This window comes from Streptomyces sp. NPDC043680, assembly GCF_056436685.1.
In genome coordinates this window covers 338,387-453,729 of sequence record NZ_JBWKCE010000005.1, presented here as the reverse complement: position 1 = coordinate 453,729, position 115,343 = coordinate 338,387, and the positions used below count along the sequence as shown (strand labels likewise).

The 115,343-nt window shown below is 72.3% G+C and carries 101 protein-coding genes and 1 riboswitch (2 of these 102 running past the window's edge); of the genes, 60 read left to right on the top strand and 41 right to left on the bottom strand.

The window, feature by feature from the left end; all coding sequences use genetic code 11:
- The 3 genes from AC0666_RS14385 to pulA all read left to right on the top strand — a co-directional run.
- Positions 1–182 carry the 3' portion of a LacI family DNA-binding transcriptional regulator gene (locus tag AC0666_RS14385; protein WP_468584260.1) on the top strand. It extends 832 nt beyond the left edge of the window, so only the last 182 of its 1,014 coding nucleotides appear in the window; its start codon lies beyond the left edge, outside the window; the stop codon is at positions 180–182.
- A 2,002-nt stretch (positions 183–2,184) separates the two neighbouring features.
- Complete coding sequence (locus tag AC0666_RS14380; protein WP_468967332.1) at positions 2,185–3,885, top strand: carbohydrate-binding module family 20 domain-containing protein; 1,701 nt, start codon at positions 2,185–2,187, stop codon at positions 3,883–3,885.
- 99 nt (positions 3,886–3,984) lie between these two features.
- A complete protein-coding gene (pulA, locus tag AC0666_RS14375) occupies positions 3,985–9,348 on the top strand; it encodes a pullulanase-type alpha-1,6-glucosidase (RefSeq protein WP_478707655.1) in 5,364 nt (1,787 codons plus the stop codon).
- On the opposite strand, the gene AC0666_RS14370 is transcribed toward pulA, so the two are convergent.
- The 7 genes from AC0666_RS14370 to AC0666_RS14340 all read right to left on the bottom strand — a co-directional run bounded on the left by AC0666_RS14370 (position 9,335) and on the right by AC0666_RS14340 (position 16,142).
- Positions 9,335–9,871, bottom strand: a complete 537-nt coding sequence (locus AC0666_RS14370; protein ID WP_468584255.1) for a GNAT family N-acetyltransferase — start codon at positions 9,869–9,871, stop codon at positions 9,335–9,337. The two genes, pulA and AC0666_RS14370, sit on opposite strands and share 14 nt — an antisense overlap.
- Positions 9,872–9,895: 24 nt before the next feature.
- On the bottom strand, positions 9,896–10,594 hold the full coding sequence (locus AC0666_RS14365) for a TetR/AcrR family transcriptional regulator (RefSeq protein ID WP_468967324.1): 699 nt from the start codon (positions 10,592–10,594) through the stop codon (positions 9,896–9,898).
- A gap of 30 nt (positions 10,595–10,624) precedes the next feature.
- A complete protein-coding gene (locus AC0666_RS14360; RefSeq protein ID WP_478707654.1) occupies positions 10,625–11,671 on the bottom strand; it encodes a PDR/VanB family oxidoreductase in 1,047 nt (348 codons plus the stop codon).
- Positions 11,668–12,564: a metal-dependent hydrolase gene (locus AC0666_RS14355; protein ID WP_478707653.1), complete on the bottom strand. Its 897-nt coding sequence runs from the start codon at positions 12,562–12,564 to the stop codon at positions 11,668–11,670. The genes AC0666_RS14360 and AC0666_RS14355 overlap by 4 nt, the downstream gene beginning before the upstream one ends.
- An 83-nt stretch (positions 12,565–12,647) precedes the next feature.
- The gene (locus tag AC0666_RS14350) at positions 12,648–14,594 is read right to left on the bottom strand and encodes a hypothetical protein (protein ID WP_478707652.1); all 1,947 of its coding nucleotides are present in this window, start codon (positions 14,592–14,594) and stop codon (positions 12,648–12,650) included.
- 113 nt (positions 14,595–14,707) lie between these two features.
- Positions 14,708–15,508 carry a tyrosine-protein phosphatase gene (locus tag AC0666_RS14345; RefSeq protein WP_468967313.1) on the bottom strand — a complete coding sequence of 267 codons (801 nt, stop codon included), beginning with the start codon at positions 15,506–15,508 and terminating at the stop codon, positions 14,708–14,710.
- Between the two features lie 31 nt (positions 15,509–15,539).
- A complete protein-coding gene (locus tag AC0666_RS14340) occupies positions 15,540–16,142 on the bottom strand; it encodes a rhomboid-like protein (protein ID WP_468967310.1) in 603 nt (200 codons plus the stop codon).
- 87 nt (positions 16,143–16,229) lie between these two features.
- Between AC0666_RS14340 and AC0666_RS14335 the strand changes: the two genes are divergently transcribed.
- Entirely contained in the window at positions 16,230–16,979 is a 750-nt protein-coding gene (locus AC0666_RS14335) for a hypothetical protein (RefSeq protein WP_468967307.1), read from the top strand.
- A gap of 68 nt (positions 16,980–17,047) precedes the next feature.
- Positions 17,048–18,484 (top strand): PepSY-associated TM helix domain-containing protein, encoded by a 1,437-nt coding sequence (locus AC0666_RS14330; RefSeq protein ID WP_478707651.1) that lies wholly within the window; start codon positions 17,048–17,050, stop codon positions 18,482–18,484.
- A 102-nt stretch (positions 18,485–18,586) separates the two neighbouring features.
- Here the strand turns inward: AC0666_RS14330 and AC0666_RS14325 are convergent, their stop codons facing one another.
- Positions 18,587–19,222 (bottom strand): winged helix-turn-helix domain-containing protein, encoded by a 636-nt coding sequence (locus AC0666_RS14325; protein WP_478707650.1) that lies wholly within the window; start codon positions 19,220–19,222, stop codon positions 18,587–18,589.
- Positions 19,223–19,721: 499 nt separating this feature from the next.
- Positions 19,722–20,741: a glutamine synthetase gene (glnII, locus tag AC0666_RS14320; RefSeq protein ID WP_361725686.1), complete on the bottom strand. Its 1,020-nt coding sequence runs from the start codon at positions 20,739–20,741 to the stop codon at positions 19,722–19,724.
- 307 nt (positions 20,742–21,048) lie between these two features.
- Between glnII and AC0666_RS14315 the strand changes: the two genes are divergently transcribed.
- Positions 21,049–21,990 (top strand): Gfo/Idh/MocA family protein, encoded by a 942-nt coding sequence (locus tag AC0666_RS14315; protein ID WP_468967602.1) that lies wholly within the window; start codon positions 21,049–21,051, stop codon positions 21,988–21,990.
- Positions 21,991–22,033: 43 nt separating this feature from the next.
- Here the strand turns inward: AC0666_RS14315 and AC0666_RS14310 are convergent, their stop codons facing one another.
- A complete protein-coding gene (locus AC0666_RS14310; RefSeq protein WP_468967296.1) occupies positions 22,034–22,594 on the bottom strand; it encodes a hypothetical protein in 561 nt (186 codons plus the stop codon).
- Between the two features lie 376 nt (positions 22,595–22,970).
- Positions 22,971–23,342: an ArsC/Spx/MgsR family protein gene (locus AC0666_RS14305; protein WP_361725692.1), complete on the bottom strand. Its 372-nt coding sequence runs from the start codon at positions 23,340–23,342 to the stop codon at positions 22,971–22,973.
- A 107-nt stretch (positions 23,343–23,449) separates the two neighbouring features.
- Between AC0666_RS14305 and AC0666_RS14300 the strand changes: the two genes are divergently transcribed.
- Complete coding sequence (locus tag AC0666_RS14300) at positions 23,450–23,707, top strand: hypothetical protein (protein ID WP_356853130.1); 258 nt, start codon at positions 23,450–23,452, stop codon at positions 23,705–23,707.
- Between the two features lie 76 nt (positions 23,708–23,783).
- Here AC0666_RS14300 and AC0666_RS14295 read toward each other — a convergent pair whose 3' ends face one another.
- Both AC0666_RS14295 and AC0666_RS14290 read right to left on the bottom strand, forming a co-directional pair.
- On the bottom strand, positions 23,784–24,311 hold the full coding sequence (locus tag AC0666_RS14295; RefSeq protein WP_478707649.1) for an SMI1/KNR4 family protein: 528 nt from the start codon (positions 24,309–24,311) through the stop codon (positions 23,784–23,786).
- A gap of 74 nt (positions 24,312–24,385) precedes the next feature.
- Positions 24,386–25,528, bottom strand: coding sequence for a PP2C family protein-serine/threonine phosphatase (locus AC0666_RS14290; protein WP_468967290.1), 1,143 nt, complete (start codon positions 25,526–25,528; stop codon positions 24,386–24,388).
- A gap of 101 nt (positions 25,529–25,629) precedes the next feature.
- Here AC0666_RS14290 and AC0666_RS14285 point away from each other — a divergent pair, with 101 nt between their 5' ends.
- From AC0666_RS14285 to AC0666_RS14275, 3 genes are all read left to right on the top strand, one after another.
- A complete protein-coding gene (locus AC0666_RS14285) occupies positions 25,630–26,310 on the top strand; it encodes a VIT1/CCC1 transporter family protein (RefSeq protein WP_361725726.1) in 681 nt (226 codons plus the stop codon).
- A gap of 84 nt (positions 26,311–26,394) precedes the next feature.
- Entirely contained in the window at positions 26,395–27,297 is a 903-nt protein-coding gene (locus AC0666_RS14280) for a TIGR01777 family oxidoreductase (protein ID WP_468967287.1), read from the top strand.
- Positions 27,298–27,440: 143 nt separating this feature from the next.
- Positions 27,441–28,706: an FAD-dependent oxidoreductase gene (locus tag AC0666_RS14275; RefSeq protein WP_468967284.1), complete on the top strand. Its 1,266-nt coding sequence runs from the start codon at positions 27,441–27,443 to the stop codon at positions 28,704–28,706.
- A gap of 155 nt (positions 28,707–28,861) precedes the next feature.
- On the opposite strand, the gene AC0666_RS14270 is transcribed toward AC0666_RS14275, so the two are convergent.
- Positions 28,862–30,307: an NsdA family TPR-like regulatory protein gene (locus AC0666_RS14270; protein ID WP_468967281.1), complete on the bottom strand. Its 1,446-nt coding sequence runs from the start codon at positions 30,305–30,307 to the stop codon at positions 28,862–28,864.
- Between the two features lie 171 nt (positions 30,308–30,478).
- Between AC0666_RS14270 and AC0666_RS14265 the strand changes: the two genes are divergently transcribed.
- The 5 genes from AC0666_RS14265 to AC0666_RS14245 all read left to right on the top strand — a co-directional run bounded on the left by AC0666_RS14265 (position 30,479) and on the right by AC0666_RS14245 (position 33,931).
- Positions 30,479–30,796, top strand: a complete 318-nt coding sequence (locus tag AC0666_RS14265; RefSeq protein ID WP_478707648.1) for a hypothetical protein — start codon at positions 30,479–30,481, stop codon at positions 30,794–30,796.
- Between the two features lie 76 nt (positions 30,797–30,872).
- Complete coding sequence (gene lipB, locus AC0666_RS14260; protein ID WP_468967275.1) at positions 30,873–31,673, top strand: lipoyl(octanoyl) transferase LipB; 801 nt, start codon at positions 30,873–30,875, stop codon at positions 31,671–31,673.
- Between the two features lie 109 nt (positions 31,674–31,782).
- Complete coding sequence (gene lipA / locus AC0666_RS14255) at positions 31,783–32,736, top strand: lipoyl synthase (RefSeq protein ID WP_478707647.1); 954 nt, start codon at positions 31,783–31,785, stop codon at positions 32,734–32,736.
- 288 nt (positions 32,737–33,024) lie between these two features.
- Positions 33,025–33,222, top strand: coding sequence for an SCO2195 family GlnR-regulated protein (locus tag AC0666_RS14250; protein WP_356853145.1), 198 nt, complete (start codon positions 33,025–33,027; stop codon positions 33,220–33,222).
- Between the two features lie 10 nt (positions 33,223–33,232).
- Positions 33,233–33,931 (top strand): DUF4191 domain-containing protein, encoded by a 699-nt coding sequence (locus AC0666_RS14245; RefSeq protein WP_468584225.1) that lies wholly within the window; start codon positions 33,233–33,235, stop codon positions 33,929–33,931.
- A gap of 116 nt (positions 33,932–34,047) precedes the next feature.
- Here AC0666_RS14245 and AC0666_RS14240 read toward each other — a convergent pair whose 3' ends face one another.
- Positions 34,048–34,515, bottom strand: a complete 468-nt coding sequence (locus AC0666_RS14240) for an RDD family protein (RefSeq protein ID WP_361723072.1) — start codon at positions 34,513–34,515, stop codon at positions 34,048–34,050.
- A 185-nt stretch (positions 34,516–34,700) separates the two neighbouring features.
- Between AC0666_RS14240 and glnA the strand changes: the two genes are divergently transcribed.
- The gene (gene glnA / locus AC0666_RS14235) at positions 34,701–36,110 is read left to right on the top strand and encodes a type I glutamate--ammonia ligase (RefSeq protein ID WP_361723075.1); all 1,410 of its coding nucleotides are present in this window, start codon (positions 34,701–34,703) and stop codon (positions 36,108–36,110) included.
- 76 nt (positions 36,111–36,186) lie between these two features.
- Here the strand turns inward: glnA and AC0666_RS14230 are convergent, their stop codons facing one another.
- A complete protein-coding gene (locus tag AC0666_RS14230) occupies positions 36,187–36,846 on the bottom strand; it encodes a TetR/AcrR family transcriptional regulator (protein ID WP_361723078.1) in 660 nt (219 codons plus the stop codon).
- Positions 36,847–36,932: 86 nt separating this feature from the next.
- On the opposite strand from AC0666_RS14230, the gene AC0666_RS14225 reads away from it, so the two are divergent.
- A complete protein-coding gene (locus tag AC0666_RS14225; RefSeq protein ID WP_468967269.1) occupies positions 36,933–37,703 on the top strand; it encodes an SDR family NAD(P)-dependent oxidoreductase in 771 nt (256 codons plus the stop codon).
- 24 nt (positions 37,704–37,727) lie between these two features.
- Here AC0666_RS14225 and AC0666_RS14220 read toward each other — a convergent pair whose 3' ends face one another.
- The 6 genes from AC0666_RS14220 to AC0666_RS14195 all read right to left on the bottom strand — a co-directional run bounded on the left by AC0666_RS14220 (position 37,728) and on the right by AC0666_RS14195 (position 47,148).
- A complete protein-coding gene (locus tag AC0666_RS14220; protein ID WP_468584219.1) occupies positions 37,728–38,246 on the bottom strand; it encodes a DUF4240 domain-containing protein in 519 nt (172 codons plus the stop codon).
- Positions 38,247–38,364: 118 nt separating this feature from the next.
- The gene (aceE, locus tag AC0666_RS14215; RefSeq protein WP_468967266.1) at positions 38,365–41,049 is read right to left on the bottom strand and encodes a pyruvate dehydrogenase (acetyl-transferring), homodimeric type; all 2,685 of its coding nucleotides are present in this window, start codon (positions 41,047–41,049) and stop codon (positions 38,365–38,367) included.
- 221 nt (positions 41,050–41,270) lie between these two features.
- Complete coding sequence (locus AC0666_RS14210) at positions 41,271–41,894, bottom strand: GntR family transcriptional regulator (RefSeq protein WP_361723161.1); 624 nt, start codon at positions 41,892–41,894, stop codon at positions 41,271–41,273.
- A gap of 127 nt (positions 41,895–42,021) precedes the next feature.
- Positions 42,022–43,851 (bottom strand): 2-oxoglutarate dehydrogenase, E2 component, dihydrolipoamide succinyltransferase, encoded by a 1,830-nt coding sequence (sucB, locus tag AC0666_RS14205; protein WP_468967263.1) that lies wholly within the window; start codon positions 43,849–43,851, stop codon positions 42,022–42,024.
- A gap of 53 nt (positions 43,852–43,904) precedes the next feature.
- Positions 43,905–45,293: a dihydrolipoyl dehydrogenase gene (lpdA, locus tag AC0666_RS14200; protein WP_468584213.1), complete on the bottom strand. Its 1,389-nt coding sequence runs from the start codon at positions 45,291–45,293 to the stop codon at positions 43,905–43,907.
- A 319-nt stretch (positions 45,294–45,612) separates the two neighbouring features.
- Positions 45,613–47,148 (bottom strand): leucyl aminopeptidase, encoded by a 1,536-nt coding sequence (locus AC0666_RS14195; RefSeq protein WP_468584211.1) that lies wholly within the window; start codon positions 47,146–47,148, stop codon positions 45,613–45,615.
- Positions 47,149–47,469: 321 nt separating this feature from the next.
- Here AC0666_RS14195 and AC0666_RS14190 point away from each other — a divergent pair, with 321 nt between their 5' ends.
- The 5 genes from AC0666_RS14190 (at position 47,470) to AC0666_RS14170 (ending at position 54,250) form a co-directional block, all read left to right on the top strand.
- Entirely contained in the window at positions 47,470–49,530 is a 2,061-nt protein-coding gene (locus AC0666_RS14190; RefSeq protein ID WP_478707646.1) for a hypothetical protein, read from the top strand.
- Positions 49,531–49,652: 122 nt separating this feature from the next.
- Positions 49,653–51,194, top strand: coding sequence for a GT4 family glycosyltransferase PelF (gene pelF, locus AC0666_RS14185; protein ID WP_478707645.1), 1,542 nt, complete (start codon positions 49,653–49,655; stop codon positions 51,192–51,194).
- Positions 51,191–52,741 carry a hypothetical protein gene (locus AC0666_RS14180; RefSeq protein WP_468967255.1) on the top strand — a complete coding sequence of 517 codons (1,551 nt, stop codon included), beginning with the start codon at positions 51,191–51,193 and terminating at the stop codon, positions 52,739–52,741. The genes pelF and AC0666_RS14180 overlap by 4 nt, the downstream gene beginning before the upstream one ends.
- Before the next feature lie 28 nt (positions 52,742–52,769).
- A complete protein-coding gene (locus tag AC0666_RS14175) occupies positions 52,770–53,417 on the top strand; it encodes a spherulation-specific family 4 protein (protein ID WP_478707644.1) in 648 nt (215 codons plus the stop codon).
- Complete coding sequence (locus AC0666_RS14170; RefSeq protein WP_468967249.1) at positions 53,414–54,250, top strand: endo alpha-1,4 polygalactosaminidase; 837 nt, start codon at positions 53,414–53,416, stop codon at positions 54,248–54,250. Before AC0666_RS14175 ends, AC0666_RS14170 begins: the two co-directional genes overlap by 4 nt.
- Before the next feature lie 22 nt (positions 54,251–54,272).
- Here AC0666_RS14170 and AC0666_RS14165 read toward each other — a convergent pair whose 3' ends face one another.
- The 5 genes from AC0666_RS14165 to AC0666_RS14145 form a co-directional block, all read right to left on the bottom strand.
- Positions 54,273–55,445 (bottom strand): sensor histidine kinase, encoded by a 1,173-nt coding sequence (locus AC0666_RS14165; RefSeq protein ID WP_478707702.1) that lies wholly within the window; start codon positions 55,443–55,445, stop codon positions 54,273–54,275.
- A 90-nt stretch (positions 55,446–55,535) separates the two neighbouring features.
- Positions 55,536–56,204, bottom strand: a complete 669-nt coding sequence (locus AC0666_RS14160; protein ID WP_468967246.1) for a hypothetical protein — start codon at positions 56,202–56,204, stop codon at positions 55,536–55,538.
- Positions 56,205–56,311: 107 nt separating this feature from the next.
- Complete coding sequence (locus AC0666_RS14155; RefSeq protein ID WP_468967245.1) at positions 56,312–58,237, bottom strand: phosphatidylglycerol lysyltransferase domain-containing protein; 1,926 nt, start codon at positions 58,235–58,237, stop codon at positions 56,312–56,314.
- Between the two features lie 94 nt (positions 58,238–58,331).
- Positions 58,332–59,405, bottom strand: a complete 1,074-nt coding sequence (gene cobT / locus AC0666_RS14150) for a nicotinate-nucleotide--dimethylbenzimidazole phosphoribosyltransferase (protein ID WP_478707643.1) — start codon at positions 59,403–59,405, stop codon at positions 58,332–58,334.
- 59 nt (positions 59,406–59,464) lie between these two features.
- Positions 59,465–60,670 carry a bifunctional adenosylcobinamide kinase/adenosylcobinamide-phosphate guanylyltransferase gene (locus tag AC0666_RS14145; protein WP_468967240.1) on the bottom strand — a complete coding sequence of 402 codons (1,206 nt, stop codon included), beginning with the start codon at positions 60,668–60,670 and terminating at the stop codon, positions 59,465–59,467.
- Positions 60,671–60,772: 102 nt separating this feature from the next.
- Here AC0666_RS14145 and AC0666_RS14140 point away from each other — a divergent pair, with 102 nt between their 5' ends.
- On the top strand, positions 60,773–60,988 hold the full coding sequence (locus tag AC0666_RS14140) for a hypothetical protein (RefSeq protein WP_361723126.1): 216 nt from the start codon (positions 60,773–60,775) through the stop codon (positions 60,986–60,988).
- A 129-nt stretch (positions 60,989–61,117) separates the two neighbouring features.
- Here AC0666_RS14140 and AC0666_RS14135 read toward each other — a convergent pair whose 3' ends face one another.
- Entirely contained in the window at positions 61,118–61,825 is a 708-nt protein-coding gene (locus tag AC0666_RS14135; RefSeq protein ID WP_468967236.1) for a class I SAM-dependent methyltransferase, read from the bottom strand.
- Positions 61,826–61,926: 101 nt separating this feature from the next.
- Complete coding sequence (locus AC0666_RS14130) at positions 61,927–62,526, bottom strand: DUF3043 domain-containing protein (protein WP_468584195.1); 600 nt, start codon at positions 62,524–62,526, stop codon at positions 61,927–61,929.
- A 290-nt stretch (positions 62,527–62,816) separates the two neighbouring features.
- Here AC0666_RS14130 and AC0666_RS14125 point away from each other — a divergent pair, with 290 nt between their 5' ends.
- Together AC0666_RS14125 and pspAA are read left to right on the top strand one after the other, a co-directional pair.
- Positions 62,817–63,611: a PspA/IM30 family protein gene (locus tag AC0666_RS14125; protein ID WP_468967232.1), complete on the top strand. Its 795-nt coding sequence runs from the start codon at positions 62,817–62,819 to the stop codon at positions 63,609–63,611.
- 13 nt (positions 63,612–63,624) lie between these two features.
- Positions 63,625–63,903 (top strand): PspA-associated protein PspAA, encoded by a 279-nt coding sequence (gene pspAA / locus AC0666_RS14120; protein ID WP_468967228.1) that lies wholly within the window; start codon positions 63,625–63,627, stop codon positions 63,901–63,903.
- A gap of 117 nt (positions 63,904–64,020) precedes the next feature.
- Here the strand turns inward: pspAA and AC0666_RS14115 are convergent, their stop codons facing one another.
- A complete protein-coding gene (locus AC0666_RS14115) occupies positions 64,021–64,797 on the bottom strand; it encodes a hypothetical protein (RefSeq protein ID WP_468967225.1) in 777 nt (258 codons plus the stop codon).
- Between the two features lie 69 nt (positions 64,798–64,866).
- Between AC0666_RS14115 and AC0666_RS14110 the strand changes: the two genes are divergently transcribed.
- The 3 genes from AC0666_RS14110 (at position 64,867) to AC0666_RS14100 (ending at position 69,722) form a co-directional block, all read left to right on the top strand.
- Complete coding sequence (locus AC0666_RS14110) at positions 64,867–65,676, top strand: adenosylcobinamide-GDP ribazoletransferase (RefSeq protein WP_468967223.1); 810 nt, start codon at positions 64,867–64,869, stop codon at positions 65,674–65,676.
- Positions 65,677–65,720: 44 nt separating this feature from the next.
- Positions 65,721–66,425 carry a response regulator transcription factor gene (locus AC0666_RS14105; protein ID WP_361723144.1) on the top strand — a complete coding sequence of 235 codons (705 nt, stop codon included), beginning with the start codon at positions 65,721–65,723 and terminating at the stop codon, positions 66,423–66,425.
- Positions 66,426–66,602: 177 nt separating this feature from the next.
- Entirely contained in the window at positions 66,603–69,722 is a 3,120-nt protein-coding gene (locus tag AC0666_RS14100) for an efflux RND transporter permease subunit (protein ID WP_478707642.1), read from the top strand.
- 108 nt (positions 69,723–69,830) lie between these two features.
- Here AC0666_RS14100 and nadA read toward each other — a convergent pair whose 3' ends face one another.
- Positions 69,831–71,018: a quinolinate synthase NadA gene (nadA, locus tag AC0666_RS14095; protein WP_468584185.1), complete on the bottom strand. Its 1,188-nt coding sequence runs from the start codon at positions 71,016–71,018 to the stop codon at positions 69,831–69,833.
- Positions 71,019–71,324: 306 nt separating this feature from the next.
- Between nadA and erpA the strand changes: the two genes are divergently transcribed.
- Positions 71,325–71,681 (top strand): iron-sulfur cluster insertion protein ErpA, encoded by a 357-nt coding sequence (gene erpA, locus AC0666_RS14090; protein ID WP_030010511.1) that lies wholly within the window; start codon positions 71,325–71,327, stop codon positions 71,679–71,681.
- 132 nt (positions 71,682–71,813) lie between these two features.
- On the opposite strand, the gene AC0666_RS14085 is transcribed toward erpA, so the two are convergent.
- Both AC0666_RS14085 and AC0666_RS14080 read right to left on the bottom strand, forming a co-directional pair.
- Positions 71,814–73,265, bottom strand: coding sequence for a hypothetical protein (locus tag AC0666_RS14085; RefSeq protein ID WP_468967217.1), 1,452 nt, complete (start codon positions 73,263–73,265; stop codon positions 71,814–71,816).
- Between the two features lie 90 nt (positions 73,266–73,355).
- Positions 73,356–73,571 (bottom strand): hypothetical protein, encoded by a 216-nt coding sequence (locus AC0666_RS14080; protein WP_361723156.1) that lies wholly within the window; start codon positions 73,569–73,571, stop codon positions 73,356–73,358.
- Between the two features lie 131 nt (positions 73,572–73,702).
- Between AC0666_RS14080 and AC0666_RS14075 the strand changes: the two genes are divergently transcribed.
- On the top strand, positions 73,703–74,680 hold the full coding sequence (locus tag AC0666_RS14075; RefSeq protein ID WP_361723158.1) for a carbohydrate kinase family protein: 978 nt from the start codon (positions 73,703–73,705) through the stop codon (positions 74,678–74,680).
- 100 nt (positions 74,681–74,780) lie between these two features.
- Here the strand turns inward: AC0666_RS14075 and AC0666_RS14070 are convergent, their stop codons facing one another.
- Positions 74,781–76,160 carry an aminotransferase class V-fold PLP-dependent enzyme gene (locus AC0666_RS14070; protein WP_468967213.1) on the bottom strand — a complete coding sequence of 460 codons (1,380 nt, stop codon included), beginning with the start codon at positions 76,158–76,160 and terminating at the stop codon, positions 74,781–74,783.
- Between the two features lie 338 nt (positions 76,161–76,498).
- Between AC0666_RS14070 and ctaC the strand changes: the two genes are divergently transcribed.
- The 4 genes from ctaC (at position 76,499) to AC0666_RS14050 (ending at position 80,950) form a co-directional block, all read left to right on the top strand.
- Positions 76,499–77,473, top strand: coding sequence for an aa3-type cytochrome oxidase subunit II (ctaC, locus tag AC0666_RS14065; RefSeq protein ID WP_468582079.1), 975 nt, complete (start codon positions 76,499–76,501; stop codon positions 77,471–77,473).
- Positions 77,470–79,197: an aa3-type cytochrome oxidase subunit I gene (gene ctaD, locus AC0666_RS14060; protein ID WP_361721778.1), complete on the top strand. Its 1,728-nt coding sequence runs from the start codon at positions 77,470–77,472 to the stop codon at positions 79,195–79,197. Before ctaC ends, ctaD begins: the two co-directional genes overlap by 4 nt.
- Positions 79,194–79,592 (top strand): cytochrome c oxidase subunit 4, encoded by a 399-nt coding sequence (locus AC0666_RS14055; protein WP_361721775.1) that lies wholly within the window; start codon positions 79,194–79,196, stop codon positions 79,590–79,592. The genes ctaD and AC0666_RS14055 overlap by 4 nt, the downstream gene beginning before the upstream one ends.
- A gap of 113 nt (positions 79,593–79,705) precedes the next feature.
- Positions 79,706–80,950, top strand: a complete 1,245-nt coding sequence (locus tag AC0666_RS14050; protein WP_468967209.1) for a L,D-transpeptidase — start codon at positions 79,706–79,708, stop codon at positions 80,948–80,950.
- An 85-nt stretch (positions 80,951–81,035) separates the two neighbouring features.
- On the opposite strand, the gene AC0666_RS14045 is transcribed toward AC0666_RS14050, so the two are convergent.
- Entirely contained in the window at positions 81,036–81,437 is a 402-nt protein-coding gene (locus AC0666_RS14045) for a DNA-binding transcriptional response regulator (protein WP_361721769.1), read from the bottom strand.
- 199 nt (positions 81,438–81,636) lie between these two features.
- Here AC0666_RS14045 and ctaE point away from each other — a divergent pair, with 199 nt between their 5' ends.
- The 7 genes from ctaE (at position 81,637) to AC0666_RS14010 (ending at position 89,702) form a co-directional block, all read left to right on the top strand.
- Positions 81,637–82,257, top strand: a complete 621-nt coding sequence (gene ctaE, locus AC0666_RS14040) for an aa3-type cytochrome oxidase subunit III (RefSeq protein WP_356853362.1) — start codon at positions 81,637–81,639, stop codon at positions 82,255–82,257.
- A gap of 75 nt (positions 82,258–82,332) precedes the next feature.
- Entirely contained in the window at positions 82,333–83,142 is an 810-nt protein-coding gene (gene qcrC / locus AC0666_RS14035) for a cytochrome bc1 complex diheme cytochrome c subunit (RefSeq protein WP_356853364.1), read from the top strand.
- Complete coding sequence (gene qcrA, locus AC0666_RS14030; protein ID WP_468967205.1) at positions 83,139–84,197, top strand: cytochrome bc1 complex Rieske iron-sulfur subunit; 1,059 nt, start codon at positions 83,139–83,141, stop codon at positions 84,195–84,197. Before qcrC ends, qcrA begins: the two co-directional genes overlap by 4 nt.
- The gene (qcrB, locus tag AC0666_RS14025; RefSeq protein ID WP_468582083.1) at positions 84,194–85,822 is read left to right on the top strand and encodes a cytochrome bc1 complex cytochrome b subunit; all 1,629 of its coding nucleotides are present in this window, start codon (positions 84,194–84,196) and stop codon (positions 85,820–85,822) included. Before qcrA ends, qcrB begins: the two co-directional genes overlap by 4 nt.
- Before the next feature lie 145 nt (positions 85,823–85,967).
- Positions 85,968–87,032 (top strand): anthranilate phosphoribosyltransferase, encoded by a 1,065-nt coding sequence (trpD, locus tag AC0666_RS14020; RefSeq protein ID WP_468967201.1) that lies wholly within the window; start codon positions 85,968–85,970, stop codon positions 87,030–87,032.
- An 87-nt stretch (positions 87,033–87,119) separates the two neighbouring features.
- A riboswitch (SAM riboswitch) is annotated at positions 87,120–87,236 on the top strand.
- A gap of 217 nt (positions 87,237–87,453) precedes the next feature.
- A complete protein-coding gene (locus AC0666_RS14015; protein ID WP_468967198.1) occupies positions 87,454–88,842 on the top strand; it encodes an aminotransferase class V-fold PLP-dependent enzyme in 1,389 nt (462 codons plus the stop codon).
- Positions 88,843–88,913: 71 nt separating this feature from the next.
- Positions 88,914–89,702, top strand: coding sequence for a DUF2785 domain-containing protein (locus AC0666_RS14010; RefSeq protein WP_468967196.1), 789 nt, complete (start codon positions 88,914–88,916; stop codon positions 89,700–89,702).
- A gap of 27 nt (positions 89,703–89,729) precedes the next feature.
- On the opposite strand, the gene AC0666_RS14005 is transcribed toward AC0666_RS14010, so the two are convergent.
- Complete coding sequence (locus tag AC0666_RS14005) at positions 89,730–90,011, bottom strand: Lrp/AsnC family transcriptional regulator (protein ID WP_008738815.1); 282 nt, start codon at positions 90,009–90,011, stop codon at positions 89,730–89,732.
- Entirely contained in the window at positions 90,008–90,730 is a 723-nt protein-coding gene (locus AC0666_RS14000; RefSeq protein WP_468967192.1) for a rhomboid family intramembrane serine protease, read from the bottom strand. The genes AC0666_RS14005 and AC0666_RS14000 overlap by 4 nt, the downstream gene beginning before the upstream one ends.
- 161 nt (positions 90,731–90,891) lie before the next feature.
- Here AC0666_RS14000 and AC0666_RS13995 point away from each other — a divergent pair, with 161 nt between their 5' ends.
- The 7 genes from AC0666_RS13995 to AC0666_RS13965 all read left to right on the top strand — a co-directional run bounded on the left by AC0666_RS13995 (position 90,892) and on the right by AC0666_RS13965 (position 99,192).
- The gene (locus AC0666_RS13995; protein ID WP_361721745.1) at positions 90,892–91,131 is read left to right on the top strand and encodes a hypothetical protein; all 240 of its coding nucleotides are present in this window, start codon (positions 90,892–90,894) and stop codon (positions 91,129–91,131) included.
- 43 nt (positions 91,132–91,174) lie between these two features.
- The gene (locus AC0666_RS13990; RefSeq protein ID WP_468967594.1) at positions 91,175–92,539 is read left to right on the top strand and encodes an NYN domain-containing protein; all 1,365 of its coding nucleotides are present in this window, start codon (positions 91,175–91,177) and stop codon (positions 92,537–92,539) included.
- 252 nt (positions 92,540–92,791) lie between these two features.
- A complete protein-coding gene (locus AC0666_RS13985) occupies positions 92,792–93,817 on the top strand; it encodes a C40 family peptidase (protein ID WP_478707641.1) in 1,026 nt (341 codons plus the stop codon).
- A gap of 266 nt (positions 93,818–94,083) precedes the next feature.
- Positions 94,084–95,127, top strand: a complete 1,044-nt coding sequence (locus AC0666_RS13980; protein WP_468967188.1) for a C40 family peptidase — start codon at positions 94,084–94,086, stop codon at positions 95,125–95,127.
- 33 nt (positions 95,128–95,160) lie between these two features.
- Positions 95,161–96,273 (top strand): hypothetical protein, encoded by a 1,113-nt coding sequence (locus AC0666_RS13975; protein ID WP_478707640.1) that lies wholly within the window; start codon positions 95,161–95,163, stop codon positions 96,271–96,273.
- A 51-nt stretch (positions 96,274–96,324) separates the two neighbouring features.
- Positions 96,325–97,467: a glycosyltransferase family 4 protein gene (locus AC0666_RS13970; RefSeq protein ID WP_468967182.1), complete on the top strand. Its 1,143-nt coding sequence runs from the start codon at positions 96,325–96,327 to the stop codon at positions 97,465–97,467.
- Positions 97,468–97,575: 108 nt separating this feature from the next.
- Positions 97,576–99,192, top strand: coding sequence for a GMC oxidoreductase (locus AC0666_RS13965; protein ID WP_468967179.1), 1,617 nt, complete (start codon positions 97,576–97,578; stop codon positions 99,190–99,192).
- Positions 99,193–99,258: 66 nt separating this feature from the next.
- Here the strand turns inward: AC0666_RS13965 and AC0666_RS13960 are convergent, their stop codons facing one another.
- Positions 99,259–101,055: an AMP-dependent synthetase/ligase gene (locus AC0666_RS13960; RefSeq protein WP_468582092.1), complete on the bottom strand. Its 1,797-nt coding sequence runs from the start codon at positions 101,053–101,055 to the stop codon at positions 99,259–99,261.
- Positions 101,056–101,284: 229 nt separating this feature from the next.
- Here AC0666_RS13960 and AC0666_RS13955 point away from each other — a divergent pair, with 229 nt between their 5' ends.
- The 6 genes from AC0666_RS13955 (at position 101,285) to AC0666_RS13930 (ending at position 106,331) form a co-directional block, all read left to right on the top strand.
- Positions 101,285–102,067 (top strand): metallophosphoesterase family protein, encoded by a 783-nt coding sequence (locus tag AC0666_RS13955; protein ID WP_478707639.1) that lies wholly within the window; start codon positions 101,285–101,287, stop codon positions 102,065–102,067.
- A gap of 109 nt (positions 102,068–102,176) precedes the next feature.
- Positions 102,177–102,626, top strand: coding sequence for an SRPBCC family protein (locus AC0666_RS13950; protein ID WP_468582096.1), 450 nt, complete (start codon positions 102,177–102,179; stop codon positions 102,624–102,626).
- 88 nt (positions 102,627–102,714) lie between these two features.
- Entirely contained in the window at positions 102,715–103,923 is a 1,209-nt protein-coding gene (locus tag AC0666_RS13945; protein WP_468967174.1) for an ArsA family ATPase, read from the top strand.
- 84 nt (positions 103,924–104,007) lie between these two features.
- Entirely contained in the window at positions 104,008–104,487 is a 480-nt protein-coding gene (locus tag AC0666_RS13940) for a DUF5304 domain-containing protein (RefSeq protein WP_468967171.1), read from the top strand.
- Between the two features lie 61 nt (positions 104,488–104,548).
- Positions 104,549–105,490 carry an ROK family glucokinase gene (locus AC0666_RS13935; protein WP_361721714.1) on the top strand — a complete coding sequence of 314 codons (942 nt, stop codon included), beginning with the start codon at positions 104,549–104,551 and terminating at the stop codon, positions 105,488–105,490.
- 76 nt (positions 105,491–105,566) lie between these two features.
- Positions 105,567–106,331 (top strand): endonuclease/exonuclease/phosphatase family protein, encoded by a 765-nt coding sequence (locus AC0666_RS13930; RefSeq protein ID WP_468967167.1) that lies wholly within the window; start codon positions 105,567–105,569, stop codon positions 106,329–106,331.
- Between the two features lie 82 nt (positions 106,332–106,413).
- On the opposite strand, the gene AC0666_RS13925 is transcribed toward AC0666_RS13930, so the two are convergent.
- Complete coding sequence (locus tag AC0666_RS13925; RefSeq protein WP_478707638.1) at positions 106,414–107,058, bottom strand: hypothetical protein; 645 nt, start codon at positions 107,056–107,058, stop codon at positions 106,414–106,416.
- Positions 107,051–107,836, bottom strand: a complete 786-nt coding sequence (locus tag AC0666_RS13920; RefSeq protein ID WP_468967161.1) for an alpha/beta hydrolase — start codon at positions 107,834–107,836, stop codon at positions 107,051–107,053. Before AC0666_RS13920 ends, AC0666_RS13925 begins: the two co-directional genes overlap by 8 nt.
- Before the next feature lie 166 nt (positions 107,837–108,002).
- Here AC0666_RS13920 and AC0666_RS13915 point away from each other — a divergent pair, with 166 nt between their 5' ends.
- The 5 genes from AC0666_RS13915 (at position 108,003) to AC0666_RS13895 (ending at position 112,286) form a co-directional block, all read left to right on the top strand.
- Positions 108,003–108,743 (top strand): lysophospholipid acyltransferase family protein, encoded by a 741-nt coding sequence (locus AC0666_RS13915; protein ID WP_468967591.1) that lies wholly within the window; start codon positions 108,003–108,005, stop codon positions 108,741–108,743.
- Between the two features lie 48 nt (positions 108,744–108,791).
- On the top strand, positions 108,792–110,003 hold the full coding sequence (gene macS, locus AC0666_RS13910; RefSeq protein WP_361721702.1) for a MacS family sensor histidine kinase: 1,212 nt from the start codon (positions 108,792–108,794) through the stop codon (positions 110,001–110,003).
- A gap of 23 nt (positions 110,004–110,026) precedes the next feature.
- Positions 110,027–110,671, top strand: a complete 645-nt coding sequence (locus tag AC0666_RS13905) for a response regulator (RefSeq protein WP_468582611.1) — start codon at positions 110,027–110,029, stop codon at positions 110,669–110,671.
- Positions 110,672–110,845: 174 nt separating this feature from the next.
- Positions 110,846–111,874 (top strand): 6-phosphofructokinase, encoded by a 1,029-nt coding sequence (locus AC0666_RS13900; RefSeq protein ID WP_361721699.1) that lies wholly within the window; start codon positions 110,846–110,848, stop codon positions 111,872–111,874.
- A 118-nt stretch (positions 111,875–111,992) separates the two neighbouring features.
- Entirely contained in the window at positions 111,993–112,286 is a 294-nt protein-coding gene (locus AC0666_RS13895; protein WP_478707637.1) for a hypothetical protein, read from the top strand.
- 101 nt (positions 112,287–112,387) lie between these two features.
- On the opposite strand, the gene AC0666_RS13890 is transcribed toward AC0666_RS13895, so the two are convergent.
- Complete coding sequence (locus tag AC0666_RS13890; protein WP_478707636.1) at positions 112,388–114,286, bottom strand: anthranilate synthase family protein; 1,899 nt, start codon at positions 114,284–114,286, stop codon at positions 112,388–112,390.
- Between the two features lie 265 nt (positions 114,287–114,551).
- Here AC0666_RS13890 and AC0666_RS13885 point away from each other — a divergent pair, with 265 nt between their 5' ends.
- Positions 114,552–115,343: the 5' portion of a class II 3-deoxy-7-phosphoheptulonate synthase gene (locus AC0666_RS13885; protein ID WP_468967153.1), read on the top strand. Its footprint extends 573 nt past the window's final position; 792 of the gene's 1,365 nt are visible here — the first part of the coding sequence; it begins with the start codon at positions 114,552–114,554; its stop codon lies beyond the right edge, outside the window.

The window sequence follows — 115,343 nt, the reverse complement described above, 5'->3', positions numbered from 1 at the left end:
CGCCGCTCATCGCGTTCACGGACCCGCCGCTCACGACGATCCGCCAGCCGGTCCGCGCGATGGCGACGGCGGCGGTCGGCGCCCTCCTGGAGGCGGTGGGCGGCACCCCGGTGCAGCGCACGGAGTACGTCTTCCAGCCGGAGCTGGTGGTGAGGGGGTCTACGGGGGAGGGGCCGGGGTGAGGGGGTCCACTCCCCCTGAGCACCGCACCCGCACCCGGCGGTTGCCCACCCGCCCCCGGGGCGGCTGCGGAGGGCGAAGGCGGAGGAGGCGGGGCTAGGGGGGCCGCTGACCAGGGGGTGGTAGGCGGGGCGGGGTTGGGTTTGGGGGAGGCCCGCGTGCGGGGGCGGTAGGCGGGGCGGGGGCTTCGGGGGCCGGGATGCACGCATCCGGGGTCGGAGGGGGTCCGGGGGCTTCCCGGCAGTCGACTGTCCTTCCGTGCCGGTCCGGGCCGTCAAGGGCGCTCCTCCTCGTTCCTCGTCGTCGCGTCGCTTCGCGATGGCCTTCGGCCACCCTTGACTGCCCGGCCCGCCCCGGAAAGACAACAGACTGCCGGGAAGCCCCCGAAGGATGGCCGGGGGGTTCGTGTTCAGGGGCGGGCCCGTCAGCGATGCCCGGGCTGGTTCCCGCCGCCAGTTCCCCATCCGGGGCCGACCATCTCCTCTTCCCGGGCCCAGGCCGGGGCAAGCCGCAGACGACGCCAATGAGATGGGCAAGCCGGGGCCGGAAGGGGCCACCATCGCGTCAGATCGCTACACAGCCCGTCTCGGCTTGGCGTCCCCGGCCCGTCTGGGGTCGCTCATAGCCGCCACAGATCGCTACACAGTTGATGTCGGCATAGCGTCCGCGGCCTGTCTGGGGAAGGCGCGATAGATCGCTACACAGCCGGGAATGGTTTGGCGTCCGGCGGTCGTCTGGGGGAGGAATGGGCGCCATCGACGCGGGCATGACGCCAGTCATGCCTCTGCGGCCGGTTTGCCCCGATTTGGCAGCCAGTTGGCCGATGGATGGGCTCTTGACTGAGCGTGATGACGAAAAGCCTGGCATCCGGCTCCTTCTGGGCCCTTTCGGGCCTCCAGAGGCCCACGAAGGGTCCCCAATGCCCTCAAAGGGCCGCCGTGGGGGGTTGAATGGCGCTCGGATCGGTCCAGATTGCGGTCAGTTGGCTTGTCTGATGTCAGCAGACGGCACACGAGTCATCGCAGGGCTTCGGTAGTGCTGAAGGGTTGGTCGTCTCGTCCCATTAACCCCGGACGGCCGCCGGACGCCGAGCCGAGACCGGCTGTGTAGCGATCTGTCGCGCCTCTCCCGGCCGCAGACGGCCGTCGGGCGCCAACGGAGACAGACCCTGTGCCATCTGTAGCGGCCTATGAACAAGCCCAGACGGTCGCCGGCCGCTAAACCAAGATCAGCTGTGTAGCGATCTGTCGCGGCTATGAGTGACCCCAGACGGTCGTCGGCCGCCAAACAAGATCAGCTGTGTAGCGATCTGACGCGATGGTGGCCCCTTCCGGTCCCGGCTGCCCATCTGATGGGCGTCGGCTGCGGCTTGACCCGGGCTGGGCTCGGGAAGGGGGATCTATCGGCCCCGGATGGGGACATGGCGGCGGGGATCGGCCCGGGCGTCGCTGACGGGCCCGCTCCTGAACATGGACCCCCCGGCCATCCTTCGGGGGCTTCCCGGCAGTCTGTTGTCTTTCCGGGGCGGGCCGGGCAGTCAAGGGTGGCCGAAGGCCATCGCGAAGCGACGCGACGACGAGGAACGAGGAGGAGCGCCCTTGACGGGCCGGACCGACACGGAAGGACAGTGGACTGCCGGGTCGCCCCCGGACGTTCTCTGATGCCGGGTGCGGGCATCCCGGCCCCCGAAGCTCCCGCCTCGCCTTTCGCTCCCGCCCGCGGGCATCCGCCGATCCCGCTCCCGCCTCGCCTTTCGCTCCCGCCCGCGGGCATCCGCCGATCCCGCTCCCGCCCCGCCTCCCGATCCCGCCCGCGGGAACCCCGCCCCCGAAGCCACCGCCCCGCCTGCCACCCCCGCGCCCCCCTCCGCGTATCAGCCCCCGCTGTCCTGGAGGACACGCCACGGAAACAATTTTGCAATCTCTTGCGCAAGGTCTTGCAGGGGCTTCGGTAGGCCCCTACGGTCGCTGCAATCCCCGCCTCTTCCGCCAGGAGGACCCCCGCATGCGCCCCACCGCAAGACTGGCCAGAGCCCTGCTGGCCTCCACTGCCCTTGCCGCCGCGAGCGTCACGGCGACCGGCCCCCACGCGGCCGCCGCGACCCCCGGCGACAAGGACGTCACCGCCGTCCTGTTCGAGTGGCGGTTCGACTCCGTCGCGAAGGCCTGCACCGATTCGCTGGGGCCCGCCGGGTACGGGTACGTGCAGGTGTCGCCGCCGCAGGAGCACGTCCAGGGGTCCCAGTGGTGGACCTCGTACCAGCCCGTCAGCTACAAGATCGCCGGGCGGCTCGGGGACCGGGCCGCCTTCAAGGCCATGGTCGACGCCTGTCACGCCGCCGGGGTGAAGGTCGTCGCCGACTCCGTGATCAACCACATGGCGGCCGGCGACGGCGTCGGGACGGGCGGGTCTTCGTACACGAAGTACGGCTACCCGGGGATCTACTCCGGGTCCGACATGGATGACTGCCGGGCCACGATCTCCACCTACCAGGACCGGGCCAACGTCCAGAACTGCGAGCTCGTGCAGCTGGCGGACCTGGACACCGGTGAGGAGTACGTGCGCGGGCGGATCGCGGGGTACCTGAACGACCTGCTGTCGCTGGGCGTGGACGGCTTCCGGATCGACGCCGCCAAGCACATGCCGGCCGCCGACCTCGCCAACATCAAGTCCCGGCTGACCAACCCGTCCGCCTATTGGAAGCAGGAGGCCATCCAGGGCGCCGGCGAGGCGGTGCAGCCCACCGAGTACCTCGGCAACGGAGACGTGCAGGAGTTCCGCTACGCCCGCGACCTGAAGCGGGTCTTCCAGAACGAGAATCTCGCCTACCTGAAGAACTTCGGGGAGGGCTGGGGGTACATGCCCTCCGGCCAGTCCGCCGTCTTCGTCGACAACCACGACACCGAGCGCGTCGGCGACACCCTCACCTACAAGGACGGCTCCGCCTACACCCTGGCCAGCGTGTTCATGCTGGCCTGGCCGTACGGGTCCCCGGACGTGCACTCCGGGTACGAGTGGAGCGACAAGGACGCCGGTCCGCCGAACGGCGGCGCGGTGAGCGCCTGCTACACCGGTGGCTGGAAGTGCCAGCACGCCTGGCGGGAAATCTCCTCCATGGTCGCCTTCCGCAACGCGGCCCGCGGCCAGGCCGTCACCGACTGGTGGGACAACGGCGGCGATCAGATCGCCTTCGGGCGCGGAGCCAAGGCGTACGTGGCGATCAACCACGAGGGCTCGGCCCTGACCCGGACCTTCCAGACCTCCTTGCCGGCGGGCTCCTACTGCGACGTGCAGAGCGGGCGCAGTGTGACGGTGGGCTCCTCCGGGCAGTTCACCGCCACCCTCGGGGCCGGTACGGCCGTCGCCCTGCACGTCAACGCCCGTACGTGCAGCGGCAGCGGTACGCCCGCGGCGACCGGGACGTCCTTCGCCGTCAACGCCACCACCGTGCTCGGCCAGAACATCTACGTGACCGGCGACCAGGCGGCCCTGGGCAGCTGGAACACCGCCGCCGCCCTGAAGCTCGACCCGGCGGCCTACCCGGTGTGGAAGCTCGACGTGGCCCTGCCGGCCGGTACGTCCTTCTCGTACAAGTACCTACGCAAGGACGCCGCCGGGAACACCACCTGGGAGAGCGGGGCCAACCGCACCGCCACCGTCCCGGCGGGCGGCTCGGTGGTGCTGAACGACACCTGGCGCAGCTGACCACCGCCCCATCAGACCAGGGCCGCCCGGCACCCCAGAACCCCGCCACCGCCGGGCGGCCCTCATCCCGTGCCCTGTACGTAACCAAGGAGAACCCCCTTGATACGCCCCGCCGCAGGAGTCCTCGCCGCCGCCCTGGCCGCGGCGCTCCTGCCCACCCTGCCCGCCGCGGCCGCCGCCCAGGCGCCGGCCCCGCCGTCGGACGCGAAACTGGCCGCCGAGCCCGCGCGGCACGACCTGACGCGGGAGCAGTTCTACTTCGTCCTCCCGGACCGGTTCGCGAACGGCGACCCGCGCAACGACCGGGGCGGCCTGACCGGCACCCGGCTGGAGACCGGCCTGGACCCGACGGACAAGGGCTTCTACCAGGGCGGTGACCTCAAGGGGCTGACCGACCGGCTCGACTACATCAAGGGGCTCGGCACGACCGCCATCTGGATGGCGCCGATCTTCAAGAACCAGCCGGTGCAGGGCAAGGGCGAGGACGTGTCGGCCGGCTACCACGGCTACTGGATCACCGACTTCACGCAGGTGGACCCGCACTTCGGGACGAACGCCGATCTGGAGCGGCTGATCGACAAGGCCCACAAGAAGGGGATGAAGGTCTTCTTCGACGTCATCACCAACCACACCGCCGATGTCGTCGACTACCGCGAGAAGTCGTACTCCTACCTGTCCAAGGGCGCCTTTCCGTACCTGACCAAGGACGGGGTGCCCTTCGACGACGCCGACTATGCGGAGGGGAAGCGGAAGTTCCCGAAGACGGACATTGAGTCCTTCCCGCGGACGCCCTTCGTGCCCGATGCGAAGAAGAACCTGAAGGCCCCCGCGTGGCTCAACGACCCGACGATGTACCACAACCGGGGCGACTCCACCTTTGCCGGGGAGTCATCCGAGCAGGGTGACTTCTTCGGTCTCGACGACCTGTGGACCGAACGTCCCGAGGTCGTCAGCGGGATGGAGAAGATCTACGAGAAGTGGGTCGGGGACTTCGCGGTCGACGGCTTCCGCATCGATACGGTCAAGCACGTAGACACCGGGTTCTGGACGCAGTGGGCGACCGCCCTCGACGCGTACGCCGCCCGGCACGGGCGCAAGGACTTCTTCATGTTCGGCGAGGTGTACTCCGCGGACACCGCGGTCACCTCCCCGTACGTGACGCGCGGCCGCCTCGACGCCACCCTCGACTTCCCGCTGCAGGACGCGATCCGCGGGTACGCCTCGCAGGGCGGCGGGGCCGGGCGGCTGGCGGGGGTGTTCGCCGACGACTACCGGTACACCACCGACAAGGCGAACGCCTACGAGCAGGTGACCTTCCTCGGCAACCACGACATGGGCCGTTTCGGGAGCTTCCTGAAGCAGGACCGGCCGGGCGCCGGCGAGCAGGAGCTGCTGGACCGGTACCGGCTGGCGAACGAGCTGATGTTCTTCTCCCGCGGCAACCCGGTGGTGTACTCGGGTGACGAGCAGGGCTTCACCGGCGCGGGCGGGGACAAGGACGCCCGCCAGCCGCTGTTCGGCACGCGGATCGCCGACTACCTCGACGACGACCAGCTCGGAACGGTGCGCACGCATGTGAGCGATGCCTACGATCCGGGACACCCGCTCTACCAGCAGATCAGTGCTCTCTCGAAGCTGACCAAGGCGCACCCGGCCCTGCGGGACGGGGTCCAGAGCGAGCGTCTCGCCGACGGCTCCGTCTACGCCTTCGCCCGCACCGACACCCGTACCCGCACCGAGTACCTCGTCGCCGCCAACAACGCCGCCGAGCCCCGCACCGTCGAGCTCGACGCCCCGGCCGGCAGCCAGTACCGCACCCTGTACGGCGGCGCCGCGCTGCTGCGCGCCTCGGCCGCCGGCAAGCTCACCGTCACCGTCCCCGCCCTCGGCTCGGTGGTCCTCCAGGCCGCGGCCCCCCTCGCCGCCCCCACGGCCAAGCCCGCCCTCACCTTCAAGGCCCCGGCGGCGGCCACCGGCACCGTCGAGCTCACCGCCGAAGTCACCGGCGGCGGCCTGAACCGGGTGGTCTTCGCCGCGCAGACCGGCACGGAGAAGTGGCAGGTCCTCGGCTCCGCCGACCACGCCCCGTACAAGGTCACCCAGCAGGTCACCGCTCCCGCCGGAACGCCCCTGCGCTACAAGGCCGTCGTCGTCGACGCCGCCGGCCACACCGCGAGCGCCCTCGCCGCGTCCACCGCCGGCCAGGCCCCGCCCGTCGAGGTCCCCACCGCCACCCAGCGCGACTACGCCGTCGTGCACTACCACCGCCCCGACGGCGACTACACGAACTGGCGGCTCTACGCCTGGGGCGACCTCGCCGACGGCGAAGCCACGCGCTGGCCCGCCGGCCACGACTTCACCGGCCGCGACGCGTACGGGGCCTTCGCCTACGTACGCGTCAAGCCCGGCGCCTCATCCGTCGGTTACCTCGTCATCGACAAGGACGGCACCAAGGACGTCGCCGCCGACCGCACCATCGACGTGACCAAGACCGGCGAGATCTGGCTGGAGCAGGGCCAGGAGGCGGCCCGCACCGACCGCCCCGGCTACCCGCCGCAGGACCCCGCCAAGGCCGTCCTGCACTACCAGCGCCCCGACGGCGCCTACGACGGCTGGGGCCTGCACGTCTGGACCGGCGCCGCTAGCCCCACCGACTGGAACAAGCCGCTCCAGCCCGTCCGCACCGACTCCTACGGGGCGGTGTACGAGGTTCCGCTCGCCGCCGGGGCCAGCAGCCTGAGCTACATCCTCCACAAGGGCGACGAGAAGGACCTCCCCTCCGACCAGTCCCTGGACCTCAAGGCCACCGGCCACGAGGTGTGGATGCTGGCCGGCCGGGCTCCCTACCTGCTCCCGCAGCCCGCCGGCTCGGCCGCCGCCCTCGACCTCACCAAGGCCCAGGCCGTCTGGATCGACCGCGACACCCTCGCCTGGAACGCGCCCGCCGCCGCTGCCTCCGTGCAGCTCCTGGCCTCCCCGGACGGCGCGGTCAAGGCCGAGAACGCCGCCCTGACCGGCACCGACCGCGCGCAGTGGCTGCGCCTGTCCGCAGGCCGGCTGACCGACGCCCAGAAGCAGAAGTTCCCGCACCTGGCCTCCTACGCCGCCTACACCGTCGACCCGCGCGACCGCGACCGGGTCCAAGGCGCCCTGCGCGGCCAGCTCGTCGCCAGCGCCCGCGCTGCGAACGGCGCCGTCCTGGCCGCCACCGGAGTCCAGCTCGCGGGCGTCCTCGACGACCTCTACGCGAACGCCGCGAAGGCCACTGCCCTCGGCCCGGTCTTCAAGGACGGCCGCCCCACCCTGTCGGTCTGGGCCCCGACGGCGCAGCAGGTCGCCCTCGAACTGGACGGCCGTACCCTTCCGATGCACCGCGACGACACCACCGGCGTCTGGTCGGTGCGCGGTGAGCGCGCCTGGGCCGGCAAGCCGTACCGCTACGCCGTCACCGTCTGGGCCCCGAGCGTCGGGCAGATCGTCCGCAACCTGGTCACCGACCCGTACTCCACGGCCCTGACCACCGATTCCGCCTCCAGCCTGGCCGTCGACCTCGCCGACCCGAAGCTCGCCCCGCCCGGCTGGCGCGAGCTGCGCAAGCCGGCGCCGGTGCCCTTCACCTCGGCGCAGATCCAGGAGCTCCACATCCGCGACTTCTCCGTCGCGGACCGCACCAGCAAGCACCCCGGCCAGTACCTGGCCTTCACCGACACCGGTTCGGCGGGCATGCAGCACCTGCGCGCCCTGGCCGCCGCCGGCACCTCGTACGTCCACCTGCTGCCGGCCTTCGACATCGCGACCATTCCGGAGAAGGCCTCGGAGCGCACCGAGCCCGCCTGCGACCTGAAGGTGTACGCCCCCGACTCCGAGCAGCAGCAGGCCTGCGTGGCCGCTGCGGCCGCGAAGGACGCGTACAACTGGGGCTACGACCCGCTGCACTACACCGTGCCGGAGGGCTCGTACGCCAGTGACCCGAACGGCACCGCCCGTACGGTCGAGTTCCGCAGGATGGTCCAGTCGCTGAACGGGGCCGGGCTGCGCACGGTCATGGACGTGGTCTACAACCACACCGCCGCGGCCGGGCAGTCGGACGCGTCGGTCCTCGACCGGATCGTGCCCGGCTACTACCAGCGCCTGCTGCCGGACGGGGCGGTCGCCACGTCCACCTGCTGCGCCAACACCGCTACCGAGAACGCCATGATGGGCCGCCTCGTCGTGGACTCGATCGTCACCTGGGCCAAGCAGTACAAGGTCGACGGCTTCCGCTTCGACCTGATGGGCCACCACCCGAAGGCCAACATCCTGGCCGTGCGCGCCGCCCTCGACGCCCTGACCGTCGAGAAGGACGGCGTGGACGGCAAGCGGATCATCCTCTACGGGGAGGGCTGGAACTTCGGCGAGGTCGCGGACGACGCCCGCTTCGTGCAGGCCACGCAGAAGAACATGGCCGGCACCGGCATCGCCACCTTCGCGGACCGTTCGCGCGACGCGGTCCGCGGCGGCGGCCCCTTCGACGAGGACCCGCGCGTCCAGGGCTTCGGATCGGGCCTGTTCACCGCACCGAACGGCTCCCCGGCGAACGGCACCCCGGCCGAGCAGCGGGCCCGGCTGCTGCACTCCCAGGACCTGATCAAGGTCGGGCTGAGCGGCCACCTCGCTTCGTACGCCTTCACGGACACCTCGGGCCGCCGCACCAAGGGCTCGGAGGTGGACTACAACGGCGCCCCGGCCGGCTACGCGGCGGCGCCCGGTGACGCGCTGGCCTACGTGGACGCGCACGACAACGAATCGCTGGCCGACGCCCTGACGTACAAGCTCCCGCAGGGCACCTCCACCGCCGACCGAACCCGCATGCAGGTCCTCGCGATGTCCGTGGCCGCGCTCTCCCAGGGCCCGGCCCTGTCCCAGGCGGGCACGGACCTGCTCCGCTCGAAGTCCCTGGACCGCAACTCCTACGACAGCGGCGACTGGTTCAATGCGATCCACTGGGACTGCCGCGACGGCAACGGCTTCGGCCGCGGCCTGCCGCAGGCCGCCGACAACCGCTCGAAGTGGCCTTACGCCAAGCCGCTGCTGACCGGCCCGGTCCCGAACTGCGCCGACATCGAAGGCGCCTCGGCGGCCTACCGTGACCTGCTGAGGATCCGTACGACGGAACCGGCGTTCTCCCTCACCTCGGCCGAGGCGGTCCAGAAGGGGCTGGCCTTCCCCCTCTCCGGCACGGACGAGACCCCGGGGGTGATCACCATGACCCTGGGCGACCTGGTGGTGGTCTTCAACGCCACCCCCACCGCGCAGGCCCAGCGCATCCCGGCCCTCGCGGGCACCGCCTACGCGCTGCACCCGGTGCAGGCGGCGGGCTCCGACGCCACGGTCAGGCAGTCGACGTACGACGCACGGACGGGGGAGTTCACCGCCCCGGCCCGCACGGTCGCCGTCTTCACCCGGAACCTCACACGACGGTGAGCTGATCGAGCCGCTTCTCCAGCAGGACCACCCCGTACACCCGGCCGTCCTTCCCCTCCTTGTGGGGGAACTCCCCGACCACCCGGTAGCCCGCACCCTGGTAGTACGCGAGCAGCCGGGGGTTGGTGGAGACGCAGTCGAGCCGCGCCCGCGCAAGTCCGGACCTGGCGATCCGCCGCTCGGCGTGTTCGAGCATCCGCCGCCCGGTCCCGGCGGGCGCGGTCGCGCGCTGCACCATCAGCCGGTGCACGTAACCCGCGACGGGGGGCTGCACGCCCCAGGCGTCCTCGTCGGACCACCACAGCTCGTACGCCCCGATGATCCGCTTGTCGGCGTCCCCGGCGAGCCACACCTCGCCCTCGCGCATTCTCGCCAGGAAGTGCGCGGTGTCCCGCTCGCCGGGCTTCCACTGGTCGATGCCGTTCTTCTGCATCCAGCGGGCGGCCTGGTCGTACAACGCCACCAGCGTGCCGGCGTCCTTCTCCGCGGCGGGCCGGAACAGGATCCCCTCTTCATTGATCACGCGCGTATTATCACGCGACGATGATCACCTGGGGGAGGGCACCAGCCCCACCAGTCGCCCGACCAGCTCGCCGAAGGGCCCGTCGGCCGGTTCACCGGCCAGGATCCGCCCCATGATGCCCGCCATCTCGGCGTCGTAGGCGGCGCTCACGGCGGCCAGCGCGGCGAAGTCGTGCACGAGCTGCAGCTCCAGCTCGGCCCGCGGGATCTCCCGGTTCTCCAGCCAGATCAGCGCGGTGGACTCGGCGAGCGAGACCCACGAGCGCACGACGAGTCTGAGCCGGGCGGGCGGCTTCTCGATCCCGAGGTGGCGCAGGATCTCCTCGTACGCGGCCTGCCGGACCTCGTCGATCATGGCATTGGTCCGCGTGCTCCCGACGGCGGGTCCCCCGCGCATCAGCGCCGAGAAGCCGGGCCCGTGGTCGTCGACGAACGCGAAGAACCGCCCCATCACCCGCAACAGCCGAGCCCCGAGCGGCCCTTCCTGCGGCTCCACGAACCGCTGCGCGAGCTCGTCGGCGGCCCGCCGCAGGGCGGCCTCGTACAGGCTCAACTTGCCCGGAAAGTAGTGGTAGACGAGCGGCCGCGATATCCCTGCGGCCGCCGCGATCTCATCGATGGACACATCGTCGGGCGAGCGGTTGCTGAACAGCTCCAGGGCCACCCCGATCAGCTGCTGCCGCCGCTCCTCGACACCCATCCTGCGCCGCACCCCGGTTGTCATGCGGACACCCTACTGGGCGCGCGCCACAGGTCAGAGGTCGAGGACCAGGTGGTCGGAGGTGGCGCGGGAGACGCACAGGAGCATGGTGTCCTCGCGTTCCCGGTCCGTGAGGAGTTCGTCACGGTGGTCCACCTCGCCTGCGAGGACGCGGTGTTGGCAGGTGCCGCAGAAGCCCTGTTCGCAGGAGTAGGGGGTGGCGGGGAGTTCGCGGCGGACCGCTGCCAGGGCGGATTCGCCCGCCGCGACCTCGATCGTGCGGCCCGAGCGGTGGAGTTCGACGGTGAAGGGCCGCGCCGGGGCCGTCGAGCCGGCCGGGGCGAAGCGTTCCAGGTGGACCGGGGCGTCCGCCGGGGCCGCCGCCTGGACCGCCGCCATCAGTCCGTCCGGGCCGCAGCAGTAGATCGGGGTGGCGGGGCCGGTCGTGGCGAGGGCCGTCAGGTCCGGGAGGCCCGTCTCGTCCTCCGGGGCGATCGTGACCCGCGCGCCGTACGCCCGCAGTTCGGCGAGGAACGGCATCGAGGCGCGGCTTCGGCCGCCGTAGATCAAGGTCCAGTCGGCGCCCGCCGCGGTGGCCGCGCGGAGCATCGGGAGGATCGGGGTGATGCCGATGCCGCCCGCGACGAAGGCGTACGAGGGAGCGGGGACCAGCGCGAACCGGTTGCGCGGCGGGCGCAGTTCCAGGTCTGCGCCCTGCACCAGCTGGGCGTGCGCCTCGCGGGAACCGCCGCGGCCGTCCTCGATCCGGCGGATCGCGATCGTGTAGCGGCCCGTGTCCGCAGGGTCCCCGCACAGCGAGTACTGGCGGATGAGGCCCGAAGGGAGCCGTACGTCGACATGCGCACCCGGGGCCCAGGGCGGGAGGTCCGCGGATTCCAGGACGAGCTGCAGAACGCCCTCCGCCGGCTCCGTGCGGGAGACGATCGGCGCGCGCAGCCACCGGCGCGGGGAGTACCCGGAGACCGGGATCTCCAGCGCCGGGAGGGGCCACAGGGGGGAGCGGGCGATGCGGTGGCGCAGGGCGCGGCGGGTCAGCAGCGCCGCGCCCGCCAGCGCGGCCACCTTCCACGTGCGGTTCATGCCCCGGCACCGCCGTTCGCGCCGGGCGAGGAGGCCAGGTAGGCCACGGCCTGGGCCGTCGAGCCCTCCCGGGAGGGGTGGTACGTACGGGAGAGGTAGGTCGGGATCGACCTGAGCATCGCGCCCGTCGAGGGGAGCGTGCCGTCCCGGCCCGCCCGGACGAACTGGCCCAGGGAGGCCTTGGCGCCGGGCAGCTCCGGGTCGTTCTCCATGAAGAACCGGGCGCCGCGCTGCCACAGGAACACCAGCGCGGTGAAGGCGGTGGCCCAGGTGCGGGCCCGGCGGCGGTAGCTGCCGTCCACGTGCATGAACAGGTCGAAGGCCACCGACCGGTGCTCCACCTCCTCCGCGCCGTGCCAGCGCAGCAGGTCGAGCATCACCGGATCGGCGCCCCGCCGGTCCAACTCCTCGGCGTTGAGCACCCAGTCGCCGAGGAAGGCCGTGTAGTGCTCGATCGCCGCGATCAGCGCGACCCGCTCCATGAGCCACCAGTGCCGGGCCCTGCCGGGCGGCAGGGTCCGGTCGCCGAGCAGCTTCTCGAAGAGCCAGTCCACCTGCGCCGTGTACGGGGTCGGGTCCAGGCCCAGCCGCTTCAGGTGGGGCAGTACCTCGTCGTGCGCCGCGGCGTGCATGGCCTCCTGACCGATGAAGCCGACTACGTCCGCGCGCAGTTGCTCGTCCTTGATGTAGGGGAGCACCTGCTTGTAGACGTGCACGAACCAGCGCTCGCCCGCGGGCAGCAGCAGGTGCAGCACGTTGATGGTGTGCGTGGCGAACGGGTCGCCGGGCAGCCAGTGGAGTGGGGTGTCCTCCCAGCCGAAGGACACGTTGCGCGGCTTCAGGTCTATGTGTTCCGACACCACGGGGGCGGGCGCAGGCGGCGTATTAGACATGGCGTCAATGTACTGAGGGGTAGCAGGGAGGAAAACCCCTCTGCACCGCCCACTTCCCGCAAGCGCCCCGCCGCCCGGCCGGACTACCGCAGGACGCCCGCCTTCGTCCCGTCCGTGAGCCTGCCCGCCAGGTCGACCTGCGCCCCCTCCGGGGCCTTCACCGCGAGCCGGTTGCCCGTCGCCGCCCCGCTCACCCCGCCGCCCGACACCGACAGCGAGGCGAACTGCGCGCTGCCCGCCGCCAGGACGTACCACTGGCCGGCCTTGGACTTCCACAGCACGCCCGCCAGCACCCGCGGCTCCCGCGGTCCGCACGCCCGCGAGCCCTCCGCCTTCGCCGCCTGCGCCGCCAGCGGGGCGCCCGGGGTCAGGAACTGCGCCTGCACCCGGTCCTGCGTGCCCGTCCAGGTCTCCGCGCGCGTGCACAGCCAGGTCGCCGTGCCCTCGCCCTCGGGCAGCGGTTGCTTCGCGTACGTCCAGGCGTTGACCGTACGCACCCCGTGGGAGCGGACCGACGGAAGGAGGCAGGCGATGCGGGACCAGTCGCCGAGCTCCGCGCCCTCCGTCACATCGCGCTCGGCGCCCGGCGCGCCCGAGGTCAACCGGGCCGGGGTGAGCTCCCCGAGGTCGGTGATCAGCCGGGTCGCCCCGTCCCCGGTCAGCGCCAGCGCGTTCCAGCCGGTACAGCTGCCCGCCGGAGCGGGGCTCGCCACCGGCGGGGTGACCCCGTCCGGGCTCAGCTTCAGGGCCGTCGGCGCCTCGCCCGGCTTGAGCAGGTCCCGCTCGCCCGCGCCCGTGATCCAAGGCGCGGTCAGGTAGCGCACGTTGCCGTCGACCCGGCTCAGCACCAGCGCCGTGGCGGTGTCCGCGGAGGCACCGTCCGTCCGGGCGAAGTCGAGGGCGGCGACCGAGGTGCCGGCGCGCGGTTCGGCGTACCGGACCACGCGCAGGCCGTCGTACAGCAGGACCACCACGGCCTGGTCGACGGTGCCCGCGTACAGCAGCTGCGGCGGCCCCATCGGCGGCCCGGGCGGTGTGCCGGGGGTGGCCGAGGCCACCACGGAGGAGCCGGGCCGGGCCCACACGGCCAGCGCCCGGCGCAGCAGTGCGGTGTCCCCGATCCGGTCCCCGCGGGCGGGCCAGGCGGAGAAGTCCGTACGGGAGGACGTACGCCAGAGCGTGGGTGCGACCCGGACCAGCTTCGCCGGGTCCAGGGCCTGCTCCGCGGCCGCGTTCTTCGCGTACGGCGGGGCCGCGGCCCCGTCCGCGCCCCAGCCCCCGCCCGGCAGCGCGAGCAGGGCCGCGCACACGGTGAGGGCGGCCCCGGCGGCCAGCGCGGCCCGCGCGAAACGGCGCCGCCGCAGCAGATCGGTGGGCCGCGCCTGGAGGACGCAGGGATCGAACTCGGGGGACGCGAACAGGGCGTCGTGCGCCGGATCCCCCGATTCCACGATCGCGGCGGCCGGGTTCGCGACCCCCGCCTCGGCCAGCACCCGCAGCACCTCCGGCTCCGGCAGCCGCTCCAGGGCCCGCAGCACGCAGGCCGCCCGGCCGGGCCCGTCGAGGGTGGCCAGCCACTGGTCCAGGGCCAGTTCCTCGGCGCCGCCGGAGCGCGGGAAGAGCCGCAGGCCCCACACCTGGGGGAGCAGCACGGGCAACTGCGCCCGCCGCGGCAGCGCCCGGAACGTCAGGGGGATCCCGGTCTCCAGCGCCGCACGCAGCACCCGCGCTCTCACGTACGCGTACCCGGCGTCGGTGCCCGCGACCCCGGCCCGCTGGCCCGGCACCCCGCCCTGCACGGTGCCGGCGGCCGCGACCTCAGTCGCGCGCCGCCCGCGCGGGAGTGCCCGCTGTGTCAGCGCGTGGGCGGTGAGCACGCGCCGGTTGCGGCCGAGGGCGGGCGGCAGTACCAGGTAGGCGAGCCGTACCAGCCGCGGATAGTGCTCGACGATGGCGGCCTCGGCCTGCTCGACGTCGGGCACGGGCGGCACGGGAGACGAGGGGCGGGTGGCGGTATCCGGCGCAGTCACGTTCAGCAGAACGAGCGAATCGTCGGATGGTCACCCGTCCGCTGTACGAGTCCCCCGGCTGCCGCGGCGGGGCACCCGGGGCGGAGAACCGCGCCGGGTGCCCCGGGAGGGCCTCAGACCACCAGGCGGGCGCGCATCGCCTCGACCGTCTGGTCCGACACGCCGAGCCCCTCACGGACGTACTTCTCCATGGATCCGAACCGCAGGGCGACCTCGTCCAGCGCGGCTTCCAGGTACGAGGGGAACACCCCGATCAGCGCCAGCGCGATCTCCGGGTCGCCGCCGGCCATCGTGAAGCCCTCGATCAGCCGTGCGAAGGCCTGCTTGACCGCCGGATTGACGGAGAGGTATTCGGCCATCAGGGTGTCCTCGTCCGCGCCGAGCAGCGACAGGACCACCGTCGCACCCCAGCCCGTACGGTCCTTGCCGGCCGTGCAGTGGAACAGCAGCGGGCCGGCCTGCGGATCGGCCAGCTCGGTGAGGAGCACCGCATACGCCGCCTGGCCGGAGTTGGTCCGCACGAAGGACCGGTAGGTGTCCTGGAACAGGGCCTGGGCCTTGCCCGCGCCGAGGTGCTCCTCCGCCCGCGCCGGGTCGGACAGCAGGTCCTTGAGCTGTGTGGCGGCCGGTATCCGGCCGGAGCTCAACATGTCGGCGAGGACGTCCTGGACCAGCAGGCGGGCGCCGTCCGGCACCCGGTCCGGGTAGTCGGCGCGCTCGGCCGCGGTGCGGAAGTCGATGACCGTACGCAGGCCCAGCGCGGCCACGGCCGGGTCGGCGTCCACGTCGAGCCGGTCGAGCTGGCCCGAGCGCAGGACCAGGCCGGGGCGGACGGTGCGGCCGCCGGACAGCGGGGTGCCGCCGAGGTCGCGGAGGTTGGCGACGGTGGTGGAAGGGGTGGCGGTGGCGGTCATCGTGGCAGCTCCAGCGGTGGGCGCGTCGTATTCATCCGATTTTCAGGTGTTTCGGTGGGGATAGGTAATCGAGCACCAGGGAAACCCCGACGCCGATCCCCAGGGCCGCCAGGTGCCCGGCATCCGTGAACGTCCGCTTCCGCGCCAGCACCGGCTGCGCGGCCAGCGCCAGCAGCCCCACCCGGACGGCGGTACGGACCGGTCCGCGCGGCAGCGCGGAGGTCAGTGCGCCGAGCACGGCGTTGAGCCCGTAGCTGGTCCCGACGTCCAGGGCCCTGCGGGTGGCCGGGCCGGCCGTCCGGCGCAGCACGCCGTAGACGAGGAGCGTGGCCGCGGTGTGCCCGAACAGGAACACCGCGGCCGTCCACCAGGCCCCGTGGGCGTACTCCGCGTAGCCGAGCACCGCGACGAGCAGCAGTGCGTACGGCAGCGGCATCGGCTCCTCGACGACGAGGGCGCTGGTCAGGACCGTCTCCCAGTGGCCGGCGTCAAGATTGTCGACATTCGTCGAGCAGCGCCGCAGCAGCCGTTCCCGGTCCGCCGCCGCCATCCGCTCCAGGGCGTACGCCCCGAGCTGGACCCCGCCGGTGTACGCGGCGCCCGCGAAAGGTGGTGGCCATGACAATGGATTCACCGGACCATGATCGGACAGGGGTCTCCGTCGAACGGCACCGGGTCCGCATGCGAGCATGTCCCGGTCATGTCTGGGAGCCCCGCGCCGATGCGCGCCGCACGCACCGCGTTGTTCGCGGCGGTGTGCACCGCATTGGGTGCGACGGGGCATTCGCACATGTCCGGTACGGACGTCCCTGTATGGGGATTTCTGGGCGCTTTCGGGGTGACCGGAGCCCTCGCCTGGCCGGCCGCCGCCCGCCGCCGGGGGCCCGCGGGCATCACCGCGGCCCTGCTCACGGTCCAGGCCCTCCTCCACCTCGTCTTCTCCACCACGGCACCGGCCCCTTCGGCCGGGAGCGGCCACGGCACGGCCGGGATGGAGGGCATGGAGGGCATGGAGGCGGCGGCCGGGATGCACTCCCTGCACGCCATGCACTCCCTGCACGGCATGCACGCGGCAGCCGGAACGGCCGGGCATCCGCGGGACGGGCTCGGCGGGCTCGGCGGGCTCGACGGGCTGGTCGGGTACGGCGGGTTCGGGATGCTGCTCGCCCACCTGCTCGCCGGCCTGCTCTGCGCGGCCTGGCTCGCCTGGGGCGAGGCCACGGTGTTCCGGTTGGCCGGAGTCCTCGGCGCCGCCGCCCTGCTGGCGGCCCGTCCGCTCGCCCGTGCCGTCGCGCTGGTGCGGACGCGGCCGGCCCCCGTACCGGGACGGCCCGCGCCCCGGCCCTCGTACGCGCGCCCGCGCCGGCTGCGCGGAGCCGTACACGCGCATGCCCTGGTGCGCCGCGGGCCGCCGTGGAGGCGGGACACCCGCGCCACGGCCCCCGGCCGGCCCACCCGCGCCTGCGTCTGACGGACGCACGCGCCACGGCGAGACCTGGGGGCCGATCACCCATGTCTTCGCCAACACCTAGGACCCTCATGTCCCTTGACGAGGTCGACGTCCGCATCCCGGACGCCGATGCACCCGCAACCGCGCCCAAGGCAGGCAGCTGGGCCGCCATACGGCCCCTGCTCCTGCGCCTGCACTTCTACGCCGGGATCTTCATGGCCCCGCTGCTGTTCGTCGCGGCCGCCACCGGACTGCTGTATTCCGCCTCCTGGCAGGCCGAGAAGATCCTCTACGCCGACCAGCTCACCGTCGCCCGCGTCGGCGACAGCGCCCTCCCCCTCGGTACCCAGGTCGCGGCAGCGAAGGCCGCCGCCCCCGACGGCAAGGTCGTGTCCGTGTGGCCCGCGCCCGACGCCGAGGCGACCACCCGCGTGGTCATGGAGAAGCCCGGCCTCGCGGAGGGCGAGAACCTCACCGTCTTCGTGGACCCCTACACGGCCCACGTGAACGGACGGCTCACCACCTCCTCCGACGCACTGCCGCTGCGCGCCTGGCTCAGCGAGTTCCACTCCGACCTCCACCTCGGGGAGTTCGGCCGGAACTACAGCGAGCTCGCCGCGAGCTGGCTGTGGGTGGTCGCCCTCGGCGGCCTCGCCCTGTGGATCGGCCGCCGCCGCTCCCGCAAGGCCCGCCTCGTGCTGCCCGACCGCGCCGCCACCGGGCGCCGCAAGACCCTCTCCTGGCACGGGGCCGTCGGCCTCTGGGCCGTCACCGGGCTCGTCGCCCTCTCCGCCACGGGCTTGACCTGGTCGAAGTACGCCGGTGAGAACATCGGGCAGCTGCAGGACCGCCTCGGCGGAGCCACCCCCACCGTCTCCGCCTCCCTCTCCGCCGCGGCGGGCGCGGCCGGGGGCGACGAGCACGCCGGGCACGTGATGACCGAGGGCATGGAGATGCCCCCGCCGGCGCCCACCGCCGACATCGGCATCGACAGGGCCGTGGCCGCGGCCCGAGCCGCCGGTATCACCGAGCAGCTCCAGGTGACCCTCCCGGCCAAGGGCAAGGGCTACGTGGTCAAGGAGAAGGACAAGCAGGTGCCCGTGCACCTGGACGCCGTCGCCGTCGACCCGGCCGACGGCAAGGTCATGGACGTCCTGCGGTTCTCCGACCATCCCGTGCTCGCCCAGCTCACCCGCTTCGGCATCGACCTGCACATGGGCCAGACCTTCGGCCTCGCCAACCAGATCGCCCTGGCCGCGCTCGCCGTCGCCTTGATGTTCCTCGTCGTCTGGGGCTACCGGATGTGGTGGCTGCGCCGGCCCACCAAGGAGCGCAGGTTCTCGGTCGGCCGCGCCCAGCCGCGCGGCGCCTGGCGGAAGGCGCCGCTGACGGTGCTGCTCCCGCTCGCCGCGGTGACGGCGGTGGTCGGCTGGTTCGTGCCGCTGCTCGGCATCAGCCTGCTCGCCTTCCTCGCGGTCGACGTACTGCTGGGAGCGGTGGCGGCGCGCCGCGCCAAGGCCGCCTAGTCCGGCGCGGACCGGCCGGTGGGCCCGTACTCCCGCAGCGGGAGTACGGGCCCACCGTCAGTTCCCGGCGTTCGCAAGGCCGTCAGGCGGGTGCCATGGGGCTCACAGGGCGGACGGGGAGTACTTGTACCCGACCCGCCGCACGGTCTGGATCGCGCCGCGGTGGGCCGCGCCCAGCTTGCGGCGCAGCCGGGCGATGTGGACGTCCACGGTCCGGCCGTCGCCGACGTGGCCGTAGCCCCAGACCGTGGTGACCAGCTGGTCCCGGCTGTGCACCCGGTGCGGGTGCGCCACCAGGTGGGCCAGCAGCTCGAACTCCAGGTACGTCAGGTCGAGTACCCGGCCGTCGACCTCGGCGGTGCGCTGCGCCGCGTCGATGCGGACCAGGGCGTCACCGGTGGTGGTCCCGGCGACGGCCGTCGGGGCGGTGGCGGTGGCGGTGGCCGCGGGCGCCGGGACGGGAACGGACGCGGGGGAGAAGGCGATCTGCGGCTGCTGGTCGGCCGGTACGAGGACCAGGTAGCCGATCATCGGCGGCTGGCCCGGCAGCGCCGGCAGGGTGTGCTGGGGCGCGGGCAGCCAGGTGGCGCCGGGCGGGAGCAGGTCGACCACGCGGGCGACTTCGTCCCGGTCCACGGCGCGCAGCCGGTGGCGCGGACTGGGCGGGAAGGGGAGGGGAGCGGTCGCAGCGGAGACGGCGGAGGCGGAGGCGGACGTCAGGGAACGGGTGTGGGACATGAGTGGTCAGCTCTTTCACGCGGAGGTCGGCAGGAGAAGGTGCAGACGTGCGGACGTGCAGACGACGTCGCGTACCGCGCAGACCGAAGGCCTTGGGCAGGTCCGTTGGCGGATCCCGGAAGGCTTTAGAGGGCCGGCGCGTTCTTCGCGCGGCAACACTCCCGGTCGTAATCGTGATCCTGACGAGAGGGCCAGAAAGGCTCGAGGTCGCTGCGACCGTTCGAGGGGTGCGAGTGGCTGGCCATGGGCCTCATTGAAGCAGATGCGGGGGCGGCGGGGCAGGTCCTGTCTCGAAAGGTGGAGCGGAATCTCAAATTCCGCGATCTTCCTCCTAGGAGGCCGGGTGCGATTCCGGATGAACCGTTATCATCCGGACCGGCCCCCTTCCCCCGGCGAGGCCCGCGTATCGCATCGTGGGCAGATCCGTCCCACACCGCCGGACAGCACAACGCCCGCCGGTCCACGGGGACTCGGCGGGCGACTGCGGGTCAACCGGGGCTCAGACCAGGCCGTCCTTCTCCAGGCCCGTGCAGCAGGTGTCCGTGATGAGGCGGGTCACCACGTACGGGTCCACGTTGGCGTTCGGGCGGCGGTCCTCGATGTAGCCCTTGCCGTCCTTCTCCACCTGCCACGGGATGCGGACCGATGCGCCGCGGTCGGAGACGCCGTAGCTGAACTCGTTCCACGGGGCGGTCTCGTGCAGACCCGTCAGGCGCTCGTCGATGCCGGCCCCGTAGTTCTTCACGTGGTCCATCGGCTTGCTGCCCTCGCCCAGCGCCTCGCACGCGGAGATGATCGCGCGGTAGTCCTCGCGCATCGCCTTCGTGGAGAAGTTGGTGTGCGCGCCCGCGCCGTTCCAGTCGCCCTTCACCGGCTTCGGGTTCAGCGTCGCGGAGACGTTGAAGTCCTCAGCCGTGCGGTAGAGCAGCCAGCGGGCGATCCACAGCTGGTCCGAGACCTCCAGCGGGCCGACCGGGCCGACCTGGAACTCCCACTGGCCGGGCATGACCTCGGCGTTGATGCCGGAGATGCTCAGGCCCGCCGCCAGGCAGTGGTCCAGGTGCTTCTCGACGATGTCGCGGCCGAAGATCTCGTCCGAGCCGACACCGCAGTAGTAGCCGCCCTGCGCGGCCGGGAAGCCGTTCACCGGGAAGCCGAGCGGACGGGCCCCGTCGAAGAAGGTGTACTCCTGCTCGATGCCGAAGATCGGCTCCTGGCCCGCGAACTTCTCGGCGACCGGACGCAGCAGCGCGCGGGTGTTCGACTCGTGCGGGGTCATGTCGATGTTCAGCACCTCGCACAGCACGAGGACGTTGTTCCCGCCGCGGATCGGGTCCGGGCAGGAGAACACCGGCTGGAGCACGCGGTCGGAGGCGTGGCCCTCGGCCTGGTTGGTGCTCGATCCGTCGAAGCCCCAGATCGGGAGCTCGGCGCCGTCGGCGAGGATCTTCGTCTTGGAGCGCAGCTTCGCCGTCGGCTCGGTGCCGTCGATCCAGATGTACTCAGCCTTGTAGCTCACGGGCCCCATCCTTCGGTGCGTCGCTCCGGCGCAGCCTCTGCGGGTGCTGCTGCTGCGGGTCACTGCGTTGCGCGGTCGCTGCGTTGTGCCGTCACTGCGTTGTGCGGTGCTGCGTTCTGCGGTGCTGCGGTTCTGTGGTGCTGCGGCGTGAACCGCAGCGTGTACTGGGCAGCGTGCCCCGCGGCGATTCCTCTTCCGTTGCCCGTGTGTGAACCCCGTGTTACCGAGGTTTACACCGCAGGTCGGGTGGCTTGTGCGGGTTGGTGGCAGCACACCCGTCCGAGTGGGGCAGACTTGGCAGGTGAGCATTTCGTACGATTTGACCTCTGGCGGTGCCCCCACGGGTCCCCTTCCCCTGCCCGCCCGACCCCGGGTCGGCCTGCTGGGCACCGGCCCCTGGGCGCACCGCACCCACGCCCCCGCCCTCGCCGCCCACGCCGGCTCCGAATTCGCCGGCGTGTGGGGCCGCCGGCCCGAAGCCGCGGCCGAGCTGGCCGACGCGTACCACGTGAAGGTGTACGAAGACCCCGACGCGCTGTTCGCGGACTGTGACGTCGTGGCCTTCGCCCTGCCGCCTGACGTGCAGGCCCCGCTCGCCGTCCGCGCCGCCGCCGCGGGCCGCCACCTGCTGCTCGACAAACCCGTCGCCACGACCGTCGCGGACGCCCGCGCCGTGGCCGACGCCGCCGCCCGGCACGGCGTCGCCTCCGTCGTCTTCTTCACCCTCCGCTTCGCCGAGCCCGCCGCCGGCTGGGTGCAGGAGCAGGTCGGGCGCACCGGCTGGTTCACGGCCAGTGCGCACTGGCTCGGTGCCGTCTTCCCGCCCGACGGCGCGCCCAGCGCGTACGCCGACTCGCCCTGGCGCAAGGACAAGGGCGGACTGTGGGACGTCGGCCCGCACGCCCTGTCCGTGCTGATCCCGGTGCTCGGCGAGGTCACCTCGGTCAGCGCCACCCGCGGCCCTTCCGACGTGGTCCAGCTGGCCCTGCGCCACGCCTCGGGCGCGGCGAGCACGGCGGTGCTCAGCCTGGGCGCACCGACCGCCGCCGCCGGGGTGGGGCTGGAGGTGCGCGGAGCCGAGGGCGTCTTCTCGCTGCCCAACTGGACCGACGTACCGGGTGCGTACGGGCGCGCCCTGGACGCCCTGCTCACCGCCGCCCGGACCGGTGTGCCGGATCCGCGCGGGGCGCGGTTCGCGGCGCGGGTGACCGAGATCCTGGCGGAGGCGGAGGGGCAGCTGCCCGACTGAGCGCCCGGGGTCGAGGTGGGGCTCGGGCCTGCTGCGCCCGCGGCTACTTGAGGAGGGCGTTGGCCACGATGATGACCAGGCCGATGGTGGCGTCGGCGAGGCCGATCAGCAGGGCCGAGCCGATCCGGTAGCCGACCCGGACCGCCACGAAGGACCCCCAGCCGAACAGCAGCGCGGTGTTCACGCCGAGCCCGACGGCGGTCACGCCGGAGGAGTCCCAGTGGGCGAGCCCGGCGGAGACCAGCAGCAGCACGGTGGGCAGGGTGGCGGCGATGACCGGCCACTCGTTCCACAGCGCCCGCCCGAGCAGTCGCCACCGGTGTCCGGCGGAGCCGGCGTGGTGGCTGCTCATGTGGTGGGAGTAGCCGTGCGCAAGGCCGGCTGCGGCCGCGGTGACCAGCACCCAGCCGGCGTCGTGGTACGGGGTGTAGTCGCCGCCCTTCCGGTCCAGAGCGGCCAGCAGCCCGGCGGCCAGCACGGTCCCGTACACCCCGCCGAACATCCAGTCGGCCGTCCGCCGCGGCGGAGGCAGCAGGCGGTCGCCGCGGCCGGCGGCCTCCGGTGCGCTGTCGTGCGGCTGCGGGCCCTGCGGCTGCTCGGTCACGACGGTCCGACCCCTTCGATGTGATGGGTGCGTTGTGTCTTTTTCGCACCTTATGGGGTGGGGAAGTGAGGGCGAGATCAGTCCGCCCTGCCCGCTCCGGTCACGGCCGGTGGGGCCGGAGGCGGCGGCGGTGCGGAGGCGGGGTCGTCGGGCGTCGTACCCGGGAGCGGGGGCGCCGCCCGTACCGGCTCGGCCGGGACCGGGCGTGAGGGGGCGTCAGTCCGGGAGCGCCGGGCTGGGCGGTCGCCGGTCGGCTGCTCGGCCGATCCTGAGTCGACCGGGCTCGGGCTCCGCTGGATTCACGCCCGGCCCGGCTCCGGCCCGGCCGGGGCTCACCCCGCGCGGCTCCGGACCGGCCGGTTCCGGCCCCCTGGGCTCAGGCTCGGCGGGAGAGGGCCTCGCGGACCGCCTCCTCGGAGCGGGCGACCACCGCGGTGCCGTCCTCGGCGGTGATGATGGGGCGCTGGATGAGCTTCGGGTGGGCCGCGAGGTGGGAGATCCAGCGGGCCCGGGCCGCGTCGTTCTCCTCGCGCGGCAGGTCCCGTACGCCGGTCTCCTTGGCCAGCGGGTCGGAGGTGCGGGTGATGTCCCACGGCTCCAGCCCGAGGCGGCCGAGCACCTCGCGGATCTCGTCCTCGGAGGGCACGTCCTCCAGGTAGCGGCGGACGGTGTAGTCGGCGCCCTCGGCGTCCAGCAGGGTGAGCGCGCTGCGGCACTTCGAACAGGCGGGATTGATCCAGATCTCCATGGGTCCAAGCCTAGGCGGTGCCGGTCTGGCCAGGGGCTTCTGTCAGTGGGCGCCGGTAAAATCGAGGGAGAACGACAGGACGCCAACTACCGTTTGGGAGGCTGTAGATGGCCACTGCCACCACCGTCCAGCCCGTCAAGAAGAAGCCGTTGCCCGCGGGTCTGCCCCGCGAGTGGTACGAGAGCCACAACCGCCGGCTGAAGGCGATGCGGCTGGCGATATCCCTGCTCGACTCGGGGACGTACGACGCCCGGCGCGCCACCAACCGGAAGATCCGCACGATGGCCGTCCGTACCGGCATCCACCGCCCGTCGAACGTCACGTGCAAGCTGGTGCGCGCCTTCATCGTGAGCAACGCGGCCTGAGCCGCCCGCCTGCCACGGCACGCCGCCGGGACCCGAGCCCGGGCCCCGGTCGGCGGCCGGCGGCGGGCTGGCCGGGTCAGCGGCAGAAGGCCATGACGGTCTCGTCGAAGTCCGGGAACTCCCGGCCGGCCAGCTCGATCACGGTCTTCGCCGGCTTGCGCCGGTCCGGTGCATGGCGTTCCGCGATGGCCGTCCGCTCCGCGTCGGGGCGCGGGAGCCGGTCGGGCGCGTACGTCGTGGCTGCTTCCAAGGGGCCGAAACCGTCGGCGAGCAGCCACAGGAAGTCCCCCAGATCGCGGGCGACGACGCCGGTCTCGCCCTCGGAGCCGAGGAAGACGACGGGCTGCCCGGACAGCGGCCGGTCCGGGCGGACCAGCCAGAAGGCGGCGAGGCCGCCGGTGCCGTCCTGGCCGAAGACGCGGAACTCCTCGCCGGTCAGCTCCGTGTTGCCGGTCCATGCCTGGAACCAGTCGGCGGTCTCGGCGGCGGACAGGAAGGAGTCGAAGGGCTCGAAGTCGATCCCGTCACCGTTCTCGTAGTCGAACGGGGCCGCCATGGCGGCGGCGAGAGGTGCGGGGAAGCGGCGGTCGTCGGCAGGCGTCACGCGCACAGGCTAGGGGGTGACCCCCTGGTCGGGGCCTGCCGGGTGCGGCCGTGGGCCGTGATCCGCGAGCTCGCTCAGCCGTGGACCGAGCCGTCGGCCGTGGCGGTTGCCGAGGGGGCCGGGAGGGTCAGGACCAGGAGGGCCACGTCGTCGGGCGGGCCGCCGCGGGTAAAGGCCACCAGGTCGCGCCAGACCGCGAGCAGCAGGCCCGAGGGGTCGGTGGCCAGGACGGGGACACGGGTGGCCAGCGGGTAGAAGTCGCCCGCGGCGTCGCGGGCCTCCGTGACCCCGTCCGTGTGGGCGAGCAGGCGGTCGCCGGGGAGGAGGGGGACGCAGGTGACCGGTGGCGGGGTCGATCCGGCCAGGCCCAGGCCCAGCGGGGGCCCCGGTTCCACGTCCACCTCGGACACCGTGTGCGTCCGCAGCAGCAGCGCGGGCGGGTGCCCGCAGGACACGACCCGTACGAGGTCCTGGCCGGGCGGGAACTCCAGCAGCAGGGCGGTGGCGAACAGTTCCGGCCGCTCACCGGGGGGAGCGGCCGGGTCCGAGAGCGCGGGCTCGGCGGTGTCGGCCAGCAGCCTGCGGTCCAGCCGCGCGGCCACCGCCGTGAGCTCCGCGTCGTCGAGCACCCCTTCGCGGAAGGCCCCGAGGAGGGCCGCGACCGTGCCGACCGCGGCCAGGCCGTGTCCCTGGACGTCGCCGACCAGGGCCCGGACCCCGTACGGCCCGGCCCGCACGTCGTACAGGTCGCCGCCGACCAGCGTGCCCTGCTGGGCCGCGCGGTACAGGCCGGCGCAGTGCACCGGGCCGACGCGCTCCGGCACGGGCGGCAGCACGGCGAGCTGGGCCGCCTCCGCGACGGTGCGCACGTTCACCAGCTGGGCGTCACGGCGCCGCCGCACCCAGGCGATCACCACGCTGAGCAGCGCGACCACGGCGACGGTGGCCAGGTCCGAGCCGTGGGCGTGCGCTATCCCGAGTGACGGGACGCCGATCAGCAGGAGCACGATCGCGGCGAAGACGGCGGTGCCGGCCGCCCCGTACGCGAAGGCGGCGACGGGGGGCAGGCCGGCCAGGAAGTAGCCCAGCTCGACATCGCCCGGGGTGGCGCGCTGCGCGAGCACCAGCACCACCATGGCCACCGCGGGCGCGAACCGGGCCCAGCGGGGTGGCGGCTCCCCGCGCAGCCAGCCGGGCTCCTGGCGTCGGCGTCTCACCCCTCCACCCTGGTACGGGGGCGGGGGCCGCGCACCCCGGACCGCCCCGCCGGGTGGCCTTGCGGGGTCCGTACGCCGAAAGTGGTCCCGTGACGGAAGAGATGCAGAGCGCGGTGATCAGCACCAGGTTGAACTGGCTGCGCGCGGGGGTGCTCGGCGCGAACGACGGGATCATCTCGACGGCGGGCCTGGTGGTGGGCATGGCCGGGGCCACCACCTCGCGCTCGGCGATCCTGGCGGCAGGGGTGGCGGGGCTGCTGGCGGGTTCGCTGTCGATGGCGGCGGGGGAGTACGTGTCGGTCAGCTCCCAGCGGGACTCCGAGGAGGCCGCGCTGGCCCTGGAGCGGCAGGAGCTCGCCGAGGAGCCGGAGGCGGAGCTCGACGAGCTGACCGAGCTGCTGGAGGCGAGGGGGCTGAGCCGGGCCCTGGCGCGGGAGGCCGCGGAGCAGCTGACGGCGCGGGACGCGCTGAGGGCGCACGCGAGGGTGGAGCTCGGTATCAATCCGGACGAGCTGGCCAATCCGTGGCACGCGGCGCTGGCGAGCCTGGTGGCGTTCACGGTGGGGGCGGTGCTGCCGCTGCTGGCGATCGTCCTGCCGGGCCCGTCGGAGCGGGTCCCGGTGACGGCGGCGGCGGTCCTGGCGGCCCTGACCCTGTGCGGGGTCCTCAGCGCCCGCCTGGGCAGCGCGCCGGTGCCGAGGGCGGTCCTGCGCAACGTCGCCGGCGGCGCGCTGGCGATGGCGGTCACCTACGCGGTGGGCACCTGGCTCGGCACGTCGTGACCCGGCCCCCGTCCCCTCCGGGGGCCGGTGGTGCCGGGCCGTGCCGCGTCGGGCCGCCGTGACGGGTGGCGGCATGATGGGGGGATGCGTATCGCTCTCACCGGGGCCGGTGGTCTCATCGGGCAGGCCCTGGCGCGGTCCCTGCGCGCCGACGGGCACGACGTCGTCCGCTTCGTGCGCCGGCCGCCCACCGCTCCCGACGAGGCCGCCTGGGATCCCCGCCGCGGGTACGTCGACCCCGCCGGTCTGGACGGCTGCGCAGCCGTCGTGCACCTCGCCGGGGCCGGGGTCGGGGACCGGCGCTGGACCGACGCGTACAAGAAGGAGATCCGCGACAGCCGGGTCGACGGCACGCGCGCCATCGCCCGCGCCATCGCCGCGCAGGACCGGCCGCCCGCCGTCTTCGTCTCCGGCTCCGCCATCGGCTACTACGGCGACACCGGTGACCGCCCCGTCGACGAGGACGCCCCTGCCGGGAGCGGCTTCCTGCCGGAGGTCTGCGTCGCGTGGGAGGCCGCCGCCGCCCCCGCCCGGGAGGCCGGCGTACGGACGGTCCTCGCCCGGACCGGGCTGGTGGTCGCCGCCCAGGGCGGGGCCTGGGGGAAGTTGTTCCCCCTCTTCCGCGCGGGGATCGGGGGCCGGCTCGGCGACGGCCGCCAGTACTGGTCGTACATCTCCCTCCACGACGAGATCGCCGCCCTGCGCCACATCCTCGCCACCCCCGGCCTCTCCGGCCCGGTCAACCTGACCGCCCCGGAACCGCTGACCAACCGTGAGGTCACCGCGGCCATGGGCCGCGTGCTGCGCCGCCCGACCCTGTTCTCCGTGCCGGCGCCGGTGATGCGCGTCGCCCTCGGGGAGTTCGCGCAGGACGTGCTCGGCAGTCAGCGGGTGCGTCCCGCGCGGCTGTTGGAGTCGGGCTTCGCCTTCCGTCACCCGGGCATCGACGAGGCGATCCGCGCGGCGCTGGCGGGGGAGCACCCTTAACCACCGTGCGACCGTTTGTGCCCCGAATGCGACCGCTGTGCGACCGGAGTTGACCGTAATACTCCGCCCCGCCGGGGTTCCCCTTGAGCCGCTTGGGGGAAGGAGGAACCCCACACAGCCGCGCCGACCTCGGGGAGGGGCACGTGCTCACCAGCTCGCACCATGCCGCACAGCATGCGGACGTCGTCATCGTAGGAGCCGGGGTCTCAGGACTCGCGGCCGCACACCACCTGATCGCGGCAGGGGTCACGGTCACCGTCCTGGAGGCCGCCGGCGACCCCGGCGGACGGATGGCCACCGAGCAGGCCGACGGCTTCCGGCTGGACCGGATCGGACAGCTGCTCAACACCTCCTACACGGAGCTCGACCGGACCCCCGGCCTCACCGACCTGGTCCTGCGGCCCTTCGCACCGGGGGTGCTCGTCCACGCCGACGGCAGGCAGCAGCGGGTCGGCACCCGCACCCCGGCCCGTGCGCTGGCCAGCGGCTCCTTCGACCAGGCCCGCCTCAGCGCGTTCCTCGGCCGGCTCGCGGCCCTGCCCGTCGACCGGGTCCTGGCCCGCCCCGAGCGCACCGCGCTCGCCGCCCTGCGCTCCCGGGCCCTCGGCACCACCCTGCGGCCCCTGCTCTCCGCCCTGCTGCGCGATCCGGAGCTCACCACCTCCAGCCGGGTCGCCGACCTCGCGCTGCGCAGCTTCGCCCGCGGCCGCCTCGCCGTGCCCGAGGGCGGCGCCTCGGCCCTGCCCGAACTGCTGGCCGCCGCGCTGCCGCCCGGCACCGTCCGCACCGGGGTCCGGGTCCGGTCGGTGGCGACCAACCTCGTCACCACCGAGGACCACGGCGACTTCGGCTGCCGCTCCGCCGTCCTGGCCACCGGGGCCCGGGCCGCCGCCGAGCTGCTGCCCGGGCTGCGGGTGCCGCACTTCCACGAGGTCACGGTGATCCACCACGCCACTCCCGCCGGGGCGGGACCGCTGCCCTGGGACGGCTCGCTCCTGCTGGACGGCGACCCGGGGTGGCCTGTCGCCCACACCGCCGTGATGAGCGCCGTCGACCCGACGCGGGCCCCGGCCGGCCGGAGCCTGGTCACCACCACCGTGCTCGGGCCGCCGCCGGCCGCCCGTACGGTCACCTCGCGCCTGGCCCGGCTGTACGAGACGGCCACCCGCGACTGGGAGCTGCTGGCCGTCCACCACACCCCGGAGGCCGTCCCGGCCATGCCGCCGCCCCACGACCTGCGGCGCCCGGTACGGGTCCTGGCGGGGCTGTACGTGTGCGGCGACCACCGGGACTCCAACACCGTGCAGGGCGCCCTGAACTCCGCCCGCCGCGCGGCCACCGCCGTCCTGCGGGACTTCGGCATCCGGCTCCCGGCCACCGCGGAGCCCGCCCTCCCGGCGGCGGCCTGAGGCCACACCCGCCAGGGGTCCGGTTCCGCTCCCGGGACCGGACCCCCACGGGTGTCGGCCGCGCACGGCCCGGGCCGCCGACGGGCGGAGTCCGTCGCAGCGACCCGAAGCCCGTGAGGACCCCGGGGCCGAGCCGTGCGAGGGGCGCGTCAAGATCAGGACAGCGCCGCGACCCGGTCCCGGTAGGTCCGCACCGCCGCGGCGTCCCGGTACGGCTCCAGCCTGCGCTCGAAGTCCCGTACGTACTCCACCGCCCGCACCGACCGCATCTCCATGGCCTGCTGCGCCGCCTCCGCACCCAGCGCGCAGGCCTGGTCCAGCTCCCCGAGCCCCAGCCGGGCCGTGGCCAGCACCACCCGGCAGAACAGCCGCGAGCGGGCGAAGCCCGGCGCCCGCAGCTGGAGCGAGCGCTCCGCGTGCTGGGCCGAGGCCCGGTACTGCTGGAGGTCCCGGTGGCAGTGCCCGAACTCGTCCGCCAGCTGCGCCTCGTCGAACAGCCGCGCCCAGTGCGGTACGTCGTCCCCCGGCCGGGCCGTGCCCAGCGCCCGCTCGGCCCGCACCAGCGAGGCCGTCGCCGCCCGGACCTCGCCCAGCACCGCGTGCCCGCGCGCCTCCGCGGCGTGGAGCAGCGCCTGCACCACCGGCGGGGGCCCCGAGCCGACGCCCTGCTGGGCGACGCGGGCCAGCTGTACCGCCTCCCGGCCGTGGCCGAGGTAGACCGCCTGCCGGCTCATGGTCACCAGCACGTAGCTGCCGTACGGCCGGTCCGCGGCCGCCTGCGCGAGGCGCAGCGCCTGCACGAAGTAGCGCTGGGCGAGGCCGTGCGCCGCGATGTCGTACGAGGTCCAGCCCGCGAGCCGGGTCAGGTCGGCCGCGGCCGCGAACAGCCGCCGCCCGGTGGTCTCCCCGTAGGTGCCGCGCAGCATCGGCTCGGCCTCGTGCTCCAGGTACCGCACCAGCGCCTGGCGGGCGTGGCCGCCGCCGTACGTCTGGTCGAGGCTGCGGAACAGCTCGCTGACCGAGCGCAGCGCCGCGATGTCCCCGCTGGTCACCCGCTGCCCGGGCCCCCGGTCGATCTGCCGCTGGCGGGGGACCGAGGGCCGCCCCTGCATCGGGACGCGGGCCGCGGCGGCGGCCGGGTCGGCGCCGCGGCCCACCCGTTCGTCGGGCCGCCCGATGAGCCAGTCCCGGCTGGGCACGACCAGTCCGGCCGGGGTGAAGGCGATCTTCCGCAGCTCGGCGTGGGAGCCGGAGTCCTTGCGCCACAGCCCGCTGGCGATGTCCACGGCCTCCTCCGGCGTGGCCGCGAACTCCAGCCCCGCGTACACGGGCGCGCAGGCGTCCAGCCCGAGGTCCTGGGCCGAGAGCCGGCGGCCCAGGCGCCGGGTGAAGACCTCCGCGATCAGCGCCGGGGTGGTTCCGCGCGGCTGCTGCCCGCGCAACCAGCGGGTCACGGAGGTCTTGTCGTACCGCAGATCGAGACCGTGCTCCAGACCGAGCTGGTCGACGCGGCGGGCGAGCCCGGCGTTGGAGAACCCGGCTTCCGCGATCAGCGCCGCGAGCTGCCGGTTGGGGACGCGCTGGGCAGGTCGTTCCGTCATCGGCTCCACGGTTTCCGTACGTGACGGACCGGAGTCCCGGCCCTTGAACGGCGTGAATGTAGCGGCGAACTCCGTCCTTGCCGTCCTGTCCGCCCCACAGTCATCCGATCGTGTGCAGAATCGACCGGGCTCTTTACGGACCGGTCCCCTCCGCCCACGTACGCTGCGCGCATGACCCGCAGGCCCCAGGGGGCGCAGTCGCCCGCAGACACCACCGCGGCACCGTCCGCGCCCGAGCCGCTGACGGCGCCCGAGCTCACCGAGGCCGAGTGCCGGCGCTGCGGTACGTACATCGCGGGGCTCGACGGGCGCTACGCCTGCGGGGTGTGCGGGTGGGTCAACGACCACTCCGAGGGCCACCGGCGGCTGCCGCGAGCGGACGAGGACCCGGACCGGCCGGCCCACGGGCGCCGGCGCCCCCGGCTCCTGCCGTGGCCCCTGCCGGAGCTGCGCGGGCGGCTGCCGGAGGCCCCGCCGCCGGGCGCCTGAGGCAGCCGGAACGGGCGGCCGTACCCTTGGCTGGTGCGATACGTGCACGCAGCAGGTTCAACGAGGAGGCGCTGCCGTGGCTGAGCTCGGTTTTGTCCATCTGGGCTTCGGACCGGACTACGTCGAGTACACCCAGGCCTGGGAGGAGCAGCGGCGGGTCCACGCCGCACGCTTCGCCGACGAGCTGGGCGACACCTGCCTGCTGCTGGAGCACCTGCCGGTCTACACGGCGGGCCGGCGCACCGAGGACAGCGAGCGGCCGCTGGACGGCACGCCCGTCGTCGACGTGGACCGCGGCGGCAAGATCACCTGGCACGGCCCGGGCCAGCTGGTCGGCTACCCGATCATGAAGCTGCCGCGGCCGGTGGACGTGGTCGCGCACGTCCGCCGCCTGGAGGAGGCGCTGATCCGCACCGCCGCCGACTTCGGCCTGGAGACCACCCGGGTCGAGGGCCGCAGCGGCGTCTGGGTGCTCGGCGACCCCGTGGAGGAGCGCCCCAGGATCGGCGGCCTCTCCCTGGACTTCGACCCGCGCCTGCACGACGAGGAGTTCGACCCGCGGCTCAACGGCCCCGAGTACGCCCCGTCCAACGCCGGCCAGCGCCGCGAGGACCGCAAGCTCGCCGCGATCGGGATCCGGGTCGCCAAGGGCGTCACCATGCACGGGTTCGCGCTGAACGTGAACCCGGACAGCACCTGGTTCGACCGGATCATCCCCTGCGGCATCCGGGACGCCGGTGTGACCTCGCTCTCGTACGAACTGGGCCGCGAGGTCACCATCGCCGAGGTGCTGCCGGTCGCCGAGAGGCACCTGAAGGACGTCCTGGAGCACGCCGAGCTGCGGCCCCGGGAGATCGAGCCCGTCGCGGGCTCCTAGCGCCCGGGGAATGGTCCCGGCGGCGCGCAGGTTGGCCGTCGTAAGAGCGTACGAAATTACGGGCGTACCCTGGTGGGCGCCGAAGAATCGAAGTCACAGGGAGCCGGTCGTGTCCGCAGTCGCACCCGACGGACGCAAGATGCTGCGCCTGGAGGTCCGCAACAGCCAGACCCCCATCGAGCGCAAGCCCGAGTGGATCAAGACCCGGGCGAAGATGGGTCCCGAGTACACGAAGATGCAGGCCCTCGTGAAGGGCGAAGGACTGCACACGGTGTGCCAGGAAGCCGGTTGTCCGAACATCTACGAATGCTGGGAGGACCGCGAGGCCACCTTCCTCATCGGTGGCGACCAGTGCACCCGGCGCTGTGACTTCTGCCAGATCGACACGGGCAAGCCCGAGGCCCTGGACCGCGACGAGCCGCGCCGCGTCGGCGAGTCGGTCGTCACCATGGACCTGAACTACGCCACCATCACCGGCGTCGCCCGCGACGACCTGCCGGACGGCGGCGCGTGGCTGTACGCGGAGACCGTGCGCCAGATCCACCAGCAGACGGCCGGCCGCGAGGGCGGCCACACCAAGGTCGAGCTGCTGGCCCCCGACTTCAACGCGGTACCGGAGCTGCTGGAGGAGGTCTTCGCCTCCCGCCCCGAGGTCTTCGCGCACAACGTCGAGACGGTGCCGCGGATCTTCAAGCGGATCCGCCCCGCCTTCCGCTACGAGCGCTCCCTCGACGTGATCACCCAGGCGCGCGCCTACGGCCTGGTCACCAAGTCGAACCTGATCCTCGGCATGGGCGAGGAGCGCGAGGAGGTCTCGCAGGCCCTGAAGGACCTCCACGAGGCCGGCTGCGAGCTCATCACCATCACCCAGTACCTGCGGCCCTCGCCGCGGCACCACCCCGTGGAGCGCTGGGTGAAGCCGGCCGAGTTCGTGGAGCTGGCGCAGGAGGCCGAGGAGATCGGCTTCTCCGGCGTCATGTCCGGCCCGCTGGTCCGATCCTCGTACCGGGCCGGCCGGCTGTACCGGCAGGCGATGGACAAGCGCGGCGGAGCCGGAGCGTAGGCGGTGCGGAGCCGGACCGCAGGCCGGGGAGCGCGCAGCCGTCCGATCGACGCGACGAGTGTGTGAATTCGCGCACAAAAGCTTACTGACGAGTAATACGCACCGGCGCGGCCCCTAGGCTCTTTATAGGAAGAGTCCGGCGGGCCGCGCCAATGTTTCATCATCGTTTGACCGCGGGGTCATGCCCTGGTAACACCAATCAGTGACGATAGGTCCACGCACCGCGCACACCACCGCACAGCCCTGACCGCACTGTCCGACGTGAGCACCGTGAAAGGGATCGACACTATGCAGGCCGCGCCCGTACGCGCCATCGCCATCCCGTCGTTCACCGATGCCTTCCGCGGCATCGAGTCGCTGCTCATGAGCGGCGCCCGCCGCAACGCCTGGAGCGCGGTCCTCGAAGACCGGCGCAGGGCCAGGGACCGGGTCGAGACCGAGCACGTACTGGAGGCCGCTGCGACCCGGACCCCGCAGGCCACGTAAACTTCGCTGTATGGCGAGGAAGTCAAACGCAGAGACTGCTGCGAACCCCGGGCGACTGAAGCAGATCGCCCTGACGTACAAGATGACGCGCAAGGCCGACCCGAAGGTCGGTCTGATCGTCGCGGGCGTGGGAATCGTCACCTTCGGTGTCTTTCTTGCGATCGGCTTCCTGATCGACCACCCGGTCTACCTGGGCATTCTGGGCTTCCTGGTGGCTTTCCTCGCAATGGCGGTCGTCTTCGGACGGCGGGCCGAGCGAGCTGCCTTCGGGCAGATGGAAGGACAGCCGGGCGCGGCCGCGGCCGTACTCGACAACGTGGGCCGGGGCTGGACGACCACCCCGGCCATCGCGATGAACCGGAACCAGGACATCGTCCACCGGGCCGTCGGCAAGGCCGGCGTCGTGCTGATCGCCGAGGGCAACGCGAACCGGCTCAAGCCCATGCTGGCCGCCGAGAAGCGCAAGATGGCCCGGATCATGCCGGACATCCCGGTGCACGACTTCATCGTGGGCACGGGCGAGGGCGAGGTTCCGCTCAAGAAGCTCCGTACGACGCTGCTGAAGCTGCCGCGCGTACTGGCCGGCCCCCAGATCACCCAGGTCAACGACAAGCTGCGGGCCATGGGCGACCTCATGAGCAACATGCCGCTGCCGAAGGGCCCCATGCCCAAGGGCATGCGGATGCCGCGCGGCGGAAAGATGCGCTGACCCGCTTTTCGTATACGACGAGGACGCGCGCGCACGTCACAGGGGCGCCCCCCGAGCCGATCGGCTCGGGGGGCGCCCCTGTGACGTGCGTGTGTGTGACGTGTCTGACGGCTCGCTCAGATCCGCACCTGGACGGCACGGGCGAGGCGGTCGTGCAGGCCGCGGCCGTCCCGGTCCCAGATCAGCGCCGGGATGACCAGGGCGAGCAGCAGCGTGCGCAGCACCACCCGGCCGAAGCCGAGGCGGCCCCCGCCCTCTGCGACGACCCGCAGCCCCAGGAGCCGCTTCCCGGGCGTGAAGCCGACGGTGCCGACCGTGAGGACGCTCAGGGCGACGAAGAGCGCGAGAGTCCAGTTGCCGGTCGCGGTCCCACCGCCGCCGGTGATCAGCCCGTAGGCGATGAGCTGGCAGCCGATCCAGTCGACGGCGACGGCGCCGAGACGGCGCCCGAAGCGGGCCGCGGAGCCCGGGCCCTGCCGGGGCAGGCCGAGCCGCTCCCCCGGGTAGCCGAGGTCGACACCCATGTCCTCGGCGGCCGCACGGGGGCCGGAGAGCCATGATCCGATTGCTTGCCTGTTGTCCACCCGAACACGGTACCTGTGCGGCTCCGCGGCCTTCCGGCCGGACCCTGGTTAACTTGTGCGAAACAAATGGGTCATGCTTGAGAAATCCCGTCTGCTTATGGTCGGGTCAGCGTGCGGCACCGCACTGACGCACCACGAGCTATAAAGCCCGTCCCTGCCCCGGGACCGGGAGTAGGAGGAGTTGGATGTTCCAGAACGCCGACGAAGTGAAGCAGTACATCGAGGAGAACGACGTCAAGTTCGTCGACGTCCGCTTCTGCGACCTGCCTGGTGTGATGCAGCACTTCACCATCCCGGCGCGGGCGTTCGACCCGGCGGAGGAGCTCGCCTTCGACGGTTCCTCGATCCGCGGCTTCCAGGCGATCCACGAGTCCGACATGGCGCTGCGTGCCGACATCAGCACCGCGCGTCTGGACCCGTTCCGCAAGGACAAGACGCTCAACATCAACTTCTTCATCCACGACCCGATCACGGGTGAGGCCTACAGTCGCGACCCGCGCAACATCGCGAAGAAGGCCGAGGCCTACCTCGCCTCCACCGGGATCGCCGACACGGCGTTCTTCGGTCCCGAGGCCGAGTTCTACATCTTCGACAGCGTGCGCTTCGCGACCACCGCGAACGAGGGCTTCTACCACATCGACTCCGAGGCCGGCGCCTGGAACACCGGCTCCGAGGAGAACAACCGCGGCTACAAGGTCCGCTACAAGGGCGGTTACTTCCCGGTCGCCCCGGTCGACCACTTCGCCGACCTGCGCGCCGAGATCTCCCTTGAGCTGGACGCCCAGGGCCTCCAGGTCGAGCGCCAGCACCACGAGGTCGGCACCGGCGGCCAGGCCGAGATCAACTACAAGTTCAACACGCTGCTCGCCGCGGCCGACGACCTGATGCTCTTCAAGTACATCGTGAAGAACGTCGCCTGGCGCAACGGCAAGACCGCGACCTTCATGCCGAAGCCGATCTTCGGTGACAACGGTTCCGGCATGCACGTCCACCAGTCGCTGTGGCAGGGCGGCGAGCCGCTCTTCTACGACGAGGCCGGCTACGCGGGCCTCTCGGACACCGCCCGCTACTACATCGGCGGCATCCTCAAGCACGCCCCGTCGCTGCTGGCCTTCACCAACCCGACGGTGAACTCCTACCACCGCCTGGTGCCGGGCTTCGAGGCGCCGGTCAACATGGTGTACTCGCAGCGCAACCGCTCCGCCGCCATGCGCATCCCGATCACGGGCTCCAACCCGAAGGCCAAGCGCGTCGAGTTCCGCGCCCCGGACCCGTCCTCGAACCCGTACCTGGCCTTCTCGGCGCTGCTCCTGGCCGGCCTCGACGGCGTCAAGAACAAGATCGAGCCGATGGAGCCGATCGACAAGGACCTCTACGAGCTCTCCCCGGACGAGCACGCGAGCGTCCCGCAGGTCCCGACCAGCCTGGACGCCGTCCTCAAGGCCCTGGAGGAGGACCACGAGTACCTCCTGGCCGGCGGTGTCTTCACCCCGGACCTCATCGAGACCTGGATCGACTACAAGCGCACGCACGAGATCGCCCCGATCGCGCTGCGCCCGCACCCGCACGAGTTCGAGATGTACTTCGACATCTAAGAACCGGGCAAGCCCTGACAGAGGCCCTGCTGCTCTCCTCGGAGAGCGGCAGGGCCTCTGCCGTTGTCCGCGTCCGTCACGGCCCGGACAGGATCGCCATGCCGCGGGTGAGCTCCCGCAGGGAGCGGACGGCCAGTTCGGCCGGGGAGTCCGGGCCCGTGGGCGGGGTGTCGGTCCCGGACCAGACCTCCAGGGAGACCCGGATCGCGTCCGTGGCCGCCGCCGCGAGGAGGCGGACGGCGAGGGGGTCCGCGGCGGGGCCCGCCAGCCGGGCGATGACCGGGACCAGGTGCTCCTCGGAGTCCTGGTTCACGCGGTACCAGACCGCCCGCAGCGCCGGGTCGGACGCCGCCGCCCGCAGCAGGCCGCGGGTCACCTCCAGGCCCTCGCCGACCGCCCTCGGGTCGCTGAGGGAGCGGGTGACCGCGCGTTCCAGGGCCTCGCCGAGCGGGGTGCCGGGGTGCTCCTCCGCGAGCAGGGCGCGCCAGGCGTCGCCCCCGGTGGCGAGGAGGGGGGCCACCGCCTCCTGCTTGTTGCGGAAGTAGCGGTAGAACGTGCGCAGCGCGACACCGGCGCGGTGGGCGATGTCCTCGGCGGTGGTGCCGTCGGGCCCGTGTTCGGCGAACAGGGCGCAGGCCGCGCGCGCGATGTCGAGCTGGGTGGCGGCCTTGCGGCGCTCGGTCAGCGACTGGGCCCCGGGGCCGGGCGAGGGGGAGTACGGACGAGGGGATCTCACGGGGGAAGCCTACTCCCCGGACCGGCCTGGAATTGCATGGTTTGTCAGTATGGCAAAACGTGTCATGCCGCCGGTACGCTCGCCCCATGAACCGTTACGAAGGACGCCGCGTCCTCATCACCGGCGGCGGCTCCGGCATCGGCCGGGCCACCGTCCACCGCATCCTGGCCGAGGGCGGCCGCGTCCACACCGTGGACGTCGACCAAGCCGGGCTGAAGGGCACCGCCGACGCGGCCGCCGCCGCCGGCCACGCGGAGCGGCTGACCACCGCGGTCCTCGACATATCCGACGAGGCCGCGGTACGGGCCGGGGTCGCCGCCGCCGTGGCGGGCCTCGGCGGGCTCGACGTCCTCGTCAACGCCGCCGGCATCCTGCGCTCCGCGCACACCCACCAGACCACGCTCGACCTGTGGAACAAGGTCATCGGGGTCAACCTCACCGGCACCTTCCTGATGGTCCGCGAGGCGCTCCCCGCCCTGCTGGAGGGCGACCAGCCCGTCGTCGTGAACTTCAGCTCCACCTCGGCGTCCTTCGCCCACCCCTACATGTCCGCGTACGCGGCCAGCAAGGGCGGCATCCAGTCCATGACCCACGCCCTGGCCGCCGAGTACAGCAAGCAGGGCCTGCGCTTCGTCTCGGTGGCGCCCGGCTCCATCGAGAGCGGCATGACCACCGGCAACGGCCCGGGCCTGCCCGAGGACACCGACTGGAGCCTGTTCGCCAAGCTCGCCCCCGCCATCGGCCAGGGCTTCGCCGGGCCGCAGACCGTGGCCGGTGTCGTCGCCATGCTGGGCTCCGAGGACGGCGCCTTCATCACCGGTACGGAGATCCGCATCGACGGCGGCACGCACTACTAGAGCCCCCGGGCCGGTCGGCCGGCCCTATGCCCGGAAGCGGTCCCACAGCCGGGGGAAGCGCTCCGCCAGGACGGCTTCGTTCTCGAAGTCCAGCGGGGCGCCCTCCGGTTCCGCCGCCTGGAGGGGGATCCCGAGGTCCGGGGCCACCGCGCCGGTCAGCTGCTCGTACGCCTCGTCGGCCGCGTACCCCAGCTCCTCGCCGTCCCCGTCGATCTCCTCGTCGAACTCGCCGAGCAGCTCCGCCAGCTGGTCGGGATCGTGCACCGCCCCCTCGAAGACCTCCCGGCCCTGGCCGATCAGCCAGCAGCGGAAGTAGTCGAACGCGTCGTCGCTCGCCCCGTCGAGCAGCACCCAGGCGGCGCCCCACAGGTCCCAGGTGTACGCCCTGTTGTACCGGGACTCGAAGTGCCGGGCGAAGTCCAGGACGGAGTCCGGGTCGAGCTGCGCCAGCCGCTCGACGAGCAGCTCGGCATGTTCCTCGGGGTCGCCCTCGGCCGCCTCGCGGGTGCTGTCGACGATCTCCCAGAACTCCGTCTCGTCCATCACCGCTCCAGCATCACGGGTGAGCCCCCGCGCCGCCACTGCGCACACGGGGAAAGGCCGGTGTCCGACCCCCTTGGCGGGGGTGGGACACCGGCCTTCGGCGTGTTGAGCCCGTGTCTTACAAGCCGTAGCGCTCGCGCGCCTCCTTGACGGAGGACGCCGGAACCTCACCGCGGCGGGCGAGCTGCGCCAGAGCGGCCACCACGATCGACTGGGCGTCGACACCGAAGTGGCGGCGGGCGCCCTCACGCGTGTCGGACAGGCCGAAACCGTCGGTGCCGAGCGAGGTGTAGTCCTGCTCCACCCACTGGCTGATCTGGTCCGGAACCTGGCGCATCCAGTCGGACACCGCGAGGACCGGGCTCGTCACGCCCTCCAGCGCGCGCGTGACGTACGGGGTGCGCATCTCGCCGCGCAGCAGCGCCTCGTCGCACTCCAGCGCCTCACGCCGCAGCTCGCCCCAGGAGGTGGCGGACCAGACGTCGGCGGCCACGTTCCAGTCGGCGGCGAGCAGCTGCTGCGCCTCCAGGACCCAGTGGATCGCCGTACCCGAGGCCATCAGCTGGATCTTCGGGGCGTCGGCGGCCGGGGCCGCCTCGGCGAGGTCGGCCGCCGTGTTGAAGCGGTACAGGCCCTTGATGATGCCTTCCTCGACGCCCGCGGGCATCGCGGGCTGCACCTTCGGCTCGTTGTAGACCGTCAGGTAGTAGAAGACGTCTTCCGGCTTCTCGCCGTACATCCGGCGCAGACCGTCCTTGACGATCACCGCGATCTCGTACGCGAAGGCCGGGTCGTAGTTCAGCGAGGCCGGGTTCGTGGACGCGATCAGGTGCGAGTGGCCGTCGGCGTGCTGGAGGCCCTCACCGGTCAGCGTGGTGCGGCCGGCGGTGGCGCCGACGATGAAGCCCTTGCCGAGCTGGTCGGCGAGCTGCCACATCTGGTCGGCGGTGCGCTGCCAGCCGAACATCGAGTAGAAGATGTAGAACGGGATCATCGGCTCGCCGTGCGTCGCGTACGACGTGCAGGCGGCGATGAAGTCGGCCATGGCGCCGGCCTCGGTGATCCCCTCGTTGAGGATCTGGCCGTCCTTGGCCTCCTTGTAGTACATCAGCTGGTCGCGGTCGACCGGCTCGTACGTCTGGCCCAGCGGCGAGTAGATGCCGGCCGACGGGAAGAGGGACTCCATGCCGAAGGTACGGGCCTCGTCGGGGACGATCGGCACCCAGCGCTTGCCGGTCTCCTTGTCCCGCATCAGGTCCTTGACCAGGCGGACGAAGGCCATGGTGGTGGCCATCTCCTGCTTGCCCGAGCCCTTGAGCAGCGGGGCGAAGGAGCGCTCGGCCGGAGCCGGCAGCGCCACGTGGTGGACCTTGCGGGCGGGGGCCGGGCCGCCGAGGGCCGCGCGCCGCTCGTTCAGGTACTGCACCTCGGGGCTGTTCGCACCGGGGTGGCCGTAGGGGACCACGCCGTCGACGAAGGCGCTGTCCGGGATCGGGAGTCCGAGCAGGTCGCGCATGCCCTTGAACTCGTCGATCGTCAGCTTCTTCATCTGGTGGTTCGCGTTCTTCGACTCGAACCCGGCGCCCAGCGTGTAGCCCTTGACGGTCTGCGCGAGGATGACCGTCGGCGCGCCCTTGTGCTCCAGGGCGGCCTTGTACGCGGCGTACACCTTGCGGGGCTCGTGGCCGCCGCGGGAGCTGTGGAAGCACTCGGCGATCTTCGCGTCCGACAGCACGCCGGCGAGCTGCACGAGCTCGGCATTGGCGCCGAAGAAGTGCTGGCGGATGTAGGCCACGTCGCGGGTCGCGTACGTCTGGAACTGCGCGTCCGGGACCTCGCGCAGGCGGCGCACCAGGGCGCCCGTGGTGTCCAGCTGGAACAGCTCGTCCCAGGCGGAGCCCCACAGGGACTTGATGACGTTCCAGCCGGCGCCGCGGAACTGGGCCTCCAGCTCCTGGACCACGCGGAAGTTGGCGCGGACCGGACCGTCGAGGCGCTGCAGGTTGCAGTTGATGACGAAGGTCAGGTTGTCGAGCTGCTCGCGGGAGGCCAGGGCCAGGGCGGCGGTCGACTCGGGCTCGTCCATCTCGCCGTCGCCGAGGAAGGCCCAGACGTGCGAGTTCGAGGTGTCCTTGATGTTCCGGTTCTGCAGGTAGCGGTTGAACCGCGCCTGGTAGATCGCGGACAGCGGGCCGAGGCCCATGGAGACCGTGGGGAACTCCCACAGCCACGGCAGGCGCCGCGGGTGCGGGTAGGACGGCAGGCCGTTGCCGCCGGATTCCTGGCGGAAGTTGTCGAGCTGCTGCTCGGAGATGCGCCCGTCGAGGAAGGCGCGGGCGTAGATGCCGGGGGAGGCGTGGCCCTGGATGTAGAGCTGGTCGCCCGATCCGTCGGCCTCCTTCCCGCGGAAGAAGTGCTGGAAGCCGGTCTCGTAGAGCCAGGCCGCCGAGGCGAAGGTGGCGATGTGGCCGCCGACGCCGTACTTGGAGCCGCGGGTCACCATGGCGGCCGCGTTCCAGCGGTTCCACGCGGTGATCCTGGCTTCCATCTCCTCGTCACCCGGGAACGCGGGCTCGGCGGAGGTGGGGATGGTGTTGACGTAGTCCGTCTCCAGCAGCTTCGGCAGGGCGAGGCCGGCGGCCTCGGCGTGCTGGAGGGTGCGGCGGAGCAGGTATTCGGCGCGGCGCGTACCGGCGGCCTGGGCGACGGCGTCGAGGGAGGCCGCCCATTCGGCGGTCTCCTCGGTGTCGCGGTCCGGGAGCTGGTCGAGCTCGCTCGGAAGCTTTCCTACGGGGTCGGACATCGGTGTGCGCCGCCTTCCGGACAAAGGAGAGGTGGTGAAGAAATCCCTGACGGGCAGGACAGGGTCGGCGGACCCGGGTAGGGGTCCGCCGATGACTGTAAATCGCTGATCGATGATCGATCAAATGAAAGTGGCGAAGAAATGGCGATCCGGGGAAAGTCGGCACCGGGTGCCAGCAATACGGGCACCCGGTGCCGGGCAAACCCGGACAAGCCGGCCCGTCAGGCCCTCGGTGCGCACCCCAGGACATGCCGCTTCACGAGCACCCCGATGTCCGGATCCCGATTCCGGAAGGCCTCCACCAGGGCCGCGTGCTCCTCCGCGTACGACTTCTGGACGGTGCCCAGCCACCGGATGGACAGGGCGGTGAACACCTCGATGCCCAGGCTTTCCCACGTGTGCAACAGCACGCTGTTCCCGGCCGCCCGCACCAGCTCCCGGTGGAACCCGACGGTGTGCCGCACCTGCGCGGTCCCGTCCTCCGTCCGGTCGGCCTCCCACAGGGCCGCGACGTGCGGTTCCAGCGCCGTGCAGTCCGCCGCCAGCCGGGGCGCGGCCAGCTCGGCCGCGATCTGCTCCAGGCCGGCCCGGACCGGGTAGATCTCCTCCAGGTCCGCCGCCGAGAGGTTCCGTACGCGCACGCCCTTGTTCGGCGCCGACTCGATCAGCCGCAGCGTCTCCAGCTCGCGCAGGGCCTCGCGCACGGGCGTCTGGCTGACCTCCAGCTCGACGGCGATCCGCCGCTCCACGATCCGCTCGCCGGGCTTCCAGCGCCCGCTGACGATCCCCTCCACGATGTGCTCGCGGATCTGCTCGCGCAGCGAGTGCACGACGGGTGGGGTGATCATCGGGGCTTCATCTCCTGAGGGGTGGGCAGGAAGTGCGCGGTGGTGGGCGGGCCTGATGCGTAGACAATACGGCGGCGCCCCCGCCCGGGAGTATCCCGGACGGAGGCGCCGACAGTGAGGCTGGTTACAGGCCGAGCTCGACCTCGAACTCGCCGGCCTCCAGGATCGCCTTGACGGCCGAGAGGTACCGGGCCGCGTCCGCGCCGTCCACCAGGCGGTGGTCGTAGGACAGGGTCAGGTACGTCATGTCGCGGACGCCGATGACGGTGCCCTCGGGGGTCTCCAGGACCACCGGGCGCTTGACCGTGGCACCGATGCCCAGGATGGCGACCTGGTTCGGGGGCACGATGACCGTGTCGAACAGCGCACCGCGCGAACCGGTGTTGCTGATGGTGAAGGTCGCGCCCGACAGCTCGTCCGGCGTGATCTTGTTGCCGCGGACCTTGCCCGCCAGGTCGGCGGTCGCCTTGGCGATACCGGCCAGGTTGAGGTCACCGGCACCCTTGATGACCGGGGTCATCAGGCCCTTCTCGGAGTCCACGGCGATGCCGATGTTCTCCGAGTCGAAGTAGGTGATGGTGCCCTCGTCGTCGTTGATCCGGGCGTTGACGACCGCGTGGGCCTTCAGCGCCTGGGCGGCGGCCTTGACGAAGAACGGCATGGGCGAGAGCTTGACGCCCTCACGGGCCAGGAACGAGCCCTTGGCCTGCTCGCGCAGCTTCATGATCTTGGTGATGTCCACCTCGACCACGGAGCTGAGCTGCGCCTGCGAGTGCAGGGCCTTCATCATGTTGTCGCCGATGACCTTGCGCATGCGGGTCATCTTGACGGTCTGGCCGCGCAGCTCGGAGACCGCGGCGGCCGGAGCCTTGGCGGCCGGGGCGGCAGCGGCGGCGGGGGCCGGGGCGGCAGCGGCGGCCTTGGCGGCCTCGGCGGCGGCCAGGACGTCCTGCTTGCGGATACGGCCGCCGACACCGGTGCCCGTGACCGTGTTCAGGTTGACGCCGGACTCCGAGGCGAGCTTGCGCACCAGCGGGGTCACGTACGCACCCTCGTCGCCGGCCGGAGCCGGAGCCGGGGCTGCGGGGGCGGCCGGAGCGACCGGAGCCGGAGCGGCAGCGGCCGGAGCCGGGGTCACCGGGGCCGGAGCGGCCACCGGGGCGGCAGCCTGGACCGGGGCCGGAGCAGCGGCGGCCGGAGCAGCCGGAGCCGGAGCGGCAGCGGGGGCCGGAGCAGCCGGAGCCGGGGCAGCGGCGGCCGGGGCCGGAGCGGCCGGGGCCGGAGCCGGAGCGGCCGGGGCCGGAGCGGCGGCCGGGGCGGCACCGGCGACGCCGATGACGGCCAGACGGGCGCCGACCTCGGCGGTCTCGTCCTCGCCGACCAGGATCTCCAGCAGCGTGCCGGCGACCGGCGCGGGGATCTCGGTGTCGACCTTGTCCGTGGAGACCTCAAGCAGCGGCTCGTCGGCCTCGACGGACTCGCCGACCTGCTTCAGCCAGCGGGTGACGGTGCCCTCGGTGACGGACTCGCCCAGGGCGGGGAGCACGACGTCGGTGCCCTCGGCGGAACCGCCGCCGGCGGCCGCCTCGGCCGTCGGCGCGGGGGCCGGGGTCTCGACCTCGGTGGACGGGGCGGCCTGCGGGGCCTGCGGCGCCGGGGCGGCGGCGGGCTCGGCGGCTGCCGGCTCGGCAGCCGGGGCTGCAGCAGGCGCGCCGGAGCCGTCGTCGATGACGGCCAGCTCGGCGCCGACCTCGACGGTCTCGTCCTCGGCGACCTTGATGGAGGCCAGGATGCCGGAGACGGGGGACGGGATCTCGGTGTCGACCTTGTCGGTCGAGACTTCGAGCAGCGGCTCGTCGGCCTCGACTCGCTCGCCCTCGGCCTTCAGCCAACGGGTGACAGTGCCCTCGGACACGCTCTCTCCGAGCGCCGGAAGGGTTACGGAAACCGGCATGGTTTCAGTTGCTCCTAACGAAAGTGCGGAAGTGGTCGTCGCGCCCGTGACGATCAGTCGTGTGCGTGCAGGGGCTTGCCGGCCAGGGCCAGGTGGGCCTCGCCCATCGCCTCGTTCTGGGTCGGGTGCGCGTGGATGAGCTGCGCGACCTCGGCCGGGAGGGCCTCCCAGTTGTAGATCAGCTGGGCCTCGCCGACCTGCTCGCCCATCCGGTCACCGACCATGTGGACGCCGACCACGGCACCGTCCTTGACCTGGACGAGCTTGATCTCGCCCGCGGTCTTGAGGATCTTGCTCTTGCCGTTGCCCGCAAGGTTGTACTTCAGGGCCACGACCTTGTCCGCACCGTAGATCTCCTTGGCCTTGGCCTCGGTGATGCCGACGGACGCGACCTCGGGGTGGCAGTAGGTGACGCGCGGGACACCGTCGTAGTCGATCGGGACGGTCTTCAGACCGGCCAGACGCTCCGCGACCAGGATGCCCTCGGCGAAGCCGACGTGCGCGAGCTGCAGGGTCGGGACGAGGTCACCGACGGCCGAGATGGTCGGCACGTTGGTCTGCATGTACTCGTCGACCAGGACGTAGCCGCGGTCCATCGCGACGCCCTGCTCCTCGTAGCCCAGGCCCTGGGAGACCGGGCCGCGGCCGACGGCGACCAGCAGCACCTCGGCCTCGAAGGTCTTGCCGTCGGCGAGGGTGACGCGGACGCCGTTCTCGGTGTACTCGGCCTTGTCGAAGAAGGTGCCGAGGTTGAACTTGATGCCGCGCTTGCGGAACGCGCGCTCCAGCAGCTTCGAGCTGTTCTCGTCCTCGACCGGGACGAGGTGCTTGAGGCCCTCGATCACGGTGATGTCGGAGCCGAAGGACTTCCACGCCGAGGCGAACTCGACGCCGATGACGCCGCCGCCCAGCACGATCGCCGACTCGGGGACGCGGTCCAGGACCAGCGCGTGGTCCGAGGAGATGATGCGGTTGCCGTCGATGACCAGACCCGGCAGCGACTTCGGCACGGAGCCGGTCGCCAGCAGGATGTGGCGACCCTGGATGCGCTGGCCGTTCACGTCGACGGAGGTCGGCGAGGAAAGGCGGCCCTCACCCTCGATGTACGTCACCTTGCGGGAGGCCACCAGGCCCTGCAGGCCCTTGTACAGGCCCGCGATGATCTCGTCCTTGTACTTGTGGACACCCGCGATGTCGATGCCCTCGAAGGAGGTCTTCACACCGAACTGGGCGGCCTCGCGGGCCTGGTCCGCGATCTCACCCGCGTGCAGCAGAGCCTTCGTGGGGATGCAGCCGTTGTGCAGGCAGGTGCCGCCGAGCTTGTTCTTCTCGATCAGGGCAACGTCCAGACCCAGCTGGGATGCGCGCAGAGCCGCGGCGTAACCGCCACTGCCACCGCCGAGGATCACTAGGTCGAAAACGGTGCTGGCGTCGTTCGCCACGTCACGTCCTCCATGCATGTGCGCCGGGCACCGGTCCTCTGTGACCGGGCGGCGGCTGGTAATCGGCCGCTTGTTTCTTCGGCCCTGTGGTGGGGGCCCTGTCCTGCCGAGAACCCATCTTCGCATTTGTCGGGGGAACGCGGGACGCCGGGCCCGCACTGTGGCAGGTCGTTCTGCCCGAGGCAGGGGTTACCGAAGCGTAGAAACCTACGGATTTCGTTGTGGGTGAACACGGCGGCCCCCTCGATCACGTGGTATCGGGGGGGCCGCTGTGCGTCACGTCTCACACCGCGGCCCGGAAACGGGCCGCGGGACCGCGTCAGCCGAGGTCGCCGGTGGCCGTGCGCTCGGCCAGGCGCACCAGGGTGCGGACGGCCGAGCCGGTGCCGCCCTTGGGGGTGTAGCCGTACGGGGCGCCCTCGTGGAAGGCCGGGCCCGCGATGTCCAGGTGCGCCCAGGTGATGCCCTCGCCGACGAACTCCTGGAGGAAGAGGCCGGCCACCAGGCCGCCGCCCATGCGCTCGCCCATGTTGGCGATGTCGGCGGTGGGGGAGTCCATGCCCTTGCGCAGGTCCGCGGGGAGCGGCATCGGCCAGGAGGCCTCGCCGACCTCCTCGGCGATCTCGTGGATCGCGGTGCGGAAGGCGTCGTCGTTGGCCATGATGCCGAAGGTCCGGTTGCCCAGGGCGAGGACCATCGCGCCGGTCAGGGTGGCGACGTCGACGATCGCGTCCGGGTTCTCCTCGGAGGCCTTCGTCAGCGCGTCACCGAGGACGAGGCGGCCCTCGGCGTCGGTGTTCAGGACCTCGACGGTCTTGCCGCTGTACATGCGCAGCACGTCGCCGGGGCGGGTGGCGGAGCCGGACGGCATGTTCTCCGCGAGCGCGAGCCAGCCGGTGACGTTGACCTGGAGGCCGAGGCGGGCCACGGCGACCACGGAGGCGAACACGGCGGCGGCGCCGGACATGTCGCACTTCATCGTCTCGTTGTGGCCGGCCGGCTTGAGGGAGATGCCGCCCGAGTCGTAGGTGATGCCCTTGCCGACGAAGGCCAGGGTCTTCTCCGCCTGGGGGTGGGTGTACGAGATCTTCACCAGGCGCGGCGGGTTCTCGGAGCCCTTGCCGACGCCCATGATGCCGCCGTAGCCGCCCTTGGTCAGCGCCTTCTCGTCCAGGACCTGGACCTTGATGCCGTGCTCCTTCGCGGTGGCGGAGGCGACGGCGGCGAAGGCCTCGGGGGTGAGGTCGTTCGGCGGGGTGTTGATCAGGTCGCGGGCGATGTTGACCTCGCTCGCGACGACCGTGGCGCGCTCGACCGCGGCCTTGTGCTCCTTGTCGCGCGGCTTGGCACCCAGCAGGGCGACCTCGGCGAGGGGCTGCTTGGGTCCGCCGTTCCTGGCGGCCGCGCCCTTCTGCTCGCCGCCCTGGTAGGCGGTGAAGGCGTACGCACCGAGCAGCGCGCCCTCGGCGACGGCGGTGACGGCGGAGGCGTCGTCGAGGGGGAGGGCGAAGGCGGCCTTCTTGCTGCCGTGCAGCGCGCGGGCGGCGGCGCCGGCGGCGCGGCGCAGCGCCTCCTCGTCGTACGACTCGTCCTCCTCGGGGAGGGGGCCGAGTCCGACCGCCAGCACGACCGGGGCCTTCAGGCCGCCCGGGGCCGGCAGCTTCGTGGTCTCGCCCTCGGCGCCCGAGGCGCCGAGGGCGTCGAGCACGGCGGCGAGCTTTCCGTCGTAGGCCTTGTCCACGGCCTCGGCGCCTGCGGCGACGACGGGGCCCTTCGGGCCCTTCGCCACGCCGACCACGAGGGCGTCGGCGCGCAGCGTCGCCACGCCGGCAGTGCTGAGAGTCAGAGCAGTCACGGTGGTGAAGTCTCGCTTCCGTTTGTGTTGTGGGCCGAGTGGGTGGACGGCCATCCGTCTCGATCGTATTCCGGCCCGACGGCCGCCAGAAATGAGCCTACGCGTAGCGGCTCGTCCGTACGCCACTCGAAGGTTTGGGAAGTTGTTCGACGCGCAGGCCGCCGGGTTCACCCATCTGTGGTCTCTGTTCCAGGTTTGCCCTTGAGACCTGACGAGGTCCGCGAGACTCGACGCACTCTCGCAAGGGGGCGTGGGGTCCCTTTGCATGATTTCCACAGAGCCTCCTCGGCCCGGCCGACCGCCATGGGCCGTAGTCGAGTGATGCCTGCGGGGGGAAAGGCCGACATGGTCAACAAGAACCGGATGAACAGGGCTGCCGCCGCCATGGCCGCGGCGGCGCTGATGTCCGTGGCACTGCCCGCCGCGTCCGCCCATGCGGCGGCCGCGGCCGTGACACCGCGCATCGACCTGAAGGTGCTCGTCGTCGACGACGGCGGCAGCTCGGTCGAAGCCATCACCGCGGAGCTCCGCGACACAGGGGTTCCCTTCACCCGCGTCCAGCTGGGGGCCGCCGGCCGCCCGGTCGTCAACGCGGCGTTCCTCGCCGACACGGTCGACGGCCGACCGCGCGCCAAGTACCAGGGGGTGGTGCTGCCCAACGAGAACCCGTTCGGCGAGGGCTCGGCCGAGATGGCGGCGCTGAGCGCGTACGAGACGGCGTACGGCATCCGCCAGGTCGACGCGTACACCTGGGCCCACCCGGGCGTGGGCCTGGAGTACACCGACAACGGGGGGTACAGCGGCCAGCTGGACGGCACCCAGGCGGCCGTCACCGCGGCCGGCAAGGCGGGCCCCTTCGGCTACCTCGGCGGCCAGGTCGCCTTCGAGGACAACTCGGCCCTGGTCCCGGAGAGCTACGGGTTCATGGGCCGGCCGCGGACCGGCTACACCAGCTACCTCGACGCCCCCGTCGGCTCCGGCCGGGCCTCGCTCGTCGGCGAGTACGCGCACGACGGACGCAGTGAACTGGTCGTCACCTTCGGCTACAACCAGTACCAGCAGCAGTTCCGGCTGCTGGCCCGCGGCATCGTCGACTGGCTCACCCAGGGGGTCCACCTCGGACAGGAGCGCAACTACTTCGCCGTCCACGTCGACGACGTCTTCGCCCCCGACGCCCGCTGGAGCAAGGAGCTCAACTGCACGCCCGGCGACTACGCCTGTGCGGGCGGCGAGGGCAAGGAGAGCACCATCCGGATGTCCGCCGCGGACGCCCAGTACGCGGTGCAGTGGCAGCAGAGCAAGAACTTCAAGCTCGACCTGCTCTTCAACGCGGGTGCCGGGGAGGAGTGGAAGGCGGAGAACGGCGGCACCGACGCCCTGACCGCGCAACTGGTGGCGGACCGGGCCAAGTTCCGCTGGATGAACCACACCTACACCCATCCCTTCCTGGGCTGTGTCCAGGACACCACCACGGTCCCGTGGACCTGCACGAAGACCGCCACCGGCGCCGTCAACTGGATGAGCCGGGCGGAGATCTCCGCGCAGATCCGCGACAACAACAACTGGGCGGCGGCCAAGGGCATCACCACCGACCGTACCGAACTCGTCACCGGCGAGCACTCCGGTCTCAAGACCCTCCCGGAGCAGCCCACCGACAACCCCAACCTGGCGGGCGCGCTCGCCGACAACGGGGTCAAGTGGGCCGGCAGCGACAACTCTCGCGAACCGGCGCAGCGCGCGGTCGGCGCCGCCCTGACCGTCCCCCGCCACCCGATGAACGTGTACTACAACACGGGCACCAACGCGGAGATGGCCGACGAGTACAACTGGGTCTACACCAGCCGTGCCGACGGCGGCAGCGGCGTCTGCGAGGACAACCCGGCCACCTCCACCTGCCTGCCGGCCCCGCTCGACACCGCCACCGGGTACCTCGGCTACATCGTCCCGGCCGAGGCGCGGACCGCCCTGCGCCACGTCCTCGCCAACGACCCGCGCCCGCACTACGTCCACCAGTCCAACCTCGCCGAGGACCGCACGCTCTACCCGGTCCTCGACCAGGTCCTCGACACGTATCGGACCCTCTACGCGCCCAGCGCGCCGATCGTCAACCAGAGCATGAAGGACACCGGCGTCGAGCTGAGCCGCCGTGCGGCCTGGGACAAGGCGCTCGCCGACGGCAAGGTGACCGCCTACCGGATCGGCACCGCCGTCACCGTCAAGGCGCCCTCCGGGGTCCTCGCCCCGCTCACCGCGCCGAACGGCACCAAGAAGCAGCTCCTGCTCGGCACCGCCGACTTCGGCACCGCCTACGCCGGCAACCGCTCCGCCTGGACCGGTCCGGAGCTGCTCCAGAGCGCGGTCACGCTCAAGCTGCCCAGCTGACCACCGGGTTCGCCCGCCTGACCTTCACCACCCGTACCACGTGCACTGCCTGGTACCACGAGCGCCGGCGCTCCGCCTACCACGGGCGCCGGCCCCTTTTCCGTCCTGGGGGGACACACCGCATGAGCCATGGGCGCCATGTCACCATGCTCACCGAAGGCACCTATCCGCACGTCCACGGGGGAGTCAGCACCTGGTGCGACCAGCTGGTACGCGGAATGCCGGAGGTCGACTTCAATGTCATAGCCCTGACCGGCACCGGCCGTGAACCGGTCACCTGGGAGCTCCCGCGCAACGTCTACCGGCACACCGCCGTCCCGCTGTGGGGGCCGCCGCCCGGCCGCAGCCGCCGCGCCGCCCTGCGGGGCCGGGCCCACCGCCGGTTCAGCGAGACGTACGAAGCCTTCCTGCTGTCACTGCTCGACCCCGCAGCCGGCCCGGCCGGCCACGACTTCTCCGCGTCCCTGCACGAACTCGCCCTCCTCGCCCGGGCCGGCCGGCTCGCCCCGGCCCTGCGCTCCGAATCGGTCCTGCGCCTGCTCATGGACGTGTGGACCCGCCCCGGCCTGGCCACCGCGGCCGCCGCGCCGACCATCCACGACGCCCTCACCGCCACCGACCTGCTGGAACACGCGCTGCGGCCCCTGGCCGTGCGGATCCCGCCCGACAGCGTCGCGCACGCCGTCAGCAGCGGCCTCGCCACCCTGCCGGCCCTCGCCGCCAAATACCTCGACCAGGTGCCCTTCCTGCTCACCGAACACGGCATCTACCTGCGCGAGCGCTACCTCGGCTACCGCCGCGCCGCCGAGCGGTGGCCCGTCAAGGCCCTCATGCTCGGCTTCTACCGCGAGCTCAACACCGAGGGCTACCGGCAGGCCGACCTCATCACCCCCTGCAACCAGTACAACCGCCGCTGGGAGGAGCGCGGAGGTGCCGCCTCCGACCGGATCCGCACCGTCTACAACGGCGTCGACCCGCACGCCTTCCCCGAGGCCGGACCCGAGCCCGAGGTGCCCACCCTCAGCTGGTGCGGCCGCATCGACCCCATCAAGGACCTCGAAACCCTCATCCGCGCCTACGCGTTCATGCGCAAGGAACTGCCCTCCCTGCGGCTGCGCCTGTTCGGCCCCGTTCCCGCCGGCTGCGAGGACTATCGGCTCCGGCTGGAGAAACTCGCCGCCGAGCTGGGGGTGGGCGACGGGATCACGTACGAGGGGCGCATCGACGAGGTCGCCCGCGCCTACGCCGCCGGCAGCATCGTGATGCTCTCCAGCATCAGCGAGGGCTTCCCCTTCAGCATCATCGAGGCCATGTCCTGCGGACGCACCACCGTCTCCACCGACGTCGGCGGGGTCCGCGAGGCCGTCGGCGACACCGGTCTCGTCGTCCCGCCGCGCGAACCGGAGACCATGGCCCGCGCCACCCTGGCCCTGCTGCGCGACCACGAACGCCGCGCCGAGCTCGGCCGGCTCTCCCGCAAGCGGGTCGTCGAGAAGTTCACCCTCCACCAGTCGGTGAACGGCTTCCGGCACATCTACCGCGGCCTCGCCGACGAGAAGCGTGCCGGCCAACCCGTCCTGCCGCTCCCCGCGGGCGACAACTGGACGCAGCGGCTCGCCGACCCCTGGTACCGGGAACTCGCAGCGGACGGGAGCATGTGGTGAGCGGATCCCTCTGGCTGCGCGTCCCCGGCGGCGACACCCTGCCCGCCATCCCCCGGCCCCGCCGCAGCGGGCCGGGGGAACCCGGCACCGCCACCGCCGCCGACCCCATGGACGAACTCGCCGAACGCCTCGACGTGCTCGTTGCGGCGGCCGTCCACCCCGACGAGATCGCCGCCATCCTCGAATCCGACGGGATGACGGACGAGCACATCCGGCTCACCTACGGCCGCCACGACTCCTTCGGCCTCGCCGAGGAGCTCTACGCACGCGTGCCCCGCGCCTTCCCGGAGCCCGAGCACGTCCCCGACCCCTGGAAGGTCTCCCTCACCGCCTGCCTGCTGCGCGGGGTGATCTTCGCCCTGCCGGGCCTGGCCTACGTCCTGGGCGCCCCCCTGCTGGAGGGCCCCAAGGACCGGCTCGGACTGCCCGCCGGGACGTTGACCCTGCTCGCCGGGGCGCTCATCGGCTGGGTGTGGGACCAGACCCTGTCCCACCGCGCCTACTCCTGGATGGGCCTCGGCGACCGGGCCGCCGCCGGGCGGACCCTGCTCGTCGGCGCCCCCGCCGGCGCGCTGCTCGGCACCGCCGCCGCGCTGACCGTGCCCGGCGGGCCGCCGTTCTCGTACGCCTTCGCCGCCGGGCAGGCCCTGTACGTGGGGGCCGCCACCGTGCTCCTGGTGCTCGGCCGGGAGCGGGTGCTGCTGGCCGCGCTCTCCCCGATGGCCGCGGGGTCCGTGCTCGCGCTCTTCACCGACCTGCCCCTGCGGGTACGGGTGGGTCTGCTGCTGGTGTCCCTGCTCGCCGCCTGCACGCTGGCCGTACGCGAACTGCCGCTGGACGAGGGGGTACGGGCCGCCGCACGCCGGATCCGCGCCCCGGGCCGGACCGGGCACCGCGCCGGCGAAGGAGCGGTGCGCTGGCGGATGCTGCGGGGCGGCGAGGAGGAGTACGGCCCGCGCGGCCCCCGGCTCGCGGACTCGGTGCCCTACGGGGTGTTCGGTCTCGGCACCGGCCTGCTCGTGCTGTACGCCGCCCTGGGCGAGGTGCTCGCCGGAGGCCCCGCCGAGGCCGTCGCCGCCCCCTCGGCGGTGGCGCTCACCCTCAGCATGGGTCCCGCCGAATGGCTGCTGCACCGCTTCCGCAGCGGCAGCCTGGCCGGGCTGCGGGCCGCCCGCTCGCCCGGGCAGTTCCGGCTGCGGATGCTCGCCACCCTGGCCCGCTGCCTCGTCGCCTACCTGGCGGTGCTGCTGGTCCTGGGGCTGGTCGGCACCCTGCTGTGGCCCGGGGCGCCTGGCCTGACCGGGGTCCGGAGCGCGACCCTGCTGCTGCTCGGCGCCGTCATGTGGACCGGGCTGCTGCTCCAGTCCTTCGGGGCGGTCCGGCCCGCCGCCGTGGTCTGCGCCTCGGCGGCCCTCGCCCAGAGCCTCGCGCTGCTGGCGGGGCTGGGACAGCCGCGGCTGCTCCAACTGGTGGTGGCCGGCGCGGCCGCGGCCGCCCTGGGCGTGCTCGTCTGCCTGCACCTCGGCCGGGCGACGGCACACCGCTGACCTGGCCCCGTACGAGAAGAAGGACGTCATGCTGCTGGTGCCCCTCTACGAGCACCCCGCCGACCGGCCCGAGGACTGGGAGCGGCTGATCGCCTCCGCGGGCCGGCTGCACTCGGTGGTCCTCAACCCCGACAGCGGTCCCGGCGACGCCCCCGACGAGCGGTTCGCCGCCGTCGCGGGGCGGCTGCGCGAGGCCGGGGTGCCCGTCCTCGGATACACCGACACCGACTACGGGCGCCGCCCGCACGCCGACGTGGTGCAGGACCTGCTGCGCCACCGCGACTGGTACGGCGCCGACGGGGCCTTCCTCGACCAGGCCTCCTCCGATCCGGGGCCGCTCGCCCACTACGGGCGGCTCGCCGTCGCCGCCCGGGCGGCCGGCGCCCGTACCCTCGTCCTCAACCACGGGGTCCACCCGCACCCCGGCTACGCCGAACTCGCCGACCTGCTGGTCACCTTCGAGGGGCCCTGGGACGCCTACCGGGACGCGGCCGTACCGCCCTGGACCGCCGACCACCCCGCCCAGCGGTTCTGCCACCTGGTGTACGCCGTCCCGCCGGGCGCACCCGCCGCCGACCTCGCGCGGCAGCGCAGGGCGGGAGTGCACTGCGCGGTCCCGGGCACCGGAGCCCACCCGTGGGGGACCCTCCCGTACGCCCTGGAGGCCGCCGGATGAAGCCCTCCGCCGCCCGCCGGCTGCTGCTGCTCCTCGTACCGCTGCTGCTGCTGGCCGCGTGCGCCGGCCCGGAACCGGAGCCCGAGCCGGAGCCGGACGAGATCGCCCCGGACCCGCCGGTGGGGCAGCGCTGGCAGCCCCGGCCGGGGGTGAGCTGGCAGTGGCAGCTCACGGGCCGGCTCGACACCTCGGTCAAGGCGGCCGTCTTCGACATCGACGGCTTCCACGCGACCGCGGAGCAGATGGCGGAGCTGAAGAAGGCCGGGCGCAAGACCGTCTGCTACCTCTCCACCGGCGCGTGGGAGGAGTTCCGCCCGGACGCCCGGGAGTTCCCGAAGGAGCTGCTCGGCCAGGGCAACGGCTGGGAGGGCGAGCGCTGGCTGGACATCCGGCGGACCGCAGAGCTGGAGCCGCTGATGGCCAAGCGGATCGACATGTGCCGGGAGAAGGGCTTCGACGCGGTGGAGCCGGACAACATGGACGGCTACGCCAACAAGACGGGCTTCCCCCTGACCGCCGGGGACCAGCTCGCCTACAACCGGCTGATCGCGAAGCTGGCCCACGACCGGGGCCTGTCGGTGGGGCTGAAGAACGACCTGGACCAGATTCCCCAGTTGGTGGGGGACTTCGACTTCGCGGTCAACGAGCAGTGCGCCGAGTACGAGGAGTGCGAGCGGCTGACCCCGTTCATCGAGGCGGGCAAGGCCGTGTTCCACGTGGAGTACGAACTTCCGGTACGCCGGTTCTGCAAGCAGTCCGCCGAGCTCAAGCTGAGCTCGCTGGAGAAGAGGTACGACCTGGACGCCTGGCGCAAGACCTGTCCGCAGCCTTGACCCGGCGGCCGCCGGACACCGCCTACCCGACCGGGAGGACCGCGTGGACGCGGTAGCCGCCGCCGTAGCGGGGGCCCGCGAAGCAGGAGCCGCCCAGGGCGGTGGCCCGTTCCCGCATGCCGAGCAGGCCGTGGCCGCCGCCCTCCGGGCTCTCGGCCGCCCCGTTGTCGGCGCCGCCGTCGTCGAGCACCGTCACCTCCACCGAGGCACCGACCCGGACCACGCTCACCTCGGCGCGGGCCCCCTGGCCCGCGTGCTTGCGGACGTTGGTCAGCGCCTCCTGGATCACCCGGTACGCCGCCAGGTCCACGGCAGCGGCCAGCGGGTCCCCGTCCCGGCCCAACTCCATCATCACCTTCACCGGCAGCCCGGCCTTGCGGAAGGAGTCCACCAGTTCGTCCAGGACGGCCAGCCCCGGCGCCGGCTCGGTCGGGGCCTCCGGGTCACCGGACTGCCGCAGCAGGCCCACCGTCGCCCGCAGCTCGTTCAACGCGGAGCGGCTCGCGTCCCGTACGTGGGCCAGGGCCTCCTTGGCCTGGTCGGGCCGCTTGTCCATGACGTGCGCGGCCACCCCCGCCTGCACGTTGACCAGTGCGATGTGGTGGGCGACCACGTCGTGCAGGTCGCGGGCGATCCGCAGCCGCTCCTCGGCGACCCGCCGCCGGGCCTCCTCCTCGCGGGTCCGCTCCGCCCGCTCGGCCCGCTCCCGTATCGCGTCGACGAACGCCCGCCGGCTGCGCACCGCGTCGCCCGCGGCGGCGGCCATCCCGGTCCAGGCGAAGATGCCGATGTTCTCCTGGGCGTACCAGGGCAGTGGGCCCGACAGCATGGCCACCCCCGTCATGCCGGCCATGGTGAGCAGGCCGATCCGCCCGGCGGTGGGCCGGTCGGTACGGGAGGCCAGCGTGTAGAGCGCGATCACCGCGGCCATGGCGACGGGCGCCCGCGGCTCGCCCGTGGTCAGCTCCAGCAGCGAGAGGCCGGCGGTCACGGCGAGCACCGCGTGCGGCTGCCTGCGCCGGAAGACCAGGGCCGCCGCGCCCAGCAGCATCAGCAGCAGCGAGAACGGCTCGGGGGTGCGGGTGCCGAAGGTGGGCCCGTGCGGGCCGTGCGGATCGGCGAAGGACCCGACGACCATCGAGACGAGCGCCCCGAGCGCGAGAACGGCGTCGGTGGCGAGCGGATGGGCCCGCATCCACTGCCGGGTGGGGGCGAACGGCCCGAGGTCTGTCGTCACCCCGATACGGTACGGCCTGCCCCGGGGCGGCCGGCCCGGCGCCGGACGTCAGCCGCGGGGGCCGGGTGGGGAACCGGGCGCAGGGCCGGGCCCGGGACCCGGCGAGGGACCGGGTGCCGGATCCGGCACGGGCGGCGGGCGCCGGCCCAGCGGCGTGCGGGAGCGCTCCGGGCCCCATTTCGCGCGGACCAGGCACACCGCCATGACCGCGGCGATGGCCGCGAGGTGCTCCTTGCCCGCCAGGTTGTCCTTGACCAGCACCTCGCCGATCATCACCGCGATGACCACGGCCCCGGTCAGATAGGCCCGGTAGCGCCAGCACAGGTAGATGGCGAGGCCCACCACGGCGGCCGAGGGACCGGTGTCGTTCACGACGCGGTCCGACACCGGCAGGCCGAAGGGGTGGTCCGGGCCGAGCGACAGCCCGATCCGGGCGTAGGTGGTCCCGGCGAGGGTGGCGACGTAGCCGATCACCAGGGTCCGCCACCAGCCGATGCAGATCTCCGAGATCCCGAAGACCAGCAGCAGTTGCGCCAGCGCCCCCCAGACGGGCAGGTCGAGCGCGGGCACGAACAGCGACAGCGGGGTCCGCAGCAGCGCCAGCCACAGCGGGTCGACGGCCTTGACGGACCCGAGGTTCTGGACGGGCTGGAACCCCCAGGACGTGTTCTGCACGATCTGGAAGACCGAGGTCAGGCAGACCGCCCCGATCGTCATGGGAACCGCCCGCCACTTCCTGTGGACGAGGGCGTCCCGGATCGTCCAGAACAGCGGTCCCCACTCACGGCGGGCGAACCGCCGGAGTGGGGAGGGCGTCCAAGCCGTCAACGATTGGTCTCCAGATGTCTGCGGTTCAGCCACTTCGGCAGGCCGGGGGCTTCCAGGAAGCCCTCGGCCCGGCCCGCCGCGATGCCGATCCGCAGCAGGTCGGAGCTCTTCTCGAAGAGCATGAACCGCGGCTCCCAGATCGGCCGGTATTTGGCGTTGGCCCGGTAGAGGGACTCGATCTGCCACCAGCGGGAGAAGAAGCTCAGCAGCGAGCGCCACATGCGCAGCACCGGACCGGCACCGAGCTTCGACCCACGTTCGAAGACGGAACGGAACATCGCGAAGTTGAGCGAGACCTGTGTGACGCCGATCTCCTTGGAGCGTTCCAGGAGTTCGATGACCATGAACTCCATCAGGCCGTTCTCGGAGTCCCGGTCACGGCGCATCAGGTCCAGCGACAGGCCCTTGGGGCCCCACGGGACGAAGGACAGCACCGCCCGCAGCTCGCCGTTGCCGTCGGTGCACTCCAGCATCACGCACTGGCCGTCGCCGGGATCGCCCAGTCGGCCCAGCGCCATCGAGAAGCCGCGCTCGGTGGCGCCGTCGCGCCAGTCGTCGGCCCGCCGCAGCAGGACGTCCATCTCCTCGGCCGGGATGTCGGCGTGGCGGCGGATCCGTACCGTGTACCCGGCCCGCTTGACCCGGTTGTACGCCTGGCGGACGGTGCGCATGGCGCGGCCCTCCAGGGTGAACTCGGCGGTCTCCACGATCGCCTCGTCGCCCAGCTCCAGCGCGTCCAGGCCGTGCCGGGCGTAGATCTGCCCGGCCTCCTCGCTGGCCCCCATCACGGCCGGCACCCAGCCGTGCTCCCGTGCCTCGGCGAGCCAGGGCTCGATGGCGCCGGGCCAGGCCTCCGGGTCGCCGATCGGGTCGCCGGAGGCGAGCGAGACGCCGCCGACGACGCGGTAGGTGACGGCGGCCTTCCCGGTGGGCGACCAGATGACGGACTTCTCGCGGCGCAGCGCGAAGTAGCCGAGCGAGTCGCGGTCGCCCTGCTTGGCGAGCAGCGCGCGCAGCCGCTCCTCGTCCTCCTCGGTGAGCGGGTCGACGGCCCGCCGGGAGCGGAAGGCGGCGAACAGCACGGCGAGCAGCAGCACCATCGACATGACGTTGATGAAGACGTCGACCCAGCCCGGCGTGGTGATCGCTGCGTAGTCCCGGTCGTCGGGAGCCAGGGTGATCAGCCGCATCACGCCATACCGCCAACGGGCCAGGAACGAGGCGTCCGAGGCGTCGGGATCGATGTTGGCGGCGCCGACGATCACGGCGGCGAGCAGGGAGGTGACGAGCAGGCCGACGGCGGCCACGGCCGTGGCGAGCTTGGGGTTGGAGCGGTCGCCCTTGGCGTAGAACTCCTTGCGGCCGAGCAGCAGGGCGCCGACGAAGGCCGCGGTCAGGGCGAGCGAGACCCAGTTCTGGGTGTGGTCGCGGAACTCGGGGTAGCACAGGTTGAAGGCGCCGCTGGTGCACGGGGCGAAGGCCGCGGTGGCGAAGGCCAGCAGCAGGACGCCGCTGAGCACCAGGTTCAGGATCCACGCGGCCCGCTTGCGGCGGCCCATCGTGACGGCGAGGAGCAGCGAGAACAGCCCGGACGCGAAGCCCGCGGTGAGCAGGTAAGGGGTGTAGAAGTCGGCGGTGTTGTGGCGGCGCAGGTCCTGTCCGAAGGACAGCCACACCGCGCTGAGGAAGTTGACGAAGGTGACGGCGCGCAGGTACCAGACGGCGAACGCGGCGCTGCGTCGTGAGCGGGCGGACCCCCGGCCGCGCCCCTCCTCTTCTTTGTCCTCTCTCCTGCCGTTCGTTTCCCTCCCGGTCACCTTCGCGGCCGGTGCGGCCGGTGCGGCCTGCGCGGCTTGGGTGCCTTGTGCGGCTTGTGTGGTGATCCGGTCTTTATCTGCGCTGGTCAAGCGGGCCTCTCCCATGAAACGCGATGATATGGGGCGTCGCCGTCCATGGGTGCGCGGGCCGGGACCGCCCCCGGGGGGCCCGGTCCCTCGGCCCGCGCGCCGCGCTCCCTCAGACCTCGTCCGCAGAGCGGTCCGAGGCGTCCCCCACCGGGAGTTCCGCCGCGAGTGCGGCGGCCGCCTGGACGAGGGGGAGCGCCAGCAGTGCCCCGGTGCCTTCCCCCACAGTGACGCCGTGGTCGAGGAGGGGGTTGAGTGCCATCCGGTCCAGGGCCTTGCTCTGGCCCGGTTCCCCGCTGGTCTGTCCGGCCAGCCACCAGTCCGGGGCCCGGAACGCCGCCCGCTGGGCGACCAGTGCGCCGGCCGCGGAGACGACCCCGTCGAGGATCACCGGGGTACGGCGTACCGCGCACTGGAGCAGGAAGCCGGTGACGGCGGCGACGTCCGCGCCGCCGACCGCCGCGAGCAGCGCCACCTGGTCGCCGAGGACCGGACGGGCGCGGCGCAGCGCGTCGCGGATCGCGGCGCACTTGCGCATCCAGGTGAGGTCGTCGACGGGCAGTCCGCCGCGGCCGGTGACGACGGAGGCATCGGTTCCGCACAGCGCGGCCACCAGCGTCGCGGCGACGGTGGTCCCGCCGACGCTCAGATCGCCCAGGACGACGAGATCGGTCCCGGAGTCGGCCTCCTCGTCGGCGATCCGCATGCCCAGGCGCAGCGCCGCCTCGGCCTCCTCCACGGTGAGCGCGTTCTCCACGTCGATGCGGCCGCTGCCCCGGCGGACGCGGTGGCGGACCACGTCCTCGGGGAGCAGCTCCGGGTCGCAGTCCAGGCCCGCGTCCACGACCCGTACGCCGGCGCCGAGCCGCCGGGCGAGGACCGCCACGGGACTGCTCCCGTCCAGCACCGCCCGCACCAGCTCGTGGGTGGTGCCGGCGGCCCGGGCTGAAACCCCCTCGGCGGCGATGCCGTGGTCGGCGGCGAAGAGCACGACCCGGGCCCGCTCGATCGGCTTGACCGGGACCTGCCCCTGCGCGGCGGCGAGCCACTCGGCGAGCTCGTCGAGCCGGCCGAGCGCCCCGGCCGGTACGGACAGCCGCCCACGGCGTTCCTCGGCGTCACGCCGGACGCCCCCGTCGGGGCGCTCGATCAGATCGGAGAAGTCGTCGAGATTCAGCGTGGTCATCTGCCAGAGCGTACAGCCGGTGAGGCCCTGCCCAAGCCCCCGTGCGCGGTGCCTCCTTGTCAGTCCTTCAGCACCATCGCCTGGCCCGCCACGACCAGCAGGACGTGCTCGCACTCGGCGGCCACCGCCGCGTTCAACCGCCCCAGCTCGTCACGGAAACGGCGGCCGGAGGCGGTGGCGGGAACGATCCCCGAGCCGACCTCGTTGCTCACCGCCACCACCGTGCGGCGGGTCGCCCGCAGCGCGGCCACCAGCGCGGCGACCCGCTCGCGCAGCTCCTTGTGGCCCCGCCCCGCCCAGACGGCGTCGTCCCAGGCCCCGGCCCGGTCCATCGCGTCGGTCAGCCACAGCGCCAGGCAGTCGATGAGCAGCGGCGGACCTCCCTCCACCAGCAGCGGCACCAGCTCGCAGGTCTCCAGGGTGCGCCAGCTGCCGGGCCGCCGGTCCCGGTGCAGGGCGATCCGCGCCGCCCATTCCGTGTCGCCGTCCCGGGAACCGCCGGTGGCCACGTAGACCACCTCGGGGAAACTCCCGAGCCGCCGCTCCGCCTCGAAGGACTTCCCCGAGCGGGCGCCGCCCAGCACCAGGGTCCGCCGCGGCAGGTCCGGCACCGCGTGGTACTCGCCCACCGTCACCGTCGTCCCGTCCGGCACCGCCCGCGCCCCGGCCGCCGCACACCGGCGCTCCAGCTCCCCTCCCGGCGGGGTGTCGTGGTCCAGGTGGACGGCGATCACGTCGGTGGTCGGCCCGGCGGCGCCGCTCGCCCGCAGCCGGGCCAGCGCCTCCGGGCGGCCCAGTACATCGGCGAGGACCAGATCGTACGGGCGCCTCCCGGCGGCCGGCTCCATCCCGGCCGGCGCCCCGCCCGGCGGCAGGTACAGCAGCCGGCTCCCGTCCGGGCCCGTCACCTCGTACCCGGTGCCCGGCGCGTCCATCGGCACCGCCCGCACGCGGTGCCCGCTGATCACGGAGAGCTCCCGCCCGTCGGGCACCCGCCCGGCGGCGGGCAGTCCCGGCGGCAGCTCGACCGGGGGCCCGTCATGCGGGTGGGTCAGCAGGACCTGCCGTACGCCGGCCAGCGAATGCCCCGCGCGGGCGCCGGCCAGGACCGCCCCGGGGGTCAGGTCGAGCAGCAGCGCCCCGTCGACGAGGAGGGAGGTCGCGGCGCGCGACCGGGGGCCGACGGAGACCGCGCAGGCCGCGCAGGGACAGCCGGGGCGGGGCAGTCCTTCGGGTGTGCCGGTGCCGAGCAGAGTGAGTTCCACAGGATGATCCTCCCGCGTCGCCGGGAGTGGTGCGCGCCCGGCTACTCTGCGGGGCAGACTCAAGGCGAACGTGCGAGCAGCGGACGAGCAACGGAGGCGGACATGGCGTGGACGTGGCGGTTCGAGACGGCCGACGGCAGCGTGGCGAACCCGGCGGTGGAGCCGGAGGAGTTCACCACGCAGGGCGACGCGGAGTCCTGGATCGGTGAGTACTGGAAGGACCTGCTGGAAGGCGGCACCGAGAAGGTGAAGCTCTCCGACGACAACGGCGTCGAGCTGTACACGATGAGCCTGCGTGAGGCCCTGGACACCCCGTAGTCCGGCGCCCGGTCCCGGCCGTGCCCCTTGACCTGCGCCCCTCGGCCTGTGCCCGGGCGGCGGTCGCGGTGGAACGGCCGAGCCCCGGGCCCCTGTCGGGCCCGGGGCTCGTCGGTTCGCCGGTGCGGGTCAGCCGCGTACGCCGCACAGGTGCAGCAGCGCCGCTATCCCGCGGTACGGGTCGGTGCGCCCGGCGCGGTCCTCGGCGGCGAGCAGCCGCTCCAGTTCCTCGTCCGGCGGGAGCGTCCCGCCGGCCTCCGTCCCGTCGGTGAAGACCCGTACCCCGTACCAGGCCTGCAGGGGGGCGCCGATCCCGGACAGCGTGGAGGTCAGCTCCGCCAGCCGGTCGGCCCGCACGTCCAGGCCGAGCCGGTTGGTGTAGTCGGTGGTGTCGAAGGCGGCCAGCGCCCCCGACCAGTCGCCGTCCAGGCCGGGCCGCATCGCGAGGGCGTCGCCATTGCGCACCAGCAGGGACAGCAGCCCGCCGGGCGCCAGCATCCGGGCCAGTCCGGCGAGCATCCCGTCGGGCTCGGGCACGTACATCAGCACGCCGTGGCACAGCACCACGTCGAAGCTGCCGGGCGTGAAGTGCGCACCGGTCTCGCGGCCGTCGCCCTCCATGAGCCGGACCCGGTCCTGGATGCCGGGGGGCTCGGCGGCCAGCGCCTCACGGGCGACCGCCAGCATGGCCGGGTCCTGCTCCAGGCCGGTGACCTTGTGCCCGGCGCGGGCGAGCCGCAGCGCCTGGGTGCCCTGGCCCATGCCGACGTCCAGGACGCGCAGCCGCTGCCCGACCGGGAAGCGGTGCACGATCTGCTCGTCGACCTGCCGGCCCACGAGTTCCTGGCGGACGGCGTTGCGCAGTCCGCCGAGACCCTCCAGCCACAGCCTGGCCCCCTGCGAGAAGCTGTCCCCCGGCGCTGCGGGCTTCCCTCCGCTCAGGGTCGTTCCCCGCGCTTGACCTGCGGCTTCGGCAGGCGCAGCCGGCGCATCTGGAGGGTGCGCATCAGGCCGTACGCGACGGCGCCGCGGCGGGGCTGGTTCGCGAAGCGCTCGTTCAGCGCCTTGCGGAGGCGGAAGACGAGGCCGATCGAGTCGAGGATGATCAGGGCGATCACCGCGAGCCACAGCAGCAGCGCGATGTTCTGGATCTGCGGCACCCGCACCATGCTCATCACCAGGATGACCACGGCCAGCGGCAGGAACATCTCGGCGACCGAGAAGCGGGAGTCCACGAAGTCGCGGACGAACCGGCGCACGGGGCCCTTGTCACGGGCGGGCAGGTAGCGCTCGTCGCCGCTGGCCAGCGCCTCGCGCTGCTTGGCCAGCTCCTCGCGGCGGCGCTCACGGGCACGCTTGGCGTCCTCCTTGCGGTTGCCGGTCGAGGCCACCACGGCCTTGCGCTGCGACTGGGCCACAGCACGCTTCGGCGTCGGGCGGCCCTTCGGGGCCTGCGGGTCACGGGGCTGCGAGAGGTCGGCGCTCACCTTTTCGGTGGGGGCGGCCTTCTCTTCCTTGGAGGAACGGCTACCAAACACACAAGCAAGCGTACGTGGTCGCCGCCGAGTACCCCACCTCGGCGGGGAACGATCCGGCAACGGCGGGCGTCTTCCCTGTGCAGGGTTCGGGCAGCGGCCGCCGCTCATCCGGGGCCCCTCGGCGGTGTCGGGGGAGCACCTACTCCTCACGCCTGACACGGGCCGGGGCGTAGTCGTCCTGGAGGAGGAGCGCATCCGCTCACGAACAGTGCGGTAATGGAGACAGGGCCCGTACTGTGGGTTCTGACGACCCGGAGCGAAGTCCGTCTAGAAGGGGGCGCGCGAAGCCCATGAGCGGTGTCATGAAGCGTATGGGGATGATCTTCCGCGCGAAGGCGAACAAGGCCCTGGACCGGGCCGAGGACCCGCGCGAGACCCTCGACTACTCGTACCAGAAGCAGCTGGAGCTGCTGCAGAAGGTGCGCCGCGGAGTCGCCGACGTCGCGACCTCCCGCAAGCGCCTGGAGCTGCAGTTGAACCAGCTCCAGGGCCAGTCCGCGAAGCTGGAGGACCAGGGCCGCAAGGCGCTGGCCCTCGGCCGGGAGGACCTCGCCCGCGAGGCCCTGGCCCGCCGCGCCTCGCTGCAGCAGCAGGTCAGCGACCTGGAGGTGCAGCACCAGACCCTTCAGGGCGAGGAGGAGAAGCTGACCCTCGCCGCGCAGCGCCTGCAGGCCAAGGTCGACGCCTTCCGCACGAAGAAGGAGACCATCAAGGCCACGTACACCGCCGCCCAGGCGCAGACGCGGATCGCGGAGTCCTTCTCCGGCATCTCCGAGGAGATGAGCGATGTCGGCCTGGCCATCCAGCGGGCCGAGGACAAGACCGCCCAGCTCCAGGCCCGCGCCGGCGCGATCGACGAGCTGCTGGCCTCCGGCGCCCTCGACGACCAGAGCGGCCTCGGCTCGAAGGACGACATCCAGGCCGAGCTGGACCGCCTCTCCGGCGGGACGGACGTGGAGCTGGAGCTCCAGCGCATGAAGGCCGAGCTCGCGGGCGGCCCGTCCGCTCAGCAGCAGGCCATCGAGGGCGGCGCCCCGGGCAGCGCCCAGCAGTCGCAGACCCAGCACCGGTTCGACAAGCAGTAGGACGGGGCCCGTCATGATTGTCCGCATCATGGGGGAAGGCCAGGTGAAGGTGGCCGACAGCCACTTTCCCGAGCTCAACAAGCTGGACGACGAGCTGCTCGCGGAGATGGAGAGCGGCGACGAGCAGGGCTTCCGGCGGACGCTCGGCGCGCTGCTCGACGCGGTGCGGCGACTCGGGGAGCCGCTGCCCGACGATGCGCTGGAGCCGTCCGAGCTGATCCTGCCCGGCTCGGAGGCAACGCTGGACGAGGTCCGGGAGATGCTCAGCGACGACGGCCTGATCCCGGGCTGACCGGCGGCCCCTGATGGTGACTCGCAGCCCGTGATCCCGGGCTGATCCGCAGGACCGGCACCTACGGCGCCCGGCCCGCCCCCGTACCACGGGGCGCGGGCCGGGCGCCGGTCTGTCTCAGTGCGCCGGGGGCTTCGTCTTCCCGGCCGTCACCCGGACCGGATCGGGTGTCCCGCCGATGAAGTTCTCGAACTTGCGGCGCGGCGCCGCCCAGCGCCGGTCGTGGTGGAAGGCGCGCAGCCTGGCCTTGGCGCGGGCCCGTGGACGGTTCGCGTAGAACCGCTTCGCGTACGGGGAGCCGGGCCGGGCCAGCCTGATCGCGCCGATCAGGGCCACGAACGGGACGAGGATGCCGAGCAGCGCGGTGCGCCCCTTCCCCTTCCACAGGGCGACCAGTGCCAGGAAGAAATTGGTGGCGGTGTTCATGGCGACGAGGCCCCGGTTGCTGCGTTCGTCCGCGTTCAGGTCGTTGACCCCGAACGGCAGGAAGCCGGCCAGCACCAGCGCCACCAGCGCGGCCGTCAGCACCACGATCTCGACGCTCTTGCGGCCCTGCTCGCTCCAGTAGACGTCGTCGAGGTGCAGGATCAGCGCGAACTCGTCGAGGACGAGGCCCGCTCCCAGCCCGAAGACCACCGCCGAGAGCCCCGAGCCGAAGCTGTGCGGGCCGCTGCCGACCGCGCCGAACCCGCCGACGATCACGAGCACCACGCCGGGCACCGCGTGGTGGACGTGCATCCCGCCCGGGGTGATGTTCTTGAACGGGCCCCGCCCGGCCCGGATCAGCCGGGTGATGACACGGGTGACCAGGAACGAGAGGACGAAGGAGACGAGGGCGAGGAGCAGGGGCAGCTTCCCCGGCTCGACGATGTTCCGGTACCACCAGTGACCCATGACACCACCTGCCCATCTGTCCGTAATGGGCAATTTACCGGTCGGGGGGAGCGGGTAGCGTTCGCGCCGATGACAGATTCGATCGAAGAGCAGCTTCCGGAACGCGCCTCGTTCCTCGACGGCGTCCGGTTCGCGTTCGGCACCCTCACCGTGCTTCCCGCCCGCGTCACCCGCTGGGACCGCGCGGCCGCCCGCACCGGCATGGCCTGCGCCCCGCTCGCCGGGCTGGTCGTCGGCGTGCTCGCCGCGGCGGCGGGCTCGGTGCTGCTCCTGCTGGGCGGCGGCGCGCTGCTCGCCGCGGCCGCCACCGTCGCCGTGCCGGCCGCCCTGACCCGGGGCCTGCACCTGGACGGCCTCGCGGACACGGCGGACGGGCTGGGCAGCGCCAAGCCCCCCGCCGAGGCGCTGCGCATCATGAAGCAGTCCGACATCGGCCCCTTCGGGGTGCTGGTGCTGGTCCTGGTGATGCTCCTTCAGGCCGGCGCGCTGTCCGAGGCGTACGCCGACGGCCCGCTCCGCGGCGCCCTCGCGGCGGTGGTGGCGGCGGTCACCGCCCGGCTGGCCATGGCCCTGGCCTCCCGCACCGGCATCCCGTCGGCCCGCCCCGAAGGGCTCGGCGCGGCGGTCGCGGGCGTGGTCCCGCGCGGCGCCGCCGCCGCGGTCGCCGCCCTGACCGTCCTGGCGGCCGCGGCCGCCGCCCTCCCGCTCGGCCTGCCGGCCGCCGGCCGGCACGCGGCGGCGGTCCTCGCCGCCCTGGCGGTGGCCGAACTCCTCCTGCGCCGCTGCGTCCGCCGCTTCGGCGGTGTCACGGGCGACGTCTTCGGCGCCCTCGCGGAAACCTCGGCCACCACCGCCCTGATCGTGCTGGCCCTCGGCTGAGACCCCCGCGCGGCGGCGGACGCCCGGGCCCGTAGGGTCGGGGCGTGGAAGAGACGCCGACGGTCATCACCGTGCTCCTCGCCGACGACCAGGCCCTGCTGCGCAGCGCCTTCAAGGTGCTCGTCGACTCCGAGCCCGACATGGAGGTGGTCGGCGAGGCCTCCGACGGCGCGCAGGCCTTCGCGCTCGCCCGGCAGACCCGTCCCGACGTCGTCCTCATGGACATCCGGATGCCCGGTACCGACGGCCTCGCCGCCACCCGCATGATCAGCGCGGACCCCGAACTCGACGCCGTCCGCGTGGTCATGCTGACCACCTTCGAGGTCGACGAGTACGTGGTCCAGGCCCTGCGCGCCGGAGCCTCCGGCTTCCTCGGCAAGGGCGCCGAGCCCGAGGAGCTCCTGAACGCCATCCGCCTCGCCGCCGCGGGGGAGGCCCTGCTCTCCCCGGCCGCCACCAAAGGGCTGATCGCCACCTTCCTCGCCCAGGCCGGCGCGGCCCACGACCCCGCTGCCCCCGCCGCCCCGCACGCGCAGCGGCTCGCCGCCCTCACCGGCCGGGAGCGCGAGGTCCTCGTGCACGTCGCCGCCGGCCTGTCCAACGACGAGATCGGCGGCCGGCTGGAGGTCAGCCCCCTCACCGTCAAGACCCACGTCAACCGGGCCATGGCCAAGCTCGGCGCCCGCGACCGGGCCCAATTGGTGGTCATTGCCTACGAATCGGGCCTGGTCCGCCCCCGGTGCGAATAGCCGCAGTACTCGGCCGTACTGCAACCGCGGTATGCCGCACCCGAGGACGGGACCTGGGGGCGACGCACCACCGCCCCGCCGTCCGCGAGGCTGAAGGGCCCCTCGGCCCGGGGACCCGCGGCCTTCGCGTGTGCCTGCGGCATGCCCCCGTACGTACTGCAGAGAGATCCCACACCCATGTCGTGGCTGTCCCGCTTCAGCCTCGCCCAGAGAGCGCTGACCGGCCTCGTGTCGATCGTCGCGCTCCTCTTCGGCGCCATAGCGATCCCCCAGCTCAAGCAGCAGCTGCTGCCGTCCATCGAACTGCCGATGGTGTCCGTGCTCGCCCCGTACCAGGGGGCCTCGCCCGACGTCGTGGAGAAGCAGGTCATCGAGCCGATCGAGGCCACCCTCAAGGGCGTCGACGGCATTACCGGCATCACCTCCACGGCCGGCGAGGGCAACGCCCTGATCATGGCCAGGTTCGACTACGGCGACAGCGGCACCAAGCAGCTCGTCGCCGACGTCCAGCAGGCCGTGAACCGGGCGCGCGTACGGCTGCCCGCCGAGGTGGACCCGCAGGTCGTGGCCGGCTCCACCGACGACATCCCGACCGTGGTCCTCGCCGTCACCTCCGACAAGGACCAGCAGGCGCTCGCCGACCAGCTCGGCCGCTCCGTCGTCCCCGTCCTGGAGGACATCGAGGGCGTCGGCCAGGTCAGCGTCGACGGTGTCCGGGACCTCCAGATCACCGTCACCCCCGACAACGCCAAGCTCACGGCGGCCGGCCTCGACGGCGCCGCCCTCGCCCAGGGCATCCAGGCGGGCGGCGCCACCGTCCCCGCGGGCTCCTTCGACGAGGCGGGCAAGAACCGCACCGTCCGCGTCGGCGGCGGCTACACCTCGCTCGCCCAGCTGGAGGACCTGCGCCTGAGCGCAGGCCCCGGAAAGCCGGCCGTACGCCTGGGCGATGTCGCCTCCGTCACGCAGGAGCCCGCCCGGGCCGTCTCCCTCACCCGCACCAACGGCAAGCCCAGCCTCGCCCTCGTCCTCACCATGGACAAGGACGGCAGCGCCGTCGCGATCTCCGACGCCGTCCGGGACAAGCTGCCCGAGCTGCGCTCCACGCTCGGCGCCGGCGCCGAGCTCACCGTGGTCAGCGACCAGGGGCCGCCCGTGGCCAAGTCCATCTCCAGCCTCACCACCGAGGGCCTGCTCGGTCTGCTCTTCGCGGTGATCGTGATCCTGGTCTTCCTGGGCTCGCTGCGCTCGACGCTGGTCACCGCGGTCTCCATCCCGCTGTCGGTCGTCCTCGCCCTGATCGTCCTGTGGACCCGCGACCTGTCCCTCAACATGCTGACGCTGGGCGCGCTCACCATCGCCATCGGCCGCGTCGTCGACGACTCGATCGTGGTCCTGGAGAACATCAAGCGCCACCTCGGCTACGGCGAGGAGCGCGAGGCCGCCATCATCACCGCCGTCAAGGAAGTCGCCGGCGCGGTTACCTCCTCCACGCTCACCACGGTGGCCGTCTTCCTTCCGATCGCCTTCGTCGGCGGCATGGTCGGAGAGTTCTTCGGCCCCTTCTCCCTCACCGTCGCCGCGGCCCTGCTGGCTTCGCTGCTCGTGTCCCTGACGGTCGTTCCGGTGCTCTCGTACTGGTTCCTGCGCACCCCCGAGGGCGCGGCGCAGAACCCGGGCAAGGCACGCCGCGAGGCCGAGGAGAAGGAGGCGAAGAGCCGCCTCCAGCGCGGCTACGTACGGGCCCTCGGCCTGGTCACGCGCCGCCGGGCCACGACCCTGACCGTCGCCGTCCTGGTCCTCGTCGCCACCTTCGCGATGACCCCGCTGATGAAGACCAACTTCTTCGACCAGGGCGAGCAGAGCGTCCTGACGGTCAAGCAGCAGCTGCCCCCGGGCACCTCCCTGGCGGCCTCCGACGAGGCGAGCCACAAGGTGGAGAAGGCCCTCACCGAGGTCGAAGGGGTCAAGGACCACCAGGTCACCGTCGGCTCCTCCGGCTTCATGGCCGCCTTCGGCGGTGGTACGGGCTCCAACCAGGCCTCGTACCAGGTCACCCTGGAGGACTCCGGCGACACGGACGCCGTCAAGAAGCGCATCGAGGACGCCCTCGCCCGGCTCGACGGCATCGGTGACACCAGCATCTCGGCGGGCGGCGGCTTCGGCAGCCAGAACCTCAGCGTGGTCGTCAAGGCGGGCGACGCGGCCGTCCTCGCCCGGGCCGCCGAGCAGGTCCGCGCCGAGGTGGCCACGCTCGACGACGTCACCGACGTACAGAGCGACCTGTCCCAGTCGGTGCCCCGGATCTCGGTGACCGCCACCCCGAAGGCCGCCGAGGTGGGCCTGAACCAGGCCGCGCTCGGCGCGATCGTGGCCCAGGCCGTACGGGGCAACCCGGCGGGCAAGGCCGTCCTGGACAACACCGAGCGGGACGTCGTCATCAAGTCCGCGCAGCCGGCCACCACCCTGGCCGAACTGCAGGCGCTGCCCGTCGGCCCCCTCCGGCTCGGCGACATCGCCGAGGTCAAGGAGGTCCCCGGACCGGTCTCGATGACCCGCATCGACGGCGCCCGCGCCGCCACCGTCACCGCCAAGCCGGTCGGCGACAACACCGGCGCGATCGGCGCCGAGCTCCAGACGAAGATCAAGGCGCTGGACCTGCCGGAAGGGGCCACGGCCACCGTCGGCGGCGTCTCCGAGGACCAGGGCGAGGCCTTCGCCTCGCTGGGACTGGCCATGCTCGCGGCCATCGCGATCGTGTTCATGCTGCTCGTCGCGACGTTCCGCTCGCTGGTCCAGCCGCTGATCCTGCTGGTGTCCATCCCCTTCGCGGCGACCGGCGCGCTGGGCCTGCTCCTGGTGACCGGCACCCCGCTGGGTGTCCCGGCGCTGATCGGCATGCTGATGCTCATCGGCATCGTGGTGACCAACGCGATCGTCCTGATCGACCTGGTCAACCAGTACCGCGCCCAGGGCCTGGACGTCGTCGAAGCCGTCGTCGAGGGCGGCCGGCACCGGCTGCGCCCGATCCTGATGACCGCCCTGGCGACGATCTTCGCGCTGCTCCCGATGGCACTCGGCGTCACCGGCGAGGGCGGCTTCATCTCGCAGCCGCTGGCGGTCGTGGTGATCGGCGGCCTGGTCAGCTCGACGCTGCTGACCCTGCTGCTGGTGCCGACGCTCTACACGATGACCGAACTCCGCAAGGAACGCCGCCGCGCGAAGAAGCGGGCCCGCCTCACGGTGGTCCCGGCGCCGTCGGCCGTCTCGGACGAGGAGTCCCCGGCCACGGTCTGAGGTGCGCACGCACGGAGAAGGGGCGTCCCGCACGGCGGGGCGCCCCTTCTCCGTTCAACGGCACTCCCGTGCCGAGGCGTCCGGGCGGACCCGGAGTGCCTGTACTCCCTACGGGAGCGCCAGCATGCGCTCCAGGGCGAGCTTCGCGAAGCTCTCGGTCTCCTTGTCGACCTGGATGCGGTTGACGAGTGAGCCCTCCGCCAGGGACTCCAGGGTCCACACCAGGTGGGGGAGGTCGATGCGGTTCATCGTCGAGCAGAAGCAGACCGTCTTGTCGAGGAAGACGACCTCCTTGTCCTCCGCGGCGAATCGGTTCGCCAGGCGGCGGACCAGGTTCAGCTCGGTGCCGATGGCCCACTTGGAGCCGGCCGGGGCCGCCTCCAGCGTCTTGATGATGTACTCCGTCGAGCCGACGTAGTCGGCCGCGGCCACGACCTCGTGCTTGCACTCCGGGTGGACGAGGACGTTCACGCCGGGGATGCGGGCGCGCACGTCGTTGACCGAGTCCACCGAGAAGCGGCCGTGGACGGAGCAGTGGCCGCGCCACAGGATCATCTTGGCGGCGCGCAGCTCCTCGACGGTCAGGCCGCCGTTCGGCTTGTGCGGGTTGTAGAGCACGCAGTCGTCCAGGGACATGCCCATGTCGCGGACGGCGGTGTTGCGGCCCAGGTGCTGGTCCGGCAGGAAGAGGACCTTCTCGCCCTGCTCGAAGGCCCAGCCGAGGGCCCGCTCGGCGTTGGAGGAGGTGCAGATGGTGCCGCCGTGCTTGCCGGTGAACGCCTTGATGTCGGCGGAGGAGTTCATGTAGGAGACGGGCACCGTGACGTCGGCTATGCCGGCCTCGGTGAGCACGTCCCAGCACTCGGCGACCTGCTCGGCGGTGGCCATGTCGGCCATCGAGCAGCCGGCGGCCAGGTCGGGCAGGACGACCTTCTGGTCGTCCGAGGTCAGGATGTCCGCCGACTCGGCCATGAAGTGGACGCCGCAGAAGACGATGTACTCGGCCTCCGGCTTGGCGGCCGCGTCCTTGGCCAGCTTGAAGGAGTCTCCGGTGACGTCGGCGAACTCGATGACCTCGTCACGCTGGTAGTGGTGACCGAGGATGAAGACCTTGTCACCGAGCTTCTCCTTGGCCGCGCGGGCACGGGCCACCAGGTCCGGGTCCGACGGCGACGGCAGGTCGCCGGGGCACTCCACCCCGCGCTCGCTCTTGGGGTCGGCCTCGCGGCCGAGCAGGAGCAGGGCGAGGGGCGTCGGCTGGACGTCCAAAGGCTGGGCGGTGGTCACCACACGCACCCTTTCTGTTTCTGCGACAAGGGACTTCTGAAACATCGCTTCGACTTCTCGTCTATTTGACGCTATCTATCATAGCCGCTTCACGTCACTTTGACGATGCCGATAGTGTCGATGTGACGCATTCGCCCTGTGACGAACCGGTCGGTCCGTCATGGCCACCCGCCCGCGGGGGTGTGCGAGCATGAATATCTGAAACACGCGTCGGGTCCGGAATGAATCCGCGACCCCGCTCGTTGCCATCGACGGCAAGAGTCCGACGTTTCCCTGCCTCCGGCGGGGAGCCGCCCACTTCGGGAGTGAATGCAGATGTCCGTACAGGACGACAAGACCACTGTGAGCGACGGCATCCTCCTGTCCGACGCCGCCGCCGAGAAGGTCAGGACCCTGCTGGAGCAGGAAGGCCGCGATGACCTGGCCCTCCGCGTCGCCGTCCAGCCCGGCGGCTGCTCCGGCCTGCGCTACCAGCTCTTCTTCGACGAGCGCTCCCTCGACGGCGACGTCGTCAAGGACTTCGACGGCGTGAAGGTCGTCACGGACCGGATGAGCTCCCCGTACCTGCACGGCGCCTCGATCGACTTCGTCGACACCATCGAGAAGCAGGGCTTCACGATCGACAACCCGAACGCCACCGGCTCCTGCGCCTGCGGCGACTCGTTCAGCTAGGAAGTCCGGCGGCCCGAGCCGCCGCGAGGCCGTCACCGCGAGGCCGTACGCCGAGAGGGCCCCGACACCGTCAGGTGTCGGGGCCCTCTCGGCGTACGCGCAGGTGTCTCAGGCGCAGGCCTCAGGATCGCGCTACTGCCGGGCGAGAGGCTTGCCCGTCGTCGCGTCGATCACCTTGCGCTCGCCGAGCGGCTGCTGCAGGGTCGCCGACACGGACATCTCCTTGGCGATCATGATGCAGGCCTGACCCGGCTTGGTCGGGGTGTCGGTGATCCGCACCGTCACCGATCCGGCCTCCTCGCGCGCCTCCAGGGCATAGGTGCTGCACACCCCGCCCCAGAAGTTCACGGTCAGCTTCCGGTCGGACTGTGCGTACGAGAACCCGGGCACGGTACGCCCGCCCTGCGGGACGGGTGCGGGGCTCTGGCCGTTCTCGCCGGCCGGCTGGACCACGGTGTGCCCGGGCGCGCCGTTCGCGCCCGCCACCTCGAAGAGCCAGGCCGGCACCAGACCGCGGGTCCCGTCCACCGTCCCCGGGGCCAGCCCCAGGACCGCTCCCTTCACGGTCTCGGTCCGCGGCGGCTTCATCGGACGCGGCTCCGGGTTGCAGGGCGGCGTGTCCGAGGGGCCGACCGGGGTGTCCGGCGTCAGCGGGACCGAGGTCGCGCAGCCGCTCGGCCCGGGGTCCGTGCCGGGTCCGGCCGACGACCGGTTCAGCCGGTCCAGCGCCTCGACGGCCCCGATCACAGGCTGCTCGGCGGCGCGGACGGGCGCCTTCAGCGCGCCGCTGCCCGCCACGACCTGGGAGTCGGCCCCCACGCTGACCTTCGTGGACCAGCCCTGCGTGGGCAGCCCGCCGATCACCGGGTCCGCGCTGACCACCCGGACCGAGCCCTGGGTGAGGCGGGCGTCCAGCTTGGCCCCGCTCTGCCCGGCGGCCGCGAGCACCGGGGCGGCGGCGGCCTTCGCGGCCTCCTCGCTCACCGGCTTGCCGCCCTTGGCGCCCGCGTTGCCCTGGCCGGCCGCGCCGGAGCCGCCGTCCTGGGGGAGGGTGGCCGGGCCGCAGGTGTCCTTGCCCCGCTGGCAGTCGTCGCCGCCTCCCGTCTGGAAGCGGGAGAAGTTCCAGGTCCCGGGAGCCTTGAGGTTCACCGTGAGCCGGGGCCCGGAGCCGTCGGCGGCCTCCCCGGCCTGCCAGACCTCACCGCTGAGCCGCGGGGTGCCCGGGATCCCGAGGGCCGCCGCGAGCCGGGCCGCCTCCTCCGAGGTGACCTCCCCGGTCGCGGCGAAGGAGGGCGCCGTCGCCGGGGCCTCGGGGAGCGGGACGTCGGCCCGGTAGGTCACCCCGCCGCCGTGCGGGTCCGGCTCGCCGGGGGCGATGCCCGGCCCTGGGGGACTCGGCGCGACGCGGGGCGCGGAGGCCGCGCTGTCCCCCGTACGGCCGCCCGGCGAGCCGTCGCCGTATGCCGTCGAGGCCCAGTACGCCGTACCGCCGCCCACGAGCAGGACGGCGGCCGCCATCGAGCCGATGGCCCAGGCAGGCCGCCGCCGTGTGCCGCGTGATGTGTCGGGTTGTTCGCTGGTCACCGCATTGCTCCTTCGCCCGTACCGCAGTGGCTGATGCGGGTGTGACGGAACAGCGGCCCAACCGGTTCCGCCCTACGGCCAGGGGGTTCCCTAGTCGCCGTACTGGGCGGTGGAGGCGATCAGCCGCGCCGAGGCCGGCGGGACGCTGATGCCGTGGATCTGCGAGGGAGCCACCCGGGCCGGCCGGGGGTCCGCCGGGACCGCCCAGTGCGGAGCCATCCTGGCGCAGTCGCCCAGCAGGCGTGCGAAGGCGGGCCGCGTGTCGGCCGGCGAGTCGGCGTACCCGAAGGCATCGGTGTAGGTCATGGGGCACGGTAGGCACGGCGCGGCGAGCGAAAAAAGAGCTACTACGGGGTAGTTTCGGGCGGTCGGCCACACGGCCGCGAGCGGGTAGTTTTGAATGTCCCCTCGCCGTCCTTCGCAGGAGCATCCACGCCGTGCGTATCGCAGTCACCGGCTCCATCGCCACCGACCACCTCATGACCTTCCCCGGCCGTTTCGCCGACCAGCTGGTCGCGGACCAGCTGCACACGGTCTCCCTGTCCTTCCTCGTGGACAACCTCGACGTACGGCGGGGCGGTGTCGGCCCGAACATCTGCTTCGGCATGGGCCAGCTCGGCATCCGCCCGATCCTGGTCGGCGCCGCGGGCTACGACTTCGACGAGTACCGCGCCTGGCTGGACCGGCACGGCGTCGACACCGCGTCCGTACGGATCTCCGAGGTGCTGCACACCGCCCGCTTCGTGTGCACCACGGACGCCGACCACAACCAGATCGGCTCCTTCTACACGGGCGCGATGAGCGAGGCCCGCCTGATCGAGCTGAAGGCGGTCGCGGACCGGGTGGGCGGCCTGGACCTGGTCCTCATCGGCGCCGACGACCCCGAGGCGATGCTGCGCCACACGGAGGAGTGCCGGACGCGGGGGATCCCGTTCGCGGCCGACTTCTCGCAGCAGATCGCCCGGATGGACGGCGAGAACATCCGGACGCTGATGGAGGGCGCGACGTACCTCTTCTCGAACGAGTACGAGAAGGGCCTCATCGAGTCGAAGTCCGGCTGGACCGACGAGGAGATCCTCGGCAAGGTCGGCACGCGCGTGACCACGCTGGGCTCGCGGGGCGTGCGCATCGAGCGGACCGGCCAGGAGCCGATCGTCGTCGGATGCCCGGAGGAGACCGCGAAGGTGGACCCGACGGGTGTCGGCGACGCCTTCCGGGCCGGGTTCCTGACGGGGCTGGGCTGGGGCGTCGGACTGGAGCGGGCGGCGCAGGTCGGCTGCATGCTCGCCACCCTGGTGATCGAGACCCTGGGCACGCAGGAGTACACGCTGGCGCGGGCCCACTTCATGGAGCGCTTCACGAAGGCGTACGGCGAGACGGCGGCGGCGGAAGTCCAGTCCCACCTGGCCGCCTGACCCACCTGGACACCGGCCCCCTGACCCCCCGGCCGCGCCCGGCTCCCCGGCGCCCCGCCCCGGCCCCCGGCCGGGGCGGCACGGCGGACGCCGGCCGGGCTCAGGACCGGCGGCGGACCGTGTAGGCCGTGCCCGGAGGGCGGGGGACCTCGCCCAGGTAGGTGTGGCCGCGCAGCGTGCACCACGCCGGGATGTCCAGGCGGGCGACCTCGTCGTCCGAGACGACGGTGACGGTGCCCCCCACCGGCACCGAGCCGATCATGCGCGCCAGCTCGATCACCGGCTGCGGACAGCGCAGGCCCAGCGCGTCGATCTCCAGGGAGTCGGCCACCGGCCCGCCCTCCACCGGCTCCGTCACGCCGAGCGTGCCGCGCACCCCGGCGACCACCCCCGGCAGGACCTCCAGGAAGCCGTTGACCTCCTCCGCGGTCGTGCCCGCCGGCAGGGAGACCCGTACGTTGCCCTCCGACAGCACCCCCATCGCCCGCAGCACGTGACTCGGGGTCAGGGTCGAGCTGGTGCAGGAGGAGCCGGACGAGACGGAGTACCCCGCCCGGTCCAACTCGTGCAGCAGGCTCTCCCCGTCGACGTAGAGGCACGAGAAGGTGACCAGGTGCGGCAGCCGCCGCCCGGGGTGGCCGACCACCTCCACGTCCGGCACCAGCCGGACCACCCGCCGCCGGATCCGGTCCACCAGGACCCGCAGCCGCTCCGCCTCCGCGTCGGCCTCGGCCCGGACGGCCCGCAGCGAGGCCGCCGCCGCCACGATGGCCGGGAGATTGGTGAAGCCGGGGGAGCGGCCGAACTCCCGCTCGTCCACCGGGCCTTGCGGTGAGAAGCGGGCGCCCTTGCGGACGGCCAGCAGGCCGACCCCCGCCGGGCCGCCCCATTTGTGCGCGCTCGCCGTCAGCACCGACCAGCCGCCCTCCACCGGCCCCCAGCCCAGCGACTGCGCCGCGTCCACCAGCAGCGGCACCCCCGCCGCCGCGCAGACCTCGGCGACCTCCGCCACCGGCTGCACCGTGCCCACCTCGTGGTTGGCCGACTGCAGGCAGGCCAGGGCGGTGGCCGGTCCGAGGGCGGAGGCGTAGTCGGCCGCGGAGACCGCGCCCGTGCGGTCCACCGGTACCTCCGTCACCGTCCCCCCGGCCGCCTCGTGCGCCGCCGCCGCGTGCAGGACAGAACTGTGTTCGACCGCCGATACGACCAGATGACCGCCGACGCGTCGGCGCCCGGCGAGGGCTCCCGCAAGGCCCGTGTGAACCGCGTGCGTCCCCGAAGGGGTGAACACGAGCTCGTCGGGGCGACAGCCCACCGCCTCCGCGGCCGCTTCCCGGGCCGCGTCCAGCAGCAGTCTGGCGCGCCGGCCCTCCCGGTACAGCCGGGCGGGGTCCGCCCAGCCCTCGTCCAGGGCTGCCTGCAGCGCCTGGCGGGCCACGGGGTGCAGGGGGGCGGCGGACGCGGTGTCGAAGTACGGCATCCGGTCACCGTAAAGGAGGAGTCGCGCGCAGCACGCCCTTGCCGGGTGGTGGTCGGGCGACGGGCGGCACGGCGGGGTGCGCCGTTCGAGGTCAGGGGCCGTCAGATGGGGTCCGCAGGCGGCCGTCCAGAGGGTGTTGGGCCGTCCCCCGTACGGCGGATCCATCCCTTCGGGGGCAGTAGCGGCGCGTTGGGCACCCTCCCCGCGCGACCCCAAATAGCGTCCAGTAGGGTTTGGTCCGCATAAACATCCAAACCCCTGCCTGCGTCAGGGCCGGCGACCGACCCGAATACGGCCGCGGCCGGCCGCGCGGGCCGAGACTCTCGGGAAGGCGCTACGTGAGTCCCTACGGCTCCGACCGCTCGCCGCGGCGCCCGATGCGGCGGAAGCTGCTGCAGGCGCTGACTGCGGGCGTGGTCCTGGCGACCGCCACTGGTTGCTCGTACAACTGGAAAAGCTTCCCCCGCCTCGGAATGCCCACCCCGGTCACGGAGGAGGCGCCTCGCATCCTCTCCCTGTGGCAGGGGTCGTGGGCGGCCGCTCTCATCACGGGCATCCTGGTCTGGGGCCTGATCCTGTGGAGCGTCATCTTCCACCGGCGCAGCCGGACGAAGGTGGAGGTCCCTCCGCAGACCCGGTACAACATGCCCATCGAGGCGCTGTACACCGTGGTCCCGCTCATCATCGTCTCGGTGCTGTTCTACTTCACCGCGCGTGACGAGTCGAAGCTCCTTTCCCTCTCCGCCAAGCCGGCGCACACCATCAACGTGATCGGCTTCCAGTGGAGCTGGGGCTTCAACTACGTCGAGGACGTCGACGGTGACGGTGGGACCCCGAAGGCCGGTGAGGTTCCCAAGGAGCTCGCCGCCATCCCGGACCGCTTCACCAAGGAATTCCCCGCGGGCGCCGAAGGCGTCTACGAGAAGGGCGTTCCCGGCGACCGCAACTTCCAGACCGGCAACCCGGGGCCGACCCTCTGGCTGCCCAAGGGCGAGAAGGTCCGCTTCATCCTGTCGTCGAACGACGTCATCCACTCGTTCTGGGTGGTTCCGTTCCTCATGAAGCAGGACGTCATCCCCGGTCACACCAACGTCTTCGAGGTGACGCCCTCGCAGGAGGGCACCTTCGTGGGCAAGTGCGCCGAGCTCTGCGGCGTCGACCACTCCCGGATGCTCTTCAACGTCAAGGTCGTCTCGCCCGAGCGTTACAGGGCACACCTGAAGGAACTGGCCGAGAAGGGGCAGACCGGCTTCCTCCCGGCCGGCATCAAGCAGACTGACCCGGCCCGGAATGCGGAGACGAACAAACTGTGAGCATCCTCAACGAATCTCAGGGTGCCGCCGCCGACTCGTATGAGAACGAGCTGCCGGTGCGGCGCAAGCAGCCGGGCAATGTCGTCGTGAAGTGGATGACCACTACCGACCACAAGACCATCGGCACGATGTACCTGGTCACCTCGTTCGTGTTCTTCCTCATCGGCGGGATCATGGCGCTCTTCATGCGCGCCGAGCTGGCCCGTCCGGGTACGCAGATCATGTCGAACGAGCAGTTCAACCAGGCGTTCACCATGCATGGCACGATCATGCTGCTGATGTTCGCCACCCCGCTGTTCGCCGGGTTCGCGAACTGGATCATGCCGCTGCAGATCGGCGCGCCCGACGTGGCGTTCCCGCGGCTGAACATGTTCGCGTACTGGCTGTACCTCTTCGGCTCGACCATCGCGGTGGGCGGCTTCCTCACGCCGAACGGCGCCGCCGACTTCGGCTGGTTCGCCTACACCCCGCTGACCGACGCGGTGCACTCGCCGGGTATCGGCGGCGACATGTGGATCATGGGTCTGGCCTTCTCCGGCTTCGGCACGATCCTCGGCTCGGTCAACTTCATCACCACGATCATCTGCATGCGCGCTCCGGGCATGACGATGTTCCGCATGCCGATCTTCACCTGGAACGTGCTGCTGACCGGTGTCCTGGTCCTGCTCGCCTTCCCGGTGCTGGCCGCCGCGCTCTTCGCGCTGGAGGCCGACCGCAAGTTCGGTGCGCACGTGTTCGACCCGGCCAACGGTGGCGCCCTGCTGTGGCAGCACCTCTTCTGGTTCTTCGGACACCCAGAGGTGTACATCATCGCCCTGCCGTTCTTCGGCATCGTCTCCGAGATCATCCCGGTCTTCTCCCGCAAGCCGATGTTCGGTTACATCGGTCTGATCGGTGCGACGATCGCGATCGCCGGCCTCTCGGTGACCGTGTGGGCCCACCACATGTACGTCACCGGCGGTGTGCTGCTGCCGTTCTTCTCCTTCATGACCTTCCTGATCGCGGTCCCGACCGGTGTGAAGTTCTTCAACTGGATCGGCACCATGTGGAAGGGCTCGCTGTCCTTCGAGACCCCGATGCTCTGGACGATCGGCTTCCTGGTCACCTTCACCTTCGGTGGTCTGACCGGCGTCATCCTGGCCTCGCCCCCGATGGACTTCCACGTCTCCGACTCGTACTTCGTCGTCGCGCACTTCCACTACGTCGTCTTCGGCACCGTGGTGTTCGCGATGTTCGCCGGCTTCCACTTCTGGTGGCCGAAGTTCACGGGCAAGATGCTGGACGAGCGCCTGGGCAAGATCACCTTCTGGACGCTGTTCATCGGCTTCCACGGCACGTTCCTGGTGCAGCACTGGCTGGGTGCCGAGGGCATGCCGCGCCGTTACGCGGACTACCTCGCGGCCGACGGCTTCACCGCGCTGAACACGGTCTCGACCATCAGCTCGTTCCTGCTGGGCCTGTCGATCCTGCCCTTCCTGTACAACGTCTGGAAGACGGCGAAGTACGGCAAGAAGATCGAGGTCGACGACCCGTGGGGCTACGGCCGCTCGCTGGAGTGGGCGACGTCCTGCCCGCCGCCGCGGCACAACTTCCTCACCCTGCCGCGGATCCGTTCCGAATCCCCGGCGTTCGACCTGCACCACCCGGAGATCGCGGCCCTCGACCACCTTGAGGACCACGCCGGCACCAAGGCCGTCACCGGTGGCAAGGAGGCCGGCAAGTGAAGATCCAGGGCAAGATGTTCCTCTGGCTCTCCTTCTTCATCCTGATCATGGCCGTCGTGTACGGCGTGTGGTCGAAGGAGCCCGTCGGAACCACCGCGCTCTTCCTGGCCTTCGGCCTGAGCGTCATGATCGGCTACTACCTGGCCTTCACCGCCAGGCGCGTCGACGAGATGGCCCAGGACAACCTGGAGGCCGACGTCGCCGACGAGGCGGGCGAGCTGGGGTTCTTCTCCCCGCACAGCTGGCAGCCGCTCTCGCTGGGCATCGGAGGTGCGCTCGCCTTCATGGCCGTCATCTTCGGCTGGTGGCTCATGTACTTCTCGGCCCCGATCATCCTGATCGGCCTGTGGGGCTGGGTGTACGAGTACTACCGCGGTGAGAACGCCAACCAGTAGCGGTACCCGTGCATGACACCTGGGGCCCGGACACCTCGAACAGAGGAGTCCGGGCCCCTCGTTTGCAGTCATCCCGCGCGCCGTAACGGTCATACCTTCATAGCGTTGGCTCCATGAAGCACTCACCGCGTCTTTGGACGGTCATCAGCAGCTCCGTGCTGGTCGCCTCCCTCGGTGCCGGCGCCACCGCATGCGGGTCCGGCGACAACCCGCTGTCCGCCCGCCCCTACGACGCGGGCGACCAGGTCGCCATCAACCAGCCTTCGGGCGGCCGCCCCGTCGACCCCAAGCGGCCCCTGGAGGTCACCGCCAAGGGGCACGGCACCCGTATCACCGACGTGACCGCCGTGGACACCCACGGCCGCCGTCTCGCGGGCGAACTGTCCGCCAAGGGCGACCGCTGGCACAGCACTGCCTCCATGGCCGCAGGTACCCGCTACACGGTCACGGTGAGCACCGAGAACCAGCGCGGCGCCCCCGGTCAGCGCACCATGACCTTCGACACCACCCCGTCCAAGGCGCTGCTCCAGGTGAAGCTCGGCCCCCAGGCCGGCAGGTACGGCGTCGGGCAGCCCCTCACGGCCGAACTGAGCGAGGCCGTCAAGGACAAGGCCGCCCGCGCCGTCGTGGAGCGCGGCCTGGTCGTCGAGTCCTCGCCCGGAGTCGAGGGTGCCTGGTACTGGGTGGACGACAAGACCCTCCACTACCGGCCGAAGGACTACTGGCCGGCCCACTCCACCGTCTCGCTGCGGAGCAACCTGGAGGGGGTCAGGATCACCGACGACCTCAACGGGGCCGCGAGCAAGCCGTTGAAGCTGGAGATCGGCGACCGGGTCGAGGCCATCACCGACGCCGCGGCCCACTCCCTCACCTTCAAGCGCAACGGAGAAGTGATCAACACCATTCCGGTGACCACCGGAAAGCCCGGCTTCTCCACCCGCAACGGAGTCAAGGTGGTGCTCGGCAAGCAGTACTTCGTCCGGATGCGCGGCGACACCGTCGGCATCGGCGGCGATGAGAACTACGACTTGCCCGTCTACTACGCCACGCGCGTCACCTGGAGTGGTGAATACGTCCACGCCGCCCCGTGGTCCGTGGGCTCCCAGGGATACGAGAACGTCAGCCACGGCTGCACCGGCATGAGCACGGGCAACGCCGCCTGGTTCTTCGAGAACATCACCGAGGGCGACGTCGTCAAGGTGATCAACAGCATCGGCGAGGACATGGCCCCGTTCGGGAACGGCTTCGGCGACTGGAACGTGGACTGGAAGGACTGGCGCCAGGGCAGCGCCCTGCTCAAGGGCACCCACGTGAACCACAACCCCGTCGACCAGGCCCGTCTGCGCCCCCAGGTCTGAGCGGCCCCGGCGGGGCCTGCCCGACTCGGGCGGGCCCCGCCGCGCAATGCCCCGTACGGGGACCCCCACGGGCCACTCGTACGGGCTACGCGTCCAGTGAGAGCCGGCAGCGCAGCAGGCGGGCCAGGGCGTCCGCGAACTCCACCGGGTCGACCGGAAGGGTCACCGCCGCATCCGCGCGGCTCCAGGTGGCCAGCCAGGCGTCCTGCGGGCGCCCCATGAGCAACAGGACGGGCGGGCAGCGGAAGATCTCGTCCTTGATCTGCCGGCACACCCCCATGCCCCCGGCCGGAACCGCCTCACCGTCCAGCACGCACGCGTCGATCCCGCCCGCGTCCAGCTCGCTCAGAACGGCCGGCAGCGTGGCGCACTCCACGAACTCGACCGGCGGCAGGTCCGCAGCGGGCCTGCGACCGGTCGCCAGCCGCACCTGCTCCCGCGTGCCCGCGTCGTCGCTGTAGACCAGAACCCGTGCAGTCGACTGCATTTCGTTCCTCCACGGTGCCGTGAAACACGTTGATGATGCGCGGGATGCTACTCCGTCGGACCCGGTGTCAACATCGGTTCGGGCACCCTCGCCCGTGCCACGTGGAGGGCCGCTCTGATGGGCCGTTCGGGCCTTGCACACGCCCCTGACACTCCGAACGGCACCCCCCGGGGTGAGGGCGGGATAAGCGACCGACATAATGTCGGTCGTGGCGACAGCAACGACAGTAGATACCGGGCACGCGCACCCGACGGTCAACCGGCCGAACCTCGTCAGCGTCGGAACCATCATCTGGTTGAGTTCCGAGCTGATGTTCTTCGCGGCCCTCTTCGCGATGTACTTCACCCTGCGATCCGTGACGGGTCCCGAGTACTGGGCAGAGCAGGCTTCGGCCCTCAACCTGCCCTTCTCGGCAACGAACACGACGATCCTGGTGCTCTCCTCCCTCACCTGCCAGCTCGGCGTCTTCGCCGCAGAGCGCGGTGACGTGAAGAAGCTCCGGTCGTGGTTCGTGATCACATTCGTGATGGGTGCGATCTTCATTGGCGGCCAGGTGTTCGAGTACACCGAGCTGGTCAAGCACGAGGGCATGTCTCTCAAGTCAGGTCCGTACGGCACGGTGTTCTACCTGACCACCGGCTTCCACGGCCTGCACGTGACAGGCGGTCTCATCGCCTTCCTGCTGGTCCTCGGCCGGACGTACGCGGCCAAGAGGTTCACCCACGAACAGGCCACGTCGGCCATCGTCGTGTCCTACTACTGGCACTTCGTCGATGTCGTCTGGATCGGCCTCTTCGCGACGATCTACTTGATCAAGTAGCGAACACGTCGCCGGGCCCGACCCGGCACTCATCCAGAAACACCGACGCAGAAGATCCTGACACCGGGGTAATCCGTGAAAAAGCTCTCCGCACGACGACGCCATCCGCTGGCGGCGGTCGTCGTTCTACTCCTCGCGCTGGCGGCCACTGGGGGGCTGTACGCCGCCTTCGCCCCTGCGGGCAAGGCGCAGGCCGATGAAACCGCCCAGTCCCTCGCCATCGAGGAGGGCAAGAAGCTCTACGCCGTGGGCTGCGCAAGCTGCCACGGAACCGGCGGTCAGGGTTCCACTGACGGCCCCAGCCTGGTCGGCGTCGGCTCCGCGGCCGTCGACTTCCAGGTGAGCACGGGCCGCATGCCCGCCCAGCAGCCCGGCGCCCAGGTGCCGAAGAAGCCGGTCATCTACTCCCAGGCTCAGATCGACCAGCTGGCCGCGTACGTCGCCTCCCTCGGCGCCGGCCCGATCAGGCCGACCGAGAAGCAGTACGACCCGGCGGGCGCCGACGTCGCCAAGGGTGGCGAGCTGTTCCGCAACAACTGCGCGCAGTGCCACAACTTCACCGGCGAGGGCGGCGCGCTGACGAACGGCAAGTACGCTCCCAACCTTGAGGACGTCTCGCCCAAGCACATCTACGAGGCCATGCTCACCGGCCCGCAGAACATGCCCTCCTTCCCCGACAGCACGATGCCGGAGAAGCAGAAGAAGGACATCATCGCGTACCTCCAGAACGTGAACGGCGAGAAGTCGGTCAGCCCTGGCGGCCTGAAGCTCGGTGGCCTCGGCCCCGTCTCCGAGGGTCTGTTCGGCTGGATCTTCGCTCTGGGTGCGCTGATCGCTGTCGCCGTCTGGGTCGCGGCCCACACCGCTAAGGCCAAGAAGTCATGAGTAGCCAAGACATTCCCGAAGACAAGCACCTGCCGAGCGAGCAGGGCGACGCGCACCACGGCGCCGTAGCGGTCGCGGACGACCCGTTCGCCGACCCCGGCCTGCCGGTCCACAAGCCGCGTATCCAGGACATCGACGAGCGGGCCGCGAAGCGCTCCGAGCGCACCGTGGCGATGCTGTTCACGCTGTCGATGCTGGCGACGATCGGCTTCATCGCCTCGTACGTGGCCATCCCGATCGAGAAGATCGTGTACATCTTCCCGCTCGGGAAGGTCAGCGGGCTCAACTTCGCGCTGGGCCTCACGCTGGGCACCGCCCTCTTCTGCATCGGCGCGGGCGCGGTCCACTGGGCCCGCACCCTGATGTCCGACGTCGAGGTCGCCGACGAGCGCCACCCGATCGGGGCCTCGCCGGAGGTCCGGGCGAAGGTGATGCAGGACTTCGCCGACGGTGCGAACGAGTCCGCCATCGGCCGCCGCCCGCTGATCCGCAACACCATGCTCGGCGCGCTGGCCCTGCTGCCGCTGTCCGCCGTGGTGATCATGCGCGACCTGGGCCCGCTGCCCGAGGACAAGCTGCGCAAGACCCTGTGGGCCAAGGGCAAGCTGCTCATCAACCAGAACACGAACGAGCCGCTGCGTCCCGAGGACGTCCAGGTCGGGTCGCTGACCTTCGCCATGCCCGAGGGCCTGGAGGAGACCCAGCACGACTTCCAGAACCAGATCGCCAAGGCCGCCCTGATGATCGTCCGGATCAAGCCGGAGGACATCAAGGACAAGCAGGAGCTGGAGTGGTCCCACGAGGGCATCGTGGCCTACTCCAAGATCTGCACCCACGTCGGCTGCCCGATCAGCCTGTACGAGCAGCAGACGCACCACGTGCTCTGCCCGTGCCACCAGTCCACCTTCGACCTCTCCGACGGCGCCCGAGTCATCTTCGGCCCGGCCGGCCACGCGCTTCCGCAGCTGCGGATCGGCGTGAACGGTGAAGGCTTCCTCGAAGCGCTCGGCGACTTCGAGGAGCCCGTCGGTCCTGCATTCTGGGAGCGCGGATGAGCACTGCCACTGACACGAAGCGCACGGCGCCTTCCAAGGGCGAGCGCGTAGCCGACTGGGCGGACGGCCGCCTGGGCATCTACAGCCTCGCCAAGGCGAACATGCGCAAGATCTTCCCGGACCACTGGTCCTTCATGCTCGGTGAGATCTGCCTCTACACCTTCATCATCATCATCCTCACGGGTGTGTACCTGACCCTGTTCTTCCACCCGAGCATGAACGAGGTCGTCTACCACGGCTCGTACGTGCCGATGCAGGGCGTCCAGATGTCCGAGGCCTTCTCCTCGACGCTGGACATCAGCTTCGACGTCCGCGGTGGTCTGCTCATCCGGCAGATCCACCACTGGTCGGCGCTGGTCTTCGTCGCGGCCATGGTCGTGCACATGATGCGCGTCTTCTTCACGGGCGCCTTCCGCAAGCCGCGCGAGGTCAACTGGATCTTCGGCTTCCTGCTGCTGGTCCTCGGCATGTTCACCGGTTTCACCGGTTACTCCCTGCCGGACGACCTGCTCTCGGGCACCGGTGTCCGCTTCATGGAGGGCGCGATCCTGTCCGTGCCGATCGTCGGCACGTACCTGTCGTTCTTCCTCTTCGGCGGCGAGTTCCCCGGCGGCGACTTCGTCGCGCGGTTCTACTCGATCCACATCCTGCTGCTGCCCGGCATCATGCTGGGCCTGCTGGTGGCGCACCTGATCCTGGTCTTCTACCACAAGCACACCCAGTTCGCGGGTCCCGGCAAGACGAACAACAACGTCGTCGGCATGCCGCTGCTGCCGGTCTACATGGCCAAGGCCGGAGGCTTCTTCTTCCTGGTCTTCGGTGTCATCGCGGCCGTCGCGGCGATCGCCTCGATCAACCCGATCTGGGCCCTCGGCCCGTACCGCCCGGACCACGTGTCCACCGGTGCGCAGCCCGACTGGTACATGGGTATGCCGGAAGGCCTGATCCGTGCCATGCCCGGCTGGGAGATCAACCTGTGGGGCCACACGCTCGTCCTGGGCGTGTTTGTTCCGCTGCTGCTCTTCCCGCTGGTGCTGGGCGCGATCGCCGTCTGGCCGTTCATCGAGTCCTGGGTCACCGGCGACAAGCGCGAGCACCACATCCTGGACCGCCCGCGCAACGTCCCGACCCGTACGGCCTTCGGTGCCGCCTGGATCGCGGAGTACATCGTGCTGCTGGTCGGCGGTGGAAACGACATGTTCGCGCAGTACTTCCACCTCTCGATCAACAACATCACCTGGTTCGTCCGGATCGGCTTCTTCGCCGTCCCGGTCCTGGTCTTCATCGCCACCAAGCGGATCTGCCTCGGCCTCCAGCGCCGGGACCGCGACAAGGTGCTGCACGGTCGCGAGACCGGCATCATCAAGCGCCTGCCGCACGGTGAGTTCATCGAGGTCCACGAGCCGCTTTCGCAGGGCGCACTGCACACGCTCACCGCGCACGAGCAGTACAAGCCGGTCGAGATCGGCCCGACGGTCGACGAGAACGGCGTCGAGCGCAAGATCGGCCGGATGCAGAAGCTCCGCGCGAAGCTCAGCAAGGGCTTCTACGCGGAGGACAACCAGATTCCGAAGCCCACGGTGGAGGAGTACAAGGAGATCCAGAGCGGCCACGGCCACCACTGATCCCGCTTGAGGGACTGATTTCGGTCAGTCCTGGTGTCGCCACGGCGAGAGCCCCGTCCAGGGTCTGGACGGGGCTCTTTGCCGTCCCGCGGGGCTGGATAGGCTGAAGCCCTTCCCATTCGACGTGGACCTTCAGGAGCGGACCATGAACGTTGTGACCCCGGCAGGCGGCGACAGCGTGGCGGCCCGCAGCTGGCCGGGCATCCTCGACGCCCTGCTCGGCGGCCGGGACCTGCGGGCCGAGGACACCGCGTGGGCCATGGACCGGATCATGCGCGGGGAGGCCACCGACGCCCAGATCGCCGGCTTCGTGGTCGCGCTGCGGGCCAAGGGGGAGACGGTCACGGAGATCAACGGCCTCGTACGGACCATGTACGAGCACGCCAACCTGATCGAGGTGCCCGGCCGGACCGTGGACATCGTCGGCACCGGCGGTGACGGGGCCAAGACGGTCAACATCTCCACCATGTCGGCCGTGGTGGTCGCGGGCACCGGCGCCAAGGTCGTCAAGCACGGCAACCGGGCCGCGTCCTCCGCGAGCGGGGCCTCGGACGTGCTGGAGAAGCTCGGTGTCAACCTGGACCTGCCGCCCGAGCGGGTGGTACAGGTCGCCGAGGAGGCCGGGATCACCTTCTGCTTCGCGGTGAAGTTCCACCCGGCGCTGCGGCACGTGGCCGCGGCCCGCAAGGAACTGGGCATCCGGACCACCTTCAACTTCCTGGGACCGCTGACCAACCCGGCGCGGGTGCGGGCGCAGGCCACGGGCGTGGCCGACGCGCGGGTGGCCCCCATCGTCGCGGGCGTACTGGCCGAGCGAGGTTCCTCGGCGCTGGTGTTCCGCGGCGACGACGGCCTGGACGAGCTGACGACGACCGCCACGTCCCGGGTGTGGTGGGTGCGCGAAGGCCGGGTGGACGAGCAGCCCTTCGACCCGCGGGACGTGGGCATCGAGCTGGTCGACGTATCGCAGCTGCGCGGGGCGGACGCCTCGTACAACGCCGACGTCGCCCGCCGCCTGCTCGCGGGGGAGACGGGCCCGGTCCGCGACGCGGTCCTGCTGAACTCGGCGGCCGCCCTGGTCGCCCTGGACCCCGGCACCGGCTCACTGGAGGAGCAGCTGCGGGCCGGGATCGCCCGCGCGGCGGAGTCCGTCGACTCGGGCGCCGCCCGGGCGGCGCTTGAGCGCTGGGTGGCCGCCAGCAACGCATGAGGTGTGTTCGTTTTTGAGACTAGGCCCCGGTCCGGCATGTGGACCGGGGCCTTGTGCGCGGAGGATCTTGTGGCAGGATGCTGACCAGGTCACGAGTGACAGCGTTTAGGCCCCGGCTTGCTGTCCGGCAACCCTCCTTCCGTGGCGGGGTGCCCCGGGTGATGACCAGGTCGTAGGCAGCAAGGCCTACGGCAAGCGCGGATCCCTCGACACCAGGGGTCCTGGTCCATCGAGGAGCGTTTTCCGTGAGCAAGCGAATGCGATAGGGCGAATCCGCCCCTTCTTCACCCCTCGGACCAGGGTCACTTCCGTGCGCCCCCCCGTCGTCCGAGGACCTCCCCGTACCCCGGACGGCCGCCGAGCCGTACCCGCGTACGGGCACACCGAAGCCATTCCGCCCTGCCTGCCGGGAGATACCGCCATGTCCGCATCCCTGAACACTGCTGCCACCACCACCACCGCCACCGCCGTCGACCCCGCCTGCGCCGAACCGCTGCCGGTCCTCGGCCGGGACGTCACCGTCCCCCTGGTCACCGGCGGCGAGGTCACCTACGCGGCCCTCGACTACGCGGCCAGTGCCCCCGCCCTGCAGCGGGTCTGGGACGACGTGGCCGCGTACGCGCCCTACTACGGCAGCGTGCACCGCGGCGCCGGCTACCTCTCCCAGCTGTCCACCGATCTCTTCGAGCAGAGCCGCGCCGCGGTCGCCGAGTTCCTCGACTGCCGGCCCGCCGACCAGGTGGTCTTCACCCGGTCCACGACGGACTCCCTGAACCTGCTCGCCGCCGTACTCCCGTCCGACTGCCAGGTGTTCGTGTTCGAGACCGAGCACCACGCCTCGCTGCTGCCGTGGCGCGACGCCCAGGTCACCTACCTCAACGCCCCGCGGACCCCGGCCCAGGCCGTGGACACCCTGGAGCGCGCCCTGGCCGCACGCGAGCCGTACGGCCCCGCCCTGGTCTGCGTCACGGGGGCGTCCAACGTGACCGGCGAGCTGTGGCCGGTGAAGGAACTCGCGGCCGCCGCGCATGCCCACGGCGCACGGATCGTCCTGGACGCCGCCCAACTGGCCCCGCACCACCCCGTCTCCGTGCAGGAGCTGGACGTGGACTGGGTCGCCTTCTCCGGGCACAAGCTGTACGCGCCGTTCGGCTCGGGCGTGCTCGCCGGCCGGGCGGACTGGCTGCAGCAGGCGGAGCCGTACCTCGCGGGCGGCGGTGCCTCCCGGAAGGTCGCCCGGCGCCAGGACGGCGGCGTGGACGTCGACTGGCACACCACGGCCGCCCGCCACGAGGCCGGCTCCCCGAACGTCATCGGTGTCTACTCCATCGCCTCCGCCTGCCGGGCGCTGACGGAGGCGGGCTTCGACGGCCTCGTCGCCCGCGAGCAGCGGCTCGTCGCGAAGGTCCGCGAGGGCCTGGCGGAGGTCCCGGCGGTCCGGATCCTCTCCCTCTTCGGGGACGACGCCCCGCGCGTCGGGGTCATCTCCTTCGTGGTGGACGGCTGGAACAGCTCCCACTTCGCGGCCGCGCTGTCCGCCGAGTACGGCATCGGCGTCCGCGACGGCCTCTTCTGCGCCCACCCGCTGGTCCGCACCCTGCTGGGCAGCGAGCCGCAGGAGCCGGGCGAGTGCGGAGCGCCGGAGGCGGCGCCGGGGGAGCGGTCTCTGAACGCCATCCGCGTCAGCTTCGGCGCGGGCACCCCCGATGAGCACGTCGAGCGGTTCGTCCACGCCGTGTGGGAACTCGTCGCGGACGGGGCCAAGTGGCAGTACCGCACCGAGGAGGGCCGCTGCGTCCCGGCGGTCTGATCCCAGGGCGCCGGATCCCGTCCCGCCGATAATCGCTGGCCGGACGGGTGTCGGCTCCGTACTCTGCTGTCGTGATCACGTGGCAGGCCGTCGAAGACGCCGGATACGCCGTCCCGGAGGGACACGACCTCGACGACCTGGTCGCCGGGCTCTCGCGGGCTCTGGCCGATCCGGACCCCGAGGTACGGGACGGGGCGGCCTACTCCGTCCTGGCGACCTGGATCGCGCGCGGCGTGATCGACGCCCCGCGCCGGCGGGCCCTCGGCGACGAGATGGCCGCCCGCTTCGCCGATCCGCGGATCCAGGCCCGCACGTTCGCCCCCCTGGTGCTGGACATGCTGGTCGAGGCGGGCGAGTTCAGCCCGGCGTGGGTGGACGCCTTCGCGCACTGGTACCCGGCCGAGGAGGACCTGCGCGGCCACGACGACACCCTCGGCTGGCTGCACGCGGCCGCGCACGGGGCAGATCTGCTGGCCGCGTTCGGGCTGCGCCCGGAGGTGGACCCGGTACGGATGCTCGGCCTCGGCGCGGCGCGGCTGCTCGCGCCCACCCCGTACGTGTTCGACCAGCAGGAGGACGACCGACTGGCCCTCGCGCTGGCGCAGGTCCTGAACCGGCCCGGGCTCACCGGGGAGCAGGCCACCGGCTGGCTGTCGCCGCTGGAGGAGGGGATCCGGTCCATGGGCCGCGGCCCCGCCCCGGCGTGGGCGTCCAACACCATGCGCACCCTGCGGCAGCTGTACTACCTGGCCGACCGGGGCGTTCGTCCGCGTCCCGGCGCCGACCGGGTCCCGATGCGGCACGGGCCCGTGCTGCGGCAGGCGCTCGCCGCCGTCCTGGACCTGGTGGACGGCCGCTGAAGCGAGCCGCGGGCGGTTACCGCGCGTCTACGCGTCCAGGCCGATCGCGAAGGCGGCTTCCAGGTCGTGCTGGGAGTAGGTACGGAACGCCACGTGGGTGTCGGTGGCCTCCACGCCCGGGATCTTGCTGATGCGGCCCGGGATGATGTCCGCCAGGTTCTCGTGGCGGGCCACGCGGACCAGTGCGATCAGGTCGTAGGTCCCCGTGACGGAGTAGACCTCGCTGACGCTGTCCAGCGCGGCGATGGACTCGGCGATCTCGGGGATGCGGTCCACGCTGGTCTTGATGAGCACGATCGCGGTGATCACGGTTGGCTGTCTCCCTCGGTGGCCGTCGCTGGTCGACTCACTCTAGTCGTACGCCGGTAGCGCACCCACGCGTAGACGAAGCCGACCGAGAAGCCGACCAGGTGGGCCAGGTACGCCACCCCCGGACCGCTGCCCGCGCGGTGCGCCGCCACCCACTGGAGGGCGAACCAGAACAGCAGCACGATCCACGCGGGGAAGCGCAGCGGCAGGAAGAACAGGAACGGGAACAGGCTCGTCACCCGCGCCCGCGGGAACAGGCAGAGGAAGGCGCCGAGCACCGCCGAGATCGCCCCCGAGGCGCCGACCAGCGTCTGGTCGGAGGAGGCGTTGGCCGCCGCGTACGCCGCCAGGGCGAGGTAGCCCGTACATACGTAGAAGCAGAGGAATTCCGGGCGGCCCATCCGCTCCTCGGCCATCGCGCCGAAGACGTGCAGGAAGAGCATGTTGCCGAGCAGGTGCAGCCAGCTGCCGTGCACGAACAGGGCGGTGAGCGGGGTCAGCAGGGCCCGGCCCTGCCCGGCGAAGAGCTGGTCCGGGACCACGCCCCAGCGCCGGAAGTAGTCCGTCCCCGTCTCCAGCAGCTGCTCACCGGCTCCGTAGGACGGATTCAGGCCCGAGGCCGGGCCGAGCAGGAACACCACGCAGCAGCCGGCGATCAGTACGTGGGTGACCACCGGGCCCCTCGCGGCCCCGCGCAGGGCCTGCCACCTTACGATCATGCGATCGAGCATGGCCCAACCGGGCCCACCCGGGGCACCGGCAGGCCGTAGGGTTACGTGCTGCGGCTCGCTGATTGATGCAGACGGGCGGCTCCGATCGGACCAGGATCGGACCGGCTTTAATTGAAAGATACGCAAGATACAGAGGAGAGAGCGGCCTGATGACGGTTCCCCTGCCGACCGGCACCACGCGGTGGCGCTGCACCCTGTGCGGCAACCTCACGCGCTTCGATGTCACTCGTTCGTCGAAGGTCGTGGAGTACGTCCACCTGGATCTTGCCGGGGAGCCCAAGGTCGAGGAGCGCGAGGTGGTCAGTGAGACCATCGAGTCGGTCCGCTGCCGCTGGTGCAACGCGGTGGACCAGATCGAGCTCGTGGACAGGCCGGGCGCCGACTCCTGACGGATCGGGGCCCACAGGTGGATCATCACGGTAGGGGTGACGGATTGTGGAGCCAGCAAGCGGCGCTGAGCCGGCCGACGCGGCCGGCGACGCCGCCGAGGTGCTCGACCGCCCGCTGCCGGAGGGCGTGCGGCGCCGGGTCGTCGCGCTCGTCTCGGACGCCTTCGGCGGACTGACGGTCGCGGACCTTCCGGCGCAGCTGCGCCAGTACGCGCGGTTCACCCCGTCCCGGCGTGCCAAGTTCGCGGGCAACGCCATGGCCGCGGCCGTGGAGGGCGACGCCGTCTTCCGCGGGCGCGTCGCCGAGAAGGTGCGCGAGGCGCAGGCCGAACTGGCCGCCGCTCTGGAGTCCGGAGCACCGCCCGCGGCCGCGGACCCGCTGGACGTGGCGGCGGCGGCGTACGTCCTGCGGCCGGTCGGCTGGGTCAAGCTGGTGGCCGCCGCCGGCGAGGAGGCGCAGCGCGCGGACGCCGAGCGGATCGGCGAGGAGACCCGGCGCGAACTGGAACGGCTGCGCGAGGAGCTGGCCCAGGTACGGGAGCTGCAGCGGTCCGGCGGCGACCAGGTACGGGTCGAACTGGAAGCGGCGCGCAAGGAAGCGGAATCGCTTCAGCGCAAACTGCGCAGCGCCCTCAGCGATGTGAAGCGCGGCGAGGCGGCCCTGCGCAAGGTCACCGCCGAGATCGACGGGATCCGCGGCGAGGCGGCCGCCCAGGTGGCCGCCGCCGAGAGCGAGACCCGGCGGCTCAAGTCCCGTCTCGCGGAGGTGGAAGCGGCGCTGGAGACCTCGCGCCGGGCCACCCGCGAGGGCCGCAGCGTCGAGGACATGCGGTTGCGCCTGCTGCTGGACACCGTGCTGGACGCGGCCCAGGGGCTGCGCCGCGAGCTGGCCCTGCCGCCGGTCTCGACGCGGCCCGCGGACACCGTGGACGCGGTGGAGCCGGGCCGGATGACCCCGAAGGACATCGCGGCGCGGGCGCTGTCGGAGACCGATCCGGCGCTGTTGGACCAGTTGTTGGCGCTGCCCCAGGTGCACCTGGTGGTCGACGGCTACAACGTGACCAAGACCGGCTATCCGACGATGCCGCTGGAGAAGCAGCGCCTGCGGCTGCTGGGCGGGCTGTCGATGCTGGCCGCGCAGACCGGGGCGGAGATGACCTGTGTCTTCGACGGCGCGGAACTCGCGGCGCCGGTGCTGCTCGCGCCGCCGCGCGGAGTACGGGTGCTGTTCTCCAAAGCCGGGGTGACCGCGGACGAGCTGATCCGCCAGCTGGTACGGGCGGAACCGCCCGGCCGGCCGGTGGTCGTGGTCTCCACGGACCGCGAGGTGGCCGACGGCGTGGCCAAGGCCGGAGCCCGGCCCGTTACGTCCGCCTTGTTGTTGAAGCGGCTTTCGCGCGTTTCGTAACTCCTCGACGTAATGCCCGATTTGGCGGGGCGGCTGTGGAACGTACCGTCAAGTGCCCTGCACGGAGCGTGGGCTGTAGGTAAAGAACCTGGTCGGCGACCGAATTTTTTCTCGGCAGGATTTGAACTGATCACAGAAGGGTCACTAGGGTCTGCTCAAACCTTCGTGCGGTAGGTCACTCATTCGGGGTGACGGCGAAGGTGTCGCCGAGTTGCGTTCTTCGGCGGCTCTAGGAAGAAGGAGCTCGCCTTCGTGGCGTCCCACCGTCGACCCAAGCAGCCGACCCGCACTCGTGTGACCGTGCTCACCGCCACGGCCGCCGCGGCGGTCGCCCTCTCCGCCCACAGCGCCTCCGCCGCTCCTGCGCAGCCGAGCAAGGACGAGGTCAAGGCCAAGGTCGACGCCCTCTACGAAGAGGCGGAGCAGGCCACCGAGAAGTTCAACGGGGCCAAGGAGCGCCAGGAGAAGCTGGAGAAGGAGATCGGGCAGCTCCAGGACCAGGTCGCCCGGGGCCAGGACGAGCTCAACCAGCTGCGCAGCACGCTCGGTTCGATGGCGAGCGCCCAGTACCGCACCGGCGGCATGGACCAGTCCGTCGCCCTCTTCCTCTCCGGTGACCCCGAGACCTACCTCGACAAGGCCTCCACCCTGGAGCAGTTGAGCGGCAAGCAGGTCGAAGCGGTCCAGAAGATCCAGGCCAAGCAGCGCAGCCTCGCGCAGCAGCGCCAGGAGGCCGCCGGCAAGCTCGCCGACCTCGACGCCACCCGCAAGGAGCTCGGCGAGAAGAAGAAGGCCTCGCAGGACAAGCTCGCCGAGGCCCAGGCCCTCCTCAACACCCTGACGGCGCAGGAGCGGGCGCAGCTCAAGGACGACGAGAGCCGCGCCAGCCGCAGCGACAGCGACCGCGCCGACCTCGGCAACGTGAAGGTCTCCGGCCGGGCGGGCGCCGCCCTCGAAGCCGCCAAGACCAAGCTGGGCAGCGCGTACGTGTCCGGCGCGACCGGCCCGAGCGCCTTCGACTGCTCGGGACTGACCCAGTGGGCCTACAAGCAGGCCGGCGTCGGCATCTCCCGTACCACCTACACCCAGGCCAACGACGGCACGCGCATCGGCAAGAGCCAACTCCAGCCCGGTGACCTGGTGCTCTTCTACAGCGACCTGCACCACGTGGGCCTGTACGCGGGCAACGGAATGGTGCTGCACGCCTCGAACCCGCGCGGCGGCGTCAAGTACGAGTCCATCAACAACATGCCGTTCCAGTTCGGCGTCCGCATCTGACGCCCCCGCGGGCCCGCACCGCCCGCACGCCCCCTGACGGGGGGCGCGCCGTACACCGCCCATCCGGGCGAATTGCACGGCCCCGATGTGACCCCGCGCCCCGCCGGTGACCTGCGTCTCCGGCGGGGCGTCAGCATGTGCGCCCTGTGGGGGTCGTTGGTCGGTGTGCGGCCCTGCGGCTACTGTCTGCCAGCGCGGAAACCCGGCACACGGCCGTCCACGGGGGGCGGACCCGGGGCCCGCGCAGCGGAAGGGAGCGGTTTGACGTGGCGTCCCATCGCCGGCCCGGTTTCACCAGCCTCCACCGGAACACCAAGGTCACCGTCCTCACCGCTGCCGCGGCCACCGCCGCGGCCGCCCTGGCGGGAGTCCCCGCGAGCGCGGCCCCGGCCCTGCCGCAGGAACCCGCGGGCGGCACCCGTGCCCAGGTCGACCGGCTCTTCGAGGAGGCCGAGCAGGCCACCGAGCGCTACAACAAGGCGGGCGAGAAGGCCGACAAGCTGCGCACCGAGATCGACCACGCCCAGGACGAACTGGCCCGCGGCCAGGACCGCATCAACACCATGCGCGGGGTCCTCGGCACCTTCGCCGGCGCCCAGTACCGCTCCGGCGGCATCGACCCCGCCGTCGAGCTGATGCTCTCCGAGGACCCCGACGAGTACCTCGACAAGGCCTCCACCCTCGACCGGCTCACCGACCGCCAGGCCCGACAGCTCGACGAACTGCGCAAGGAGCAGCGCCGACTGGCCCAGCAGCGCCACGAGGCCTCCCTCAAACTCGCCGAACTCGACGCCGTGCGCGCCGACGTGGCCCGCCAGAAGCGCGCCGTCACCGCGAAGCTGACCGCCGCCCGGCAGCTCCTGAACTCCCTGCCCTCCGCCGAGCGCGCCGACTTCGAGCGGGCCTCCCGCTCCGGCGGCCGCCCCGAGGGGCTGCCCGACCCGTCCTCGCTCGGGCCCTCCTCGGGCCGCGCCGCGGCGGCGGTGATGGCCGCCCGGGCCGCCGTCGGCCGTCCGTACGTGTGGGGATCCACCGGCCCCTCCGGCTTCGACTGCTCCGGCCTGATGGTGTGGTCGTACCGGCAGGCCGGCGTCTCCCTGCCGCGCACCTCCCAGGCCCAGCGGTACGCGGGCCGGCAGGTGCCGCTCTCGGAGGCGCGGCCCGGCGACCTCGTCACGTACCGCTCGGACGCCAGCCACGTCGGCATGTACGTGGGCAACGGCCAGGTGGTGCACGCCCCCTACCCCGGGGCGCGGGTGCGCTACGACCCGGTCGGGATGATGCCGGTGTCCTCGGTGACCCGGCCCTGAGGCGGCCCGGCCGGTCCTGCGTACGATCGGCTGGTGCTCCCGGTCCGCCGCACCCTCGTCCGCATCCTGCCGCTCCTGCTGTGCGGGCTGCTCGCGGGCTGCGGGGCGCCCTCCGCGGACCGGGCCGAGCAGCACATCCGGCAGGCCGTCGCCGCCTGGTCGCGGACGCCGCCCCCGCAACTGGCCCCGATCCCGCTGGAGGGCTGGGCGTACGAGGTCACCGCGGTCCGGCGCAGCGGCGCGGCGGCCACCGCCCGGGCGCAGCTGCACTACCGGCTCGCCGGATACGACGCGGCCCCCGCCGGCTCGGGCCGCGAGGTGCAGCTGCGCGAGACCGGCGGCCGGTGGCGGGTCACCGGGGACCGGGCTGCGCCGGGCGCCCAGCCGCAGCTGTGGGACCAGGGCCCGGTGACGGTGGTCCGGGGCTCGTACGCCCTGGTCCTGGGCGCCGGCCAGGGCCAGGCTGCGCTGTCGGCGATCGCCGCGGAGGCGGACCGGGCGGTGCCCGCCGTGACCGCCGCCTGGCCGGGGGCGTGGGCCCGGCGGGTGGTGGTGCTGGTCCCCGGCTCCCTCGACGGGATGGCGGCGCTTCTGGGCCGGCCCGCCGCCGAGTACCGGGGCATGGGCGCCGTCACCACCGGCAGGGTGGACGCCGCGCCGGGCCCCGCCGACCGGGTCGTGATCAACCCCGAGGGGTACGCGCAGCTCAGCGCGGCGGGCCGGAGCATCGTCCTGACCCACGAGGTCACCCACGTCGCCACCCGGGCCGCGACCTCGGCCAGGACCCCGCTGTGGCTGTCGGAGGGCTTCGCGGACTGGGTGGCGTACCGCAGCTCGGACGAGACCCCGGCGCAGGCCGCACCGGCCCTGGGCCGGGCCGTGCGGCGGGGCGAGCTGCCCGGGGACCTGCCCGCGGACGAGGCCTTCGCCTTCGGCGGCGACCCGGAGGCCCTGGCGCGGGCGTACGAGGGGGCGTGGCTGGCCTGCCGGCTGATCGCCGGGCGGTGGGGCGAGGCGGCCCTGGTGGAGCTGTACGGGCGCGCCGGGCGCGAACCCCTGCCCGAGGCGCTCGACGCGGCGCTGGGGGTGGACCGGGCCGGGCTGACCAAGGCCTGGCAGGAGGCCTTGCGCACCTCTCTCCGCTGAAAGCCCTCTCGCCGCCGACCGCTCCGGGCCTTCGGGTACTGTCGGCAGGCGATGCACAAGACCCTGATCGTGACCAACGACTTCCCGCCGAGACCGGGCGGCATCCAGGCCTTCCTGCACAACATGGCGCTGCGCCTGGACCCCGACCGGATCGTCGTCTACGCCTCCACCTGGAAGCACGGCGCGGAGGGCCGCGAGGCCACCGCGGCCTTCGACGCCGAGCAGCCGTTCCAGGTGGTGCGCGACCGTACGACGATGCTGCTGCCGACCCCGCGGGTGACCCGGCGGGCCGTGAGCCTGCTGGGCGAACACGGCTGCGAGTCGGTGTGGTTCGGGGCGGCGGCCCCGCTCGGGCTGATGGGCCCGGCGCTGCGCCGGGCCGGGGCGCGCCGGATCGTGGCCACCACCCACGGCCACGAGGCGGGCTGGGCGCAGCTGCCGGCCGCGCGGCAGCTGCTGCGGCGGATCGGCCAGGGCACGGACACGCTGACCTACCTGGGCGAGTACACGCGCTCGCGGATCGCCTCGGCGCTGACCGGGCCGGCGGCCGCGCGGATGGTGCAACTGCCGCCGGGCGTGGACGAGAAGACCTTCCACCCGGGCTCGGGCGGCGAGGAGGTCCGGGCCCGTCTCGGACTCTCGGACCGGCCGGTGGTGGTGTGCGTGTCCCGCCTGGTCCCGCGCAAGGGACAGGACACCCTGATCGAGGCGATGCCGCGGATCCTGGCGGCCGTGCCGGACGCGGCGCTGCTGATCGTCGGCGGCGGCCCCTACGAGGCGGATCTGCGCGCGCTGGCGGCCAGGACGGGGGTCGCGGACTCGGTGGTCTTCACCGGGGCGGTGCCCTGGGCCGAGCTGCCGGCCCACTACGGCGCGGGCGACGTCTTCGCGATGCCGTGCCGCACCCGGCGGGGCGGGCTGGACGTGGAGGGCCTCGGCATCGTCTACCTCGAAGCCTCCGCCACGGGGCTGCCGGTGGTCGCCGGGGACTCGGGCGGGGCCCCGGACGCGGTCCTGGACGGGGAGACGGGCTGGGTGGTCCGCGGTGGCGCCCCCGAGGAGGCGGCCGACCGGATCGCCGCCCTCCTGCGGGATCCGGAGCTGCGCCGCCGCATGGGCGAGCGGGGCCGCGCCTGGGTCGAGGAGAAGTGGCGCTGGGACCTCCTGGCCGACCGTCTGCGCGAGCTGCTCTGAGTCCCGGACGCGAGGCGGGCCGTGATCGTCCGCCATGCCTGACTGGTACTCGGATGTCTGTCAACACCGCCTCTCGGCGGACGGCCGGATTCCGCCCATGATGCGGCCATGACACCTCACCTGACGCGCCGTCACTTCCTGGGTATCGGCGCCCTCCAGACGGCCGCCGCCCTCGGCTTCACCCGTATCGGGGCGGCCTCGGCCGCGGCCGTCGAGCCGGCCCCCGCGCAGTACGCCCCCGCCATCGTCGTCGGCTCCGGCTACGGATCCGCCGTGGCCGCCCTCCGCCTCGGGCAGGCCGGCGTACGCACCGTCGTCCTCGAAATGGGGCGCCTGTGGGACACCCCCGGCCCGGACGGCAAGGTCTTCCCCTCCACCTCCGCCCCCGATCAGCGCTCCATGTGGTTCCGCACCCGCACCGAGGCCCCGCTCGCCCAGTTCCTCTGGCTCGACGTGGTCAACCGGGACATCAGCCCCTACCCCGGCGTCCTCGACCGCGTGAACCACGGCGACATGTCCGTGTACGTAGGCCGGGGCGTCGGCGGCGGCTCCCTCGTCAACGGCGGCATGGCCCCGACCCCGCGCCGCTCGTACTTCTCCGAGGTGCTGCCCCGCGTCGACGCCGACGCGATGTACGCCACCTACTACCCGCGCGCCCGCGCCATGCTCGGGGTCAACGAGATCGACCCGGCCTGGTTCGAGTCCACCGAGTGGTACCGCTTCGCCCGGATCTCCCGCAAGCACGCCCGGAACACCGGACTGAAGACCACCTTCGTGCCCAACGTCTACGACTTCGGCTACATGAAGCGCGAAGCCGCCGGCACCGCCACCCGGTCCGCCCTCGCCGGGGAGGTCATCTACGGCAACAACCACGGCAAGAAGAGCCTGGACAAGACCTATCTCGCCGCCGCGATCGGCACCGGCCACGTCACCATCGAGACCATGCAGCGCGTGGTCGGCGTCCGCCCGGACCCGGCGGGCGGGTACGTGCTGACCGTCCAGAGCAGCGACCTGACCGGCCGGGTGACCCAGGTGCGCGAACTGGGCTGCCGGCAGCTCTTCCTCGGCGCCGGCAGCCTCGGCACCACCGAGATCCTGCTGCGCGCCCGCGAGAAGGGGACCCTGCCCGGACTCAGCGAGAAGGTCGGGCTCGGCTGGGGCCCCAACGGCAACGTCATGACCGCCCGCGCCAACCACCTGTGGGACACGGTCGGAGCCGACCAGGCCACCATGCCCGCCCTCGGCATCGACGACTGGGACAACGCCGCGAACCCGGTCTTCGCGGAGATCGCCCCGCTGCCAATGGGCTTCGAGCACTGGATCTCGATGTACCTGGCCATCACCAAGAACCCCGAGCGCGGCCACTTCACGTACGACGCGGCCACCGACTCGGCCCGGCTCAACTGGCGGCGGGACCAGAACTCCCCGTCGGTCCGGGCCGCCAAGTGCCTTTTCGACCGTGTCAACCGGGCGAACTTCACGATCTACCGCTACGACCTCTTCGGCGGGAACAACCCCTTCGCCGACACGTTCACCTACCACCCGCTGGGCGGCTGCGTCCTCGGCGAGGCCACCGACGACCACGGCCGCGCCAAGGGCCACCGGGGGCTGTACGTGGTCGACGGCTCCCTGATCCCCGGCTCGCTCGGCGTGAACCCGTTCGTGACCATCACGGCCCTCGCCGAGCGGAACATGGAGCGGATCCTCGCCGAAGACCCGCGCTGAGGACCCCGCGCCGAGACCTGCGCCGAGACCTGCACCGAGGACCCGCGCCGAGGAGTGCCCCGGGGATCAGCCCCGGTACAGGGCCTCGATCTCGTCCGCGAAGTCCTTCGCCACCACGTTGCGCTTCAGCTTCAGCGACGGCGTGATGTGCCCCGACTCCTCCGTGAACTGGGAGGGCAGGATGCGGAATTTCCGCACCGATTCCGCCTTGGAAACCGCCGCGTTGCCGTCGTCCACGGCCTTTTGGACGGCGGCGATGAGGTCCGCGTCCTCGCGCAGCTCCGCCGCCGTGACCCCGGCCGGCTTGCCGTGCTCCGCGGCCCACCGGCCGAGGAACTCCTCGTCGATGGTGACCAGCGCCGCCACGAACGGCCGCGCGTCGCCGACCACCATGCACTCCGCGACCAGCGCGTGCGCCCGGATCCGGTCCTCGATCACCGCGGGCGCGACGTTCTTTCCGCCCGCCGTGACGATGAGCTCCTTCTTGCGGCCGGTGATCGCCAGGTAGCCGTCCTCGTCGAGGGTGCCGACGTCGCCGGTGTGGAACCAGCCGTCGGTCAGCGCCTCGGCGGTCGCGCTCTCGTTCTTCCAGTACCCGCTGAAGACGTGCTCGCCGTGCAGCATCACCTCGCCGTCGTCGGCGATCCGCACCACCGAGCCCGGCAGCGGCTGCCCGACCGTACCGATCTTCGGCCGGTCCCACGGGTTGAAGGCCGTGGCCGCGCACGACTCCGTCAGGCCGTAGCCCTCCAGCACCGTGAAGCCGATGCCGCGGAAGAAGTGGCCGAGGCGCTCGCCGAGCGGGGCGCCGCCCGAGATCGCGTACTCGCCGCGCCCGCCGAGGACGGTGTGCAGCTTGCTGTAGACCAGCTTGGAGAACAGCTTGTGCTTCAGCTTCAGGCCGAAGGACGGGCCCCGCGGGGTGTCCAGCGCCCGGCTGTACGCGATCGCCGTCTCGGCGGCCGCGTCGAAGATCTTGCCCTTGCCGTCGGCCTGGGCCTTGGCGCGCGCCGAGTTGTAGACCTTCTCGAAGACGCGCGGCACCCCGAGGATCAGCGTCGGCTTGAAGGACGCCAGCTCGTCGGTCAGGTTCTTGATGTCCGGTACGCAGCCCAGGCGGATCGGCGCCAGCACGGACGCCACCTCCACCAGGCGCCCGAAGACGTGCGCGGCCGGCAGGAACAGCAGCACGGAGCACTCGCCGGTGCGGAAGAGCGGGCTCAGCCGCTCCACCACGTTGCCGCACTCGGCGAAGAAGTTGCGGTGGGTCAGCACACAGCCCTTGGGGCGGCCGGTGGTGCCCGAGGTGTAGACGATGGTGGCCGGGTCGTCGGCGTTCGCCAGCGAGCTGCGCTTGTCGACCTCCTCGTCGGAGACGTCCGCGCCCGCCGCGTGCAGCGCCTGGACCGCGCCCTGTTCGATCTCCCAGACCTCGCGCAGCTCCGGCAGCCGGTCGCGCAGCGAGGCCACGGCCGCGCTGTGCCCGGGGCTCTCGACGACGACGGCGACGGCGCCGGAGTCGCCGAGGATCCACTGGATCTGCTCGGGCGAACTGGTCTCGTACACGGGGACCGTGACGGCGCCCGCGCTCCAGATCGCGAAGTCGAAGAGCACCCACTCGTAGCGGGTGCGGGAGATCAGGGCGACCCGGTCACCGGGCTCGACGCCGGCCGCGATCAGGCCCTTGGCGGTGGCCCGCACCTCGGCCAGGAACTCGGTCGCCGTCACGTCCTGCCAGCCGCTGCCGGCCTTGCGCGCCATGACGGCGGTGTCTGGGTGCTGCGCGGCATTGCGGCGGATGAGATCCGTCAGGTTCCCGTCCGACGGGACCTCGTACAGGGCCGGAAGGCTGAACTCGCGCAAGACTGCTGCTCCTCTGGGCGCCATCGCCACCGTGTGGACCGACCGGACGTTACCCACCGGTAGTGGGTTCCCGATAGAGGGAACCGGCCAGATGTTCCATGCGTCACATGACGCGGCACTGCCCTGCCGACAGTAGTCGACCCCGGTTCGGACCCGGAAGTAACCGCAGGTCCGGCCACCTGACCTGGTGCCCCTACCCGCAAGGCCCAAGCCCCCCTAGGGTGGCGGCATGAGTGGCAGGAAACGCAGCACGAGGGTCCATGTCGTCAGCGACGTCCACGGCAACGCCGAGGCGCTCGCCCGGGCCGGAGACGGCGCCGACGCGCTGATCTGCCTCGGTGACCTCGTGCTCTTCCTGGACTACGCCGACCATTCACGCGGCATCTTCCCCGAGCTCTTCGGCGTGGAGAACGCCGACCGGATCGTGGAACTGCGCACCGCACGCCGGTTCGAGGAGGCCCGCGACCTCGGCCGGCGGCTGTGGGACGGGCTGGACCGCGAGCAGCTGATCGAGGGCGCGGTGCGCCGCCAGTACGCCGAGATGTTCGCCGCGTTCCCCCACCCCACGTACGCCACGTACGGCAACGTCGACGTCCCGGGCCTGTGGCAGGAGTACGCCGCCCCCGGCACCACCGTCCTCGACGGGCAGCGGGTCGAGATCGGCGGCCGCGTCTTCGGCTTCGTCGGTGGCGGGCTGCCCTCCCCGATGCGCACCCCCTACGAGGTGGACGAGGAGGAGTACGCCGCCAAGGTGGAGGCGCTCGGCGAGGTCGACGTGCTGTGCTCGCACATCCCGCCGGAGGTGCCGGAGCTCTGCTACGACACCGTCGCCCGCCGGTTCGAGCGGGGGAGCGAGGCCCTGCTCGCGGCGATCCGGCGGACCCGACCGAAATACGCCCTGTTCGGGCACGTCCACCAGCCGCTGGCCCGCCGGATGCGGATCGGCGGCACCGAGTGCGTGAACGTCGGCCACTTCGCCGCCACCGGAAGGCCGTGGGCCCTGGAGTGGTGACACCCGCACGCACGGTAGCCTGCACGCGGCGGCCGCCGGCCGCCCACGTCCTCGAATGTCCCCCAGCTGCCGCTGGGAGGTGCCCCCAGCCCCGGAGGAGCGACCCGCGATGGCGGAACACACCAGCTCAAGCATCACGATCGATGCGGCGCCGGCCGACGTCATGGCCGTGATCGCCGACTTCGCCCGCTACCCCGAGTGGACCGGCGAGGTGAAGGAGGCCGAGGTGCTCGCCGCCGACGCCGGGGGCCGCGCGGAGAAGGTCCGGCTGCTGCTCGACGCGGGCGCGATCCGCGACGACCACACCCTCGCGTACACGTGGAAGGGCACGGACGAGGTCAGCTGGACCCTGGACAAGTCGCAGATGCTCCGCCAGCTCGACGGCTCCTACCTGCTGGCTCCGCTGGACGGCGGCAAGCGCACCCAGGTCACCTACCAGCTGACCGTGGACGTCAAGATCCCCATGCTCGGCATGATCAAGCGCAAGGCCGAGAAGGTCATCATCGACCGCGCCCTCGCAGGCCTGAAGAAGCGCGTCGAATCGACCGAGTCGGCCTGACCGTCCCGGCGATCGAGGCGCGGCCGGGGCGCGGTCCCCGGTCCGGGCGAAGCCGGCTCCGCCGGTGCGAACGAGGAGCACCTGCACCATGCACACACTGCTGATCACCGGCCCCGGCGGGGCCGGGCGGACCACCGTGGCCGCGGCCACGGCCGTCGCCGCCGTGCGGGCGGGGCAGCGGGTGCTGCTGCTCTCCGGTGACCCCGGCGACCCCCTGGCCGCCCTGGTCGGGGAGCCCGCGGGGGAGCCCGTCGAAGCCGCACCGGGCCTGCGGGCGCAGCCCGCGGGCGGAATGCTGGTGGCCCGGATCGACTCCGGCGAGGAGTTCCGCTCCGAGCTCGTCGCCCTCCAGGACCGCGGTTCCGCGCTGCTCGGCCTGGTCGGTGCCCGGCCGCTCGGCGCCGAGGAGCTCACCGAACTGCCCGGCGCCGAGCAGTTCGCCCTGCTGCGCGCCCTGCGCCGGGCCGCCGCCGCGCCGGGCATTGACCTCGTCGTCGTCGACATGCCCCCGCTGCACCAGAGCGCGGCCGCCCTCGCCCTCCCCGCCCAGCTGCGTCGCTACCTCGCCCGGCTGCTCCCGGCCGAGCGGCAGGCGGCCCGCGCCCTGCGGCCCGTACTGGCCCAGCTGGCCGGGGTGCCGATGCCCGCGCAGTGGCTGTACGAAGCCGCCGCGCGCTGGGACGAGGAGCTGGCCGCCGTCCAGGCCGTCATCGAGGCCGACACCACCTCCGTCCGCCTGGTCGCCGAGCCGGGGCCGGGATCCGCAGCGGCCCTGCGCACCGGCACGCTCGGCCTCGCCCTCCACGCCCTGCCCGTGTCCGCGGTGGTCCTGAACCGGATGGTGCCGCAGGGCTCCCCCGACCCGTGGCTGGCCGGACTGGCCGCCCAGCAGGAGAAGTACGCCGCCCAGTGGGCCGCGCAGGCTCCCGGCACGCCCCTGGTCCCGGTGGCCCATCTGGGCCGCGACCCGCGGGGCCCGGAGGACCTGGAGCGGCTCGCGGCCACCGCGGGGCTGCTCCCGGACGCCCCCGCACCCCGTACGGCCTGGGTCGTCGAGGACCGGATCGCCGACGACGGGGTACTCGTCTGGGTGGTCCCGCTGCCCGGCGCCGACAAGGGCGAACTCGACCTGGTGCGCCGCGGCGACGAGCTGCTGCTCGCGGCGGGCCCGCACCGAAGGATCGTTTCGTTGCCCTCGGCGCTGCGCCGCTGCACCGTCTCCGGCGCCGCCCTGGCCGACGGCGAGCTCCGCATCCGCTTCACCCCCGACCCCGGGCTCTGGCCGCGCAGGCCGTGAACCGCGTACCCCCGTTCGGGTAACGTCGGAGGTAGTAGCACCGCACGCACCGCACGCCCCGCAGCTGCCCCAGGAGAGTCCGCCATGAGCGAGGCCACCAACCGTCCCACCGACGACGACGCCTGGGCCAAGGCCTGCGCCGAGGACCTCGCGGCGGAGCGGGAGCGCCGCCGCACCTACGAGGGCGGCGCCGCAAACGCCCCCGGCAGTGCCGCCGAGGAGCTCTTCAAGCTGTTCGAGGCCGTCGCCGACAAGGTCTCCGGCCTGAACGGCCCGCTGTTCGGCGCCGCGGCCCAGGGCGCCGTCCGGCAGTTCGTCCACCAGGCCAAGGCCGCCGCCAAGCCCGTCGTCGAGCGCAACCCCGAGGTCTTCGACCACCTCGCCGCGGCGGGCTCGGAGCTGCTCGCCGCCTACCGCTCGGCCGTCGAGGGCCACGAACGCCGCTGGACCCGCGACGAGCCCGCCCCCGGCCCCGGCCGGTCCGCCGACCAGCCGTCCGGCGACAGCTCCGACCCCCGTGACGAGGGCGGTACGGGTCCGTCGCAGCGGATCGACCTCGACTGAGACTCGTCCACCCTCGGGTACCGTTGGCCGTGGCGGGGTTTGACCGGAAACCGAGGGACTAATGGGACTCACCATCGGCGTCGACATCGGCGGCACGAAGATCGCGGCCGGCGTGGTCGACGAAGAGGGCACCATCCTTGAGACGTACAAGGTGCCCACCCCGCCGACCGCGGACGGAGTGACGGAGGCGATCTGCACCGCCGTCTCCGCAGTCAGCAGCAACCACAGCATCGAGGCCGTCGGCATCGGCGCCGCCGGCTACGTCGACGACAAGCGGGCGACCGTCCTGTTCGCGCCGAACATCAACTGGCGCCACGAGCCCCTGAAGGACAAGGTCGAGCAGCGCATCGGCCTGCCGGTCGTGGTCGAGAACGACGCGAACTGCGCGGCGTGGGGCGAGTACCGCTTCGGCGCCGGCCAGGGCCACGAGGACGTCATCTGCATCACGCTCGGCACCGGCCTGGGCGGCGGCATCATCATCGGCAACAAGCTGCGCCGCGGCCGCTTCGGCGTGGCCGCCGAGTTCGGCCACATCCGGGTGGTCCCGGACGGCCTGCTGTGCGGCTGCGGCAGCCAGGGCTGCTGGGAGCAGTACGCCTCCGGCCGCGCGCTCGTCCGGTACGCGAAGCAGCGCGCCAACGCCACCCCCGAGAACGCGACGGTCCTGCTCTCGCTCGGCGACGGCACCCCCGAGGGCATCGAGGGCAAGCACATCAGCCAGGCCGCGCGTGCCGGCGACCTGGTGGCCATCGACGCCTTCCGCGAGCTGGCCCGCTGGGCCGGCGCGGGCCTGGCCGACCTGGCCTCCCTGTTCGACCCGTCGGCGTTCATCGTCGGCGGCGGGGTCTCCGACGAGGGCGACCTCGTCCTCGACCCGATCCGCAAGTCCTTCAAGCGCTGGCTGGTCGGCGGCGCCTGGCGGCCGCACGCCCAGGTGCTGGCCGCGCAGCTCGGCGGCAAGGCCGGGCTGGTGGGCGCGGCGGACCTGGCCCGCCAGGGCTGAGCGGGCGACACGGCCGATGACGACTGCCCGCCGCGCCCTCTGGGCCGCGGCGGGCAGTCTGGCTATGTTGCGGCGTATGGACCTGACGTCGTGCCTGCCCCCGCTGGCGAACTCCATGACCGAGCCGGACGGCTCCGCCGTGATCCGGGTGCTCAGCTACAACATCCGCTCGTTGCGGGACGACGAGGAGGCGCTGGCCCGGGTGATCCGCGCCTGCGCCCCGGACCTGGTGTTCGTGCAGGAGGCTCCGCGGTTCTTTCGCTGGCGCAAGCACGCGGCGCGGCTGGCCGCGAAGACGGACCTGGTGGTGCTGTCCGGCGGTGCGACCGCCGCCGGACCGCTGCTGCTGTGCTCGCTGCGGGCCTTCGTCGAGCGCACGGAGGACGTCCTGCTGCCGCGGACGCCGGGCCTGCACCGGCGGGGCTTCGCCACGGCGGTGGTCCGGTTCGGCGCCGTGCGGGTGGCGGTCCTGAGCGCGCACCTGTCCCTGGACGCGCAGGAGCGCCGGACCCAGGCCGAGCTGCTGCTGTCCCGCCTCGCCTCGGTGGACACCCCGTACGCGATCGCGGCGGGCGACATCAACGAGCCCCCGTCGGGCCCGGCGTTCCGCCGCCTCTCCGGCGTCCTCCAGGACTGCTGGACGGTGTCCCCCTGGGGCGGCGAGCACACCTTCGTCGGCTCCGGTCCGCCGCGGCGGATCGACGCGGTCTTCGCGACGCCCGGGGTGGAGGTCCTGACCTGCGGTGTCCCCGAGGGGCTGGCGGGCGTCACCCCGGCGGACCTCAAGGCGGCCACGGACCACCTCCCGGTCCTGGCCACCCTCCGCCTCCCGGCCCCCTGACGGCACGGGCCCTGACGGCACGGGCCCGGGGCCAGGGCCCCACCGGAGGGCGGGTGCGACCGGGCCGGCCGGACCGGAAAGGTCAGACCACGGCTCCGCGGCCCGGGTCGTCGTCATCGTCGTCGCCCTGCGACATCCTGGCCACCAGCGTCGCGAATCCGCCGAGGAACCCGCCGATGCACAGGGTCGTGAGCCACCAGGTCATGTCCCACTGGAGCAGCACCGCCACCAGCAGCAGCACCGGCCCGCCCACCACGGCCAGCCACGCGAACTTGGCCGTCGTGTCCGCATGCGGAAGTTCCGGCTCCGGGGGGACGAAGTGGCCCTCGTCGTCCGGCTCCGCCGGGGTGTGGTCCCGCGGCCCGGTGCCGGGTCCCCCCGTACCCGCGCCCGTGCCCACGCCCGGGGCGAACACCACCGAGCTGCCCAGGGACGCAGCCGGAGGCTCGGGCTCGGGCTCCGGCCCGGACCCGGGCTTCGGGCCCGGCTCCGGCCTCGGCTCGGGCTTCGGTCCCGGCTCCGGCTCCGGCCCGGATGCGGGACCGGGTCTGCGCTCCGGGTCGGGCTCGACGTCCTTCTCCGGCAGCGCCAGGTTCTCGATGGGTCTGAAGGGCCGGGCCCCCGGCGGGTCCGGCGGCTCCTGCCCGTATCCGGCGACGATCGCCGCCCAGGCCGCCTCCTCGTCCAGCGGGGGGACACCCCCCGAGGACTCCTCGTGCTCAGCCACCGCTGGCCGCCCCCTCCCTGCCACTGCCGACGCTCTGCGCGAGCCGCCCGACGAACGCGTAACTGTCCGCGAAGATCCGCTCCGCGTCATGGTCCAACGTCGCGACGTGGTAGCTCTGTTCCAGCAGCGTCTCGGTGACGTCCGTCGAGGAGATCCGCGCGAGGATCCGCGCCGAGTCCACCGGCGGCACGACGTGGTCCTGCGGGCTGTGCAGCAGCAGGACCGGCTGCGTCACCTGCGGCAGTTCGCCGTCCACCAGCTGGAGGAACTTCCGCAGCGAGTGCGCGGCGTGCGTCGGCACCCGGTCGTACCCGACCTCCTCGGACCCCGGCTTCGCGATGTCGCTCGCGATGCCCGGCGTCGACCGGATGAAGTGCCGGGCGACCGGAAGGGCGACGGCCAGCGGGTCGTGCACCTTGTTGGCCGGGTTGACGAGGACGAGGCCGCTGATGGCGTCCCCGTGCTTGGCCGCCAGCCGCAGGCTCAGCGCCCCGCCCATCGAGAGCCCGAACACGAACACCTGCGTGCACCGCTCCTGGAGCTCCCGCAGCGCCCGGTCCACCTCGGCGTACCAGTCCTGCCAGCCCGTGAGCTGCATGTCCTGCCAGCGCGTGCCGTGCCCGGGCAGCAGCGGCAGCGAGACCGACAGCCCCTGCGCGGCGAGATAATCGGCCCAGGGGCGCAGCGACTGCGGGGAGCCGGTGAAGCCGTGGCAGAGAAGCACGCCGACCTCTCCGCCCTCGTGGCGGAACGGCTCGGCTCCAGGGAGGACGGGCACCAGGATCTCCTTCAAGGGGGCGGGCTGGGGAGTGCGTAGCGCTGTGTGACTTCACCGTACGCGACCGGGATGACACCGACCAGGGTCGTCGACCGCTCCGGCGTGAGCCAGGGGTTAAGGTCTGTTCGACAGACACAGGAAGGCTTTCGAGTTGATCTACGGCGCAATGAAGTTCTCCATCGGCGGGTCCCTGAAGCTCGCCTTCAGGCCGTGGGTGGAGGGCCTGGAGAACATTCCCGCCGAGGGGCCGGCGATCCTCGCGAGCAATCACCTGTCCTTCTCCGACTCCTTCTTCCTGCCGGCCGTACTGGACCGGAAGGTCACCTTCATCGCGAAAGCGGAGTACTTCACCTCCCCGGGCATCAAGGGCAAGCTGACGGCCGCCTTCTTCAAGGGCGTCGGCCAGCTCCCGGTGGACCGCTCCGGGGCGCGGGGTGCGGGCGAGGCCGCCATCAAGAGCGGCATCGAAGTCATCGAGCGCGGGGAGCTGTTCGGCATCTACCCCGAGGGGACCCGTTCACCCGACGGCCGCCTCTACCGGGGCAAGCCCGGCGGGCTGGCCCGGGTGGCCCTGGCCACCGGCGCCCCCGTGATCCCCGTCGCGATGATCGACACGGAGAAGATCCAGCCGCCCGGCAAGGTGGTCCCCAAGCTGATGCGCCCCGGCATCCGCATCGGCAAGCCGCTGGACTTCAGCCGCTACCAGGGCATGGACAGCGACCGCTTCATCCTGCGCTCGGTGACCGACGAGGTCATGTACGAGATCATGAAGCTCTCGGGCCAGGAGTACGTCGACATCTACGCGACCGCGGCCAAGCGCCAGATCGCCGACGCCGAGAAGGCGGAGAAGGCGGCCCGGGCCGCCGAGAAGAGCTCCGAGAAGAGCGGCGACAAGAGCGCCGAGTAGACGCGCGGCAGGAGAACCGGGCGGGTCCGCCCGTACGGGGTGGGAGAGATGGCGAAACGCGAGCGCGTCGTACGCATGTCGGTCGAGCAGCCGCTGTGGCGCGCCCTGACCGCCTACCGGCTGCTCACCATGGTCTACGCGGTGCTGCTGTTCGTGTCGGCGTACCGGCGCTTCGACCGCCCCGCGATCGCCGCCGGCTACCTCGCCGTCCTCGCCGTCTGGACCCTCGCCACCCGCCGCAAGGCGGCGAACGCCGCCGGTTGCACGAAGCGGTTCCTCGGCGCCGACCTCGCCGTCGCGCTCGTCGGGATCCTGCTGACCCCGCTCGCCGACACGCAGGAGCGGATCGCGGCCGGCGGCCCGACCCTGCCGTCCATCTGGACCGCGGGCTCGGTCCTCGCCTTCGCCCTCAAGGGCGGCTGGCGCTGGGCCGGCTTCGCCTCCACCTTCGTCGCCGCCGCCAACATCGTCGTCCACGGCGGCAACCCCACCCGCGACACCCTGCACAACGTGCTGCTGGTCTGGGTCGCCTCCATCGCCATCGGGTACGTCGTCGAGGTCGCCCGGGCCAGTGAGGCCACCCTGGCGCGCGCCCTGGAGATCGAGGCCGCCACCCGCGAACGCGAGCGGCTGGCCCGCGACATCCACGACGGGGTCCTCCAGGTCCTCGCCATGGTCCAGCGGCGCGGCAGCGAGCTGGGCGGCGAGGCCGCCGAGCTCGGCCGGATGGCGGGGGAGCAGGAGGTGGCGCTGCGCACCCTGGTCTCCAGCGGGCTGGTGCACACCTCGCGGGTCTCCCGTGACGAGGCGCTCGGCGCGCTGGTGGACTCGTACGAGGTGGAGGAGCCGGGCGCCGACGAGGGCGAGGTCGATCTGCGGACGCTGCTGGCCCCGCACGCCGGATCCAGGGTGAGCTTCGCCGAGCCGGGCACCCCGGTGCCGCTGCCGGGACCCGCGGCGCGCGAGCTGGCCGCGGCGGTCGGCGCCGCCCTCGACAACGTGCGCAAGCACGCCGGGGACGGGGCCCGGGCGTGGATCCTGGTCGAGGACTGGGGCGGCGAGGTGATCGTGACCGTACGGGACGACGGGCCGGGCATCCCCGCGGGCCGGCTCGACCAGGCGGAGGGCGAGGGCCGGATGGGCGTGGCCCTGTCCATCCGCGGGCGGCTGCGGGACCTCGGCGGCACCGCCGAGCTGGTGTCCGTCCCCGGGCAGGGCACCGAAGTGGAACTGAAAGTACCGAGGGGGAGGACCCAGTGACCGAGCCGAACGAGATCAAGGTCATGGTCGTCGACGACCATCCGATGTGGCGGGACGCGGTCGCCCGCGACCTGGCCGCCGCGGGTTTCGACGTGGTCGCGACCGCCGGCGACGGCCCCGAGGCGGTCCGCCGGGCCCGCGCCGCCGCCCCCCACGTGCTCGTCCTCGACCTCAACCTGCCCGGGATGCCCGGCGTCCAGGTCTGCAAGGAGCTCGTCGGGGCCAACCCCGCGCTGCGCGTTCTGGTCCTGTCGGCCAGCGGCGAGCACGCCGACGTCCTGGAAGCGGTCAAGTCCGGTGCGACGGGCTACCTGCTGAAGTCGGCGGGGGCCCAGGAGCTGATCGACGCCGTCCGCCGCACCGCGGCCGGCGACCCGGTCTTCACCCCGGGCCTGGCCGGCCTGGTGCTCGGCGAGTACCGGCGGCTGGCCACGGACCCCGCGCCGGCCGCCGCCGACGAACCGAAGGCCCCGCAGCTCACCGACCGGGAGACCGAGGTGCTGCGGCTGGTCGCCAAGGGGCTGTCGTACAAGCAGATCGCGGAACGGCTGGTCATCTCGCACCGCACCGTGCAGAACCACGTACAGAACACCCTGGGCAAGCTCCAGTTGCACAACCGGGTGGAGCTCGTGCGCTACGCGATAGAGGCCGGGCTAGACGACGCGTAGACCCGCAAGCGGTGTCGTACGTCGTACTTACGTCCCCGTACGAGTGAACAGGCGTACGCAACGCCCCGTAATTCCACCGGAATTGACCCTTCCCAGACGCTTGATGTGACCTGAGTCACCACTAGCGTGGCCGTCATGCGGGCCCAGTGGGCCCTGTGGCAAAGGGAGAGTGACATGAAGGTCGGAGTGCTGACCGGCGGCGGCGACTGCCCCGGGCTCAACGCGGTCATCCGCGCCGTCGTCCGCAAGGGCGTGCAGGAGTACGCGTACGACTTCACCGGCTTCAAGGACGGCTGGCGCGGCGTGGTCGAGGGCGACACCGTCCCGCTCTCCATCCCCGCCGTACGCGGCACCCTGCCGCGCGGCGGCACCATCCTCGGCTCCTCGCGCACCAATCCGTTCAAGCAGGAGAACGGCGTCCGCCAGATCAAGGAGAACCTCGCCAAGTACGAGGTCGAGGCACTGGTCGCGATCGGCGGCGAGGACACGCTGGGCGTCGCGGCCCGGCTGTACGAGGAGTTCGGCATCCCCTGCGTCGGCGTGCCGAAGACCATCGACAACGACCTGTCGGCGACGGACTACACCTTCGGCTTCGACACGGCCGTGGGCATCGCCACCGAGGCCATCGACCGGCTCCACACCACCGCCGAATCGCACATGCGGGTGCTGGTCGTCGAGGTGATGGGCCGGCACGCCGGCTGGATCGCCCTGCACTCGGGGCTGGCCGGCGGCGCCAACGTCATCCTCATCCCGGAGCAGCGTTTCGACCTGGACCAGGTGTGCGCCTGGGTGACCTCCCGCTTCAAGGCGAGTTACGCGCCGATCGTGGTGGTCGCCGAGGGGGCGATGCCGAAGGACGGGGAGATGGTGCTGAAGGACGCCACCACGGACTCGTTCGGACACGTCCGGCTGTCCGGCGTGGGCGAGTGGCTGGCCAAGGAGATCGAGGCGCGGACGGGGAAGGAGGCCCGCACGACGGTGCTCGGGCACATCCAGCGCGGCGGTACGCCGAGCGCCTTCGACCGGTGGCTGGCGACCCGGTTCGGACTGCACGCCATCGAGGCCGTGCACGACGGGGACTTCGGGAAGATGGTCGCCCTGAAGGGGACGGACATCGTCCGGGTGCCGATCGCGGAGGCGACGGCGAAGCTGAAGACGGTGGACCCGGCGCTCTACGCCGAGGTCGGGGTCTTCTTCGGCTGAGCCGACCGGGGCGCGGGGGCCAAGACGGGCGCAGGGGCCCGGCTCCGGCGCCCGGATTTCCCGCCCCGTTCACCGGACGGTCACCGGGGGCGGGCTGCCGGGGGCCTACATTCGGAGCGTGGACTTCCCCGAGACCGTGCGCTGGACCTTCGCAGGCCTCGCCTGCCTGACGCTCGCCGCCCTGGTGCGCGAGATCCGCCGACTGCGCCGGGCGGAGCCCGGCGGCCGGGCCCGCGTCCGGTGGGACGCGGCCGACGAGGGCGCCGGGCTCGTCCTCACCGTCGGCGGCGTGCTGGGCAGCCTCCACGTCTTCGGCGCGGGCCTGGTCCTGACCGGCGTTGTCCTCGGCGGCAAGGCCGTCCGCGCGGTACGGGCCCGCCGCCGCACGACGGTGGGCCGGCCGAGCACCTGACCCGTGCCCGCGCCGGCGGCCGTCCGGGGGTGCGCCCGAGCGGCCCGCGCCGACGGCCGTCCCGAGCGCGCAGGGCCGCGCGCGGCCGCGCCGTGCGGCGGCTACGCCGGGGCGGCCGTCCGGACGCCGGCCAGCAGGTCCCGCAGCAGCTCGGCCCCCCGCAGGGTCAGCACCGACTCCGGGTGGAACTGCACCCCCGCGAAGCCGCCCGCGGCCGAGCGGAGCGCGTGGACCTCGCCCGTGGCCGGGTCGCGGGCGACCTCCACACCCCGCCCCGCCAGGTCGGCGGCCCGCTCGCCGGAGCAGTGCGCGGTGAAGGTGTTGTAGAACCCGACCACCTCCGGCGTCCCGAACAGGTCGATCCGCGTCTGCGCCCCCTGCGCCGGCTCCGCCTTGCGGACCAGCGGCAGCCCGAGCTCCGCCGCCAGCAGCTCGTGGCCCAGGCAGACCCCGAGCAGGCCGCCCCGGTGCGAGCCGAGGAGTCCGGCGGCCAGCCCGCGCAGCATCCGCATCTTGGGATCCCCGGGATCCGCCGGGTTCCCCGGGCCGGGGCCCAGCACGACCGGACCGTCCCAGGCCAGGGCGGCCGCCCGCAGCCCCGGATCGTCGTAGCGGCGTACGGTCACCTCCACCCCGGCCACCCGCAGGACGTGGGCCAGCATCGCCGTGAAGGTGTCCTCGCCGTCGACCACCAGCGCATGCCCCGTCACCGCGGCCGGCCGTTCCTGCATCCGCAGCCAGAACGGCGCCAGGTCGCGCCGCCGGTCCGCCAGGGCCGCCTGGACCCGGGGGTCCGCCGCCAGTCCGGCCGCCGCGGGCTCCGGGCGGGGCGCCGCCGGGCGGACCCCGAGGGCCGCCAGCACGCCCGCCGCCTTGGCGTGGGTCTCGGCGACCTCGCCCGCCGGGTCGGAGTGCCGGACCAGGGTCGCCCCGACCGGCACCCGAAGCGTGCCGTCCGGCGCGATGTCGGCCGTCCGGATGAGGATCGGGGAGTCCAGGGTCTGGGACCCCGTCCCGTCCACGCCCAGCAGGGCCAGGGCGCCCGCGTAGTAGCCGCGGCCGCCGGACTCGTACCGCTCGATCACCCGGCAGGCGTTCTGCACCGGCGAACCGGTCACCGTCGCCGCGAACATCGTCTCCCGCAGCACCTCCCGCACGTCCAGCGAGGAGCGTCCCCGCAGCTCGTACTCGGTGTGCGCGAGGTGCGCCATCTCCTTCAGCCGCGGCCCGGCGACGACCCCGCCCCGGTCGCCGACCGTGCACATCATCTTCAGCTCCTCGTCGACCACCATCGACAGCTCCTCGGTCTCCTTGCGGTCGGCGAGGAAGGAGAGCAGGGACTCGGCGGTCGGCCCCCCGGCCGGGTACCGGTACGTGCCGCTGATCGGGTTCATCACGACGGTGCCGCCGGACATCCGCACGTGCACCTCGGGGCTGGCCCCGACCAGGGTGCGGTCCCCGGTGTGGACGACGTACGTCCAGTACGCGCCCCGCTCGCCGAGGAGCAGCCGCCGGAACAGCGCGAGCGCGTCGGCCCGGCCGAAGCCCTCGATCCGGCCCTCGTAGGTGCGCCGGATGACGAAGTTCGCCCCCTCGCCGCGGCCGATCTCCTCCCGGATCACGCGCTCGACCGTGGCCGCGTACTCCTCGTCGGGTACGTCGAAGCCGCCGCCCTCCACCCGTACCGCGTGGTCCGGCAGCGCCGCCACCGCCTGCGCGAGGGGGAGCTCGTACGCCTCCTCGGCGACCAGCACGGCCAGCGGCGTGCCGTCGTCGCGTACGTCGAAGCCGCGCTCCCGGATCTGGCGGAAGGGCACGAGGGCGAGGGTGGGCAGCTCCCGGACCGGGAGCTCGGCCAGCTGCCCGGCCTCGTGGACGGCGCCGATCAGCACCTCGACGGTGTCGTGGTCGCGGCCGGGGGTGCGCCGGCGCAGCAGGGCGAACGGCGGGCAGGCGTCGTCGAGCAGGCGCTGCAGGTCGGGGAGCAGGCTGGGTGCCATGGGGTGGTCGTCCTTCCGGTGGAGAGGGACGGCCCGGCCCGCAAGCACGAAGGCCGCCCCTCGGGGCGGCCTTCGCTTCGCTCGTGTCAGTGGGTACGCGCGAGGGGTGAGCCGCCGGGAGCGGGCCACCACCAGTTCTGGAGGGAGAGCGCGTACATGGGCTGCACCCTAGCCGACGCGTCGGAGCGACGGGCGAGTAACACTGGCAGGGACATCCGTCTCACGTAGTGGTCCCCGGGCTGGACCCCGGGCGTAACGCCGTAATGTGTACGAGGTGACCGTGAACGCTGAAACCCACGCCCCCGCCGCCAAGGCGACCTGGCGAGACCTTCCCGCGGCGCAGCAGCCTTCGTACCCCGATGCCGAGGCCCTGCGCGCTGTCGTCGCGGACCTCGAATCGTATCCTCCCCTCGTTTTCGCGGGTGAGTGCGACCAGCTGCGCGCCCGTCTGGGAGCCGTCGCCAAGGGCGAGGCGTTCCTGCTTCAGGGCGGCGACTGTGCCGAGGCCTTCGACGCCGTCTCCGCCGAGCACATCCGCGCCAAGCTGAAGACGCTGCTCCAGATGAGCGCCGTCCTGACGTACGCGGCCTCCGTGCCCGTCGTCAAGGTCGGCCGTATCGCCGGCCAGTACTCCAAGCCGCGCTCCAAGGACACCGAGACCCGCGACGGCGTCACCCTGCCGACCTACCGCGGTGACTCCGTCAACGGCTTCGCCTTCACCGAAGAGGCCCGGATCCCGGACCCCGAGCGGCTGAAGCGCATGTACCACGCGTCCGCCTCGACGCTGAACCTGGTGCGCGCCTTCACCACCGGCGGTTACGCCGACCTGCGCCAGGTGCACGCCTGGAACCAGGACTTCGTGAAGTCCTCGCCGTCCGGGCAGCGCTACGAGCAGCTCGCGCGGGAGATCGACAACGCGCTGAACTTCATGAAGGCCTGTGGCACCGACCCGGCCGAGTTCAAGGCCGTCGAGTTCTACGCCTCCCACGAGGCGCTGCTGCTGGACTACGAGGGCGCGCTGACCCGCACCGACTCGCGGACCGGCAAGCTGTACGAC

Bases quoted from the DNA above. Each gene is read 5' to 3' on its own strand.
- ctaE (WP_356853362.1), top strand. From the start codon at position 81,637: ATGTCGGTCGTGGCGACAGCAACGACAGTAGATACCGGGCACGCGCAC.
- AC0666_RS13930 (WP_468967167.1), top strand. From the start codon at position 105,567: ATGGACCTGACGTCGTGCCTGCCCCCGCTGGCGAACTCCATGACCGAG.
- AC0666_RS13970 (WP_468967182.1), top strand. From the start codon at position 96,325: ATGCACAAGACCCTGATCGTGACCAACGACTTCCCGCCGAGACCGGGC.
- AC0666_RS14325 (WP_478707650.1), bottom strand. From the start codon at position 19,222: ATGTCCCACACCCGTTCCCTGACGTCCGCCTCCGCCTCCGCCGTCTCC.
- AC0666_RS13890 (WP_478707636.1), bottom strand. From the start codon at position 114,286: ATGGCACCCAGCCTGCTCCCCGACCTGCAGCGCCTGCTCGACGACGCC.
- AC0666_RS13940 (WP_468967171.1), top strand. From the start codon at position 104,008: ATGAGCGAGGCCACCAACCGTCCCACCGACGACGACGCCTGGGCCAAG.
- AC0666_RS14170 (WP_468967249.1), top strand. From the start codon at position 53,414: ATGAAGCCCTCCGCCGCCCGCCGGCTGCTGCTGCTCCTCGTACCGCTG.
- AC0666_RS14285 (WP_361725726.1), top strand. From the start codon at position 25,630: ATGCAGAGCGCGGTGATCAGCACCAGGTTGAACTGGCTGCGCGCGGGG.
- AC0666_RS14160 (WP_468967246.1), bottom strand. From the start codon at position 56,204: ATGACGATCGGGGCGGTCTGCCTGACCTCGGTCTTCCAGATCGTGCAG.
- AC0666_RS14355 (WP_478707653.1), bottom strand. From the start codon at position 12,564: ATGTCTAATACGCCGCCTGCGCCCGCCCCCGTGGTGTCGGAACACATA.
- AC0666_RS13965 (WP_468967179.1), top strand. From the start codon at position 97,576: ATGACACCTCACCTGACGCGCCGTCACTTCCTGGGTATCGGCGCCCTC.
- AC0666_RS14360 (WP_478707654.1), bottom strand. From the start codon at position 11,671: ATGAACCGCACGTGGAAGGTGGCCGCGCTGGCGGGCGCGGCGCTGCTG.
- AC0666_RS14000 (WP_468967192.1), bottom strand. From the start codon at position 90,730: ATGATCGTAAGGTGGCAGGCCCTGCGCGGGGCCGCGAGGGGCCCGGTG.
- AC0666_RS14125 (WP_468967232.1), top strand. From the start codon at position 62,817: ATGAGCGGTGTCATGAAGCGTATGGGGATGATCTTCCGCGCGAAGGCG.
- AC0666_RS14335 (WP_468967307.1), top strand. From the start codon at position 16,230: ATGCGCGCCGCACGCACCGCGTTGTTCGCGGCGGTGTGCACCGCATTG.
- AC0666_RS13955 (WP_478707639.1), top strand. From the start codon at position 101,285: ATGAGTGGCAGGAAACGCAGCACGAGGGTCCATGTCGTCAGCGACGTC.
- AC0666_RS13945 (WP_468967174.1), top strand. From the start codon at position 102,715: ATGCACACACTGCTGATCACCGGCCCCGGCGGGGCCGGGCGGACCACC.
- AC0666_RS14345 (WP_468967313.1), bottom strand. From the start codon at position 15,508: ATGACCGCCACCGCCACCCCTTCCACCACCGTCGCCAACCTCCGCGAC.
- AC0666_RS14080 (WP_361723156.1), bottom strand. From the start codon at position 73,571: ATGACCTACACCGATGCCTTCGGGTACGCCGACTCGCCGGCCGACACG.
- glnA (WP_361723075.1), top strand. From the start codon at position 34,701: ATGTTCCAGAACGCCGACGAAGTGAAGCAGTACATCGAGGAGAACGAC.
- AC0666_RS14140 (WP_361723126.1), top strand. From the start codon at position 60,773: ATGGCGTGGACGTGGCGGTTCGAGACGGCCGACGGCAGCGTGGCGAAC.
- AC0666_RS14165 (WP_478707702.1), bottom strand. From the start codon at position 55,445: ATGCGGGCCCATCCGCTCGCCACCGACGCCGTTCTCGCGCTCGGGGCG.
- AC0666_RS14330 (WP_478707651.1), top strand. From the start codon at position 17,048: ATGTCCCTTGACGAGGTCGACGTCCGCATCCCGGACGCCGATGCACCC.
- macS (WP_361721702.1), top strand. From the start codon at position 108,792: ATGGCGAAACGCGAGCGCGTCGTACGCATGTCGGTCGAGCAGCCGCTG.
- AC0666_RS14190 (WP_478707646.1), top strand. From the start codon at position 47,470: ATGCCTGCGGGGGGAAAGGCCGACATGGTCAACAAGAACCGGATGAAC.
- AC0666_RS14015 (WP_468967198.1), top strand. From the start codon at position 87,454: ATGTCCGCATCCCTGAACACTGCTGCCACCACCACCACCGCCACCGCC.
- AC0666_RS14070 (WP_468967213.1), bottom strand. From the start codon at position 76,160: ATGCCGTACTTCGACACCGCGTCCGCCGCCCCCCTGCACCCCGTGGCC.
- pelF (WP_478707645.1), top strand. From the start codon at position 49,653: ATGAGCCATGGGCGCCATGTCACCATGCTCACCGAAGGCACCTATCCG.
- AC0666_RS14110 (WP_468967223.1), top strand. From the start codon at position 64,867: ATGACAGATTCGATCGAAGAGCAGCTTCCGGAACGCGCCTCGTTCCTC.
- AC0666_RS14305 (WP_361725692.1), bottom strand. From the start codon at position 23,342: ATGGAGATCTGGATCAATCCCGCCTGTTCGAAGTGCCGCAGCGCGCTC.
- AC0666_RS14280 (WP_468967287.1), top strand. From the start codon at position 26,395: ATGCGTATCGCTCTCACCGGGGCCGGTGGTCTCATCGGGCAGGCCCTG.
- AC0666_RS14380 (WP_468967332.1), top strand. From the start codon at position 2,185: ATGCGCCCCACCGCAAGACTGGCCAGAGCCCTGCTGGCCTCCACTGCC.
- sucB (WP_468967263.1), bottom strand. From the start codon at position 43,851: ATGCCGGTTTCCGTAACCCTTCCGGCGCTCGGAGAGAGCGTGTCCGAG.
- aceE (WP_468967266.1), bottom strand. From the start codon at position 41,049: ATGTCCGACCCCGTAGGAAAGCTTCCGAGCGAGCTCGACCAGCTCCCG.
- AC0666_RS14245 (WP_468584225.1), top strand. From the start codon at position 33,233: ATGGCGAGGAAGTCAAACGCAGAGACTGCTGCGAACCCCGGGCGACTG.
- AC0666_RS14100 (WP_478707642.1), top strand. From the start codon at position 66,603: ATGTCGTGGCTGTCCCGCTTCAGCCTCGCCCAGAGAGCGCTGACCGGC.
- AC0666_RS14300 (WP_356853130.1), top strand. From the start codon at position 23,450: ATGGCCACTGCCACCACCGTCCAGCCCGTCAAGAAGAAGCCGTTGCCC.
- AC0666_RS14115 (WP_468967225.1), bottom strand. From the start codon at position 64,797: ATGGGTCACTGGTGGTACCGGAACATCGTCGAGCCGGGGAAGCTGCCC.
- AC0666_RS13915 (WP_468967591.1), top strand. From the start codon at position 108,003: ATGAAGTTCTCCATCGGCGGGTCCCTGAAGCTCGCCTTCAGGCCGTGG.
- erpA (WP_030010511.1), top strand. From the start codon at position 71,325: ATGTCCGTACAGGACGACAAGACCACTGTGAGCGACGGCATCCTCCTG.
- AC0666_RS14250 (WP_356853145.1), top strand. From the start codon at position 33,025: ATGCAGGCCGCGCCCGTACGCGCCATCGCCATCCCGTCGTTCACCGAT.
- pspAA (WP_468967228.1), top strand. From the start codon at position 63,625: ATGATTGTCCGCATCATGGGGGAAGGCCAGGTGAAGGTGGCCGACAGC.
- AC0666_RS13950 (WP_468582096.1), top strand. From the start codon at position 102,177: ATGGCGGAACACACCAGCTCAAGCATCACGATCGATGCGGCGCCGGCC.
- AC0666_RS13935 (WP_361721714.1), top strand. From the start codon at position 104,549: ATGGGACTCACCATCGGCGTCGACATCGGCGGCACGAAGATCGCGGCC.
- AC0666_RS13900 (WP_361721699.1), top strand. From the start codon at position 110,846: ATGAAGGTCGGAGTGCTGACCGGCGGCGGCGACTGCCCCGGGCTCAAC.
- AC0666_RS13995 (WP_361721745.1), top strand. From the start codon at position 90,892: ATGACGGTTCCCCTGCCGACCGGCACCACGCGGTGGCGCTGCACCCTG.
- AC0666_RS14225 (WP_468967269.1), top strand. From the start codon at position 36,933: ATGAACCGTTACGAAGGACGCCGCGTCCTCATCACCGGCGGCGGCTCC.
- AC0666_RS14365 (WP_468967324.1), bottom strand. From the start codon at position 10,594: ATGACAACCGGGGTGCGGCGCAGGATGGGTGTCGAGGAGCGGCGGCAG.
- AC0666_RS14045 (WP_361721769.1), bottom strand. From the start codon at position 81,437: ATGCAGTCGACTGCACGGGTTCTGGTCTACAGCGACGACGCGGGCACG.
- AC0666_RS14050 (WP_468967209.1), top strand. From the start codon at position 79,706: ATGAAGCACTCACCGCGTCTTTGGACGGTCATCAGCAGCTCCGTGCTG.
- trpD (WP_468967201.1), top strand. From the start codon at position 85,968: ATGAACGTTGTGACCCCGGCAGGCGGCGACAGCGTGGCGGCCCGCAGC.
- cobT (WP_478707643.1), bottom strand. From the start codon at position 59,405: ATGACCACGCTGAATCTCGACGACTTCTCCGATCTGATCGAGCGCCCC.
- AC0666_RS14155 (WP_468967245.1), bottom strand. From the start codon at position 58,237: ATGGGAGAGGCCCGCTTGACCAGCGCAGATAAAGACCGGATCACCACA.
- AC0666_RS14175 (WP_478707644.1), top strand. From the start codon at position 52,770: ATGCTGCTGGTGCCCCTCTACGAGCACCCCGCCGACCGGCCCGAGGAC.
- qcrB (WP_468582083.1), top strand. From the start codon at position 84,194: ATGAGCACTGCCACTGACACGAAGCGCACGGCGCCTTCCAAGGGCGAG.
- AC0666_RS14265 (WP_478707648.1), top strand. From the start codon at position 30,479: ATGACCCGCAGGCCCCAGGGGGCGCAGTCGCCCGCAGACACCACCGCG.
- AC0666_RS14270 (WP_468967281.1), bottom strand. From the start codon at position 30,307: ATGACGGAACGACCTGCCCAGCGCGTCCCCAACCGGCAGCTCGCGGCG.
- qcrA (WP_468967205.1), top strand. From the start codon at position 83,139: ATGAGTAGCCAAGACATTCCCGAAGACAAGCACCTGCCGAGCGAGCAG.
- AC0666_RS13905 (WP_468582611.1), top strand. From the start codon at position 110,027: ATGGTCGTCGACGACCATCCGATGTGGCGGGACGCGGTCGCCCGCGAC.
- AC0666_RS14220 (WP_468584219.1), bottom strand. From the start codon at position 38,246: ATGGACGAGACGGAGTTCTGGGAGATCGTCGACAGCACCCGCGAGGCG.